Annotated in this window: 94 protein-coding genes and 3 tRNA genes (2 of these 97 cut by a window edge); 32 read left to right on the top strand and 65 right to left on the bottom strand. The window is 73.5% G+C overall.

The genetic code is table 11. The features are described 5' to 3' along the window. The 11 genes from ACMT9T_RS06000 to tilS form a co-directional block, all read right to left on the bottom strand. A protein-coding gene (locus ACMT9T_RS06000) for a Rossmann-like and DUF2520 domain-containing protein (RefSeq protein ID WP_116052842.1) crosses the window boundary here: on the bottom strand, positions 1-89 show its start. 673 nt of this gene lie to the left of the window's left edge; the window shows 89 of its 762 coding nt (coding positions 1-89); the start codon lies at positions 87-89; its stop codon lies beyond the left edge, outside the window. Continuing rightward, positions 86-1,807 carry a PH domain-containing protein gene (locus tag ACMT9T_RS06005; RefSeq protein WP_414744684.1) on the bottom strand — a complete coding sequence of 574 codons (1,722 nt, stop codon included), beginning with the start codon at positions 1,805-1,807 and terminating at the stop codon, positions 86-88. The genes ACMT9T_RS06000 and ACMT9T_RS06005 overlap by 4 nt, the downstream gene beginning before the upstream one ends. After that, on the bottom strand, positions 1,804-2,292 hold the full coding sequence (locus ACMT9T_RS06010) for a PH domain-containing protein (RefSeq protein ID WP_414744685.1): 489 nt from the start codon (positions 2,290-2,292) through the stop codon (positions 1,804-1,806). Before ACMT9T_RS06010 ends, ACMT9T_RS06005 begins: the two co-directional genes overlap by 4 nt. A gap of 26 nt (positions 2,293-2,318) precedes the next feature. Next, positions 2,319-2,801 carry a DUF3180 domain-containing protein gene (locus tag ACMT9T_RS06015; RefSeq protein WP_414744686.1) on the bottom strand — a complete coding sequence of 161 codons (483 nt, stop codon included), beginning with the start codon at positions 2,799-2,801 and terminating at the stop codon, positions 2,319-2,321. Beyond that, a complete protein-coding gene (gene folK / locus ACMT9T_RS06020) occupies positions 2,798-3,703 on the bottom strand; it encodes a 2-amino-4-hydroxy-6-hydroxymethyldihydropteridine diphosphokinase (RefSeq protein ID WP_414744687.1) in 906 nt (301 codons plus the stop codon). The genes ACMT9T_RS06015 and folK overlap by 4 nt, the downstream gene beginning before the upstream one ends. Then, positions 3,697-4,407, bottom strand: coding sequence for a DUF3592 domain-containing protein (locus ACMT9T_RS06025; RefSeq protein WP_414744688.1), 711 nt, complete (start codon positions 4,405-4,407; stop codon positions 3,697-3,699). Before ACMT9T_RS06025 ends, folK begins: the two co-directional genes overlap by 7 nt. Positions 4,408-4,411: 4 nt before the next feature. Continuing rightward, complete coding sequence (gene folP, locus ACMT9T_RS06030) at positions 4,412-5,284, bottom strand: dihydropteroate synthase (RefSeq protein WP_414745861.1); 873 nt, start codon at positions 5,282-5,284, stop codon at positions 4,412-4,414. A 35-nt stretch (positions 5,285-5,319) separates the two neighbouring features. Then, the gene (gene folE, locus ACMT9T_RS06035) at positions 5,320-5,910 is read right to left on the bottom strand and encodes a GTP cyclohydrolase I (protein WP_414744689.1); all 591 of its coding nucleotides are present in this window, start codon (positions 5,908-5,910) and stop codon (positions 5,320-5,322) included. 4 nt (positions 5,911-5,914) lie between these two features. Further along, entirely contained in the window at positions 5,915-7,915 is a 2,001-nt protein-coding gene (ftsH, locus tag ACMT9T_RS06040; RefSeq protein WP_414744690.1) for an ATP-dependent zinc metalloprotease FtsH, read from the bottom strand. Between the two features lie 156 nt (positions 7,916-8,071). Next, a complete protein-coding gene (gene hpt / locus ACMT9T_RS06045; RefSeq protein ID WP_414744691.1) occupies positions 8,072-8,623 on the bottom strand; it encodes a hypoxanthine phosphoribosyltransferase in 552 nt (183 codons plus the stop codon). Position 8,624: 1 nt separating this feature from the next. Continuing rightward, a complete protein-coding gene (gene tilS, locus ACMT9T_RS06050; RefSeq protein ID WP_414744692.1) occupies positions 8,625-9,650 on the bottom strand; it encodes a tRNA lysidine(34) synthetase TilS in 1,026 nt (341 codons plus the stop codon). A gap of 54 nt (positions 9,651-9,704) precedes the next feature. Here tilS and ppa point away from each other — a divergent pair, with 54 nt between their 5' ends. Beyond that, entirely contained in the window at positions 9,705-10,226 is a 522-nt protein-coding gene (gene ppa, locus ACMT9T_RS06055; RefSeq protein WP_414744693.1) for an inorganic diphosphatase, read from the top strand. A gap of 83 nt (positions 10,227-10,309) precedes the next feature. On the opposite strand, the gene ACMT9T_RS06060 is transcribed toward ppa, so the two are convergent. Then, a complete protein-coding gene (locus ACMT9T_RS06060; protein WP_414744694.1) occupies positions 10,310-11,689 on the bottom strand; it encodes a C40 family peptidase in 1,380 nt (459 codons plus the stop codon). A gap of 13 nt (positions 11,690-11,702) precedes the next feature. Further along, entirely contained in the window at positions 11,703-12,998 is a 1,296-nt protein-coding gene (locus ACMT9T_RS06065; RefSeq protein WP_414744695.1) for a peptidoglycan DD-metalloendopeptidase family protein, read from the bottom strand. A gap of 426 nt (positions 12,999-13,424) precedes the next feature. On the opposite strand from ACMT9T_RS06065, the gene ACMT9T_RS06070 reads away from it, so the two are divergent. The 3 genes from ACMT9T_RS06070 to ACMT9T_RS06080 all read left to right on the top strand — a co-directional run bounded on the left by ACMT9T_RS06070 (position 13,425) and on the right by ACMT9T_RS06080 (position 13,742). Continuing rightward, positions 13,425-13,497: transfer RNA gene (locus tag ACMT9T_RS06070), tRNA-Glu, on the top strand. Positions 13,498-13,519: 22 nt separating this feature from the next. Then, a tRNA-Asp gene (locus ACMT9T_RS06075) sits at positions 13,520-13,596 on the top strand. A 70-nt stretch (positions 13,597-13,666) separates the two neighbouring features. Further along, a tRNA-Phe gene (locus tag ACMT9T_RS06080) sits at positions 13,667-13,742 on the top strand. A gap of 55 nt (positions 13,743-13,797) precedes the next feature. Here ACMT9T_RS06080 and ACMT9T_RS06085 read toward each other — a convergent pair. Both ACMT9T_RS06085 and ACMT9T_RS06090 read right to left on the bottom strand, forming a co-directional pair. After that, complete coding sequence (locus tag ACMT9T_RS06085) at positions 13,798-14,331, bottom strand: O-acetyl-ADP-ribose deacetylase (RefSeq protein ID WP_414744696.1); 534 nt, start codon at positions 14,329-14,331, stop codon at positions 13,798-13,800. A 28-nt stretch (positions 14,332-14,359) separates the two neighbouring features. Then, positions 14,360-15,517 carry an acyltransferase family protein gene (locus ACMT9T_RS06090; protein WP_414744697.1) on the bottom strand — a complete coding sequence of 386 codons (1,158 nt, stop codon included), beginning with the start codon at positions 15,515-15,517 and terminating at the stop codon, positions 14,360-14,362. Between the two features lie 310 nt (positions 15,518-15,827). Between ACMT9T_RS06090 and ACMT9T_RS06095 the strand changes: the two genes are divergently transcribed. Then, positions 15,828-17,663 carry a glycoside hydrolase family 15 protein gene (locus tag ACMT9T_RS06095; protein WP_414744698.1) on the top strand — a complete coding sequence of 612 codons (1,836 nt, stop codon included), beginning with the start codon at positions 15,828-15,830 and terminating at the stop codon, positions 17,661-17,663. 15 nt (positions 17,664-17,678) lie between these two features. On the opposite strand, the gene ACMT9T_RS06100 is transcribed toward ACMT9T_RS06095, so the two are convergent. Together ACMT9T_RS06100 and ACMT9T_RS06105 are read right to left on the bottom strand one after the other, a co-directional pair. Then, a complete protein-coding gene (locus ACMT9T_RS06100; protein WP_414744699.1) occupies positions 17,679-18,425 on the bottom strand; it encodes a YqjF family protein in 747 nt (248 codons plus the stop codon). Further along, positions 18,422-18,925 carry a MarR family winged helix-turn-helix transcriptional regulator gene (locus ACMT9T_RS06105; protein WP_414744700.1) on the bottom strand — a complete coding sequence of 168 codons (504 nt, stop codon included), beginning with the start codon at positions 18,923-18,925 and terminating at the stop codon, positions 18,422-18,424. Before ACMT9T_RS06105 ends, ACMT9T_RS06100 begins: the two co-directional genes overlap by 4 nt. A gap of 78 nt (positions 18,926-19,003) precedes the next feature. Between ACMT9T_RS06105 and ACMT9T_RS06110 the strand changes: the two genes are divergently transcribed. Further along, positions 19,004-19,804, top strand: coding sequence for a TspO/MBR family protein (locus ACMT9T_RS06110; protein ID WP_414744701.1), 801 nt, complete (start codon positions 19,004-19,006; stop codon positions 19,802-19,804). On the opposite strand, the gene ACMT9T_RS06115 is transcribed toward ACMT9T_RS06110, so the two are convergent. Then, positions 19,777-20,823 carry an NAD-dependent epimerase/dehydratase family protein gene (locus ACMT9T_RS06115; RefSeq protein WP_414744702.1) on the bottom strand — a complete coding sequence of 349 codons (1,047 nt, stop codon included), beginning with the start codon at positions 20,821-20,823 and terminating at the stop codon, positions 19,777-19,779. The genes ACMT9T_RS06110 and ACMT9T_RS06115 overlap by 28 nt on opposite strands. 254 nt (positions 20,824-21,077) lie before the next feature. On the opposite strand from ACMT9T_RS06115, the gene ACMT9T_RS06120 reads away from it, so the two are divergent. Then, complete coding sequence (locus ACMT9T_RS06120) at positions 21,078-22,370, top strand: endo-1,4-beta-xylanase (RefSeq protein WP_414744703.1); 1,293 nt, start codon at positions 21,078-21,080, stop codon at positions 22,368-22,370. Between the two features lie 138 nt (positions 22,371-22,508). Then, the gene (locus ACMT9T_RS06125) at positions 22,509-24,248 is read left to right on the top strand and encodes a sensor histidine kinase (RefSeq protein ID WP_414744704.1); all 1,740 of its coding nucleotides are present in this window, start codon (positions 22,509-22,511) and stop codon (positions 24,246-24,248) included. Between the two features lie 4 nt (positions 24,249-24,252). Here the strand turns inward: ACMT9T_RS06125 and ACMT9T_RS06130 are convergent, their stop codons facing one another. Then, the gene (locus tag ACMT9T_RS06130; RefSeq protein ID WP_414744705.1) at positions 24,253-25,923 is read right to left on the bottom strand and encodes a lipopolysaccharide biosynthesis protein; all 1,671 of its coding nucleotides are present in this window, start codon (positions 25,921-25,923) and stop codon (positions 24,253-24,255) included. Positions 25,924-26,121: 198 nt separating this feature from the next. After that, positions 26,122-27,171 carry a glycosyltransferase family protein gene (locus tag ACMT9T_RS06135; protein WP_414744706.1) on the bottom strand — a complete coding sequence of 350 codons (1,050 nt, stop codon included), beginning with the start codon at positions 27,169-27,171 and terminating at the stop codon, positions 26,122-26,124. A gap of 138 nt (positions 27,172-27,309) precedes the next feature. Between ACMT9T_RS06135 and ACMT9T_RS06140 the strand changes: the two genes are divergently transcribed. Both ACMT9T_RS06140 and ACMT9T_RS06145 read left to right on the top strand, forming a co-directional pair. After that, on the top strand, positions 27,310-29,250 hold the full coding sequence (locus ACMT9T_RS06140) for a glycosyltransferase (RefSeq protein WP_414744707.1): 1,941 nt from the start codon (positions 27,310-27,312) through the stop codon (positions 29,248-29,250). Between the two features lie 187 nt (positions 29,251-29,437). Further along, entirely contained in the window at positions 29,438-30,082 is a 645-nt protein-coding gene (locus ACMT9T_RS06145) for a hypothetical protein (RefSeq protein WP_414744708.1), read from the top strand. 489 nt (positions 30,083-30,571) lie between these two features. Here the strand turns inward: ACMT9T_RS06145 and ACMT9T_RS06150 are convergent, their stop codons facing one another. Together ACMT9T_RS06150 and ACMT9T_RS06155 are read right to left on the bottom strand one after the other, a co-directional pair. Continuing rightward, positions 30,572-31,024 (bottom strand): MarR family winged helix-turn-helix transcriptional regulator, encoded by a 453-nt coding sequence (locus ACMT9T_RS06150; protein ID WP_414744709.1) that lies wholly within the window; start codon positions 31,022-31,024, stop codon positions 30,572-30,574. A 182-nt stretch (positions 31,025-31,206) separates the two neighbouring features. Continuing rightward, positions 31,207-33,426, bottom strand: a complete 2,220-nt coding sequence (locus tag ACMT9T_RS06155; RefSeq protein ID WP_414744710.1) for an MMPL family transporter — start codon at positions 33,424-33,426, stop codon at positions 31,207-31,209. Between the two features lie 244 nt (positions 33,427-33,670). Here ACMT9T_RS06155 and ribB point away from each other — a divergent pair, with 244 nt between their 5' ends. The 4 genes from ribB (at position 33,671) to ACMT9T_RS06175 (ending at position 36,552) form a co-directional block, all read left to right on the top strand. After that, entirely contained in the window at positions 33,671-34,324 is a 654-nt protein-coding gene (gene ribB / locus ACMT9T_RS06160) for a 3,4-dihydroxy-2-butanone-4-phosphate synthase (RefSeq protein ID WP_414744711.1), read from the top strand. A 76-nt stretch (positions 34,325-34,400) separates the two neighbouring features. Next, on the top strand, positions 34,401-35,534 hold the full coding sequence (locus ACMT9T_RS06165) for a 1-acyl-sn-glycerol-3-phosphate acyltransferase (RefSeq protein WP_414744712.1): 1,134 nt from the start codon (positions 34,401-34,403) through the stop codon (positions 35,532-35,534). Between the two features lie 41 nt (positions 35,535-35,575). After that, positions 35,576-36,139 carry a hypothetical protein gene (locus tag ACMT9T_RS06170; RefSeq protein ID WP_414744713.1) on the top strand — a complete coding sequence of 188 codons (564 nt, stop codon included), beginning with the start codon at positions 35,576-35,578 and terminating at the stop codon, positions 36,137-36,139. Next, positions 36,136-36,552, top strand: a complete 417-nt coding sequence (locus tag ACMT9T_RS06175) for an SRPBCC family protein (RefSeq protein WP_414744714.1) — start codon at positions 36,136-36,138, stop codon at positions 36,550-36,552. Before ACMT9T_RS06170 ends, ACMT9T_RS06175 begins: the two co-directional genes overlap by 4 nt. A 481-nt stretch (positions 36,553-37,033) precedes the next feature. On the opposite strand, the gene ACMT9T_RS06180 is transcribed toward ACMT9T_RS06175, so the two are convergent. From ACMT9T_RS06180 to ACMT9T_RS06215, 8 genes are all read right to left on the bottom strand, one after another. Further along, a complete protein-coding gene (locus ACMT9T_RS06180; protein ID WP_414744715.1) occupies positions 37,034-38,422 on the bottom strand; it encodes a tyrosine-protein kinase domain-containing protein in 1,389 nt (462 codons plus the stop codon). Beyond that, positions 38,419-39,777 carry a hypothetical protein gene (locus tag ACMT9T_RS06185; protein WP_414744716.1) on the bottom strand — a complete coding sequence of 453 codons (1,359 nt, stop codon included), beginning with the start codon at positions 39,775-39,777 and terminating at the stop codon, positions 38,419-38,421. Before ACMT9T_RS06185 ends, ACMT9T_RS06180 begins: the two co-directional genes overlap by 4 nt. Before the next feature lie 251 nt (positions 39,778-40,028). Then, complete coding sequence (locus tag ACMT9T_RS06190; protein ID WP_414744717.1) at positions 40,029-45,920, bottom strand: PKD domain-containing protein; 5,892 nt, start codon at positions 45,918-45,920, stop codon at positions 40,029-40,031. A gap of 49 nt (positions 45,921-45,969) precedes the next feature. Continuing rightward, entirely contained in the window at positions 45,970-47,211 is a 1,242-nt protein-coding gene (locus ACMT9T_RS06195) for a glycosyltransferase family 4 protein (protein WP_414744718.1), read from the bottom strand. Continuing rightward, the gene (locus ACMT9T_RS06200) at positions 47,208-48,020 is read right to left on the bottom strand and encodes a CDP-alcohol phosphatidyltransferase family protein (protein ID WP_414744719.1); all 813 of its coding nucleotides are present in this window, start codon (positions 48,018-48,020) and stop codon (positions 47,208-47,210) included. Before ACMT9T_RS06200 ends, ACMT9T_RS06195 begins: the two co-directional genes overlap by 4 nt. Further along, entirely contained in the window at positions 48,017-49,249 is a 1,233-nt protein-coding gene (locus tag ACMT9T_RS06205; protein WP_414744720.1) for a DUF1972 domain-containing protein, read from the bottom strand. Before ACMT9T_RS06205 ends, ACMT9T_RS06200 begins: the two co-directional genes overlap by 4 nt. A 1-nt stretch (position 49,250) precedes the next feature. Beyond that, entirely contained in the window at positions 49,251-50,795 is a 1,545-nt protein-coding gene (locus ACMT9T_RS06210; protein ID WP_414744721.1) for a sugar transferase, read from the bottom strand. A 391-nt stretch (positions 50,796-51,186) separates the two neighbouring features. After that, a complete protein-coding gene (locus tag ACMT9T_RS06215) occupies positions 51,187-53,808 on the bottom strand; it encodes a right-handed parallel beta-helix repeat-containing protein (protein WP_414744722.1) in 2,622 nt (873 codons plus the stop codon). A gap of 378 nt (positions 53,809-54,186) precedes the next feature. On the opposite strand from ACMT9T_RS06215, the gene ACMT9T_RS06220 reads away from it, so the two are divergent. Then, positions 54,187-54,684 carry an FAD synthase family protein gene (locus ACMT9T_RS06220; protein WP_414744723.1) on the top strand — a complete coding sequence of 166 codons (498 nt, stop codon included), beginning with the start codon at positions 54,187-54,189 and terminating at the stop codon, positions 54,682-54,684. A gap of 40 nt (positions 54,685-54,724) precedes the next feature. On the opposite strand, the gene pip is transcribed toward ACMT9T_RS06220, so the two are convergent. From pip to ACMT9T_RS06320, 20 genes are all read right to left on the bottom strand, one after another. After that, a complete protein-coding gene (pip, locus tag ACMT9T_RS06225; RefSeq protein ID WP_414744724.1) occupies positions 54,725-55,702 on the bottom strand; it encodes a prolyl aminopeptidase in 978 nt (325 codons plus the stop codon). A 56-nt stretch (positions 55,703-55,758) separates the two neighbouring features. Continuing rightward, the gene (locus ACMT9T_RS06230; protein WP_414744725.1) at positions 55,759-57,975 is read right to left on the bottom strand and encodes an acyl-CoA dehydrogenase family protein; all 2,217 of its coding nucleotides are present in this window, start codon (positions 57,973-57,975) and stop codon (positions 55,759-55,761) included. 159 nt (positions 57,976-58,134) lie between these two features. Beyond that, the gene (locus ACMT9T_RS06235) at positions 58,135-59,634 is read right to left on the bottom strand and encodes an aldehyde dehydrogenase (NADP(+)) (RefSeq protein WP_414744726.1); all 1,500 of its coding nucleotides are present in this window, start codon (positions 59,632-59,634) and stop codon (positions 58,135-58,137) included. 29 nt (positions 59,635-59,663) lie between these two features. Continuing rightward, positions 59,664-60,665, bottom strand: a complete 1,002-nt coding sequence (locus ACMT9T_RS06240; protein WP_414744727.1) for a proline racemase family protein — start codon at positions 60,663-60,665, stop codon at positions 59,664-59,666. Positions 60,666-60,672: 7 nt separating this feature from the next. After that, complete coding sequence (locus ACMT9T_RS06245; protein ID WP_414744728.1) at positions 60,673-61,590, bottom strand: dihydrodipicolinate synthase family protein; 918 nt, start codon at positions 61,588-61,590, stop codon at positions 60,673-60,675. Beyond that, positions 61,587-63,152 (bottom strand): FAD/NAD(P)-dependent oxidoreductase, encoded by a 1,566-nt coding sequence (locus ACMT9T_RS06250; protein ID WP_414744729.1) that lies wholly within the window; start codon positions 63,150-63,152, stop codon positions 61,587-61,589. Before ACMT9T_RS06250 ends, ACMT9T_RS06245 begins: the two co-directional genes overlap by 4 nt. Beyond that, positions 63,149-63,490: a (2Fe-2S)-binding protein gene (locus ACMT9T_RS06255; RefSeq protein ID WP_414744730.1), complete on the bottom strand. Its 342-nt coding sequence runs from the start codon at positions 63,488-63,490 to the stop codon at positions 63,149-63,151. The genes ACMT9T_RS06250 and ACMT9T_RS06255 overlap by 4 nt, the downstream gene beginning before the upstream one ends. Further along, on the bottom strand, positions 63,487-64,734 hold the full coding sequence (locus ACMT9T_RS06260; RefSeq protein ID WP_414745862.1) for an NAD(P)/FAD-dependent oxidoreductase: 1,248 nt from the start codon (positions 64,732-64,734) through the stop codon (positions 63,487-63,489). The genes ACMT9T_RS06255 and ACMT9T_RS06260 overlap by 4 nt, the downstream gene beginning before the upstream one ends. A 77-nt stretch (positions 64,735-64,811) precedes the next feature. Further along, on the bottom strand, positions 64,812-65,525 hold the full coding sequence (locus ACMT9T_RS06265; RefSeq protein WP_414744731.1) for a GntR family transcriptional regulator: 714 nt from the start codon (positions 65,523-65,525) through the stop codon (positions 64,812-64,814). Positions 65,526-65,544: 19 nt separating this feature from the next. Continuing rightward, positions 65,545-67,002: an aminopeptidase P family protein gene (locus tag ACMT9T_RS06270; protein WP_414744732.1), complete on the bottom strand. Its 1,458-nt coding sequence runs from the start codon at positions 67,000-67,002 to the stop codon at positions 65,545-65,547. After that, the gene (locus ACMT9T_RS06275) at positions 66,999-68,306 is read right to left on the bottom strand and encodes an alpha/beta fold hydrolase (protein ID WP_414744733.1); all 1,308 of its coding nucleotides are present in this window, start codon (positions 68,304-68,306) and stop codon (positions 66,999-67,001) included. The genes ACMT9T_RS06270 and ACMT9T_RS06275 overlap by 4 nt, the downstream gene beginning before the upstream one ends. Then, positions 68,303-69,226 carry an ATP-binding cassette domain-containing protein gene (locus ACMT9T_RS06280; protein ID WP_414744734.1) on the bottom strand — a complete coding sequence of 308 codons (924 nt, stop codon included), beginning with the start codon at positions 69,224-69,226 and terminating at the stop codon, positions 68,303-68,305. Before ACMT9T_RS06280 ends, ACMT9T_RS06275 begins: the two co-directional genes overlap by 4 nt. Further along, the gene (locus ACMT9T_RS06285; RefSeq protein ID WP_414744735.1) at positions 69,223-70,089 is read right to left on the bottom strand and encodes an ABC transporter ATP-binding protein; all 867 of its coding nucleotides are present in this window, start codon (positions 70,087-70,089) and stop codon (positions 69,223-69,225) included. Before ACMT9T_RS06285 ends, ACMT9T_RS06280 begins: the two co-directional genes overlap by 4 nt. Continuing rightward, the gene (locus ACMT9T_RS06290; RefSeq protein WP_414744736.1) at positions 70,086-71,078 is read right to left on the bottom strand and encodes an ABC transporter permease; all 993 of its coding nucleotides are present in this window, start codon (positions 71,076-71,078) and stop codon (positions 70,086-70,088) included. The genes ACMT9T_RS06285 and ACMT9T_RS06290 overlap by 4 nt, the downstream gene beginning before the upstream one ends. Further along, a complete protein-coding gene (locus ACMT9T_RS06295) occupies positions 71,075-72,037 on the bottom strand; it encodes an ABC transporter permease (RefSeq protein ID WP_414744737.1) in 963 nt (320 codons plus the stop codon). The genes ACMT9T_RS06290 and ACMT9T_RS06295 overlap by 4 nt, the downstream gene beginning before the upstream one ends. Positions 72,038-72,040: 3 nt before the next feature. After that, positions 72,041-73,720 carry an ABC transporter substrate-binding protein gene (locus ACMT9T_RS06300; protein WP_414744738.1) on the bottom strand — a complete coding sequence of 560 codons (1,680 nt, stop codon included), beginning with the start codon at positions 73,718-73,720 and terminating at the stop codon, positions 72,041-72,043. Between the two features lie 148 nt (positions 73,721-73,868). Next, positions 73,869-75,875 (bottom strand): glycoside hydrolase family 127 protein, encoded by a 2,007-nt coding sequence (locus tag ACMT9T_RS06305; protein ID WP_414744739.1) that lies wholly within the window; start codon positions 75,873-75,875, stop codon positions 73,869-73,871. Positions 75,876-76,237: 362 nt separating this feature from the next. After that, positions 76,238-78,124 carry a DNA helicase RecQ gene (gene recQ / locus ACMT9T_RS06310; RefSeq protein ID WP_414744740.1) on the bottom strand — a complete coding sequence of 629 codons (1,887 nt, stop codon included), beginning with the start codon at positions 78,122-78,124 and terminating at the stop codon, positions 76,238-76,240. A gap of 109 nt (positions 78,125-78,233) precedes the next feature. Next, complete coding sequence (gene trxA / locus ACMT9T_RS06315; RefSeq protein WP_012037481.1) at positions 78,234-78,635, bottom strand: thioredoxin; 402 nt, start codon at positions 78,633-78,635, stop codon at positions 78,234-78,236. An 83-nt stretch (positions 78,636-78,718) separates the two neighbouring features. Continuing rightward, a complete protein-coding gene (locus ACMT9T_RS06320; RefSeq protein ID WP_414744741.1) occupies positions 78,719-80,860 on the bottom strand; it encodes an ExeM/NucH family extracellular endonuclease in 2,142 nt (713 codons plus the stop codon). A gap of 288 nt (positions 80,861-81,148) precedes the next feature. On the opposite strand from ACMT9T_RS06320, the gene ACMT9T_RS06325 reads away from it, so the two are divergent. The 13 genes from ACMT9T_RS06325 (at position 81,149) to ACMT9T_RS06385 (ending at position 93,150) form a co-directional block, all read left to right on the top strand. Then, a complete protein-coding gene (locus ACMT9T_RS06325) occupies positions 81,149-82,066 on the top strand; it encodes a sugar phosphate isomerase/epimerase family protein (protein ID WP_414744742.1) in 918 nt (305 codons plus the stop codon). A 63-nt stretch (positions 82,067-82,129) separates the two neighbouring features. Further along, on the top strand, positions 82,130-83,137 hold the full coding sequence (iolG, locus tag ACMT9T_RS06330; protein ID WP_116052924.1) for an inositol 2-dehydrogenase: 1,008 nt from the start codon (positions 82,130-82,132) through the stop codon (positions 83,135-83,137). A gap of 252 nt (positions 83,138-83,389) precedes the next feature. Beyond that, positions 83,390-84,370, top strand: a complete 981-nt coding sequence (locus ACMT9T_RS06335; RefSeq protein WP_414744743.1) for a sugar ABC transporter substrate-binding protein — start codon at positions 83,390-83,392, stop codon at positions 84,368-84,370. A 79-nt stretch (positions 84,371-84,449) separates the two neighbouring features. Beyond that, complete coding sequence (locus tag ACMT9T_RS06340; RefSeq protein ID WP_414744744.1) at positions 84,450-85,493, top strand: ABC transporter permease; 1,044 nt, start codon at positions 84,450-84,452, stop codon at positions 85,491-85,493. Further along, positions 85,490-86,371 (top strand): ATP-binding cassette domain-containing protein, encoded by an 882-nt coding sequence (locus ACMT9T_RS06345; protein WP_116052928.1) that lies wholly within the window; start codon positions 85,490-85,492, stop codon positions 86,369-86,371. The genes ACMT9T_RS06340 and ACMT9T_RS06345 overlap by 4 nt, the downstream gene beginning before the upstream one ends. Before the next feature lie 52 nt (positions 86,372-86,423). Continuing rightward, a complete protein-coding gene (locus ACMT9T_RS06350) occupies positions 86,424-87,185 on the top strand; it encodes a GntR family transcriptional regulator (protein WP_414744745.1) in 762 nt (253 codons plus the stop codon). Between the two features lie 40 nt (positions 87,186-87,225). Next, on the top strand, positions 87,226-87,816 hold the full coding sequence (locus ACMT9T_RS06355) for a GNAT family N-acetyltransferase (RefSeq protein ID WP_414744746.1): 591 nt from the start codon (positions 87,226-87,228) through the stop codon (positions 87,814-87,816). 81 nt (positions 87,817-87,897) lie between these two features. Further along, positions 87,898-89,634, top strand: coding sequence for a dihydroxyacetone kinase family protein (locus ACMT9T_RS06360; protein ID WP_414744747.1), 1,737 nt, complete (start codon positions 87,898-87,900; stop codon positions 89,632-89,634). Between the two features lie 106 nt (positions 89,635-89,740). Then, on the top strand, positions 89,741-90,202 hold the full coding sequence (locus ACMT9T_RS06365; RefSeq protein WP_414744748.1) for a ribose-5-phosphate isomerase: 462 nt from the start codon (positions 89,741-89,743) through the stop codon (positions 90,200-90,202). Positions 90,203-90,206: 4 nt separating this feature from the next. Then, positions 90,207-91,016 (top strand): triose-phosphate isomerase family protein, encoded by an 810-nt coding sequence (locus tag ACMT9T_RS06370; RefSeq protein ID WP_414744749.1) that lies wholly within the window; start codon positions 90,207-90,209, stop codon positions 91,014-91,016. 15 nt (positions 91,017-91,031) lie between these two features. Then, positions 91,032-91,778, top strand: a complete 747-nt coding sequence (locus tag ACMT9T_RS06375) for a GntR family transcriptional regulator (protein ID WP_414744750.1) — start codon at positions 91,032-91,034, stop codon at positions 91,776-91,778. Positions 91,779-91,837: 59 nt separating this feature from the next. Beyond that, entirely contained in the window at positions 91,838-92,470 is a 633-nt protein-coding gene (locus tag ACMT9T_RS06380) for an SRPBCC family protein (RefSeq protein WP_414744751.1), read from the top strand. After that, positions 92,467-93,150, top strand: a complete 684-nt coding sequence (locus tag ACMT9T_RS06385) for a DUF4166 domain-containing protein (RefSeq protein WP_414744752.1) — start codon at positions 92,467-92,469, stop codon at positions 93,148-93,150. Before ACMT9T_RS06380 ends, ACMT9T_RS06385 begins: the two co-directional genes overlap by 4 nt. Positions 93,151-93,161: 11 nt before the next feature. On the opposite strand, the gene ACMT9T_RS06390 is transcribed toward ACMT9T_RS06385, so the two are convergent. Continuing rightward, complete coding sequence (locus tag ACMT9T_RS06390) at positions 93,162-94,115, bottom strand: 3-hydroxyacyl-CoA dehydrogenase family protein (RefSeq protein ID WP_414744753.1); 954 nt, start codon at positions 94,113-94,115, stop codon at positions 93,162-93,164. Positions 94,116-94,127: 12 nt separating this feature from the next. After that, positions 94,128-95,090 (bottom strand): sugar phosphate isomerase/epimerase family protein, encoded by a 963-nt coding sequence (locus ACMT9T_RS06395; RefSeq protein ID WP_414744754.1) that lies wholly within the window; start codon positions 95,088-95,090, stop codon positions 94,128-94,130. A gap of 201 nt (positions 95,091-95,291) precedes the next feature. Between ACMT9T_RS06395 and ACMT9T_RS06400 the strand changes: the two genes are divergently transcribed. Continuing rightward, positions 95,292-95,867 (top strand): hypothetical protein, encoded by a 576-nt coding sequence (locus tag ACMT9T_RS06400; protein ID WP_414744755.1) that lies wholly within the window; start codon positions 95,292-95,294, stop codon positions 95,865-95,867. 75 nt (positions 95,868-95,942) lie between these two features. On the opposite strand, the gene iolD is transcribed toward ACMT9T_RS06400, so the two are convergent. The 7 genes from iolD to ACMT9T_RS06435 all read right to left on the bottom strand — a co-directional run bounded on the left by iolD (position 95,943) and on the right by ACMT9T_RS06435 (position 103,558). Beyond that, positions 95,943-97,859, bottom strand: coding sequence for a 3D-(3,5/4)-trihydroxycyclohexane-1,2-dione acylhydrolase (decyclizing) (gene iolD / locus ACMT9T_RS06405; RefSeq protein WP_414744756.1), 1,917 nt, complete (start codon positions 97,857-97,859; stop codon positions 95,943-95,945). After that, positions 97,856-98,830, bottom strand: coding sequence for a 5-deoxy-glucuronate isomerase (iolB, locus tag ACMT9T_RS06410; RefSeq protein WP_414745863.1), 975 nt, complete (start codon positions 98,828-98,830; stop codon positions 97,856-97,858). Before iolB ends, iolD begins: the two co-directional genes overlap by 4 nt. 47 nt (positions 98,831-98,877) lie before the next feature. After that, positions 98,878-100,383 carry a CoA-acylating methylmalonate-semialdehyde dehydrogenase gene (locus ACMT9T_RS06415; RefSeq protein WP_414744757.1) on the bottom strand — a complete coding sequence of 502 codons (1,506 nt, stop codon included), beginning with the start codon at positions 100,381-100,383 and terminating at the stop codon, positions 98,878-98,880. A gap of 35 nt (positions 100,384-100,418) precedes the next feature. After that, complete coding sequence (locus ACMT9T_RS06420; RefSeq protein WP_489672272.1) at positions 100,419-101,306, bottom strand: Cgl0159 family (beta/alpha)8-fold protein; 888 nt, start codon at positions 101,304-101,306, stop codon at positions 100,419-100,421. A gap of 50 nt (positions 101,307-101,356) precedes the next feature. Further along, entirely contained in the window at positions 101,357-102,316 is a 960-nt protein-coding gene (gene iolC, locus ACMT9T_RS06425; protein WP_414744759.1) for a 5-dehydro-2-deoxygluconokinase, read from the bottom strand. Positions 102,317-102,429: 113 nt separating this feature from the next. Next, the gene (locus ACMT9T_RS06430) at positions 102,430-102,921 is read right to left on the bottom strand and encodes a GNAT family N-acetyltransferase (RefSeq protein ID WP_414744760.1); all 492 of its coding nucleotides are present in this window, start codon (positions 102,919-102,921) and stop codon (positions 102,430-102,432) included. A 10-nt stretch (positions 102,922-102,931) separates the two neighbouring features. Beyond that, positions 102,932-103,558: a TetR/AcrR family transcriptional regulator gene (locus tag ACMT9T_RS06435; protein WP_414744761.1), complete on the bottom strand. Its 627-nt coding sequence runs from the start codon at positions 103,556-103,558 to the stop codon at positions 102,932-102,934. 90 nt (positions 103,559-103,648) lie between these two features. Between ACMT9T_RS06435 and ACMT9T_RS06440 the strand changes: the two genes are divergently transcribed. Beyond that, positions 103,649-104,371 (top strand): SDR family oxidoreductase, encoded by a 723-nt coding sequence (locus ACMT9T_RS06440; RefSeq protein WP_414744762.1) that lies wholly within the window; start codon positions 103,649-103,651, stop codon positions 104,369-104,371. A gap of 7 nt (positions 104,372-104,378) precedes the next feature. Here the strand turns inward: ACMT9T_RS06440 and ACMT9T_RS06445 are convergent, their stop codons facing one another. From ACMT9T_RS06445 to ACMT9T_RS06455, 3 genes are all read right to left on the bottom strand, one after another. Beyond that, on the bottom strand, positions 104,379-104,909 hold the full coding sequence (locus tag ACMT9T_RS06445; protein ID WP_414744763.1) for a GNAT family N-acetyltransferase: 531 nt from the start codon (positions 104,907-104,909) through the stop codon (positions 104,379-104,381). A gap of 89 nt (positions 104,910-104,998) precedes the next feature. Continuing rightward, complete coding sequence (locus tag ACMT9T_RS06450) at positions 104,999-107,254, bottom strand: DEAD/DEAH box helicase (protein ID WP_414744764.1); 2,256 nt, start codon at positions 107,252-107,254, stop codon at positions 104,999-105,001. Positions 107,255-107,583: 329 nt separating this feature from the next. Next, on the bottom strand, positions 107,584-110,856 hold the full coding sequence (locus ACMT9T_RS06455) for an efflux RND transporter permease subunit (protein WP_414745864.1): 3,273 nt from the start codon (positions 110,854-110,856) through the stop codon (positions 107,584-107,586). A 188-nt stretch (positions 110,857-111,044) separates the two neighbouring features. Here ACMT9T_RS06455 and ACMT9T_RS06460 point away from each other — a divergent pair, with 188 nt between their 5' ends. Together ACMT9T_RS06460 and ACMT9T_RS06465 are read left to right on the top strand one after the other, a co-directional pair. Further along, a complete protein-coding gene (locus ACMT9T_RS06460; protein WP_414744765.1) occupies positions 111,045-111,443 on the top strand; it encodes a DUF3253 domain-containing protein in 399 nt (132 codons plus the stop codon). Positions 111,444-111,460: 17 nt separating this feature from the next. After that, positions 111,461-111,859: an LPS-assembly lipoprotein LptE gene (locus tag ACMT9T_RS06465; protein WP_414744766.1), complete on the top strand. Its 399-nt coding sequence runs from the start codon at positions 111,461-111,463 to the stop codon at positions 111,857-111,859. Here the strand turns inward: ACMT9T_RS06465 and ACMT9T_RS06470 are convergent. The 3 genes from ACMT9T_RS06470 to ACMT9T_RS06480 all read right to left on the bottom strand — a co-directional run. After that, the gene (locus ACMT9T_RS06470) at positions 111,856-112,911 is read right to left on the bottom strand and encodes an FUSC family protein (protein ID WP_414744767.1); all 1,056 of its coding nucleotides are present in this window, start codon (positions 112,909-112,911) and stop codon (positions 111,856-111,858) included. The genes ACMT9T_RS06465 and ACMT9T_RS06470 overlap by 4 nt on opposite strands. 127 nt (positions 112,912-113,038) lie before the next feature. Next, positions 113,039-115,120: a glycogen debranching protein GlgX gene (glgX, locus tag ACMT9T_RS06475; protein WP_414744768.1), complete on the bottom strand. Its 2,082-nt coding sequence runs from the start codon at positions 115,118-115,120 to the stop codon at positions 113,039-113,041. Positions 115,121-115,231: 111 nt separating this feature from the next. Further along, positions 115,232-115,343, bottom strand: partial view of a trypsin-like serine peptidase gene (locus tag ACMT9T_RS06480; protein WP_414744769.1) — the 3' end only. The gene runs 851 nt beyond the window's last position; only the last 112 of its 963 coding nucleotides appear in the window; the start codon falls outside the window, past its right edge; it ends in the stop codon at positions 115,232-115,234.

A 115,343-nucleotide genomic window follows, 5' to 3' on the forward strand; every position in this document is an offset into this window, starting at 1 on the left:
GCGAGCGCCATGCCGAGGACGGGGCCGACGCGGCCCGCGCCGATGATGCCGACGCCGAGGCGGCCGGAGCGCTGGGACGGGGCGGTCATGCGGGGTCCTCGGGGGTGGATCGGTGGCGCGGGGCGTCGGGGGTGGGCGGGGCGTCGGGCGCGATCACGGGATCCGGTGCGGTCGCCGCCGCGGATCCCGGCGCCGGCCAGCTCGCGGCCTCGGCACCCCAGTGCGCCGACGTGTCGGCCCGGGCGGAGGCGACGGCCGCCGCGACGAGGCGCGTCGACAGCTCCACGCCCGTGGCGCGGTCGATGGCGCCGAGCCGGGTGTCCACGGGGCCCGCGACGGTCGCCGCGCGCACGGAGACGAGGTCCAGCCGGCGGTCGATGGGGCCCTGCGTGAGGTCGACGCCCTGCGTGCGCGCGTGCGGGACGACGATCAGGCGGCGCCAGATCACGCCGCGGCGGACGAGGAACGCGGAGTCGTCGACCGCGAAGCCGGTGCGGCGCCAGGAGAAGGGCTTGAGGATCCAGGCGCGGCGGGGCGACGTCGTGAAGCCGTCGTCGGCGCCCCCGCCGCGGCCGGTCATGCCCGTGCCGATGAGCGCGAGCGCGTCCTCCCCCACCAGCTGCGGGAGGACCAGGCCGAGGACGCGGTCGACGTCCCGGCGGTCGCCCACGGGGAGGATCGACGTGTTCTGCTGCCCGGCGGCCCCCGGCGCGGACGAGTGCGAGGCGCGCGTGATGCGGATCTCCCACCAGCCGGCCGCGCGCCAGAGCAGCGGCTGCACGACCTCGACCGCGTGGATCCGGCCGGGCGGGATGGTGTCGTTGCTCGTGGAGAGCAGGCCGAAGCCGACGCGCACGCCGTCGGGGGTGCCGGCGACGCTGTAGCGCAGCGAGCGGGTGATGCGCCGCGCGAAGAAGCCGGCGGATCCGAGCAGCGTGGGCAGCAGCGGCACGAGCAGGTACCAGGCCTCGAAGCGCACCATGAGCGGGATCCCGACGACCACGAACAGCACGAGCACCACGGTGGGCGCGGACAGGAGCACGGCGCCGATGAGGCGCGGGATCGGGATCCGCACGACCGACTGCGGCGGGGCCGCGTCCGGGTCGAGCTCGGGCGCGAGGAACTCGTCGACGCGGGAGCCGACGAAGCCGCGCGGCGCGTTCGCGGGAGCGCCGGCGGCCGCGCCGGAGCCGGCCGCCTCGGCGCGCGCGCCCGACGCGAGCCGCAGCACGCGGAGGCGGAACGCGTCCGCGTCGCGCGAGCGGAGGTAGTGCAGCGGGAGGTTCGCGTCGTTGCCCGCGACCTGGATCTCGAGCTTCGCCGCGCCGATCAGCCGGGCGATGAGCGGACGCGTGATGCCCACGCCCTGGATCCGGTCGAGCCGGGCCCGCCGGTTCGTGCGCGACAGGATCCCGCTGCGCACCTCGACGGTCTCGTCGGTGACGCGGAACGTGTGCATGCGCCACGACAGGTAGGAGATGCCGACCGCGAGGAGCGTGAAGGCGAGGAGGCCGAGGATCACCCAGATGAGGGCGCCGGACTCGACGAGCCACGGGATGAGGTCGGACTCGCCGTCCGCCTGCTCTCGCCCGGGCACGAACCGCTCCACGAGCTGCTCGCGGAAGGACGAGACGAGGAAGCCGATCGCCAGCAGGAACACGACGCCGCCGCGCAGCAGGGGCGTGGCCGGGTGGAGGCGGTGCCAGCCGCCGTCGGTGAGCTCCTCGGCGATGCGCGCCTCGGTGGCGGGGATCGCGGGCGCGGGGTCGGCGGAGGGCGCCGGATCCGCGGGCGCGTCGTCGGTCACAGCCCGGCCCGGCGCGTCTCGGCGAGGGCCACCAGGTGGTCGCGGAGCTCCTCGGCGTCCTGGTTCCGGAGGCCGGGGATCTGGATGCTGGCGGATGCCGCCGCCGTCACGAGCTTGAGGTCGGCGAGGCCGAGCGCCCGGCCGACGGGGCCGCGCGTGATGTCGACGAGCTGCATCCGGCCGTACGGGACGGCGACGATGCGCGTCCACATGATGCCGCGACGGAAGACGAGGTCGTCCTCGCGCAGCTGGTAGCCCATCGCGCGCACGCGGCGGGGCACGATCACGAGGGTCACGACCAGCTCGAGGAGCGCGGCGGCCCCCAGGACGATCGGCAGCCAGCCCGGCGCCTCGACGGAGAAGAGGAACGCCGCGACGCCGCCGAGGACGAGGGCGGTGATCACGCCGCCCACCAGCTCGACGCCGACGAGGCGCGGGGAGACGCGGCGCCACTGGACGCCGTGCGGGTCGACGTTCGCGGTCACGGTGCTCCTCCGGTGGGGCGGGATCTCTACGAGGCCTCGCGCGCCGGATCCCCGGGACGCGGGTCGTCCGGGTCGTCGGGCGGGACCGTGCACCAGTGCTCGGCGACCAGCCCGGCGACGAGGAGGACGACGGCTCCCACCGTACCGGCCACCGCCAGCCCCACGGAGGACGCGCCGGGCAGCACGGGCCGCGCCAGCACGAACGCGAGCACGCCGCCCGTGACCCCGGCGAGCAGCGCGCCCGCGAGCGCGGACGCCTTGGCGAGCAGGACCACGCGCGTGGCGCGGAACGGGTCGACGCGGCCGGGCGTGCGGCCGAGCGTCGAGCGGCGGATGGGGCGCGCGAGCGCGAGCAGCACGATCCCGACGATGAGCAGGGTCGCGCCGAGCGTGAGCGGCGGGATGAGGAGCGGTCGGCCGCTCATGAGGAGCGCGTTCTCGGCGAACCAGCCCACGGCCGCGCCCGCGATGAGCAGGGCGATGAGGGTGGTGGAGCGCGTGCGGGTCATGGCGTCGCCTCGGTGTCGGCAGCACGGGCAGCCCGGGCGTCGGCCTCGAGCGCCGCGAGGAGCGCGTCCACGCGACCGCGGCCGGGCAGCTCCGCGTCGGGATCCGCCTGCAGCCACGGCCCGAGCACGAACGCGCGCTCGGCGGCGCGCGGGTGCGGCAGCGTGAGGCGGTCGTCGTGGATCCGCGCGTCGCCGTACGCGACGACGTCGAGGTCGATGGTGCGGTCGCCCCAGCGCTCAGCGCGCACGCGGCCGAGCTCGCGCTCGATGCCGGCGAGGGCGTCGAGGAGCGCATGCGGGCCGATCGCGCAGTCCACGAGCACGACGCCGTTGAGGTAGCCGGGCTTGGTCGGATCCTCCCCCTCGGGCGTCACGGCGACGGACTCCACGAGCTCCGAGGCGCGCACGACGCGGAGGCCGGGCACCGCGTCGACGCGGGTGAGCGCGCCGTCGATGGTCGCGCGCCGGTCGCCGAGGTTGGATCCCACCGCCACCACCGCCCGCACGGTCGCGCCGGGCGCCGGCAGGGTCGACGCGCGCTCGATGACCACGGCCACGTCGTCGAACGGCACGGCGATGGGCGCATCCGGCTTGTGCACCGTGACGCGCACGGACCGCGCGACCGGATGCGCCAGCACGACGCCCGCGACGCGCTCGGCGAGCGTCTCGATGAGGTCGACGGGATCGCGCTCGGCGGCCGCGGCGACCTCCTCGGCGAGCTCGCCGTAGTGCAGCGTGCGCGCCAGCTCGTCGCTGCCGCCCGCGGGCGCGAGGTCGAGCGCGACCTCGAGGTCGATCACGAACGGCTGGCCGTCGCGGCGCTCCTGGGCGAAGACGCCGTGGTGGGCGTGCACGCGGAGGCCGGTGAGGAGGATGCGGTCGGCCGGGAGGCTCGTCACCATGACCGGCCCACGACGATGGAGGGGAGGTCGCCCGGGTCGGCCGGGTCGTACCAGAGCGGGAGCTTGCCGCCGACGGACGGCAGCAGCCGGTCGGCGGTCGTCACGGTGCGGGTGACGTGGTGGTCGCGGCCGTCGCCGTCGGTGAACGCGACGGTGAGGCGCGCGCGGACGGCATCACCGGATCCGTCGAGGCGCTGGACGGCCGTGACGATCGCGGAGGTGCGGCGGCCGGTCTCGGTGACGCGGCGGGCGGTGGCGGCGAGCCGGGCGACGCGGCGCTGGACGACGGCCCACGCGATGGCCGCGGCGATCCCGAGCACGGCGAGCACCGCGGCGACGAGCCCGAGGACCGCGTGCGACGCGTCGCCCTCGCTCGCGTCGGACGAGAACGGCAGCGCCCCGACGATCCCGAGCGCCGTGCCGAGCAGCACGACCGCGGCCGGCCACAGCGCCGCGCCCAGCGTGGTGAGCGCGGGCGACAGCAGCACGACGGACGCGTAGGCGCTCGCGAGCGATCCGAGGAGCCCGAGCACGAGCGCGACGACCTTGACGACCACGACGACGACGCCCGCGCCGGCCGCGAGGTCGGCCGGGAAGGTCAGGCCGACGCCGAGGACCACGGACGCCACGAGCGCGGCGACCGCCACGCGGACGAGCACCGCCTGCGGGGAGACGACGACACGGTCCTGGCTCACGGCGCTCATGCTCCTACTCTGACAGACCGGCGAGGGGCGACGACCCGGCGGATGCGGGCCGGGATGCGGCGGATCGGGCGGCGGACGCTCGCCCGGCCTCGACCCGGCCGCGCGCCCACGCCTCCTCGACCGCGAGCGCCGCGCGCGTGGACGCGACGTCGTGCACGCGCACGGCCCACGCCCCGGCCCGCGCGGACAGCGCGCTGACGACCGCGGTCGGCACGTCGCGATCCTCGACGGCCGCGCCCTCGGGCAGCAGCCGGCCGAGGAAGCGCTTGCGGGAGGCCCCCACGAGCACGCGGTGGCCGAGGTCCGTGACGGCGTCGAGGGATCCGAGGAGCTGCCAGTCGTGGGCGGCGTCCTTCGCGAAGCCGAGGCCGGGGTCGAGCACGATGCGCGCGGGATCCACACCCGCGGCCAGGAGCGCGTCGATGCGAGCCCGCAGCTCGTCGCGCACCTCGCCCACGGTGTCGGCGTAGGTCGCGCGCGCCGCCATGGTGGCGCTGTGGCCGCGCCAGTGCATCGCCACGTAGTCGACGTCGGCGCCGGCGACGACCGCCGCCATGCGCGGATCCGCGAGGCCGCCCGACACGTCGTTCACCACCCGGGCGCCCGCGGCGACGCACGCCTCGGCGGTCGACGCGCGCATGGTGTCGACGCTCACGGCGACGCCCTCCGCGGCGAGCTCGCGCACCACGGGCAGCACGCGGGCGAGCTCCTCGGCGGCGTCGACGCGCTGCGCCCCCGGCCGCGTGGACTCGCCGCCCACGTCGACGAGGTCCGCACCCGCGGCGACCATGCGTCGTGCGTGCGCGAGGGCGTCGTCGAGCGCGAGGTGCCGGCCGCCGTCGCTGAAGGAGTCGGGCGTCGCGTTGAGGATCCCCATCACGAGGGTGCGCGCGATGGCCGACGCGGGCGTGGTCACGTCCGGTCCCGGCCGCCGACGGCGGGCAGCAGCGCGAGCACCTCGGCACGGGCCGACGGCTCGGCGAGGGTTCCGCGGGCCGCGATGGTGACGGTCGTGCTGCCGGCCTGGCGCGTGCCGCGGGAGGTGACGCAGCCGTGGGTCGCGTCGAGGATGACCGCGACGCCGCGCGCGCCGAGCCCCTCCTCGAGCGCCTGGGCGATCTGCTCGCCGAGCCGCTCCTGCATCTGCGGGCGGGAGGCGAGGTCGTCGACGACGCGCGGCAGGCGGCCGAGCCCGACGATGCGCTCCCCCGGCACGTAGGCCAGGTGCGCGACGCCGGTGAACGGCAGCAGGTGGTGCTCGCAGATGGAGCGGAACGCGATGCCCGTGACGATGACGGGCTGCGGCGCCGCGTCCGTCTCCGGGAGCGGGAACGTCTCGCGCAGGTGCCGGAGCGGATCCGCGCCCACGCCCGCGAAGAACTCCGCGTAGGCCTCGGCCACCCGCACCGGGGTGGTCGCGAGGCCCTCGCGGTGCGGGTCCTCGCCGATGGCCAGGATCAGCTCGGCCACGGCCGCCTCGATGCGCGCCCTGTCGACGCCCACCGGGTCAGGCCGTCGCGGGACGCGGGAAGGGCGAGCGCTTCGGCTTGCCGGCCGGCGGCTCCGAGTCGACCGCGCCGTCGACGACGCCCTGGTCGATGGGCGCCTTCTGCGGCATCGGCACGGGCGGGAGGTCGGACAGCGGCCGCTTGTCGCTGGAGAGCCACTGCGGGCGCGGCGGCAGCTTCTTGACGTCCGCGAAGATCGCCGCCAGCTGGTCGTGGTCGAGCGTCTCCTTCTCGAGGAGCTCGGTCGCGAGCCGGTCGAGCACGTCGCGGTTGTCGTTGATGACCTGCCAGGCCTCGTCGTGCGCGCCGTCGAGGAGCGCGCGCACCTCGGCGTCGACCGTGAGGGCCATGTCCTCCGAGTAGTCGCGTCCGCCGCCGAGCTCGCGCCCGAGGAACGGCTCGCCCGAGCTGGAGCCGAGCTTCACGGATCCGACCTTGGCGCTCATGCCGTACTCGGTGACCATGCGGCGGGCCGTGGACGTGGCCTTCTCGATGTCGTTCGACGCGCCCGTGGTGGGGTCGTGGAACACGATCTCCTCCGCGACGCGGCCGCCCATGGCGTACGTGAGCTGGTCGAGGAGCTCGTTGCGGGTGACGGAGTACTTGTCCTCCAGCGGCAGCACCATCGTGTAGCCCAGGGCGCGGCCGCGCGGCAGGATCGTGACCTTGGTGACGGGATCCGTGTTGTTCATGGCCGCCGCCGCGAGCGCGTGCCCGCCCTCGTGGTACGCGGTGATGAGCTTCTCGTGGTCGCGCATGATGCGGCTGCGGCGCTGGGGCCCGGCCATGACGCGGTCGACGGCCTCGTCGAGCGCGCGGTCGTCGATGAGCTGGGCGTCGCTGCGCGCCGTGAGGAGCGCGGCCTCGTTGAGGACGTTCGCGAGGTCGGCGCCCGTGAAGCCCGGCGTCTTCCGCGCGAGCACCTCGAGGTTGACGCCCGCGGCGAGCGGCTTGCCGCGCCCGTGCACCTCGAGGATCTGCTTGCGGCCCTGCAGGTCCGGGGCGTCGACGCCGATCTGGCGGTCGAAGCGGCCCGGGCGCAGGAGCGCGGGGTCGAGCACGTCGGGCCGATTGGTGGCCGCGATGAGGATGACGTTGGTCTTGACGTCGAAGCCGTCCATCTCCACCAGGAGCTGGTTGAGGGTCTGCTCGCGCTCGTCGTTGCCGCCGCCGACGCCGGCGCCGCGGTGGCGGCCGACCGCGTCGATCTCGTCGACGAAGATGATGGCCGGCGCGTTCTGCTTGGCCTGCTCGAAGAGGTCGCGCACGCGGCTCGCGCCCACGCCCACGAACATCTCGACGAAGTCGGATCCGGAGATCGAGTAGAAGGGCACGCCCGCCTCGCCCGCGACGGCGCGCGCGAGCAGGGTCTTGCCGGTGCCGGGAGGGCCGTACAGCAGCACGCCCTTGGGGATGCGGGCGCCGACGGCCTGGAACTTGGCGGGCTCCTTGAGGAAGTCCTTGATCTCCTCGAGCTCCTCGATGGCCTCGTCCGACCCGGCGACGTCGGCGAACGTCACCTTCGGGGAGTCCTTCGAGGCGAGCTTCGCCTTCGACTTGCCGAACTGCATGACGCGGTTCCCGCCGCCCTGCATGCCGGAGAACATGATCCAGATGAAGAAGCCGATGAGCAGGAGCGGCAGCAGGATGCTGAACGCCGACAGGAGCCAGCTCGGCTGCGGCACCTGGTCGTCGAAGCCCTTGGCCGGGTTCGCGTCCGTGATGGCGGAGACGATCTCGCCGCCGCGCTGGGCGACGTAGTTGAACTGCACCATGGTGCCGTTGTCGCCGTCGGCGCTCGCGAGCGTGAGGTCGACCCGCTGCTCACCGTCGATGATCTTGGCGGAGGCGACCTTGCCGTCCTTGATCAGCTCGAGGCCGTGCTGCGTGGTGATGGTCTTGTAGCCGGATCCGGTGAGGAGGCTGAAGCCGACCGTGACCACGACGATGGCGAGGACGACGATGAGGATCGGGCTGCGGAGGAGTTTCTTGAAGTTCATGAGCGTAGGGGCGCGGGCCCGACACCTTTCTGCCCGTGCCGCGCCGTACGGCGACGAGATGTCTCTGAGGATACAAGCGGCTGTCTGAGCGTGGTCGCGGTGTTCGCCGCCAGCCGAACGTGCGGCGGCCCCGAACGGGCGATGAGGGGCGGCGCGTCAGCTGTAGACGTGCGGCGCGAGGATCGCGACGTCGCGGAGGTTGCGGTACCGCTCGGCGTAGTCGAGCCCGTAGCCGATGACGAAGTCGTCCGGGATCTCGAATCCCACGTACTTGACGTCGACCGCGATCTTCGCCGCCTCCGGCTTGCGCAGCAGCGCGCACACCTCGACGCTCGCGGCGCCGCGCGAGCGGAGGTTCGCGAGCAGCCAGGAGAGCGTGAGGCCCGAGTCGATGATGTCCTCGACGATGAGCACGCGGCGGCCCGAGAGGTCGGCGTCGAGGTCCTTGAGGATGCGGACGACGCCGCTCGACTTCGTGCCGGAGCCGTAGGAGCTCACGGCCATCCAGTCCATGTGGATCGGCAGCTCGAGCTCGCGCGCCAGGTCGGCCATGACCATGACCGCGCCCTTCAGCACGCCCACGAGGAGCAGCTCCTCCCCCGCGTAGTCCCGCTCGATCTCGCGGCACATCTCGGCGATGCGGCCGTGGATCTCGTCCTCGGTGTGCAGGACCTCGGTCAGGTCGTCGGCGATTTCGGTGGATCTCATGTCACTCTTCCGTCGTCCTGGCGCTGAGGACGAGGAGTCCGTCCCTGCGTACGACCCTAACGCCCGGCAGGTCGACCGGGCCCTGCCCGTGCCAGTCGGTCACGAGGCGGGCGACCTCCAGGACGTGCGTCCGGGAGAGGTGCGCGGCGAACTCCTCGCGGGCGGCCAGGCGGATCAGGCGGTGCCGGAGGGCGGGCGGCGCGGCGAGGAGCGACGCCACCTCGAGCGAGATGCCGGCCTCGGCGTGGTCGGCGATCTCCTCGATCATCTCGGCGGCGAAGTGCTCGAGCGCGTCGTCGTCCTCGCGCAGCTGGTCGGCCGTGCGGGCGAGCGCCTCGGCGATGCCCGGTCCGAGCTCGCGCTCCAGCACGGGCAGGACGTCATGACGCACGCGGACGCGGGCGTACGCGGGGTCGGCGTTGTGCGGGTCCCGCCACGGCTCGAGGCCCTGGTCGGCGCAGGCGGCGCGCGTCGTGGCGGCGCGGATCCCGAGCAGCGGCCGGAGGTAGACGGCGTCGGCCGCGCGGGCCGGGGCGGAGCGGGCCATGCCGTGCAGGCTCGCGGCGCCGGATCCGCGCGCGAGGCCGAGCAGCACGGTCTCCGCCTGGTCGTCGAGGGTGTGGGCGAGGAGCAGCGCGCGGGATCCGGTCCCCCGGAGCGCGTCGTCGAACGCGGCGTAGCGGGCGGCGCGGGCGGCGGCCTCGGGGCCGCCGGCACCCGGATCCACCCGAACGCGCGTGACGACGACGGGGTCGAGGCCGAGGGCGCGCGCGGCGTCGGCGGCGCGCGCGGCGACCTCGGCGGATCCGTCCTGGAGGCCGTGGTCGACGACGACCGCGCCCACGGCGACGCCGGCGCGCGGCCCCTCGAAGGCGGCGGCCGCGGCGAGGGCCAGCGAGTCGGCGCCGCCCGAGAGCGCGACGAGCACGGGGCCGGCGGGCGATCCGGCGAGCGCCGCGAGCGCCTCGCGCACCGCCCGCCGGAGGTCCGCGACGGCGGGGGTCAGACGGGGGCGCTCGGAGGGCATCCACTAACGTTATGGCAGCGATCCGCCCACGGAAGAACCACGAGGAGCACACGCATGGCCAGCTACGACGTCGTCATCGAAATCCCCAAGGGGTCCCGGAACAAGTACGAGGTCGACCACGAGACGGGCCGCGTGTACCTCGACCGCGTGCTCTTCACGTCGTTCGTCTACCCCACCGACTACGGCTTCTTCGAGAACACCCTCGGGCTCGACGGCGACCCCGTCGACGTGCTCGTGCTCCTCGAGTACCCGGTCTTCCCCGGCGTCGGCGTCGCCGTCCGCCCGGTGGGCGTGTTCAACATGAGCGACGAGGCCGGCATCGACTCCAAGGTCATCGCCGTCCCCGCGAAGGACCCGCGCTGGGCGCACATCCAGGACATCGCGGACGTGCCGGAGCAGACGCGCAGCGAGATCGAGCACTTCTTCGAGCACTACAAGGACCTCGAGCCCGGCAAGTGGGTCAAGACGGAGGGCTGGGGCGACGCGGCCGAGGCCGAGCGCATCGTGCAGGCCGGCTTCGACAAGCTCCAGGACGAGGGCCACGGCCACGGCGGCGAGCCGGAGGAGGACGCCTGATCCGCGCGACCGCCTGACACGACGACGCCCGCCCCCGCAGCAGATGCGGTGAGGCGGGCGTCGTCATGTCCGGGAGCGGCGGATCAGCCGGGTCGGCCGACGTAGGGCATGAGGTCGCTGCCGCCCCACAGGCCCTGGATCTTCACCACGTCGCCGGGCTTCGGCGCCGCGATGATCGTGTCCCCGCCGAGCGAGATGGCGTCGTGGTAGAAGCCGTCGCCGCTGTTCCAGAAGATGATGTCGCCCGCCTGGCGCTGCGAGAACGGGACGAGGCGGCCCTGCGACTGCATCCTGTTGTACTGGCTGCTCACCGAGTGGCTGCCGACGTCGATGCCCGCCGCGCGGTACGCCATCATCACGAGGCCCGAGCAGTCCCACTGGTTGGGTCCGGCGCCGCCGATCTGGTAGGGCTCGCCGAGCTGGGCCTTGGCGAACGCGATCGCCACCTGGGCGGCGTTGCCCGAGGGCGCGGGGGCCGGGGCGGGTGCGGGCGCCGGCGCGGGGCGCGACGGGGCCGGCTGCGCGGGGGCGGGCGCGGGCCGTGACGGCGCGGGCTGCGCGGGCGCGGGGGCCGGGGCGCTGGATCCGCCGCCGCCACCACCGCCGGACGACGAGCCGCCGCCGCCGCCCGAGGACGACCCGCCACCGCCGCCGGACGACGAGCCGCCGCCGGATCCGCCGGACGGCGCCGCCGCGGCCGCGGGGATCGGCGGCTGCGTGATGCTCTGGATGTACTGCGCCTCGATCTCCGAGGTCGAGTCCTTGAGGAGCGCCAGCTGCGCGATGAGCTGGTCGCTGTTGCGCGCCTGCTCGGCCACGGCGGCCTCGGCCGTCGCGGCGGCGGAGTTCGCGGAGTCGAGCGACTTCTGCGCCTCATCCGCGAGCCGCGCCAGCTCGTCCTTGGCGACCTGCGCCTGATCGCTGAGCGACGCCGCGCTGTTCCGGTCGGAGAGCGCCTGCTGGTACACGGACTGCGTGCTCTCGGACAGCTTCGACATGGTGCCGAGCGAGCGCAGCAGCTCGTCGGCGTCGTCGCCGTCGGACGAGAACAGGCTCGCGGTGATGTCCTGTCCCCCGGCGCGCGCGAGGTGGCTCGCGAGGAGGCCCGCCCGCATCCGGCTGGTGAGGGCGGTGGCCTGCGCCTCGTCCGCCTTCTTCTGCAGGCGCGCGAGCTTGTCGGCCTGCGCGTCGCGCGCGGCCTGGGCCTGCGCGTACTTCTCGCCCGCCATCAGCGCGGCCTTGTTGGCCTGGTCCGCGGACTCCTGCAGGCCCGTCGCCAGCTCGGTCACCCGGTCGATGGCGGTCTGCGTGTCGGCCACGTTCGCCTTCGCCGCCTGCACGTCGGCCCACGAGGGGTAGTCGGTGGCGGCGAACGCGGTCTGGGCGGCGACGCCGCTGGACACCGCGATCACCCCCACGGCGATCGTGGAGATGACGACCGTGGTCGGGCGGAGGTGGTTCATGTCGTTCCTCATGTCAATGCGTGCTCGTGATGGAGACGCCCTGGCCGTGCATGAACGCCACCGGGTCGACGGCGTTCCCGTTGATGCGGATCTCGAAGTGGAGGTGGCAGCCGGTGGAGCCGCCCGTCGTGCCCGTCTGGGCGATGGGCTGCCCGGCGACGACCTGCTGGCCGTTCCGCACGAGCGTGCCGCCGTTCATGATGTGGCCGTACGCGGAGGAGACGCCGCCGCCGTGGTCGATGCGGATGTAGTTGCCGTATCCGCCGTTCCAGCCGGCGAAGCTGACGGTGCCCGAGTGGGCCGCGTACTGGGTCGCGCCGCAGGTGCCGCCGCGGACGAGGTCCTCGCCGGCGTGGAAGATCATGCGGTGCTGGATGGGGTGGAAGCGCGGGCCGAAGTAGCCGCTGGTGTTGGCGCCCGGCAGCGGGGCGGTCCAGCCGGTGGAGCTGATCGCGCCGGGCGAGACGTCGCCGCCCGCACGCCCCTGGCTGGCCGCGAGCGCGTCGGCGTCGGCCTGGCGCTTGCGGACGCCGGCCTGGTAGTCGTCCTCGGTGGCCTCGCGGTTCTCCGCCATCACCGCGAGCTTCGCGTCGGCGTCGGCCTTCTGCGCGTTCTGGTCCTCGAGCGCCTGCTCGAGGTCGGCCTGGGCCGTGGCCGCGTCCTGGAGGAGCTGCTCGGCCTTGGCGTTCAGCGCGTCGAGCTCGGTGAGCGCGACCTGCGCCTGGTCGCTGAGGGACTTCGCGGCGTTGCGGTCCTGGATCGCGATCGCGTAGATCTGGTCGGACTTCTCGGCGACCTTGCTCATCGTGCCCAGCTTGTCGAGGAGATCGTCGGTGCCGTCGCCGTCGCTGAGGAGGAGGGTGCCCGAGAGGTTCTGCCCGCCGGAGCGCATCAGCTGCTTGGCGAGGCCCGCCGCCTGCTCCTGCGACTTCGTGGCCTTCTCGTCGGCCGCGTCGACCTTCTGCTGGAGCTGGACCGTCTCCTCGTGCTTGTCGTCGGCCGCCTGCTGCGCCTTGTCGTGCTCGTCGCCGCGCTGGACCACGAGGGCCTGCGCGTCGGTGACCCGCTGCTGGAGGGAGGCGATCTCGTCGTTGATCCTCTGCACGAGCGCCTGCTGCGCCTGCTCGTCGCCGCGCGCCTTCTGCACGTCGTCCCAGGAGGCGAACGTGTCGGCGTGGGCGGGGGCCGCGATCGACCCGGTGAGGAGGACGGCGGCGATCGCGATGATCGCCTGGAGGGTGCGGCGGCCGCGCGGGCGCGTCCGCGTGGCGCCCGAGGTGCGCGGGCTCCGGAGGAGGTCCTGGTGCATGGTGTTCCCGATCATCGTGTCGCCCGGCTGGCCGGCTGCGCCTCCCGCGGGTCCGGCGGGGAGTCGCGGATCACATCCGCCACACCGTCACCGGCTCTCACAGTAACAACGGGGATCCGCGGCGCACAGCGCGCGGATGCGGGGATCCCCGCGGGGATCCCCTCTCCCAGGAGGGTCGAGCGAAGGCTAACCCCGCGGAAGGGGGACATCGGCGCAGCGCGCGGACCGTGTCGCGAACCTCCCATGAGGTCGGCGGCCTCTCCTCCGGGAGCGCCGGGCGGGTGGGCGACGGGCACGCGACACGCCGCCCGATCCGCATGGGGACGGGGCCCGGCCCCGCGGCCGAGCGCCCGATTTGAGTCCTCGCCCGGAGTGCGGTTATGCTGACGTGTCGGTTGCTGCGAGACCTGGGAGACCAGGGCGAGCGGCCCCATCGTTTAGTGGCCTAGGACGGCGCCCTTTCACGGCGTTAACACGGGTTCGAATCCCGTTGGGGTCACCGAGCAAAGACCGACATGCAAGGCCCTGTAGCGCAGCTGGTTAGCGTGCCGCCCTGTCACGGCGGAGGTCGCGGGTTCAAGTCCCGTCAGGGTCGCCACGGATGGGAAGCCCTCTCACACGAGAGGGCTTCTGTCCGATGTGGGCGTCTTCGCAGAAGTCGCCCGCTCGCCTGGGTAGCTCAGTTGGTAGAGCGTTCGACTGAAAATCGAAAGGTCCGCGGATCGACGCCGCGTCCAGGCACCACTCGCCGGTCCCCGTCCTCGACGGCAGGGCCGGCGTTCTTCTTTCCCCGCCCGTGTCAGGCGTCCGCGGCGAGCGCCGCCTCGAACTCCGCGAGCACCGCGTCCGAGAACAGGACGAAGCGCACCAGCTCGATCCCGCGACCCGCGCCGTCCGCCACGGCCCCGCGCACGGAGGCGACCGCCACGCGCGCGGCGTCGTCGACCGGCCAGCCGTAGACGCCGGCCGAGACCGCGGGGAAGGCGACGCTGCGGACGCCGAGTCCCGCCGCCACCTCGATCGAGCGACGGTACGCGCTGGCGAGCACCGGGGTGCGGTCGTGGGACGCCGACCAGACGGGGCCGACCGTGTGGATCACGTGGCGCGCGGGCAGGCGGAAGCCCGGCGTCGCGACGGCGTCGCCGGCGGGCAGGCCGTCGGGGAGCTCCTCCGCCCGGATCCGGCGGCACGCGGCGAGGAGCTCCGGCCCGGCCGCGCGGTGGATCGCGCCGTCCACTCCCCCGCCGCCGAGGAGCGACGAGTTCGCCGCGTTCACGATCGCGTCCACGTCCTGCCGGGTGATGTCGCCGCGCACGGCCTCGAGCTCGGTCATGGATCCAGCCTGGCCCGCCCGCGCCGGATCAGCGCGTGACGGTCCTGCGGGAATCGGGGGCGGGACTCCCCGTCAGCCAGCGCGGACCCTCGAGCGTCCAGCGGAGCCGGGAGCCCAGGACGGCGGCGCCGATGATCCGGCTCGCGACCACGACGGGCACCAGCAGGGCGATCGGGAGGATCGCGCCCCACACCTGCGTGTGCTGCTGCAGGACCGGCACGAGGCCCGTCAGCTTGAGGGCGGCGCTCAGGGCCGAGACCAGGAAGATGTGGAAGACGTACACGGGCAGCGTCTGGCGCCCCACCCAGCGCAGCGCGCGGGCCAGCGGGTTCGCCATGCCCGCGACGGCGAGGACCTGGTTGCTGGCGAGGAGCGCGACCGCCGCGATCGCGAAGGTGAGGACCAGGCCGTTGCCCGTGGCGCGCAGGGCGGCGAAGACGCCGGCGTACGCGGCCACCGCGAGGACCGCTGTGAGGGGCGTCGCCCGGCGCATGAGCGCCAGCCAGGCGTCGCGTCCGACGACGCCCGCGTAGAACCACACGAGGTTCGCGGCGATCGAGCTGAGCTTGACCGCGTCCATCGGCTCCGTGAGGAGGCCCGCGGTCAGCGGCTTGAGGAGCGGCGCGGCGGCCGCCAGCACGGCGAACGGGATCAGCGCCCACGCCCGGCGCTCGCCGAGCAGGCGGGTGCACGCCCAGGCGACGAGGAAGAACGCGGGCAGCGCCCACAGGTACCAGTAGGACGTGGGCAGCACGAGGCTGAGCGCCAGCTCGCCCGGGGTCGGCGCCGAGCCGCCGCCGCGCGCCTGCGGGACGAGGAGGCGCGCGAGGAAGAGCAGGGTCCAGAGCGCGTAGACGGAGTAGATGCCGAGGGTCCGCCCCCGGGTCGACCCGAGCGGCCGCTGCACCGCGCGCGTCGCGAGGAATCCGGAGATGAAGAAGAACAGCGGCATGCGCAGGGGCGCGAAGACGGAGCTGACCTCCCACCACAGCGCGGCGGCGCCCTCGTTGACCTCGTTCTCGTACATGAGGGAGAGGTGCAGGAGGACGACGAGGACCATGCAGGCGCCCTTGCCCGCGTCGATCCACTCGAAGCGGGGGCGACCTCCCGCCGGGGTGACGGGATCGGCGGAGGGGCGGACGGCGGCGCGCGTGCGCGCGCGCGATCTCATGGAGGGGAGGGCCATGGCTCTTCTCTGATGCGCCGGCGAGGAGTCGGGTAGCTCCTGCGTGCGACGCGGTGTTCGGGTGCGGTCATCGTATCGCCGGGTGCCCCGCCGTGCGTCCCCCCGAGCAGGGCACGAGGCGAGGATGCCGCGCGGACGACGCTGTCCGGCGGGCCGTGACCGGGACGGTTCGGGTTCGCTCCGGGCACATCGGCGCTCTTCGGAGCCCGGGGAGGATCCGATGGCCCGGACCGCCGTGCCAGCCGTCGCGGAGGCGGCCCGGGGATACTGGAGGGGTCGGTGACCTCCTGCCGGCGTCGACAGGAGTCCCATGGCACAGCCCGCTTCCCGCCCCGCACCCGAGCGCATCGACGGCTACATCGCGCTCCGCAGCTACGCCGCCATCGGGGACGGGCGCACGGTCGCGCTCATCGCCGAGGACGGCGACATCGACTGGCTGCCGCTGCCCGACCTGCACACGCCGCCCGCCTTCGCCGCGCTCCTCGACGCGCCGCACGGCGGCCGGATCACGCTCCGCCCCGACGAGGACTTCGAGGTCACGCGCGCGTACGTCCCGGGCACCAACGTGCTCACCACCACCTTCACGACGGCCTCCGGCAGCGTGCGCGTCACGGACGCGCTGGTCACGGGCGTCGCGGGGCGGCTGCCGTGGTCCGAGCTCGGGCGGCGGATCGACGGGCTCACGGGCGAGGTCGCGATGAGCTGGCTCGTCGCGCCCGGCACCGCGCTCGCCACGTCGTCGCCGTGGGTGCAGTCCACGCACAACGGGCCGGTGATCCGCGTCGACGGCGTGACGCTCGCGGTCGTCGGCCTCGACCACGGCCCGGCCGAGCCCGGCACGCAATCCGTCTCGGGCGCGTTCACGACGAAGGAGGGGTCGCGCCACGTGATCACGCTCGTGGGCACCGAGCGGGAGCCCGTGCGGATCCCGAACCCCGAGATCGTGGACGAGGGCATCGACCGCACCATCCGCAACTGGGAGGGGTGGAGCGCCGAGTTCCGGTACGACGGCGAGTGGGCCGACGCCGTGCAGCGCAGCGCCCTCGCGCTCAAGCTGCTCGTGCACGCGCCCACCGGATCCATCGCCGCGGCGGCCACGACCTCGCTCCCCGAGCGCATGGGCGGCGGCAAGAACTGGGACTACCGCTTCGCCTGGGTGCGCGACCTCGCCTACACGGTGAACGCGCTCGTGCGGTTCGGCCTCCGCGAGGAGACGCACGCGGCGGTGTCGTGGATGCTCCGCACCATCCGCGACAACGGCCCCGACCTGCACGTCTTCTACTCGCTCGAGGGCGGCGTGCCCGAGGGCAGCTCGACCCCCGAGGTGCCGGGCTGGCGCGGCGTCGGCCCCGTCGTCGACGGCAACGACGCGCAGGCGCAGCTGCAGCTCGGCGTCTTCGGCGACCTCTTCGACGTCGTGCGCACCTACGTCCGCGACGGCAACGTGCTCGACGCCGACACCGGCCGCCTCCTCGCGACCTTCGCCGACCGCGCCTGCGACATGTGGCAGAAGCGCGACGCCGGCATGTGGGAGCTCGAGGACGAGCAGCACTACACGACCAGCGCGCTCGGCTGCTGGCAGGCGCTCGACTGCGCGGTCGAGCTCGCCGAGGTCGGCCAGATCCCCGGGGTGCCGGACCGCTGGCGGGCCGAGCGCGACCGGATCCGCGCGTGGGTCGAGGAGGAGTGCTGGGACGAGGGCCGCGGCGCCTACGTCATGCACCCGGGCAGCCAGCGCCTCGACGCGAGCATCCTGCTGCACGCCGTCTCCGGCTTCGACCGGGGCGAGCGCATGTCGTCGACGCTCGACGCGCTGCGCTCCGAGCTCGGCCGCGGGCCGCTGCTCTACCGCTACTCCGGCATGCCCGAGGAGGAGGGCACGTTCACCGCGTGCGGCTTCTGGATGGCGGGCGCGCTCGCGTGCGTCGGGCGGATGGACGAGGCGCGCGAGCTCATGGACCAGCTCGTGGAACTCGGCAACGACGTCGGTCTCTACTCGGAGATGATCGACGCCGACGACCACGCGTTCCTCGGCAACCTGCCGCAGGGCCTGAGCCACCTCGCGCTCATCAGCGCGGCGCTCACGATCGACGAGCTGTCGGGCGGGGAGAAGCGCTCGACGCGGACGCCGCGCGCGAAGCGGTAGGCGCTCCGCCGCGCGTCAGGCGCGCGGGCGGAGCGGGCCCGCGAACTCCGTGCGGACGCCGCGGGAGAAGAGCACCGAGTCCGGCGCGCGGTCGGCGATCCCGGGGAGTCCCGCGGCCGCGACCAGCTCGTCGTCGAGGTCGACGAGCTCGGCGCGCTGGAGGGTCCACGCGTCGTGCGTGTTCGGCCAGTAGCGCGTGACACCGCCACGGGCCACGTGCATGCCCCAGCGCGCGGTGAGGAAGTCGGCGAGCGGATCGCCCTCGACCTCCTCGGCGAGCGGGCGCACGGAGAGGCGCGACGCGGGCCGCGATCCCGTGTGCCGGCGCGACCTGTACGTGACGACGCCGTCGTGCTCCTCGTGCGTCATCGACGCCCACATGTAGGGCAGGCCGAGGCCGACGCGCGCGCCGACCACCGGCAGCAGCTTCGCGGCCTCGAGCGAGCGGAAGACCACGCCGCGGCGGCCGTCGTCGCCGACGCTGTAGAGGCGCACGTTGAGCTCGGCGAAGGTGCCGGCCCACGGGACGGCGGGCAGCGGCGGGAAGGCGCTGCGGGACAGGACGAACGGGATGAGGCCGACCCAGCTGGATCCGTCGTGCACGTCGGGGCGCGTGCCCGGCGGGAGGAGCGGGGCGACGAGCGCGGGATCCACGCGCCAGTGCACGAAGGCGAGGTCGCTCCAGACCTGGCGGATGACCGCGCGGCCGGGGAGGTCGGGGGCGGCGGCGGAGATCGGGTCGGGATCCGCGGGGCGGGTCATCGGGTGCGCTTCCGCGGGGCGGGGGCCGGGGCGGCGGGGTCGGCTGCGGCCTCGGTCGCGTCGTCGCCCGGCGCCGGCCGGCCGGCCGCGCGGATCACGTCGATGAGGCCGCGGCGCATCTCCTCGGAGCGCGCGAGCTCGGGGACGACGTCCTGCTCGAGGGCCTGCGCGCGCTCCCAGGCGTCGACGCCGGCCGCGGTGCGGGCGACGACGTGGCGGCGCCGGTCGTCGGGATCCGGCGCGCGCGACACGAGCCCCTCCCGCTCCAGGCGCTCGAGCGTGCGCGACATCGTCTGCGTCTCGACGTGCGCGGAGCGGGCGAGCTGGATCTGGCTGAGCGGCCCGTCGCGCAGCAGGTGCAGCGCGATGAGGCCCGCGTGCGTGACGCCGAGGGTCGCGAGCGCCTCCGCCCACGCGTGCTCGACCGCGCGCGCGGCCGTCGAGAGCAGCCGCCCGGTGGGCCAGCTGGCGAGCTCGTCCTGCACGGCCTCTCCGGCCACGGGCACCTCCTGCTACAGTGATCGTCAGCAGGCTGACTATCCGCGTGCTGACAATCCCATCGTAGAGGAGCAGGCCGCATGGGCACCGTGAAGGACATCGTCCGCCAGATCGTCGTCATCTCGAGCATGGCGTTCGCGATCGTGGGAAGCGCGTTCGGCTCCGGCGCGTTCAGCGACCGGAGCATCCAGAACGCGTCGAGCGGCGCGCTCAGCGCGAGCTACACGCCGGTCGCGCCGGCCGGGCCCGCGTTCTCGATCTGGAGCGTGATCTACCTCGGGCTCGTCGCGTACACGATCTGGCAGGCGCTCCCCGCCCAGCGCGCCGACGAGCGCCAGCGTCGCGTGGGCTACCCCGTAGCCGTGACCCTGGTGCTGAACGCCGTGTGGATCCTCACGGCGCAGGCCGGGCTCCTCGCGCTGAGCGGCGTGGTCATCGCGGCGCTGCTCGCGACGCTCGTCTGGACCTTCCTCGCGCTCCTCGCGACCAGGCCCCGGAACGCGGTCGAGGGCGTGGTCCTCGACGGCACCATGGGCCTCTACCTCGGCTGGGTGAGCGTCGCGACGGTCGCGAACGTCGCGGCGATCCTCACCGCGGCGGGCGTCCGACCGGGCGAGGCCGGCCGCGACGCGACGGCGGTCGTGGTGCTGCTGGTCGTGGGCGCGATCGGCGCGCTCCTCGCCGTGCGCGACGGCGGACGCCTCGCGCCGACCGCGGCCATCGCGTGGGGGCTCGCGTGGATCGCCGTCGGGCGACTGACGGGCGAGCTGCTGTCGACCCCGGCGGCCGTCGCGGCGCTCGTCGCGGCCTCGGTCGTGGTGGTCGTGACGCTGGTCGTGCGCGTCCGCGTCGGTCAGCGCTCGGCGCCCGCCGCCCGGTAGGCCTCGTCGGCCGCGTGCTTCGCCGCGACCAGCCGCGCGATGCGGCGATCGGTGTCCGCGTCCGGCCGCGTGAGCTGGGGGTGCGCGGCCCGCCAGGCGACGATGCCGCGTACGGCCAGGTGGAACGGGATCCGGGGCTGGAACGCGGGCACGAGCCGCCGGATCAGCGTGGTGTCGAAGACCGCGCTGTGCGAGAGGTCGCCGACGACGAGCTCCGACCAGCCCCAGTCCGGCTCCACGACGGGGAACTGCTCGGCGGGCACGTGCACGAGCCGCGCCTCGACGCCGAGGGCGTCGGCGACGAGGTGGTGGATCCGGTCCCACGTCATGACGTCGTCGCTCGTGATGTGCAGCGCCTCGCCCGTGGCCCGCTCGTCGCCGAGGATCCCGACGAGGCCGACCGCGAAGTCGTCGGCGTGCGTGAGGGTCCAGAGCGAGGTGCCGTCGCCCGGGACCACGACCTCCTCGCCGCGCGCGATGCGGTCGACGACCGTCCAGTCGCCCGCGAGCGGCGGGCTCGCCTCGTCGTAGGTGTGCGACGGGCGGACGATGACGACCGGGAAGCCGCTCTCCGCGTGGTGGCGGAGGAACGCGTCCTCCATCGCGATCTTGTCGCGCGCGTAGGAGAGGAACGGGTTGGCGCGCAGCGTCGACTCGGTGATGGGCGTCCGCAGCGCGGGCTTGCGGTAGATCGACGCGGAGCTGATGGCGACGAACTGGCGGGTGCGCCCGGCGAAGACCTCGACGCGGAGGTCGGCGCCGGCCGCGTCGAAGGAGAGGAAGTCGACGACCGCGTCGAACGAGCGGTCGCCGAGGGCGACGCGGAGGGCGTCGGGATCCGTGACGTCGGCGACGAGCGTCGTCACGCCCTCGGGGGTGCCCCGGCCCTGGGAGTCGGCGCCGCGGTTCACGACCGTGACGTCCATGCCGGCGGCGACGGAGGCCCGGACGCACGCGGCGCTGATGGTGCCCGTCCCGCCGAGGTAGAGCACGGACAGGGTGGCGGCGCCTGGGATCATCGGGTCCTCGTCATCGAAGCGGGGGCGCCGGTCGGATCCGCGCCCTGCGTGCACGCTACGCCCGCGGCGGCCCCTCCCCACCGGTGGCGGCGGGGGAAAGCTTGCGGACATCCGGGACGCGGTGGACGCCCGTCGCGCGGCCCGCGTAGGTTCCGGACGACCGCACCGACGCACCCGTCCGCGGCCCGCGTCCCCGTGCCGCTCGACGGCGGAGGGACGCCGGGCGCGTGGCGCCGACCCCTCGAGAGGGACCCATGCCCGCCACGCCATCCGCCTCCCGCCGCCCGACCGCGATCCCCGACGCCCGCCGGGCCGACGCGGTGATCACCGTCCGCGGCGCCGACGGGCAGCCGCTCGCCCACCAGGACGTCGTCGTCGAGCAGGCCCGGCAGGACATCGCGTTCGGCAACATCGGCTTCGACCTCATCCCGCTCGCGAACGGCGAGACGGATCCGGACGAGGCGGGCATCGAGTCCTTCGGCGGCGCCGGGCTCGAGGGCCTGGAGCGGCTCGCCGAGCAGTGGCTCGGGGTGTTCGACACGGCCACGCTCCCCTTCTACTGGGGCCGCTTCGAGCCCGTGCGCGGGAAGCCCGACACCGAGCGGCTCCTCACGACCGCACGCTGGCTGCGCGAGCGCGGGATCGACGTGAAGGGGCACCCGCTCGTCTGGCACACGGTCACGGCGCCGTGGCTGCTCGACCTTCCGCTCGACGAGGTGGAGCGCGTGCAGCGGGAGCGGATCCGGCGCGACGTCGGCGACTTCACCGGGCTCATCGACACATGGGACGCCATCAACGAGGCCGTGATCATGCCCGTGTTCGACCGCGAGGACAACGGGATCACCCGGCTCGCGGCGGCGCGCGGCCGGCTCGCCATGGTGCGCATGGCCTTCGAGGAGGCGCGCGCCGCGAACCCCGCGGCGACCCTGATCCTCAACGACTTCGACCTCTCCCCCGCCTACGAGGAGCTCATCGAGGAGGTGATCGGCGCGGGCATCGAGGTGGACGCGATCGGCCTGCAGACCCACATGCACCAGGGGTACCGCGGCGAGGAGCAGGTGCTCGGGATCGTCGACCGGTTCGCGCGGTTCGGGCTGCCGATCCACATGACCGAGACGACGCTGCTCTCCGGCGACCCCATGCCGCCCGAGATCACCGACCTCAACGACTACCGCGTCACGAGCTGGCCGTCCACGCCCGCGGGCGAGGAGCGGCAGACGGAGGAGATCGAACGGCACTACCGGTCGCTGGTGGGGCACCCGGCCGTCACGGCGATCACCTACTGGGGCCTCACCGACGACGGGATGTGGCTGGGCGCGCCCGGTGGACTGGTGCGCGCGGACGGCACGCCGAAGCCCTCGTACGACGCGCTCCGGCGGTTGATCCGCGAGGAGTGGTGGCTCGCGCCGACGACCGTGCGGACGGACGCCGAGGGCCGCGCGCGCGTCACGGCGTTCGCGGGCGACGTGCGGGTGGAGCACGCGGGGCGGGCGGCCGTCGTGGCGGTCGCGGCCGGCGCCTCGGAGGCGGTCGCGACCTTGGGGTAGGGGCGTGCGGCCCAGGCCGGCATCCGCGCACCGTACCGGCCGCGACACCCGCCCGGGCCGCTCCTAGGATGTGGCGGAGGCGCGCCGCCCCGCCGCACCGGGGTCGTCGGGGACGCGGAGCCCGGTTCGGGGGAGATCATGACGCGTGCCGTCGAGCCGACCGCCGTCGCGCACCCCCGCCTGCACCGCGTGATCCGCGGCCTCATCGCCGCCGTCGTGCTCGCGAACCTCGTCTACCTCGCGGGGCTGCTCCTGCCCGGCGACCCCGCGAGCCCGGTCATCGACGTCGGGCTCTCGCTCGCCGCCCAGTGGCTCCCGGTCGTCGTGTTCTGGCTCGTCGCGGCGCGGACCCGGCTCGCGCGCGCGGAGGTCGTGCTCGCCGCGGCGGCCGTGACCTCGAACGCCGCCGGCGACACGATCTACGCGATCGGCATGGACGCGTCGGGCGTGCTGTCCTCCCCCTCCGTCGCCGACGTCGCGTACCTCCTCTTCTACCCGCTGATGCTGGCCGCCCTCGTCGTGCTCGTCCGGCGCCGCTCGCGCCGCGCGACGAACGCCGTCTTCCTCGACGCAGGGCTCGCCGTCCTCGGCTCCGCCGCCGTGCTGGCCGTGGTGCTCGGTCCGGTCCTCTCGGACGCTACGAGCGGCGCGACCGTCCTCGACGGCACCATCGACGCCCTGTACCCCGCCTTCGACATCGTGCTCGTGGCCGTGGTCGTGGGCATCGGCGCCTCGCCGGTCCTCCGGCTGGGGCCGCGCTGGCAGTCCCTGGTCGTCGGGCTCCTCGCCATCACGGGCGCCGACATCGCCTACGCGCTGCTCGACCACGAGGGCGCGTACGCGGACGGGACCCCGCTCGACGTCGTCTGGACCGCCGGGATCGCGTGCCTCGCCCTGTGGGTGGAGGGCGTGGACCGCGCGCCGGCCGACGCCGCGGAGCCCGTCCGGCCGGGCGCGCGGCTGCTGCCCGTCCCCGCGGTCGCGGTGCTCGCGGGTCTCGGCGTGCTCCTCGTCGCGACGGCGATGCCCGTCCCGCCGCTCGCGCTGGTCCTGGCCGCGAGCACGGTCGCGCTCGCGGCGCTGCCGGTCATGTTCCGCCAGGCCATGCTCACGCGCACGCTCGACGGCCAGGAGCTCGTCGTCGCCCGGCTGGAGGCGCTCGACCGGTCGAAGAGCGACATCATCGGCACCGTGAGCCACGAGATGCGCACGCCGCTCACCTCCATCTCCGGCTACGTGGAGCTGGTCCTCGACGGCGAGGGGGGCGAGGTCCCCGACGACGCGAAGGACATGCTGCGGGTCGTCGACCGCAACGCGCGGCGGCTCCAGTCGCTCGTGGCCGACATGCTGATGATGACGCGACTGGACTCGGGCGAGCCTCCCGCCCGGGAGCCGATCGACATCGCGACGCTGGTCTCCGGGGCCGCGGCGTCCCTCCGCCCGTACGCCGACGCGCGCGACGTGGAGCTGGCGGTGGGCGGCGCCCCCGCGGCGACCGTCGACGGGGACGCGGGGCAGCTGGAGCGGGTGCTCACCAACGTGGTCGAGAACGCGGTGAAGTTCACGCCCGCGGGCGGCACCGTGACCGTCGACGTGCACCCGGCCACCGGTCCCACGGGACGCCCCGCGGTGATGGTCGTCGTGGCCGACACCGGCATGGGGATCCCGGCCGACGCGCTCCCCCACGTGTTCGACCGCTTCTTCCGCGCCGCCAACGCGCAGAGCGAGGTGGTCCCGGGCACGGGCCTCGGCCTCGCGATCGTGCGGGAGATCGTGCAGGCGCACGGCGGGGAGGTCACCGTCTCCTCCGTCCTCGGCGAGGGGACGACCTTCCGCATCGCGCTCGCCGCGCGGAAGGGCGCGGGCGCGCGCGGCTGACGGGTCAGGAGGGGACGCGGGCGCCGTCGGGCGCGTCCGCGGCGTCGCGCGCGGGATCGACGGTCACGGGACCGGCCGCGGGCGGCGGCGCGGCACCGCTCCCCCGCCGCGCCTTCGGGAGCACGCGCGCGAGGTCGAGCACCCCGCGCACGTCGCGATTCACCGCCGGGACGAGCGCGACGGCGAGCGCGTAGAGCACCGCGGCCGTGCCCACGCCCGCGAGGAGCTGCAGCACGTCGGATCCGGTGTCGACGAGGGCCAGCAGCGCGCCGGTCGCGACGCTGACGCCGCCCACGACGCCGATGATCCGCAGCGCGCCCATGTAGAGGCGGCGCGTGGGGATCGGGGCCTTGCGCGACAGCCACCAGAGCGAGATCGGCCAGCAGATGGCGGGCGCGGCCGCGTAGCCGGCCGCGATGCCGACGATGCCGCCGGTCGACCCGACGAGGATGCAGCTGACCTTGATCACGGCGCTCAGCAGCGAGAACCGGAACAGGTCGCCCGTGAGCCCGCGCGAGACGTAGACCCAGTAGCCGACGAAGGCGAGGGTGTCGAAGATCCCCGCGATGGCGAGCAGGCGGAGGATCGGCGCGACGCTGTCCCACTGCGGGCCGAGGAAGACCGCGGTGATCGGCACGGCGGTGGCCGCGACGAGGCCGAGGCCCGCGCCGAGCGTGTAGCCGAGGGCGAGCTGGCCGCGCGCCACGTAGTCGGCGAAGCGGCGCTGCTCGTCCGCGAGGCGCGAGAGCACGGGGATCGCGACCGTGGTGAGGGGGCTGCGGATCTGCGCGAGCGGCGTCATCAGCAGCTGGAACGCGCGGTTGTAGATGCCGAGCGACCCGGCGCCGAAGCGGAGGCCGACCAGGAAGGTGTCGATGTTGTTGCTCACGTAGCCGACCATCTGGCTCGAGACCATGTTCCAGCCGAAGCGCAGCAGCGGGCCCATGGGCTCCCCGCGACGCGGGAGGCGCGGGATCCACCGGGCGAAGCCGACCGCGAGGCCGAGCAGCACGAGCGTCTGCGTGAGCTGCTGCGCGACGAGCGCCCAGTAGCCCCAGCCGAGGAGGGCGCCGCCGATCGCGACGAGGAGCGCGACCGCGGGCGCGGTGACGTCGGCGGTCGCGAGCGCCCGGAAGCGGAGGCTGCGGGTGAGGCTCGCGCGGTACTGCGTCGCGAGGCCGTTGAACACGAACGTGAGGCTCAGGGCGTGCGCGATGGGGATCAGCTCGTCGTGGCCGAAGACCGCCGCGAGCGGCCAGGCGGCGCAGAACACGAGGGCGGCGAGGACGAGGCCGATGCCCGCGTTGATCCACCAGAGGTTGTCGCGCTGGCCACGGCTGAGGTCGCGCGCCTGGATCGCCGCGTTGGAGAGGCCGAAGTCGCGGAAGATCTCGCCGATGCCGATGATCGCGAGGACCATCGCCAGCAGGCCGTAGTCGGTGGGCGTGAGCAGGCGGGCGAGGACGACGACGGACGCGACCTGGATGAGGATGCGGACGAGCTGCGCGCCGATCGTGACGATGGCGCCGCGGGCCGCGCGGGCGCCGAGGCCCTGCGTGGCGGCGGGCGGCGCGTCGACTGTCGCGGCTGCGCTAGCCGCGGGGTCGCCGGCGGATGCGGCGCGGGGGTCGCCGGCGGACGCGGCGCGGGGGTCGCCGGGCAGGGCGGGGGGCATGGGGCTCCGTCGTCGGGTCGAGGAGGGGGTGGCGATCGGGTCCGCTGCGGGTGACAGCCGGATCGCCGCGAGCTCGGGTGCGGGTGCGGGTGGGACCGCCGGGTACGCGATCCGTGCGCCAGCGTACGCGACGGGCGGCGCGGCGATCAGCCCCAGAACGCGGGGGCCGCGCAGCGCGGGTCAGCCTGGTGGTGCGCGTCAGGCCCTCTCGACCCCACGGCGGATCCGCAGCGCGCGGCGGTACGCAGACGCGTGCGCGGTGCCCGCCCGGTCCCAGTCGCGGCCCGCGAGGTCGGGCGACGCCGAGCGCGCGCCCGTGCGCACGGCCTCGGTGGCGCCGAGCAGCTCGTCGGGGGTCAGGTCGCCGGCGAACAGGTGGATCCAGCCCGGACCGACCTCCTCGGCGAGCGCGCGGTTGACCTCGTTGTCGGGCACGAGCACGGGCCGGTCGAGCGAGAGCGCCGCGAGCGTGCCGCCCGAGTTGTGCATGAACCGGTATGGCAGCACGACGAGCTCGGAGGAGGTGACGACCTCCACGAGCTCGGCGTCGGAGAGGAAGCGCAGGTCGAGCCGGATCCGGTCGTCGCCCGCGGCGAGCGCGCGGATCGTGTCGGCCAGGTCCTCGGTGGACGGGTTGCCGCCGATGCGCAGCGACAGGTCGGCGCCCGCGTCGCCTGCGCCGCGGAACGACGCGACGAGCTGCTCGACGCCCTTGTACCGGCGGACCAGGCCGACGTAGCCGAGCCGGCCGGGCACGGCCTCCTCGCGCGGCTGGTCGCGGAACCAGTCGCGGTAGTGGCCGTGCAGGACCGTCGCGTGCGGCTGGTCGGCGGGGATCCCCGTGAGGGGGTTCACGCGGATCCGCAGCGTCGTCATCCGCTCCATGACCGCGAGCAGCAGGGACTCGCGCCGGCTGATGCCCTGCGGCCGCTCGAGGTTGTGCACGGTGCGGACGATCGGGATCCGACGGAGCGTCAGCTTGGCGAGGAGCGCGACCGTGAGCGCCTGGCGCACGGCCTTCTTCAGGGGGCTGTGCCCGTCGACGAGGATCTCGGGCCAGTGCACGTGGAAGACGTCGTAGCGACCGAGGAGCGCGGTGCGCCAGCTGAAGTGCAGCGGGCGGACGCCGGGGGTCGAGGCGAGCGCGCGGCCGAGCATCACGATGTACGGGTTCGTCGTGGGACGCGGCGCCTGCGAGGACTGGAGGACCACGAGGTCGCGGCCGGGCGGACGGGAGGGGACGGTCATGGCGCTCCTGGGCGGGCGACCGGCGGCGGGGCGTCGGGCGCGCCCACGTGGTCATCGGTCGAGGAAATAGACTATGCCACCACTCGCCCGTACCCGCGGTCGAGGCCCCGCCTCGTGCGCCCGACCGATGGGATGCCCATGCCCCGCCCCGCCCTGCTCGCCGTCGTGGTCGTGAACTACGGATCCGCCGACCTCGTGCGCGAGAACGTCCTGCCGCTCGTGGAGCGCCTCGACGACGCGCTGCTCGTGGTCGTCGACAACCGCACGACCGACGCGGAGCGGGAGCGTGTGCGCGAGCTCGCCGCCCATCCGTCGACGCGCGTGCACGGCGTCTACCCCGACGGCAACACGGGCTTCGGGACGGGCATGAACATCGGGGTGGCGGCGGCGCGCGAGCTCGGCGCGCGCGAGTTCCTGCTGCTCAACCCGGACGCGACCATCGAGCCCGACCAGCTGGCCGTGCTGCGCGACGCGGTGGCCGCGGACCCCCTCGCGCTCGTGGCCCCGCTCATCCTCCGGCCGGACGGCAGCACGTGGTTCCGCGGGTCGGACCTGTACCTCGCCGACGGCCGGATCCGCGGCGCCGCCCGCCGTGCGCAGCACCCGGGCCAGGCGGTCGAGCCGTGGCTGACGGGCGCGTGCCTGCTCGTGACCGACGAGCTGTGGACCCGGGTCGGCGGCTTCTCCGACGACTACTTCCTCTACTGGGAGGACGTGGACCTGTCGCGCAAGGTCGTTGAGGCCGGCGGATCCTTGCGCGTCGTGGAGGAGGCCGTGGCCGTGCACGCGGAGGGCGGCACGCAGAGCGCCGGCCACGCGAGCGCGGGCCAGGCGAAGTCGGGCACGTACTACTACCACAACGTCCGCAACCGGCTGCTCTACGGGGCCCGCCACCTCGACGCCGCGGCGCTGCGCCGGTGGCGGCTGCTCACGCCCGTGATCGCGTACGAGGTGCTGCTCCAGGGCGGTCGGCGGCAGTTCGCGCACCCGGTGGCGCCCGTGTCGGCGGCCGTGCGCGGGATCGTCGACGGGTACCGGCTCTCCGGCGGCTGGCGCGCGGTGCCGTCGCCCGCGCCGACCGCTGCGCCCGCCGGGTCCGGTCCGGCCGCCGCACCCGCCGCGTCGCTCGTCGTCGCGATCCTCACCTACCGCCGGCCGGACGACATCCGCGCCGTGCTGCCGCTCGTCGCCGCGCAGGCCGCGGAGCTGCGCGAGGCCGCGGAGGCCGACCCGACGCTCCCGCGCTCCGTGCGGATCGTCGTGGTCGACAACGACCCCGCGGGCGGCGCCGGCGCGGCCGTGGAGGACGCCGCGGCCGACTCCCCCGCGCCGATCGCCTACGTGCACGAGCCCACGCCGGGCATCTCGGCGGCCCGGAACCGCGCGCTCGACGCGGCCGGGGCCGACGACCTGCTCGTGTTCCTCGACGACGACGAGCGGCCGGATCCGGGCTGGCTCGCCGCCCTCGTCCGCGCCCGCCAGGCCACCGGCAGCGCGGGCGTCGCGGGTCCCGTGCGCAGCGAGTACGAGGTCGAGCCCGACGCGTGGGTGCGCGCGGGCGGGTTCTTCACGCGTCGCCGCCCCGCCACGGGCGCACGCCTCGAGGTCGCCGCGACCAACAACCTCCTGCTCGACCTGCGCGCCGTGCGCGCGGCCGGCCTCCGCTTCGACGTGGACCTCGGCACGCAGGGCGGCGAGGACACGCTCTTCACCCGCCAGCTCGTCGCGTCCGGCGGGCTCCTCACCTGGTGCGCGGAGGCGGGCGTCGTCGACGTCGTGCCGCGCACCCGGACGACCCGTCGCTGGGTCGTGCTCCGCGCGTTCAGCAGCGGCAACTCGTGGAGCCTGACGTCCGTGGCGCTCGCGCCCGCCGTGCCCGCCGACCGGATCCGGGTCCGCGCCGGGGCAACGGCGCGCGGGCTGGCGCGCGCGCTCGGCGGCACCGGCCGGATCGCCGCGGGCGTCGTGACCGGCAGCCTCGCGCACCGCGCGAAGGGCACCCGCACGCTCGCGCGCGGCGCCGGCATGGTCGCGGGGGCGCTCGGCTGGTCGTACCAGGAGTACGCGCGGCGCGACTGAGCGGATCCGCGCGCACCCCTCCCCTGGACGGGGGTCTCGTCGGCACGCGGTGCCGGACGTACGATGCGAGGGCAGAAGACCCGGAATCCTGCGTCGGTCGACCACCCATCGCCCGCCCGCCCCGCGCCGCCGACCCGCCCTGGTCGTCGGGCCCGTCTTCCGCCGTACCCGACGAGCGAAGAAGGCCATGCCCGCACCCGAGAGCACCCCGTCCGACCTGCGCCCGCGCCGCGAGCGCCGTCGTAGCCGCCGCACCACCGTCGCCGTGATCGGCGCCGCCTCCGTCTTGACCGTCGCCGCCGTGGTCGGCACGGTCGTGGTGAACGGATCCGGATCCGACGCGCCCGCGGCCGCCGCCGACACCAAGGACTGGTCGGAGGTCGCCCCCACCGCGGGCGCCACCGAGGCCCCCGCCCCGCTCCCGGACGGCGACACGCGCGCGCTCGGCCAGGAGGTCGCGACCACGGTCGGCCTCGACGAGACCGCGACGTTCCCCGGGTCGATCCAGGCGCGCATCGTCGCGGTCACCCCGACCACCACGGACGGCGGTCGCGTGGGCGAGCTGAGCGGCGACGCAGTCGACGTGCGGCTCGAGCTCGTGAACGTCACGGGCGAGGCCGTCGCGGTCGACGCCGTGACCGTGAACGTCTTCTACGGCGCCGCCCGCACGCCCGCCACGCCCGCCGACTCCGACACCGTGATCCGCGGCTCGCTCGAGCCCGGCGCCTCCGCCACCGGCGACTACGTGTACAGCGTGCCGGCCGCGTCCGCCGACGCGATCAGCGTGGTCGTGGCGCGCGACGCCGGGTCGCCGGTGGTCGTGTTCCAGTAGGGGCGACGCGGCCATCCGGAGTCGCCGATCGTGAAGGAGCGCCGCACAATGGCACTTCTCCGCCATATCCTCGCCACCGTGTTGCCCGGGTATGGGCCGAGTACTCGACGGCATCGGGTCAAGTGACGATCAGCTAGAGCGCGCCCGCGTCCTCGAGGACGGATGGACGTCCGAGCACTGGATGGAGTTCGCCGGTCTCTCCCCCGAGCTGAGCAGACGCGACGCCCAACTCGTCATGGACGCCTTGGAGATCTTTTGGGTCACCGGGCACAGCATGAGAACGCCCGAAAATCGGAGAGTGTCTTTCGACGAGCGCAGCGCTCACACCGCCACCCGACATGGCTCCGACCTCAACGACTCGTCGGAGAGGCCCATCAGTTGTGCGCCAGCGAGCCGGGTATCGAGCGGAGGCCCGACTTCGTTTACGTATCCGGGGCGGAGTACTCGGCTCGTAGAGCGGTTCCGCATCGCGACGGTGTGACTGCGTCGTCAGGGAAGTCGAGTGCGCGACTCGGCGAACCGTCGGTCGAGGACGGCTCCACTCTCGGTCCCCGCGAGGTAGCCGCGTAAGGCGTTGACGAGCCCCTGAACGTCGCTGGCCTTGAACATCTTCATTGCTCCGTCGTCGAATGCACGGTCGATCTCTAGGAGGCGTGGAACGAGATCCTGTCCCTCGTTGGTAAGGGACAACGCCACGGCACGGCGGTCCTTGGCGTCGACGGAGCGTTCGACGAGTCCTCTTCGGACGAGAGTGTCGACGATACGGCTAGGACTCGCTGTCTCGCAGACGATCAGTTCTCCGAGTTCTCGGAGGGTGATGGGACCGTACTTCGACAAGACGAGGATGATCTCGAACTGCGAGGCGGTCAGGCCGAGGTCGCTGAGGTCTCTGTTGAGAGCGCGGTTGCCTTCTCGTTGCGCGGCGAGGACGAGATAACGCAATTCGTATTGTGCGAGCGATGGTGCTGAGGTGTGAGTCGGCTTTACTAGTGAGGTCACGTCGTGATCCAGTCGTTACGGGGGTGCGGTTGCGTGCTACCGCACCTTATCTTGGCAGTTCGTGCGCTGAGGGGGCCTACGTCGTCAATGGCGTGGGCCCCCTGAGCGTGTGAGGCCGTTGTCTGCTAGACGCCGACCAGATCGTCGTTCGGTCGTACTGCTTCGGCGGGGCTGCCCGAGGCTGCGGTGGTGGCCGATGCCGGCGGTGCAGCCGACGCCCGCTTGGTGCCGAAGGCTCGTGGACCGATCGCTCGGAGCACGCTCGGCATGACGATCATGCGGATGACGACCGCGTCGAGCGCGACAGCGATGGCCAGGCCAATGCCGATCTCACGGACGATGCTGATTTGTGCGGTCATGAAGGACAGGAACACGGCGATCATGATGATCGCGGCGCTGTTGATCATGCTCCTGGTGCGGTGAGCGCCGGCCAGCACTGCCTGCTCGTATGGCATCCCCGATCGGTAGAGCTCTCGCATGCGGGACATGATGATCACCATGTAGTCCATGCTCAGTCCGAACATCACCGCGAACAGCAGGATGGGGGTGACGGAGTTGAGCGGATCGTCTGACGTCGCCTGCTGAATCAGCGTGAGCGCGCCGACGCTCGCTCCGACGACGAGCAAGTTGAACAGCAGCGCTAGCGCGGGCAGGATCGCGGAACGCCATGCGAAGGCCAGCATGATGAACGTGAGCAGGATCACGAGCCCGAGGATGAGTGGGATGCTCTGGACCAGCGTGGTGTCGAAGTCGTAGCCCTGGGCCGTCGCTCCTGTCACTGCCACGTCGACGTTGGAGTCGAGTGCAGTCGGCAGGTTGGAGCGAATGTCAGCGACAAGTTCGTGGGCGCTCACGGAGTCCGGGCCATCGGTCGTGATGGTCAGGAGACGTGCCGTAATCGTGTCGCCGTCAGTGCTCCAGAGCTGACGAAGATCCTCAGGGAGCGCAGGCTGGGCCAGCGCGGCAGTGAGCTGCTCAGGAGGTAGCCCGATGGTGCTGATGGAGGTGACGCTGTCGACACCGGCTCGGTCGGTCAGCCAAGAGCTGGCGCGATCGACGTCGGTGATGGCGTCGGCGGTCGACGTGGTCTTGGGCATTGTCAGTACGACGTCGACGGGGAAGAGGTCTTCCTGACCTACCCGCTGCTCCAGCGTTTCGAGGCCCTGCCTGGCGGGGTCGGATGCGGGGAGGACTGTGGCGCTTGCAACGGGTGACTGGAGAGAGAGGCCGCTGACGGGGATGGCGCAGGCCGCGAGGACGACTACCCCAGCGACACCCACAAGCCCCGGGCGTCGGATCTTCGTGGTCTCCGTCGACTTCACGGTGCTGGATGAGGCGTTCTTGAGGAACGGGACCTGCAGGCGGTTGATGCGTGCTCCCAGGAGCGTGAGCGCAGCGGGCAGTACCACCATGGTGATGAAGAGTGCGACGATCGAGACGACGATGCCGCCGAGCGCGATGCTGGTGAGAGCCATGACCCGGGGAATCAGGAGCGCTGCCAAGGCGAGTACGACTGCGATGCCGCTGAACAGCACCGAGTGCCCTGCGGTGGCCATGGCGATCTGTACGGCCTGTGTTGTCGTCTTACCAGCGTCGAGCTCTTCGCGGAAGCGCTTGATGATGAACAACGAGTAGTCGACTGCGACTGCGAGGCCGATCATCGACACGATGTTCGTGTACAGGTTCGAGACCTCAGTGAACTGCGTGGCAACGTATCCGATGCCAAGGCTGATGACTAGCGATGATCCCGCGACAAGGAGCGGGAGCAGTGCGGCGATGACGGACCGGAACACGAGCAGCAGCACGATGATCAGCAGCGGAGCAACGATCAGCTCAGCCCGTAGCGCGTCGGCCTTCGAGTGTGCGTTGAGCTGGAAGTCCAGGGCCGGTTGGCCCGTCACGTAGATGTTCTCAGCCAGGCCCGAGTCGCTCATGCGTGCCTGGAGATCTGGCACGAGGTTCTGGACCGCCGTTCCGCTTCCATCGAAGCCGGCGATGAGCGCGGCCGTGCGACCGTCGGAGGAGATCAGCTCCGTGTTGGTAGCCGGAGTGAGGACGCTGTCTGCGCCCTCCTCCTCGAGGACTGCTGCCGTGTCGGAGATCGCAGCGTCCGAGAGCGCGCCCTCGCCGTCGAGGACGATGACCAGCTGGTTCGGGGACTCGCCGAACCTGTCCTGGACTACCTGCTGCGTCATGAGCGCTTCGGCGCGTGGGTTGGAGAAGCCGCCCCCTGACAGGGCTGCATCCAGACGGAGCGCCAAGATTCCCCCGATTACGAACAGAATCACCCAGGCGGCGATGACCGCCCGGGGGAACCGGGTGGATAGGGCAAGTACTCGTCTCATGGCGTCCTCTGTGTGGTCGTAATGTCTCGTGCATCGTCATACATGTTGTATCACGGATCTACATGCTACAACACGCGTGCCATGTTTCCTAGTTGGGGAAATTTCCACGATGTCCACTTGACCGAGCCGACTTGAGGGCATACTTTCGGCGTCATCACACCAGTTGCTGTCGCACTAGTTGCGGCGTCACCTAAACGGGGGACGCGTCCATGGGACCAGCACGTCACAACGAGGAGCCCGAGACATGACGTTGACAACCGACACCGCAGCCACCACATCCACTCCCCTGCTCGCACCCGCCGAGCTCGCCATCGCGGCGATCGCACGTGGGGAGATCGTCGTCGTGGTCGACGACGAGGACCGCGAGAACGAGGGCGATCTCATCATCGCCGCTGATCATGTGACGCCTGCCGCCATCAACTTCATGATCACCCACGGTCGAGGGCTTGTCTGCCTGACGCTGACGCGCGGCCGCGCCGCCGAGCTCGAACTCCCCCCGATGGTCCGCTACAACGAGGACCACATGGGGACCGCGTTCACCGTCAGCATCGACGCGACGCTCGCGCACGGGGTCACGACAGGGATCTCGGCCGCAGAGCGCGCGAAGACGATCTCCGTGGCCATGACCGGCGGCGCGACCGACCTTCAGCGTCCCGGGCATGTCTTCCCTCTGATCGCCCGTGACGGCGGCGTTCTCGAGCGTGTTGGTCACACCGAGGCGTCGGTGGATCTTGCTCGCGCGGCCGGCTGCCGACCCGCAGGAGTCATCGTCGAGATCATCGGCGAAGACGGCGAGATGCTGCGACGCGACGACCTGCGCACGTTCGCCGAGCAGCACCAGCTGGTCATGACCAGCATCGAGCTCCTGCGCGGCTATCTCGCCTCCCAGGTCGCCTGAGGTGGCGGTCGAGACGGCAGTCCGCGGCGTATCCCGGGCGTTCCTCGCAAGCCGCGTGCGTAGGCACCTCGTCTCCGTGGAAGGCCTGCATCACGTCCCGGCGGATGGGCCGTTCGTCCTGGTGCCAAACCACAGGAGCTACTTCGATCACATACTGATGATGATCGTCTCTGCTGCCGTGCGCACGCGCCCGATGTGGTTCCTCACCAAGCGAGAGACATTCGAACACACCATCGGGCGGATCTGGACAGAAGCCTGGTACGGCATACCTGTCGATAGGGACACCCCATCACCGGACACGCTGCGCACTGTGCAGCGCATCCTCCGCGGCGGAGATGCCCTCTGCGTCTACCCCGAAGGTACGAGAAACACCGGGCAGGACCTGCTCCCGTTCCGTCACGGAGCGTTTCGCTTTGCGCTGTCGGCTGGCGTCCCGGTCATCCCGGTCGGTATCTACGGGGCGGAGACCGTCCTCCCCAAGGGACGCCGCTGGTTCTGCCGCGAGGGACGAGTCAGCATTGCCTTCGGTGCACCCATCGAGATCGACCGCACCGCCGGTAAGAAGGCGGCGGCAGACGCGATGGCGGCCGGAGCGCGAAGCGCCATCCTCGACCTCGTCGGCCGAGCGGAGGAGGAGGCACATCGCGGACCGTCGTTGGTAGCCGCAGAAGCTGCCGGCGAAGCCCTCGAGCGACGCATCACTTCGGCGCTCGACGACGACGGCCGCTTGTCCGCGCAGGACTCCCGAAGCCTGCGCCTACTGGGTTCGCTTCTCTCGCCCATGGAGTCCAACCCGCACCACATCGCTGCCCAGAGAGCGCGTCTCGTCGGCCTGCGTCTTCTGCAACTTCCTCTTCCCGCGCGGATCGCACCAGCGTTGGCCGTCCGCCGTACCGTCGAGGCGGTGCTGCGCACTGATCCGGAACATCGAGACGCGAACTACCTCCTCGGCCGGTGGCACCTCAACATGCCTCGCGCTCTCGGCGCACGGCCGGATCGCGCCGTCCTGGCCTTCAAACGGAGCGCAGCGGCGTCCACTTCGGTCAACACCCGCGCCCTCACAGGGCTCGCTGACGCGTATATGGCACTAGGCGATCACGACCAGGCCTTCAGCACATTGACCGCCATCGTTGCCTCAAACCCAGCACCTCAGGGTCGCGAGATCGCCCGGATTGAACGCGCACGCAAACGCCTCACCGACGCCGGCTGAACCCGAGAGCCCACAGTCTCACCAGCAACAGGAGCATCACTATGACAGTCCCCAATCGCGAACGTAGCCTCATCATTCACGGGAACGTCGCCGTCGTGTTCGACGACCACTCAAGGATCCAGTGGCGCCGCACAGACACCGGCTGGGCCCTACTCGAGACATGGCCCAATGCCGCCGAGACGCAGCTCATCGACGCCCACCGCGAGAACGGCGGCTGTCTCCTGGTCATCAGTGACGGCCGTCCCATCGTCACGGATGCCCTCGCCAGCGAGTTGCCCTCTCATGTACACGAGCCGTCGGCAGCAGACGAACCGGTCCAGTTCCAGGTAGATCACTTCGACTGGCTCCCAGCAGACCTGCGGGCCCGGGGAGAAGCGTTCCTCGCCGAACAGCGGACCTACTGGGCCAGTCGACCGGCATTGCTACGTCCGCCTGTGTCCCTCGATACGGAAGACCCGTTCGACCCCCTCGCACGGGGAGGGCACGTCACCTTTGCAGTCGTCGCTCCCACCGTGTCCCGAAGCCAGATCGAACGCGACCTCATCCACTATCTCGAATTCATCGGTGCAGATCGTGCTGCCACGCGTCTCGAGGTACTCACGTGATCTACCGGTCATCTCGTATCGTCACCGGGACGCCGGATGCCGCCTTACGTGTGCTGCAAGACGCACGGCTTCTCGATGCGTGGAACCCGGCGCTCGGCCCGCTCGAACCCGCTGACCACGTCGCAACAGTCGGGCGACCATACGCGACGCTCATTCGCGGCCTCGTCCGAGCGACAGTCGTGTACGAGGAGGTCAGTATCGACCGCATGACGTACCGGCTGACGGCGCCAGGAGCATCGGAGTCCGGCACGTGGGATATCTCCCGGCTATCGGAGGACGAGATTCGCGTTACCCATACCTTCGAGCACCACGGCGTCCTGCTGGCGCTCATGCGACAGGCCTTTGCCTCCGTCGCGGCTTGGCGCCTCGATCGCTTCGAACAGGAACTCGCCGCACCGCACCTGACGCCTTAGGTGGCGCCGCCGAGCGAGACCGGTGCTCGGGCATAGGTTCCGGGGCTCTACCGACCTCACGGCAGATCCGTCATTCGCGTAAGCCTGAAGGGGGCAGGCCCGCCGGAGGACGGTGGTCGTCATCCCATAACCCCGGCAGGCAGCTGGACAAGAGACCACAGGCTCATCCTCAGCCGCAGGTAGTGAGGCGCGGTCGATCGCGGCCTGATCGGCGTCGCCGAGCGAGAGCGCGCACGTGTTCAGCACGTACTCGAAGCGGGTGACTTACAGGCATTCATGGCCGGCGGCGGAAGCCACGTCATCGGCCCCTGGTCCCACTTCGCCTCGTTCGTCGGCCCATCGACGGCCCGGAGGTCGTCGAAGTCGGTCGCGCGCTGCTCGCGGCCGTCACCGGTCCAGGCGGCGGCGCAGTGCCGCCACGCCCACCTGCGAGGCTCGAAGTGGTCGATCTGCATCGCCGCGCTCGTCGCCTCCCCGTGCGTCACCCCGCGACGTGCGCCTTCCCCGCCCCGCGCGCCGCGCGCCCCGCCTGCTGCGTCTCCGCCCGGTAGTACGCGCGCTTGTCCTTCGTGGGACGCACCTTGTTGAGCACGACGCCCAGCACGGATCCGCCCGACTTCTCGACCGCGTCGAGCGCCTCGGAGAGCTGGCCGCGGTGGACGCGCGTCTGGTCGGCGACGACGATCGCGCCGTCCGTCATGCGCGCCACGAACGCGGCGTCGGCCACCGCGATGAGCGGGGCGGTGTCGATCACGATCACGTCGTAGGTCGCGCGGGCCCGGGCGACGAGCTCCTCCATGCGCGCGGAGGCGAGCAGCTCGCTCGGGTTCGGCGGGATCTCGCCGGACGTCAGCACCTCGAGGGTGCCGTCGCCCCACGGCTGCACGACCTCCTCCAGCAGGGCCTGCCCGACGAGCACGGTGGTGAGGCCCGCGTCGCCGACGAGGCCGAGGTACTGCGCCACGACGGGCCGGCGGAGGTCGGCGTCGACGAGGAGCACGCGGCGCCCGCCCTCGCTGAGCGACAGCGCGAGGTTCGCGGCGACCGTGGACTTGCCCTCGCCGGGGATCGACGACGTCACGACGATGCTGGACGCCCGGTCGCCGAGGAGCACGAAGCGGAGGTTCGCCTTCAGCTGGCGGAAGCCCTCGGCCGCGGTCGAGAGCGGGCGGACCGCCATCGCGAGGCCGGTCACGCCGCGCTCGCGCTCGAGCGAGCCGAGCAGCGGCGCGGTCGTGAGGTGCGCCACGGTCTCGGCGGAGCGGACGCGCGTGTCGAGCAGGCGCACCAGGGCGAGGCCGAGGAGCCCCGCCAGCAGGCCGAGGATGAGGCCCGCGAGCGTGTTGGTGCGGCCGTTCGGGGCCGACTGGGACAGGGGCTCCGGTGCCTCCTGGATCACGCGCACCGAGACCGTGGGCGAGCCCTCCGCCCCCTTCGGCGCGTAGGACTCGGCGGTGTCGCGCAGGCTCGCGGCCACGGCGTTGGCGATGTCGGCGGCCTGCGCCGGCGACGGCTCGGTCACGCTGATCTCCATGATCACGGTGTTCTGCGGCGTCGTCACGGTGACGGCGCGCGCGAGCTCCTGCGGCGTGCTGTCGAGGCCGAGGCGCGCGATCACGGGCTCGAGCACCGCGGGCGACTCCGCCAGCTCGCCGAAGGACAGCATCTGGCTCTGCGTGTAGGTGGCGCCCTGGTTGAGGTCGCTCGCGCTGGATCCGCTGCTCAGCGAGAAGTACAGCCGCGACTGCGCGGTGAACACGGGCGTCGCGAGCTGCGAGAGGCCGAAGGCGACCGCGCCTCCCGCGAGCATCGCGGCGACGACGACGTACCAGTAGCGGCGGAGCAGGGCGGTGGACTCGTGGAGCGTCATCGTGTGGGGGTTCTCTCGGGTAGAGGCGCGAGGGCGGTGGTGCGGGCGGGATCGGGGCGGTCGTCGGGGCCTGTTGGGGCCGCGTCGGGATCGGGAGGAGGGGCGGGGGCGGCGTCGCGGCGGAGGATCTGGCTGGTCGCCGCGACCCCCGCGAGGAACCACACGAGCGTCGCGTACTGCGTGATGAGGGCGACCGTGGCGAGCGCCGGGATCTGCGCCACGAGCGCGATGGTCGCCGGGGTGGCGCGTCCCCGGAGCACGAGCCCGACGCCGACGGCCAGGGCGACGAGTGCGGCGCCGGCGACCAGGAGCCCGGAGGTGAGGCCCGTGAGGATCAGCTGGCTGTCGATGGAGCGGAAGTCGCCGTAGAACACGCGCCCGTCGGTGAGGCGCTGGGCGCTGGCCGCGGGCCCGATGATCCGCATGCCCGGGATGAGCGTGTAGAGGTCGCCCCGGTAGTCGGAGCTGTTCGTGGCCTCCGTGCCGGCGTCCTCGAAGACGGTCTGCACGAACGGCGCGACGGTCGCGACCACGGCGACGACCCCGACGGAGACGGCGACGCGCACGCGGAGCGGGATCGCGTCGCGGAGGAAGACGATCGACAGCACGAGGCCGAGGAGCGCGGTGAGCATCCCGACGCGGCTGAAGGTGACCACCGTGCCGAGCAGGAGCACCGTCGTCATCGCGAGCCGCACCGGGAGGGGGAAGCGCGCGGCGAGGGTCAGCGGGATCGCGATGGCGAGGCTGCAGCCGAGGGCGATGGAGTGGCCGAACGCGCCCTCGGCCCGGACGACCCCGCCGCGGATCTGCAGGGTCGCCCACGTCTCCCGGAGGCTGCCGCTGCCCGGGATCAGGACGAAGGGGTTCCAGGTGAGCGCGAACTCGACGATGGCGAGCGCCGCGATCACCGTGGACGCGACGGCGACGGCCGCGTGCAGGTGCGCCGTCCCGACCCGGTGGACGACGAGCCTGCCGAGGAGGTAGCCGCCGAGGGCGTAGGTCAGGAACGTGACCAGCGCCGGGACCGCGACGCCCGCTCCCCCGCCCACCAGCACCCCGGCCACCCCGGCGGCCGCCGTCAGGACGACGACGAGGTCGAGCGGCGAGACGCGGAAGCCCGCCACGGGCAGAGCGGCGACGATCACCACGAGCGCCATCAGCGTCGCGGGCGGCAGGTAGTAGCCGGCCACGGAGACGCCGGCCCAGATGGGCGCGAGGCAGAGGGAGGCGAGCCACAGGGCCACGGCGAGACGCGGCATCCGGCGCAGCAGGAAGAGGAGCAGGATCCCGGCGAGGAGCGCGACGCCGGCGAGGAGCAGGCGCTCGACGCCGTCGCCCGCGAGGAGCGCGCTCATGCGCGGCACCGGAGGGAGGCGTCGGCAGAGCGGGCGTGCGTGTGCGCGTGCGCGTGCGGCATCGCGTGTCCCCCTCGTGTGCGTCCCGGGCGCGTCGCCCTCGTCGATTATCCCCAGCGCGCGAGGCGCCGGGCCTCCCGGACGAGCCCCCCGTCCGGGTCATGCGGTCGTGCGGTGGTGCTGCGCCGTGCTGCGGGCGGGTCCTCCGAGGAGGCCCCGCCCGCAGCCGGCAGCCGGCCGACGGGCCCGGGTCAGCGGGCCGTCGCGTCCGTGACCAGCAGGTCGTCGTGCCGCGTGACGACGGGTGCGGTCGCCGAGCTCGACAGGTAGGTCTGGATCCCGAACGTGCCCGCGGTCTGCAGGGCGGCGAGGGACCCGGTCGTCGTCGACTGCCACGCCGTCGGCTCGGCCTGCCCGACGGGCCAGACCTTCGCGTTCATCGTGGTGGGCGACGTGCCCGTGACCTGCACGCGGACGCGGAGCTGCTGCCCGGCCGCGTACGTGATGTTCGGCACGACGACCGACTTGAGGTTGGTCCCGTTCTCCGACTGCACGATCATGACCTGGCCGGTCGACCGCACCCAGACCTGCGTCTGGTACGCGGCCGTGCCGACCTGGCGCGAGTTGACCCGCACGTACGCGCCGCCGCCCGTGGGCAGCCGGTCGAGCGCGAAGCTCACCTGGGCGTCCGAGGCGGTGGTGCTGACGGCGTCGAGGCTCGCGGTGCGGGTCTCGCCGGCCGGGCTCGCGACCTGCGCCTGCCCGTCCCGCACGGAGAGGATCGACGCGTTGCCGGTGATGCGCCAGGCGCCGCCGGTCTCCGCCGTGCCCCAGCCGTTGGCGGCCGTGCGGGCGAAGGAGTCCTGCGCGAGGATCCCCGCGGCGGGCGGCGTGACGACCGGGGCCGTCACCGTGACGGTCCCGTCCTTCTTCGCCGACGCGAGGCCCTTGTCGTCCGTCACCGTGAGCGCGACCGCGTACGTGCCGGCCTTCGCGTAGGCGTGGTCCACGGTCTTGCCGGTGCCGGTGGTGCCGTCCCCGAACGCCCAGGCGTAGGACGCGACCGTGCCGTCCGCGTCGGCGGAGGTGGATCCGTCGAACGAGGCCGCCAGGTCCTTGGTCGTCGACGTGAACGCCGCCGTCGGGGCCTGGTTCGTCGGCGCGACGACCGGCGCGGTCACCGTGACCGTGCCGTCCTTCTTCGCCGACGCGAGGCCCTTGTCGTCCGTCACCGTGAGCGAGACCGCGTACGTGCCGGCCTTCGCGTAGGCGTGGTCCACGGTCTTGCCCGTGCCCGTGGTGCCGTCCCCGAACGCCCAGGCGTACGAGGCGACCGTGCCGTCCGCGTCCGCGGAGGTGGATCCGTCGAACGACGCCGTCAGGTCCTTGGCCGTCGACGTGAACGCCGCCGTCGGGGCCTGGTTCGCCGGCACCGGCGCGGGCGCCTGGCCGTCGCGGGCGACGACCAGGTCGTCGATGCGCGTCGTGACGGGAGCCGTGGCCGACCCGGAGAGGTAGGTCTGGATCCCGACGGAGCCGGCGGCCTGCAGCGCGGCCGTCGAGCTGGTGATGCTCGTCTGCCACGCGGCGGGCTCGGCCTGGCCGGCGACCCACACCTTGGCCTTGACGGTGGTCGGCGAGGTGCCGGTCGTCAGGACGCGGACGCGGAGCTGCTGGCCGGCCTTGTAGGTCGTGCCGGGCAGCACGTAGGACGCCGGGTTCGACGAGCCCTCCGACTGCACCAGCTGGATCTGCCCGGTCGCCTTGACCCAGACCTGCGTCTGGTAGGAGGTGGAGCCGACCTGTCGCGAGACGACCCGGGTGTAGGAGCCGCCGCCCGTGGGGACGGAGTCGAGCGAGAAGGTCGCGCTGACGTCCGACGACGTGGTGGACACCGCGTCGAGGCTCATCGTGCGGGTCTCGCCCTTCGGCGAGACGACCTGCCCCGTGCCGTCCTGCACCTTGACGATGCTCGGGCTGCCGGTGACGCGCCAGGCGCCGCCGAGGTCCGCCGTGCCCCAGCCCTGCGCGACCGTGCGGCCGAACGAGTCCTGGGCGATCACGTTCGACGCGGGCGCCTGGACGGCCACCTGCGAGGTGGTCGTCGTGGCGAGGCCCTTGTCGTCCGTCACCGTCAGCGACACCGCGTAGGTGCCGGCGGCCGGGTAGGCGTGGGTCGTGGTGCGGCCCGTGCCGGTGGTCCCGTCGCCGAAGGCCCAGGACCAGGAGGCCACGGAGCCGTCGGGATCGCTCGACGTCGAGGCGTCGAGCGAGGCGACGAGGTTCGCCACGGTGCTCGTGAACGCGGCGACGGGCGCCTGGTTCACGGGCGGCGCGGTGACCGTGACGCTCGCGGTCGTGCGAGCGGTCGCGCCGTCGTCGTCCGTCACCGTCAGCGCGACCGTGTACGTGCCGGCCTTCGCGTACGGGTGGGCGATGGACGGGCCGGTGCCGGTCGTGCCGTCGCCGAACTCCCACGCGTAGGACGCGATCGTGCCGTCCGGGTCGGAGGAGGCGCGGCCGTCGAGGTTCGCGACCAGGTCGGTCGTGGTCGACGCGATGACCGCCGTGGGCTCCCGGTTGACCGGGGGCGCCACGACCGTCACCTGCGTGGACGCGGTGCCCGTGAGGCCCTTGTCGTCCGTGACCGTCAGCGTCACCGTGTAGGTGCCGCCCGCGGCGTAGGCGTGCGTCGGCGTCGGGCCGGTGCCCGTGCTGCCGTCGCCGAAGTCCCACGCGTAGGAGGCGACCGTGCCGTCGGCGTCCGCGGAGGCGGATCCGTCGAGCTTCGCGACGAGGTCCGTCGCGCTGGCCGTCACGACGGCGTTCGGCGCGATGTTCGCGGGCGCCGCCTTCACCGTGACGTCCTGCTGCGTGCGGTTCGTGGTGCCGCGGTCGTCGGTCACCGTGAGCGTCACCGTGTAGGTGCCGGCCGCGGCGTAGGCGTGCGCCTGCGTCTGGCCGGACGCCTGGACGCCGTCGCCGAAGTCCCAGGCGTAGCCCGTGATCGTGCCGTCGGCGTCCGTGGATCCGGTGGCGTCGAACGACGCGTCGAGGAACCCGGCCTGCTGCGTGAACGCGGCCTTCGGGGCCTGGTTCGGCACGCGGCCGGTGGTCCCGAGCGCGAAGTGCGTCGCGATCGTGTCGGCCGCGAGCGCCGTCGGGTACACCGCGACCTCGTCGAGGCGGCCCTGGAGGGTCCCGCTCGCCGAGCCCCAGGTGTTGTCCCCGCCGATGCGCCAGTAGCCGTCGTAGCCCTGCGCCTGGGTGGCGCCGTTCTGGCCGACGAGGTCGCCGTCGACGTAGAGCTTCAGGCCGTCGGCGCCCTGCGAGGCGGCCATGTGGTGCCACTGTCCGTCGTTGTACGCCTTCGGCGAGGTGGCCAGGTTGGTCTGGCCGGTCCAGATGCCGAACTGCAGGCGTCCGTCGTCCTGCATGTAGACGTGGCGGTCGTAGCTGCCGGAGAAGTTGAACGGATCCGCGTTGTCGCCGAAGCCGATGATCTTGCCGCCGCGGGTCGTGGTCGTCTGGAACCACGCCTCGACGGTGTACCGCTGCGGGTTCTGCACCCGCTGCGAGCTCACCATGATGCTGTCGTCGAACGACGCGCTCCTGCCGTCGGTGCCCGCGAGGGCGCCCGCCTGCTCGAAGGACACGTTGCGGCCCACGTTGCCGGGGACGTCGTTCTGGCCGGCGTCCTTCACGGTCGTCGATCCCTGCGCGTCGTCGAGGCGCCAGAAGAACGACGGGTCGGCCGCGTGGACCGCCTTGCCGTAGGCGTCCGAGGGCGCCGGCGGGATGGGCGAGGTGCGGCCGGAGGCGACCAGGTGGTCGACCACGTCGGCGCGCGTGAGGGCGGTCGGGTAGATCGACACCTGGGCGATGTCACCCGCGAGGTAGGCGCTCGCCGGCTGGTTGGGCCAGCCGCCGAGGTTGTCGCCGCCGATGCGCCAGAAGCCGGTGAAGTCCTGCCCGGCCGTGATGTCGGCGCGCTGGCCGACGAGCTTGCCGTCGACGAACAGCGTCATGCCGGCGGAGCCCATCGTGGCGACGATCTGGTGCCAGTTCCCGTCGTTGAAGCCGGGGGCGGAGCTGATCGTCTGGGTCGCCCCGGTGTAGACGCCGAAGAAGATCCGGCCGTCGTTGTCCAGGTAGACCATGCGGTCGTAGTTGCCGGATGTGCCGGTGCTGTTGTTGCCGTAGCCGACGACCTTGCCGCCCGAGGTCGAGGTCGTCTTGACCCACGACTCCACGCTGAAGGTGTTCGGCGAGACCGCCGCCTGGGGCGTGACCGCGAAGGAGCCCTCCCGGCCGGAGAACGTCGTCGCCGTCGCGCCGTCGAGGGGACCGGTCGCGCCGCGGGTCGCGTCGTCGACCCGGAGGTCCTCGAACGCGACGTGGTCGAGGCCGGCGGTGCCGTCCTTCTCGTCGAGCGGGTAGTACGCGGTCGCGCCGTCGTCCTTCACGCTCGTGGCGTACGCGTCGCTGCCGGACTGGTCGGCGATCACGACGGGCGCGCTGTTGCGGTCGACCGCGTTGCCGTTGCCGTCCGTGACCACGACCTTGTAGGTGTGGGAGCTGCCGGGCACGAGGCCCTTGTCGATGAAGCCCATCGAGGGGCGCTGCCAGAACGTGGAGTCCTGCGTCACCTGGTACACGGGCGTCGCCGTCTTGCCGTCGCGAATCACCTTGTAGGTGAGGCGCGTCGAGTCGCGGTCGAACGTGGCCTGCCAGGCGACGCGCGCCTCGCCCTTCGTGTACGAGACGGTCTTCGGCACGAGCTGGTCGTTGCCGTTCGGGCCGATCTTGTTCGGCGCGGCCTTGGCGGTCGCGTAGCGCACGAGGCCCTGCTGCGCGGTGGTGTTCACGTAGGGGAACTCGCCGCCGACGACGACGTAGTCCTCGTTGCCGTTGACGCTCCAGGCCGCCTGGCCCTGGCCCGTGAAGGATCCCGTGACGTACTTCGGGAACCAGTTCAGGAGCGACGGGGACGGCGTGCCGGCCCAGTTGTGGTACCCGTACGGGTCGGCCGTGGCCGAGCCGGTCGCGGCCTTCGAGAAGGCGATGCTGTGCTGGAAGGTCCACGGGTCGGTCTGCGGGAAGCCGCCGATGTTGCCGCAGTAGTGCGGGTGGCCGGCCACGTACGCGACCGTCTCGGTCGCGAAGACGGAGTAGCTGTCGCCGTGGCAGTCCTCGACCCAGTTCACGACGCCCGTGTTCGGGTCCGCGGAGAACGCGCCCTCGAGGTTGCCGCCGTCGCCGAACGTGTAGCCGGATCCGTAGACCCGGTCGCCTGTGGCGTAGAGGCTCGTGATCGAGGACTCCACGCCGGCGTTGCGCACCTGCTGGTTCGCGGCCCATGGCAGCGAGGCGCCCGAGACCGGGTCGACCGCGCCGAGGCCGTAGGTGGCGACGCCGCTCAGCTGCGTGAAGCGGCCGCCGACGACCAGCTTGGATGCGTCCTTGGTGAGGGTGAGCGCGTCCACGACGGTGTCCGCATCCGCCGCGAACGCCGTGTTCTGGCCGGTCGCGGCGGACACCGCGGCGAGGTGGTTCCGAGCGGCGCCGTTGACGCTGCGGAACGTGCCGCCGAGGTACACGGTGTCGTTGGAGGCGCTCACCGTGCGGGTCTGGCTGCCCATGATGGGGCGGAATGTGGGGATGATCTTCCCGGTCGCGGTGCTGAACGCCGCGGCGCGGTAGTAGCCCTGGCCGTCGATGTCCGTGAAGTCGCCGACCACGTAGATCCGGGAGCCGTCGGGCGACGCCGTCACCGAGAGCGCCTGCGCGTTGAGCTTCGGCGCGAACGTGGTGATGAGCGCGCCCGTGCGGATGTCGTACGCGAGCAGGTTGCTGCGCGGCGTGAGGTTCGTGCCGGCCGCGGCGCCCGCGGGGCGCGCGTTCTGGAACCTGCCGGCCACGTAGACCGTGTTGCCGACGACGACCTGCGACCAGGCGACGCCGTCGATCTGGGTCGTGGGCAGCGGGTCGGCCGTGACCGTGGCGGGCGTCTTCGGGTCCGTCGGGTCGACGGGCGCGGAGTCCGCCATCGCGGGCTGCGCGATGACGACCGCGGACAGGATGACCGCGGCGGCCGCGGTCATCGCGGCCAGGCGACGTCCCGCGGAGGAGAGGATGCTCATTTCGTCCTTGCTTCGGGTGGGGTGGAGCGGGGGCGGAGGGTGCCGGTGGTCAGCGGGAGCTGGCCGGTCGGGGGCTGCCGATGCGCCTCGCGGGCGTCAGCATCGTGCCCACCGACCGCGCGATGCGCTGCCGGTAGAGCTCGGGTCCGTGCCGGTGCTCGGCGCGGAAGCGGTCGCGGGCGGCCCGGGCGCGGTAGACGTCCCAGTCCGTCGCGATGTCCTGGAGGGCGTCCGCGAGGGCGGCGGGATCCGAGGGCGGCACCATGCGCGCCGACTCGTAGCCGCCCGCGGCCTCGCGGAGGCCGGAGGTGTCGCTGACGACCACGGGCCGCGCGGCGAGCAGGGCCTCGACGGCCGTGTTGCCGAACGGCTCGTCCACCCGGGAGGGGACGACGCACGCGTCGGCGGCGGCCACGAACGGGGCGACGTCGGCGTGGAAGCCGTGCATCGTGACGCGGTCCGCGAGGTCGAGCACGCGGATCGTCGTGCGCAGGTGCTCCTCGTAGGCCTCGTAGCCGGGGAAGACGGCGCCCACGATGTCGAGGGTCGCGGCGACCCCGCGGTCGCGGAGCTCGACGATGGCCTCGACGGCGACGTCCACGCCCTTGCGGTCGGAGAGGCGTCCCACGTAGAGGACGCGCAGCCCGCCGTCGAGCACCGCGCGCGCCGGCACGACGTCCGCGGGGCCGGGCACGCCGTTGTGCACGACCACGGCCCGGCGCGCGACCCGCGGGAGGGCGCGGCCGAGGACCTCGACGCTGTAGCGGCTGTTCGCGACGACGCTCGTGGCGAGCGCGAGCGGCAGGGCGAGCGCCGTGCCGACGGCGCGGGACGCGGATCCCTCCGCCTCGTGCACGTGGGCGAGGACCGGGCGGCCGGTGAGGCGGCCCACGAGGATCCAGAGCGGGATCGTCACGGTGTTGACGTAGACGGCGTCCGGGCGCGTGCGGCGCACGAGGCCGAGCCCCGCCGACAGGCCGCGGACGGACTGGCCGACGAGGGCCGCGAAGCCGCGCGGGCGCAGCATGGACTTCCGCAGCACGGGCGTGGGCGCGTGGTGCACGACCGCGCCGACGCCCGTGAGCGCGTCGACGAGCGGGCCGTCGGACGGCAGGGTCACGATCGTGCGGGCACCCGCGGACACGAGCCCCGCGACGCTCTCGAGCAGCACGCGGTCGGATCCGTAGAGCTCGGCGCTCGGGTGCGCGACGAGGATCGTGCGGCCGCGGAGGTCCGCGCCCTCCTCGTCGGCCTGCGCGAGCGCGCGCTCGGTGCCGGCGAACGCGGTCACGCGCTGACCCGGGCGGATGCGACGGGTACCGTCGCGGCCTCGGCACGGCGCGCGTCGAGCGCGCCCATGTCGCGGAACCACTTGACCGACGCGAGCGCGAGGTGGCCGGCGTTCGCGAGCATCATCAGCGCGTAGACGGCGAGGAACACGACCGGGGCCCCGAGCAGCGCGAACACGATGCAGAGGAAGCCGTAGTCGGTGGGGATCACGAGCAGCGAGCGCAGCAGCGTCGAGCGGCCGGCCTCGGGCGCGGGGCCGCCGGCGACCTGGTGCACGCGCTTGAGCTGGTCGTTGAGGATCATCGCGAAGAAGCTCGCGGCGGCCACGATCGCGTAGACGACGGGCACGAGGAGCCACGCGTCGGAGTCCGTGGCGGGCCAGCGGAACATGGACACGAGCACCGCGAGGTGCAGCGACGAGATCTTGATGCAGTCGACGACGTGGTCGAGCCACTCGCCCGAGAGCGAGCCGCCGCCGCGGAGGCGCGCGACCTGGCCGTCGGCCGAGTCGAACGCGTAACCCACCGCGAGCAGCAGCCACACGGCGATGCCGAGCCAGGCGGCGGGCTCGACGAGGGCGACGAGCGCGATCCCCGTGAACGTGAAGGCCGCGCTGATCGCGGTCACCTGGTTCGGGGTCAGGCCCGCGCGGTACGCCCACGCGGCGAGCAGCCGGCCGGCCGGGCGGTTGACGCGGATCGAGTACGCGGGCGCCCCGCGGGCCGCCTTCTTCTGCGCGGATGCCAGGCGGCGCACGACGTCGAGGTACGACTCCGCGCGCGGATCCGTCGCGGCGGTCGCCGCGCTCATCGGCTCTCCTCGAGGAGGAAGGAGGTGCGGCCGGCGTCGGCGGGGCGCAGCTCCGGCTCCCAGCGGGTGGCCGAGCGGACGCCGCGGCTCATGCCGCGCGTGGAGTAGCCGCGCACCATGCGGGCGGCGAGCTCCTCGTAGCCGTCGGCGATGGCGTCCCAGTCGTAGGTCTCCTCGGCGCGCTCCTGCAGGCGGCGGCCGATCGCGGCGGCCTCGGCGGCGTTCGCCTCGGCGCCCTCGACGAGCGCGGCGACGCCGGCGGCGTCCGACCAGAAGCGGCCGTCCTCGCCGAGCACGTCGCGGTTGAAGACGTTGTCGTTCGCGAGCGTCGCGGTCGCGGCGCCCATGGCGCGCAGCAGCGACGGGTTCGTGCCGCCCACCGAGTGGCCGTGCAGGTAGGTGAGGGCGTGGGCGTAGAGCTGGTCGAGCTGCTCCTGGTCCCAGACCCCGCCGAGGCGCTGGATCCGCGGGTCGGCCGAGGCGACCTGCTCGATGCGGTCGGTGTACGCGGCGGAGTACGGCGCCGATCCGACGACGACGAGCGGCAGGGTCGCGCCCGAGGCGGTGTACCCGTCGACGATGACGTCGACGTGGTTCTCCGGCTCGAAGCGTGCGACGACGAGGTGGTACTGGCCGGGCTCGAGGCCGAGCTCGGCGAGGCGGTCGCTGGCGGGGTCGCGCAGGATGTTGGCGCCGTAGGTGAGGAGCTCCGTGGGGATCCCGAACTCGTGGTCGTAGTAGTCGGCGATGCCCTGGGCGTCCGAGATGAGCGCGTCGGCGTCCTTCACGGCCATCTGCTCGGCCACGCGGTAGTACTTCTTGCCCATGCGGCCCCACTTGCCGCGCTTCCACTCGAGGCCGTCCACGTGCACGGCCGTGGCCGTGCCGCGCGAGCGGATGAGGGGGACGAACGGCGCGTTGGCGGCGTTGAACACGAAGGCCGCGTCCTGGCGCTTGCCGAAGGCCAGGTGGATCGCGGACAGCGCCGTGTGGCTGAGCGTCTCGATCGACTTGGTCTTGAGCGCGGGCAGGTGCACGAGCGTCATCCCGAGGTGGGTGCGCGGACGGGAGCGGTTCGTGGAGCGGCAGTAGACGGTGACGTCGTGGCCCCGGGCGGCGAGGCGCTGCCCGATCTCCTCGATGGCGGTCTCGAATCCGCCGTACGCGGCGGGGACCCCCCGGGTGCCGACCATGGCGATGCGGAGACGACGCGGTTCGATGACAGACATTTCAGTAAGCCCCTACGGGTCGGGTGAGCACCCGGAAGGTGCGCCACATGATCATGACGTCGCCGGTCAGGGACCAGTTCTCGACGTAGTACAGGTCGAGCCGGACGCTCTCGTCCCAGCTCAGGTCGCTCCGGCCGTTCACCTGCCACATGCCCGTGAGGCCGGGCTTGATGAACAGACGGCGGTGCACGTGGCTCTCGTAGCCCTGCACCTCGGTGCGCAGCGGCGGACGCGGGCCCACGAGGCTCATGTCGCCGACGAGGATGTTCCACAGCTGCGGCAGCTCGTCGAGCGAGTAGCGGCGGAGCACGGCGCCCACGCGGGTGACGCGCGGGTCCTTCCGCATCTTGAACAGCGGGCCGGATCCCTCGTTGGCCGCCGCCAGCGCCGCCAGCTCCGCCTCGGCGGTGACCCGCATCGAGCGGAACTTGAGCATGTGGAACTCCTCGCCGGCCTTGCCGACGCGCTCCTGGCGGAAGAGGGCGCCGCCCGGGCTGTCGAGGCGGACGACGACCGCGATGACGAGCATCACGGGCGCGAGGACCACGAGCGCGAGGCCGGAGACCGCGATGTCGAGGGCCCGCTTCATCACGTGCTTGCCGCCCTCGAACTGCGGGATCTCCACGTGGATGAGCGGCAGGCCCTCGACGGGGCGGAAGTGGATGCGCGGGCCGGCGACGTCGGTGAGGCGCGACGCGAGCACCAGCTCGATCGACGAGCCCTCGAGCTCCCAGCCGAGCGTGCGGACGGCGTTGCTGCCGGCGCGCGGCTGGCTCGCGACGATGACGGCGTCGGCGGCGGTGCGGGCGGCGGCCGCGGCGACGGATCCGAGGTCGGAGACGACGGGGATCGTGCGCCCGGCGACCTCGAGGCCCTCGAGGTGCTCGTCGATCGCGACGCCCACGACGGTGTAGCCCGAGGCGGGCCGCAGCAGGATCTGCGCGGCGACGTCCTCGACGTCGGCCCGGCTGCCGACGACCACCACGCGGGAGAGGTGCGCGCCCTGCACGCGGCGGCGGATGAGCCACCGGCGCCAACTCCACCGGGCCACCAGCAGCGCGACGACGCCGAGCGGGAAGGCGAGCACGACGTAGCCGCGGGCGATGTCGACCTTGAGGAGCAGGAAGCCGACCGCGAGCGCGCCGAACGTGATCGCCGAGGCGTTGACGACGCGCTTGTACTCGCCGACCCCGACGCCCACGATGCGGGCGTCACGGGTGCGGAAGGCGCCGAGCACGGCGATCCACGCGGCCACGACGACCACCGACACGATGCCGTAGTCGAGCTGCATCGAGCCCGCGTCGACCGCCGCGTCCCCCGTGCCGAAGCGCGTGAGCTGCGCGGCGAGGACGGTGGCGATGATGATCGCCCAGTCGGTCGCGATGAGGCGGGTGCGGTAGTCGCGGGCCCAGCGGCGGCCGGACGGGATGGCGGGGACGGCGGGCGCGACGCCGGATCCGATGATCGGGCGGTGCGCGGAGCGGCGCTCCGGGCGCACGCGGGTGCGCTCGCCCCGGGTCGCGGGACGGTTCCTCGTGGTGCTCATCGCGTGCCGGGCAGCGCGTCGAGCGATCGCGGGGTGTCGTGGGGTCGGTCGGGTGCGGGGAGGCGCGGCCGTCGGGTACGGACCAGCGCCGATGACGGGTTCATCGGGTGTGTGCCTGCGTTTCGGGTTACAGGTGGGTGGTGCGGGGTGCGACGGGGTCCGGGGAGACCTCGTCGGGTGCGTGCGCTCCATGGGGGACGAGGCTGGGTGGGCCTGTCCGGGAGGCGACCGTCGCGGGTACGACGGGTGAACACCGTGTGGTGACGCTGGCCATGCTAAACGCTCCCTGAGCGCCGTCGCCCCTCCCCCTTCGGGGGACGGATGCTCCCGACGCGACGACGGGCCGACCCCGGGTGGGGATCGGCCCGTCGTCGGCCGGGAGCGCGCGGGGTCAGCCGGCGGTCGCCCCTACGGTGCGGGATCCCGTGACGATGCCCGTGAGCGAGCCGATGAGCGACGGGACGCCCACCGCGACGCTCGACTGCAGGGACGCGATCTCGCCCGTGATCCGCAGGTCGGATCCGAGGACCCTCCTGCCGATCACCTCGACGCTCGTCCGGTCGTTGCCCGTCGCGTCGCGGAACGCGGCCAGGGTCCCGTAGACGGCCGGGTTGCCGACGCCGCGGCTCCAGATGACCGCCCAGCCGGGGCTGCCCGCCTGGTCGCGCTGGTAGACGTTGCCCGAGGTGCGGACGCCCATCTGCGCGGCGGACCGCTTGTGCGTGTGGTCCTCGACGGCGAGCAGCGCGTTGCCCGTGCTGCCCTGGAGCACGTTGTTCGAGATCGTGATGTCGGTCACGACCCAGGTCACCGTGGGGTCCGGCAGCTTCTGGCGCGGGTCGTGGCCGGCGGTCGACAGGTTCGTCGCGATCCGGTCGCCCTGCGAGATGTCGATGTCCCGGTCGTTCGCGGAGAAGGTGTTGTTCCAGACGCCGATGTGGCCGGAGTTCTCGATCCAGAGCCCCTCCTCACCGCTGCGGGCGATGACGTTGTCCGCCACGGTCGCGGTGGCGGAGAGCTCCAGCACGATGCCCGCACCGGTGTTGTCGAGCACGTCGTTGCCCGTCAGCGTGATGTCGTAGACGGACTCGTCGAACCACAGGCCGTTGCCGGCGTTGCGCTGGAAGTCGCTGTCGAGCACCTGGATGTCCCGCGACCGGCCGATCTTGAATCCGCCCGAGACCGGAGCCCGGTTGAAGCGCTCGAGGTTGTTGTCGGCGACGAGCAGGCGGGTCGCGACGAGGCGGTCCGCGTACACCGCGCGCATCCCGAGCATGCCGTTGCGGGCCGACGTGACCGCGGTCAGCTTGGCGTCGGTGGCCATGACCGAGAGGCCGATGGTCGCGATGTCGGTGATGGCGACGTTCTCGAACGCGACGCGCGTGCCGTGGATCTGCACCGCGCCCTGGTCCGGGACGGAGGGGGCGTAGCGGCGGATGCCGATGCCCCGCACGGTGCTGCCGTCGCCGCGCACCTGGAGAGCGCTGATGAGATCGCTCGAGCGGACGCTGGACGAGCGCGGGTCGGATCCGACGTACAGCCGGTCGGCCGCCTTGTCGACGAAGAACGTCCCCGGGACGACCTGCGCCCGGGTCGCGACCTGCTTCTGGGCGGTGCCCCCGTACCAGACCTGGTCGGGGTGGGCCGCGAGCGGGAACGCCGGGTTGACGAACGACCAGCTGGACGCGGTGCCGTCGGGTGCGCCGCGCGTGTAGGTGGGGCTGGTGTCGAACGACAGGTTCCACCCGGGTGCGTACCAGCCGGATCCGGACGCGACCCACTCGGTGAGCTTCCTGCTGCCGTCGAGCCAGACCTTCTCGCCGGGGTACGACTGCAGCGTCAGCGCCTCGCCCTTCGGCATCACGACGGACTCGTGGTACGTGCCGCCGCGGACGACGATGGTGCGCCCGGAGGCCGCCACGTCGACGGCCCGCTGGATGGTGCGGAAGGGAGCCGACTGCGAGCCGGACCCCCCGTCGGAGCCGGTCGTCGCCACGAACAGCGCGTTCGACGGCACGGCGTAGCGGGTCGATCCGACGGGCGCGGAGCCCGATCCGGGGCGGGCGTCGGCCAGGGGGATCGCCTGCTCGGCGTCGCCCGTGCCCGTCGCGGGCGCCGGTGCCGGAGCAGGAGCCGGAGCAGGCGTCGTCGGCGCGGGCGTCGGCGTCGGCGCTGCGGGCGCGGTCGACGCCGTCAGCGGCCGGACGGCGAGGTCGTCGAACGAGACGGCCTGGGCGCCGGAGGAGGTCGAGAGGTAGGACCAGACGCGCGCGCCGGATCCCGAGGTGAGGCGGGCGCCGCTCGTGTCGGTCGTCACCGCCTGCCAGGTCGGGGTCGCCTGGCCGTCGAGCCAGGCCCGCGCGTCCACGGAGACCGTTCCGGTGCCCGAGACGCGCGACTGGAGCGTGATCGCCTGACCCGGCTGGATGCCGCGGGCGACCACGGCGCCGGGCACGAGGGTGGTCTGCGTCGCCGTCGACCCGGTGACGCGGATGATCGACAGGAAGACCGTGCCGGTGCTGTCCACGCGCACGGTCGACTGATAGTACGACGATCCGGTCACGCGCTGCTGCAGCCCGGCCGAGACGCCGTTGCCCGTGGACGGGATGCGCGGCATGGTGACGCGCACCGTCGACTCGCTGTCGGCTGGCGCCGTGGCGGGGATCGTGGCGGCCGCGCCGCCGCCGGAGCGACCGAGGTCGATCACGCCGCGCGCGCCGTTCACGCGGAACGCGGACGACACGTCGTGGGAGTAGGTCGCGGCACCGGACGAGGAGCCCCATCCGCCGCTCGTGCTGCGGGTGAAGGAGTCGGAGAAGACGGGGGCGCCGGTGGCGAGGTCCTGTCCGCCGGCCGCGTGCGCGGGCTCGGGAGCGGTGAGGACGGCCGGGACGGCGAGGGCGACCGCGACGGCGATCGCGAGCGCGGGGCGGAGGGAGCGCGTCCGGGTGACGGGCTCAACGTGCTTCGGGGTTCGGGTGAGGGTTCGGGTGGGCTTCGGGTGGGGGTGCATGCGGGCGGGTCCTCGCTCGGATCGGTCCGTCAGACAGGCTGATGAAAACCCACCAGACAGGTGGGGTTCGATGAATGTAACCCAGAAACGGCCCGCCGTGTCCCCCGAAAGGAGGTCACGACGCCAGTGCGGGGACCAGTACCCCGGGATCCCGTGGCTGCCCCCCGTTCGGGTATCCTCCTTCCGCTCTCGGCCGGGTCGCCCGTAAGATCACCGCAGGCCCACCCGCTCCCCCGCCGCCCCACCCAGGCGGCCGACGTACCCGCGTCGCGTGAGCAGGAGGACCGCCGCCCGGCGTACCCGCACCGGGCTCGACCCGATCCCGCGACCCCGGCGTACCCGCGCCCGGACGCGGTCCACCCGGAAGAACGACGAGCCATGACCCGAATCGGCTACGCCGCTGGAGCATTCGACCTGTTCCACGTCGGCCACCTCAACATCCTCAAGCACGCGAAGAGCCGGTGCGACTTCCTCATCGCGGGCGTCGTCTCCGACGAGATGCTCGAGCGCAACAAGGGCATCACGCCCGTGGTGCCGCTCGCCGAGCGCCTGGAGATCGTGAGCCACATCAGCTACGTCGACCAGGCCCGGGCGGAGACGCTGCCCGACAAGCTCGACACCTGGCGCGAGGTCGGCTTCGACGTCTTCTTCAAGGGCGACGACTGGCGCGGCACCCCCAAGGGCGAGCGCCTCGAGGCGGAGTTCGCGGCGGTGGGCGTGGAGGTCGTGTACTTCCCGTACACGATGCACACCTCGAGCACCCGGCTGCGGCGCGCGCTCGACGTGCTCAGCGGCGTCGGCGCGACGGCCGCCTCGCCGCTCGCGACGCTCCCGCAGCCCGTGGGCCACGCGACGCCGACGCTGGTCGGCCGCTAGCCGGATCCGCCGTCGCCGACGGGCCCTGGCCGTCGCCCGATCAGGCGCCCGCGGCCCCCAGCCGGTCCGCCGCGCGCTCGGTCGCCGCGATGAGCGCGTCGAGGATCCCCGGCTCGTCGAACGCGTGCCCCGCGTCCGGCACCATCGTGAAGCGCGCCTCGGGCAGCGCCCGGTGCAGGTCCCACGCGGTCGCGGGCGGGGTGCACATGTCGTAGCGGCCCTGCACGATCTCCGTCGGGATCCCGCGGAGCAGGTGCGCATCGCGGATCAGCTGGCCGTCCTCCATCCACCCGCCGTGCATGAAGTAGTGGTTCTCGATGCGGGCGAACGCGAGCGCGTACGTCGGCTCGGCGAAGCGCGCCACCACCTCGGGCTTCGGCAGCAGCGTGATGCCCGACGCCTCCCACGTGCTCCAGGCGACGGCGGCCGGTCCGTGCACCTGGGGGTCGGGATCCGCGAGCAGCCGCGCGTAGGCCGCGATGATCCCGCCGCGCTCGACGCCGGGCACGGGCGCGGTGAACGCCTCCCAGCCGTCCGGGTAGACCATGCCGGCGGGGCCCTCGTAGAACCAGTCGAGCTCGCTCGCGCGCAGGGTGAAGATGCCGCGGAGGATGAGGCCGGTCACGCGGCTCGCGTGCGTCTCGGCGTACGCGAGCGCGAGGGTCGAGCCCCAGGATCCGCCGAACACGAGCCAGCGCTCGACGCCGAGGTGCTCGCGCAGCCGCTCGAGGTCGGCGACGAGGTGCCACGTGGTGTTCACGGAGAGGTCGGCCGAGGGCTCGGAGACGTGCGGGGTGCTGCGGCCGCAGCCGCGCTGGTCGACGAGGACGATGCGGTAGCGCGCCGGGTCGAACAGGCGCCGGTGGGTCGGGCTCGTGCCGCCGCCGGGCCCGCCGTGGAGGAACACGACGGGGATGCCGTCGGGGTTCCCCGAGGTCTCCCAGTAGAGGAGCTGGCCGTCGCCCACGTCGAGCATGCCGGTGTCGTACGGGTCGATCTCGGGGAAGAGGCTGCGCATCCCCCGAGCCTACGGGGGCGTCGTGCGGCGCCCGCGGCCGCGCATCACAGCCCGCGCTACCTCTTCTTCTTCTCGCTCTTCTCCATGCGCGGCGCGGAGCCGTCGGCGATCCGGGCGTCCCGGTACGCGCGCGCCTCGTCCTGGCGGTCCCGCTCCTCGCCGGAGGCCACCGCCGCGCGCACGTGCGCGGGCGTGTAGCCGAAGGAGTCCACGAGGTCCTGCGCGTGCGGGCGCAGGCGCGCGACGAGCCGGTCGATGTAGGCCGTCACGGCCCGGGCGCGCGGCGCGCTGATGCGGCCGTGGATGAGGTACCAGGCCAGGTCCTCCTCGATGAGGCGGAGGCCGAACAGGTCGCGGGTCCAGGTGAGGATCCGGAGCGTGCCGTCGTCCATGGCACGGCCGGTCTCCGACGCGGGATCCAGCGCCTCGGTGAACGCCTCCCACTGCAGCAGCTGCGCGTGCGCGCGGGCCGCCTCGATGAGCGCGTGCTGGTGCCGGTTGAAGAGGGCGGCGGCCTCGGCCGGCGGCATCTTCCGGGTGGCCCGGAGCGCGGTCGCGATCTCGCCCACCATGGTCTCCACGCGTCCGGTCAGCAGCGCGCGCTGCGTGTCCGTCTCGCGGAGCTGGCCGACGGAGCGGGCGGTGGATCCGCGATCCGCCAGCGCCTGACCGAGCGTGCGGAGCCCGGTCGAGCGCAGCGTGCGATCCGCGGCCTGCTCGACCGCGTAGCGCGCGAGCACCCCGAAGTCGGCCTTCGCGAACCGGCGGTTGACGTCGGTCAGCAGGCGCTTGGCGACGAGCTGGAGGAGCACGGTGTTGTCACCCTCGAAGGTCGCGTAGACGTCGAGGTCGGCGCGGAGGCCGACGAGGCGGTTCTCGGCGAGGAAGCCCTGGCCGCCGCACGCCTCGCGCGCCTCCTGGATCGTGTCGAGCGCGTGCCAGGTGCTGAGCGGCTTGAGCGCGGCCGCGAGGGTCTCGAGGTCCTGCCGGTCCTCGTCGGTGTCGGTGGCGCCGGAGAAGACCGAGTCGAACTGGCCGAGGAGCTTCTCGTGCGCGAAGGACGCGGCGTAGGTGGTGGCGATGCGCGGGATCAGCCGACGCTGGTGGCGCTGGTAGTCGAGCAGCACCTCCTCGTCGGTGCCGCCCGCGACGAACTGGCGGCGCTCGTTGCCGTAGGTCACGGCGATCTGCAGCGCGATCTTCGCGGCGCTCGTCGCCGCCCCGTCGAGCGAGACGCGCCCCTGCACGAGCGTGCCGAGCATCGTGAAGAAGCGGCGGCCGGGGCTCGCGATGTCCGAGGAGTACGTGCCGTCCGCGGCCACGTCGCCGTAGCGGTTGAGGAGGTTCGCGCGCGGCACGCGCACGTGGTCGAAGTGCAGGCGGCCGTTGTCGATCCCGTTGAGCCCGCCCTTGAGGCCGTCGTCCTCGCCGCCGACGCCGGGCAGGAACGCGCCGGTCTCGTCGCGGAGCGGCACGAAGAAGCAGTGGACGCCGTGGTTCACGCCCTGGGTCACGAGCTGCGCGAACACCGTCGCCGCGCGGCCGTCGACCGCCGCGTTGCCGAGGTAGTCCTTCCACGCCGCCCGGAACGGGGTGTGCAGGTCGAACTCTCCCGTCTCCGGGTCGTAGGTGGCCGTGGTGCCGATGCTGGCGACGTCGGATCCGTGCCCGGTCTCCGTCATCGCGAACGCGCCGGGCGTCTCGAGCGACATGATCCCGGGCAGCAGGTCCCGGTGGTGGCGCTCGGTGCCGAGGTGCATAACCGCGGAGCCGAACAGGCCCCACTGCACGCCGGCCTTGATCTGCAGCGACGGATCCGCGGCCACGAGCTCCTCGAAGCCCGCGATGTTGCCGCCGTGGTCCTCGAGCCCGCCGACGATCCTGGGGAACGCGCGGTGCACGCCGCCGTGCTCGACCAGCACCTTCAGCTGCTCCGTGACGCGCGCCCGGTGCTGGTGCATGTCGAGCCCCTCGACGCGGTGCAGCTCGGGACGGCTGGTCAGCTCGCGGGACGACGTGCGGACGTCGGCCCAGCGGCCGAGCAGGATCCGCCCGAGGGAGGCGACGTCGACGCGCGGACCGGCCCCCGTGTCCGCGCGTCCGTCGGTGCGGTCGAGGTCCTGCGCGACCTCGGCGTCGACGGCGCCCGCGACGGGGACGCCCGCCTCGCGGAGCGCGCCCTCGCGGGGTGCGCCGCCGTCCTGCGGTCCCGCGACGGGGCCTCGTCCCCTCGTGCCGCGGGTGGTGCGTCCTCGTGCCGCCGTGTCGACCATGGATCCTCCGTGCCGTCGCCTGCGCCGGCGTCCCTGCCGGCACCGGCCACGCTATGCACGGATCCTCCACCCGCCGAAAAACACGTCGCGGGCCTCCAACGCGCTCCCGCGGCGGGTGGGCGGAGGTTGTGGGAACCCTCAGCCCCGGTGCGGATCGGCCTACGCGCGGGCGCCGCGCGCGCTCACCCGCTGCGGCACGCCCCACGGGTTCGCGGTGCGCACGGGCTCCGGCAGGAGCGCGTCGGGCACCCCCTGGAAGGCGACGCCGCGGAGGAGCCGGTCGAGCGAAGCCGTGCCGACGCTCGTGCCGCGGTCGAGCGTGGTGGCGGGCCAGGGTCCGCCGTGCTGCTGGGCGTCGGTGACGGAGACGCCCGTGGGCCAGGCGTCGACGAGCACGCGGCCGGCGCGCGCGGCGAGCACGCGGATCAGCTCCGCCGCGGCCTCGTCGGCCTCGCCCTCCCCGAGGTGGACGCTCGCGGTCAGCTCGCCCGAGAAGGTGCGGGCGGCGAGCTCGGCGAGGTCGGTGCCCGCGGGGTACTCCACGAGCAGCGCGAACGGCCCGAAGACCTCGTGCCGGAGCGCGTCGCCCGCGGCCTGGAAGTCCGCGAGGGAGACGGCGGCGACGGTGGGGGTCACGGATCCGTCGGAGCCCGCGGGCGCGCGGCCCTCGGCGACGAGGCGCACGCCGTCGACCGCGATCGCGGCGACCCGGCCGTCGGCGTAGCCCTCCGCGATCTTGGCGTTCAGCATGCCGTGCGGCGCGACGGCGCCGGCCTCCTCGGCGAGCACGGCGTCGAGGCCGTGGCCCGCGGGGATCAGCACGATGCCGGGCGCGGTGCAGAGCTGCCCGGCGGATCCGGCGGCGCTCGCCACGAGGGCGCGCGCGATGCCCTCGCCGCGCTCGGCGGCCGCGCGCTCGGTGATGACGACGGGGTTGACGCTGCCCAGCTCGCCGAAGAACGGGATGGGGTCGGCGCGGGCCGCGGCGACGTCGGCGAGGAAGCGGCCGGCGCGGAGCGATCCCGTGAAGGTGGCGGCGCGGATCCGCGGGTCGCGCAGCATCGCGAGCCCCGCCTCCTCACCCTCGACGAGCTGCAGCGTGCCCTCGGGGAGCCCGGCGGCGACGAGCGCGGCGGACGCGGCCGCGGCGACCCGGCGCGACAGCTCGGGGTGGCCGGGGTGCGCCTTCACGACCACCGGGCAGCCCACCGCGAGCGCCGACGCCGTGTCACCGCCCGCGACCGAGAAGGCGAACGGGAAGTTCGACGCGGCGAAGTTGAGCACGGGTCCGACGGGCACGAGGTACCGGCGGATGTCGGGGCGCGGGGTGGGCGCCGCCTCCGGGTCCGCGTGGTCGATGCGCGCGTCCAGGTAGCGGCCGTCGCGGGTGGCGGCCGCGAGGATCCGCAGCTGCACGGTCGTGCGGGTCAGCTCGCCGGCGAGGCGGCCGGGCGCGAGCGCGGTCTCCCGCTCGGCCACCGGCAGCAGCTCGGGGCGGATCGCCTCGAGCGCGTCGGCGACCGCCTCGAGCGCGCGGGCGCGGACGGCCGGCGCGAGGGCGGCGAGCGGCGCGGCGGCCGCGGCGGCGCGCGCGGCGACGGCGTCCACGGTCGCGGCGACGGTCGGGTCGGTGGTCGGATCGGTCTCGTGCGGGGTCATGTCTCTCCTCTTCGGTGGTGCGCGCCGGGCTAGAAGCGGAAGCCGCTCGGGAACGGGTCGGTGGGATCCAGCAGGTACTGCCCCATGCCGGTGATCCACGCGCGCCCGGTGATGGCGGGGACGACGGCGGGCCGGCCGGCGACGGTCGTCTCCCGCAGGATCCGGCCGGTGAAGCGGCTGCCGATGAACGACTCGTTGACGAACTCGTCGCCCACCGCCAGCTCGCCCCGCGCCCACAGCTCGGCCATGCGCGCGGACGTGCCGGTGCCGCACGGCGAGCGGTCGAACCAGCCGGGGTGGATGGCCATGGCGTGCCGCGAGAGCCGCGCGTCCGATCCGGGCGCGAGGAACTCCACGTGATGGCAGTGGTCGACGCCCGAGATCTCGGGGTGCGAGGGCGCGTCCTGCTCGTTCACCGCGCCCATGATCGCGAGCCCGGCCGCGAGGATCTCCTGCTGCCGCTCCCGGTCGAACGGCAGCCCCAGCGCGTCGAGCTCGACGACCGCGTAGAAGTTGCCGCCGAACGCGAGGCTGTACGGCACGGTGCCGTAGCCGGGCACCTCGATCGAGGCGTCGAGCCGCTCCACGTAGGAGGGCACGTTCTCGATCGTGACCGAGGCCGCACGCCCGTCCTCCACGTCGACCCGCGCGATCACGAGCCCGGCCGGGGTGTCGAGCCGGATCGTCGTCACCGGCTCCTGCACCTCCACGAGCCCGGTCTCCACCAGCACGGTCGCGACGCCGATGGTGCCGTGGCCGCACATCGGCAGGCAGCCGGACACCTCGATGTAGAGGACGCCCCAGTCGCAGTCGTCGCGCGTGGGCGGCTGCAGGATCGCGCCGCTCATCGCCGCGTGCCCGCGCGGCTCGGTCATGAGGAGGAGCCGCAGGTGGTCGAGGTGCTCGATGAGATGGAGGCGGCGCTCGTTCATGGTCGCGCCGGGGATCACGCCGAACCCGCTCGTGACGACGCGGGTCGGCATGCCCTCGGTGTGCGAGTCGACGGCGTGGAAGACGCGGGAGGACCTCATCCGCGGATCAGCGCCCGGCGAGGTGGTCGAGCGCGCGGCGCGTGTCGCGCGTGACCTGCTCGGCGATCGCGGCGGGCAGCGGCGCGCGCGGCGGACGCGTGGGGCCGCCCGTGCTCTCGCCGGCCACGTCGATCGACAGCTTGATGGCCTGCACGAACTCGGTGCGCGAGTCCCAGCGGAACACGGGCACGAGGTGCTGGTACAGCGCCTTCGCCTCGTCGATCCGGCCGCTCGTCGCGAGCCCGTACAGCTCGACGGCCTCGCGCGGGAACGCGTTCGGGTAGCCGGCGAACCAGCCGACGGCGCCCATGATGAGCGACTCGAGCAGCAGGTCGTCGGCGCCCGCGATGACGTCGAGGCCCGTGAGGTCCTGGATCTCCGTCACGCGCCGGATGTCGCCCGAGAACTCCTTGATCGCCACCACGTTCTCGAGCGCGTCGAGGCGCTGGAGGAGCTGCGGCGTGAGGTCGACCTTGGTGTCGAACGGGTTGTTGTAGGCCATGATCGGCAGGCCCACCTCGTCGACGCGCGCGTAGTGCTCGACGACCTCGTCGTCGCTCGCCCGGTAGATGGTGGGCGGCAGGAGGAGCACGCCGTCGGCGCCGTCCTCGGCCGCGATCTCGGCCCACTTCTTCGCCTGGTGCCAGCCGACGCCGTGCACGCCCGCGACGACGATCCCGCGGTCGCCCACGGTCTCGACCGCGACCTGCACGACCTTCCGGCGCTCCTCGTCGGTGAGCGAGGAGTACTCGCCGAGGGATCCGTTCGGGCCGACGCCGCGGCAGCCGTTCGCCATGAGCCAGTCGCAGTGCGCGGCGTACGCGTCGTAGTCGACGGCGAGGCCGGCGGGGGCCGACGCGTCCTCGCGGAACGGCAGCGTGGTGGCGACGACGACGCCTCCGAGGTCCAGGGCGGGTGCGGTCATGGCGTGTCCTTCCGGTCGGTGGTGCTGGGGGGTGCGGGGGTGGTCGGGGAGGCGGCGTCGCCGGGCGGCGGGTCGTCGACGCCGGGCGCGGCCGCGGCGAGGGACGGGGGTCCGGCGTCGCGGCGGTCGTAGGCGGCGGCGAGCTCGCCGAGGCGCACGGGCGAGGCGATCGGGCGGCGGTCGGAGCCGGGGCCGGGCGCCGCGGATCCGCACGCCGGCGCCTCCGCGGCGAGCAGCTCCTCGACGGTCCGCCCGCACACGCGGCCCTGGCAGATGCCGAGGCCGGCGCGCGTCGCGAGCTTCATGGAGCGGAGGTCGGTGGAGGAGGCGGCGCGGGCGGTCTGACGGATCCGCCCGACGGGCACCTCCTCGCAGCGGCAGGCGAGCGTGTCGTCGCGGAGCCAGCCGGTCCAGCCCGGGCGGATCCCGTGCGCGGCCTCGATGCGCCCGGCCACGTCGTGCGCGACCGCCCGGCGGCGGACGGCGGGGGCGACGGCGGCGTCGGTCGGGGATCCGCCCGCGGCGCAGTGCCCGGCGACCTCGCCCTCCGCGAGCGCCTGGTCCACTCCCCCGATGCCCGTGATCTCGCCGGCGGCGTAGACGCCCGCGGGTCCGGCGACCTGCGACGCGTCGACCTCGACGAAGCGGTCGGCCCCGATGCGGCAGCCCGCCGCGATCGGCAGCTCGAGCCGCGGCGTGAACCCGTGGCCGACGCACACGGCGTCCACGGCGATCCGCCGCTCGGTGCCCGGGATCGGCGCCCACGACGCGTCGAGCCGCTGCACGGTGACGGCCTCGACGCGGTCGGTGCCGTGCGCGGCGACGACCGCGCTGCCGGTGGCGTACCCGATCCGCTCGCGCGCCAGCACGGACACGTAGCCCGCGAGCTCGGCGGCCTTGTGCGGCGCGCGGGCGAGGCCGAGGGGATCCCGCAGCCAGCCTCGGGCGAGCGCCGGCACGCGCGCGGCCTCGTGGATCCCGACGACGCGCGCCCCCGCCTGCACGAGCGAGACGGCGACGGGCAGGAGGAAGGGGCCGGCGCCGGCGACGACCACCCGGTCGCCGATCGCCACGCGCTCGCCCTTCGCGAGCGCCTGCGCGGCGCCCGCGGTGAAGACGCCCGGCAGGTCCCAGCCGGGGAAGGGCAGCGTGCGGTCGTGCGCGCCGGTCGCGAGCACGAGCGCGTCCGGGCGGAGGGTGAGGGGCTCGCGGCGGGATCCGTCGACCTGGCCGACGAGCACATGCACGACGGCCGCGGAGACGGCGCCCTCCGCCGGGCGCTCGATCGCCCACACCTGCGCGCCCGTGACGATCGCGCAGCCGTCGTCGGCCGCGAGCCGCTCGCGGAGCGCGGTGAACGCGTCCCAGCCGTGGTGCAGGATCCGCTCGCGCGCGGCGGGCCGCGACGCCGGCAGGTGCCGCCAGTACTGGCCGCCCAGCTCATCGGACGCGTCGAGCAGCGTGACGCGCGCGCGCCGACCGCGCGCGGCGACGGCGGCGGCGAGCCCGGCCGGTCCCGCGCCCACCACGACGACGTGCCGCCGGTCGCCCGCGGCGCTCACGACGCGTCCCCCGCCGCATCGGCGTCGGGCAAGGTCGCGCCGGGACCCGTCTCCACGACGTCGCCCTCGACCGCGCGGCGCTGGCAGGCGCGCACGTCGGGCAGGCCGTTCACGGTGACGGTGCAGTCGAAGCACACGCCGATCCCGCAGAAGACGCCGCGCGGACGGCCGGCGCTCGCGGTCGTGCGCCAGGCGAGCGTGCCCGAGGCGAGCAGCGCGCCCGCGATGGTCTGGCCGCGCACGCCCTCGACGGGATCCCCGTCCACGGTGAAGCGGACGGCCTCCGCGGGCCCGGGGCGCACGGGGTCGCGCGCCGGATCCACGCGCCTGGGCGTCATGCGCGCACCCCCTGCGGGTCGGGCGCCACGGCACCGGGCATCGCGAGCCCGAGCGAGGCGCGCGCGACCGAGAAGGGCCGCACGTCGAGCGCGGGCGCGGATCCGGTCATGAGGTCGGCGACGAGGTCGGCGGTCGCGATCGACAGCCCGATCCCGGCGCCCTCGTGCCCGCTCGCGTGCCAGAGGCCGGGCAGCCGCGGATCCGGCCCGACGACGGGCAGGTGGTCGGGCAGGTACGGCCGGAAGCCGCCGTAGGAGCGCATGGCGTTCGCGTCGGCGAGGAAGGGGAAGAGCCGCACGGCCTTCGCGGCGAGCTCCTCGAGCACGGCCACGCGCAGCGACGCGTCGAAGCCCACGCGCTCGCGGCTGGATCCGATGAGCACCGTCCCCGACGGCGTGGACTCCACGACGCCCGAGGTCTGCAGGGCGCCGTCGCCGGATCCGACCGCGCCCACGTAGTCGCCGTCGTAGACCTTGTGCCGGATCCGGTGCGGCATGCGCGTCGTCACGAGCACGACCCCGCGCCGCGGCAGCACGGGCAGCTCGACGCCGAGGGCGCGCGCGACCTCGCCCGACCAGGGACCCGCGGCGACCAGCACGTCGTCGGCCGGGATGTCGCCCGCGGTGGTGCGCACGCCGCGGAGCGCGCCGTCGGCGTCGAGCAGGGGCCCGATGACCTCGACGCCCGTGCGCACGACGGCTCCCGCGCGCCGGGCCGACGCCGCGAGCGCCTCGGTCGCGATGGCGGGCTGCACCTGCGCGTCCTCGGGGTAGTGCACGGCCGCGGTGATCGCGGGGTTCAGCCACGGCTCGAGCTCGAGCGCGCGGCGCACGTCCACGGGGATCGCGTCGACGCCCGCGGAGCGCTGGCCGGCCGCGAAGGCGAGGAGCGGATCCGCGCCCTCGTCGGTGGTCGTGACGACGAGCCCGCCCTTGGGCTCGTACTCGATGGACGGGAGCGCGTCGCCCAGCTCGTCCGCGAGCTCGGCGGCGACCTCGGGCCAGCGGCGGGCGGCCAGCTGCGCGAGCTCCAGCTCCGCGCCCGGGCCCTTGTCGGAGACGAGGATGTTGCCCTCGCCCTGCGCGCTCGTGCCGGAGGCGACGGCGGCCCGCTCGACGACCGTGACGCGGATCCCCGCCCGGGCGAGCGACCGGGCGCACGCGGCCCCGACGATGCCTCCCCCGACGACGACCACGTGACGCGTCATGCGGTCCCTCGTCTCACGTCTCGGAGCGCCCTCGATGGGCGGCGGTTGTCGGCGGTGACAGTAATATGTCACACATCGTGGCGGAGGGGAAGCGCCGGGACACGGAGCGCGGATCAGGCGCGGGAGCCCGCGGGACGCGCGGCGTCCTCGTCCGCGTCGTCGCCCTCGCCGCGTCCCGCCCACCAGCCCGTGGCGTGGCGGATGTGGCGCACCATGAGCTCGTGCGCGGCCCCGCCGTCACCCGAGACGAGCGCCCGCAGCAGCTCGTGGTGCTCGGCGGCCGACGCGTCCAGGAGGCTGCTCTCCTTCATCGACGCGAGGCCGACGAGGCGCGTGCGGGAGCGGAGGTCGGCGATCGACTCCGTGAGCACGGGGTTGCCGAGCATGCGCGTGAGGGAGAGGTGGAACTCCTGGTCGGCCTCGAGGTACGCGCGGAGGTCGCCGTCGCGCGCGCCCTGCTCGATCCGGTCGGCGAGCGCCTCCAGGTCGGGCAGCTCGCCGTCGGGGACGCGCCCCGCGAGCCGCTCCATGGCCGGCGCCTCGAGGAGCTGGCGCACCTGCACGAGGTGGCCGAGCTCCTCGTCGCTCACCGCGGTGACGCGGAAGCCCTTGTTGCGGACGGTCTCGACGAACCCGCGCTTCTCGAGCTCGAGCATCGCCTCGCGCACGGGCGTCGCGGAGACGTCGAAGCGCACCGCGAGCGTCGGCACCGTGATGAGCGTGCCGGGCTCCAGCTCGCCGGAGACGATGGCCGCGGACAGGGCCTGGTGCACGTGCTCGCGCAGGCTCGCGCGGGGCGGTGCGGGACGCAGTGCGGAGAGGCTCACGCGGGTCCTCCTCCTCGGGTCAGGACGGGGTCCCCTGCTCGCGCATCCAGGACTCCAGGCCCCGGGCATCGATCGGCAGCGTGTCCGACAGCACGTCGGACCCCGTCTGCGTCACCACGATATCGTCTTCGATCCGCACGCCGATGCCCCGGAGCTCGGGCGGTACCATCCCGTCGTCCGGCGGGAAGTAGAGGCCCGGCTCGACCGTCAGCACCATGCCCGCCTCCACCTCGCGGGCGTACGCGGCGGTCCCGGCACCCGAGCAGTCGTGCACGTCGAGGCCGAGGTGGTGCCCGATGCCGCACACCAGCCAGCGCCGGTGGTGCTGCCCCGACGGGGACAGCGCCTCGTCGACCGAGACGGGCAGGATCCCGAGGTCGTGCAGCCCCTGCGCGACCACCTCCATGGACGCGTGGTGGAAGTCGACGAGCGGGCGCCCGGGCGCGACGGCGTCGAGGCCGGCGCGGTGGGCGCGCTCCACGACGTCGTGCACGAGCCGCTGCTCGGGCGTGAACGTGCCGGAGACGGGGATCGTGCGGGTGACGTCGGCCGTGTAGAGGCTCCGCGCCTCCACGCCCATGTCGAGCAGCACCAGCTCGCCGTCGCGGAGCGGCCCGTCGCAGCGCACCCAGTGCAGGATCGTCGCGTGGCCGCCGCCGCCCACGATGGTGGCGTAGCCGGGACCGTTGCCGACCGTGCGCGCGTGCCGGTCGAAGGTGCCCTGCAGCCAGCGCTCGCCGCCGTGGGCCCGGGCCTCCGGGATCGCCCGGACGACCTCGGCGAAGCCCTCGACCGTGTCGTCGACCGCGCGGCGCAGCTCCTGGATCTCCCACGCGTCCTTGATCACGCGCAGCTCGCCGATCGCCGCCACGAGGGCGGGGTCGCGCGGCACGTCGGCGAGCGCGGACGGGACGCCCGTGACCGCGCCCGCGCGGCGCACGTCGCGGACGCCGGCGAGGTCGCGCGCGAGGCGGTCGGGGTCGCGCACCGGGATCCCGAGCACGGCCTGCCAGTCGGCGTGCGCGGGCGCGGGACCGACCCACAGCTCGCCGTGGTCGGCGTCGGAGAAGAAGCGCGGGTCGCCCGGGTGCGCGGGCGCGGGCACATGCAGCACGGCGTCGTGGCCGCCCGGCACCGCGTGCAGCACGAGCACGGCGCCCTCGATCTGCACGCCCGTCAGCCACACGAAGTCGCTGTCGGCGCGGAAGGCGTAGCGGCAGTCGTCGTTGCGGGTGGGCGCGTAGCCGCTCACGACGGCCATCGTGACGCCGGGCATCGCCGCGCTCAGCCGGGCGCGGTGCGCGGCGGCGGCCTCGACGGCGCCGGGCACGGTCGACGGCGTGCGGTCGGGCGTGATCCACCCGCCGGCCATGAGCTCGCGGAACGCGGGCACCTCGGCGAGGCGGGGCGGGCGGCGGTCGTCGGCAGCCGGAGCCGCCGGAGCCGCCGGGGTCGTGTCGTGGGTCGTGTCGGTCATCGGGGCAGGCCTCCTCCATCGCGGGCGATCGTGTCCATCAGCCGGCCGAGGACGCCGGGCGCCCCCAGGCCGTCGTGCTCGTGCTCGTTCGTGATCCAGGCGCGGGCGTTCCCGACGCGCGCGACCGTGTCCTGCTGCAGCCCCGCGTCCACGTACATGTCGTCGTGGTAGATCGCGGCGGCGAGCGGCACCTCGTTGGCGGCGAGCCGGGCCGGGTCGTAGAGCTCGGGCCAGTCGTCGCGGCGGGCCATCTCCTCGACCGCGCCGCGGAAGGGGCGCAGCAGCCGGATCTCCTCGAACATCCAGGGGTACATCATCTCGCCGGTGAGCAGCAGCGGCCGGGCGTCGGGCGCGAACGCCGGGTGCCGGCCGCGCTCGCGCTCGGCGGCCCACGCCGTGGCGGGGCGGGTGCCGGACGCGTAGATGCTCTCCTGCATCGCGGCGAACAGCGGGTTCGCCGCGTACGACGTGAGGCGCATGACCTCGGCCAGCAGCACGTCGGTGGGCTCGCCGCGGTCGTCGAGCGCCTCGTCGAGCAGCGCGTGGATCCGCTCCCGCCCGGGCGCCATGCCGAGGTCGATGCCGATGGTCTGCAGGCGCCGGACCGTGAGGACGTCGCCGTCGGGCAGGATCACGTCGCCGGCCGCGAGCCGGTCGGCGAGGCGCGACAGGATCCCCGCGTCGCTCGGATAGCGCGCGTGGTGCCCGGCGTTCTTGGCGGCCGCCCGGGGGTAGGTGCGGCGGTACACCTCCTCGGCGTCCGGATCCAGCGAGGCCAGCCCGCCCGTCACGTAGCAGGCCGACAGCGCCTCGGGGGCCTGGGACAGGTAGGTGAGGGTGAGGAACCCGCCGTAGCTCTGGCCGAGCGTCGACCAGCGGCGCCCGCCCTCGAGGTGCTGCCGGAGCGCCTCCGCGTCCTGCACGATCGAGTCGGCGCGGAAGAGCGCCAGGTACCGGGCGGCGGACGCGTGGTCGTCGCCGAAGCGCAGCATGGTGCGCGCGGTGACGGGCGTGCTCCGCCCGGTGCCGCGCTGGTCGAGGAGCACCACGCGGTGCGTGCGGAGGGCGTGCCCGATCCAGCCGCCGTCGTCGAGGACGCGCGGCGACTTCCCGCCCGGTCCGCCCTGGAGGTAGAGGAGCGCGGGCAGGTCGTCGCCGCGTCGGTCGGGGGCGACCAGCTCGCGGGCGAACACCGTGATCGTCGCGGTGGGCTCGCCCGCGCGCGCCGCCGCCCAGTCGAGCGGGACCTCGATCTCGTGGTCGGTGACGTGCACGCCGGGGACGGTCGCGGATCCGACGATCACGCGGCCGACCCGTCCGCCGTGCGCACCGCGCCCGTGCCGAGGGATCCCGGGGCGAGCCCCGCGGCCTCCCGCGCGGCGGAGCGCCGGCGGTCCCACTCGGGGTCGATGCGCGGCACGGCGTCGAGCAGCGACCGCGTGTACGGGTGCTGCGGCCGCTCGAACACGTCGTCGCGCGTCCCCTCCTCCACGACCTTCCCGGAGCTCATCACGGCGACCCGGTCGGAGAGCTGCCGCACCACGGCGAGGTCGTGCGCGATGAACACGTAGCTGAGCCCGCGCTCGCGCTGCAGGTCGCGCAGCAGCGCGATGACGCGCGCCTGCACCGTCACGTCGAGCGCGGAGACCGCCTCGTCGCACACGATGAGGCCCGGGCTCACGGCGAGCGCCCGGGCGATCCCGATGCGCTGGCACTGGCCGCCCGAGAACTGCGCCGGGTAGCGCTGCGCGTGGTCGGGGTTGAGGCCCACGCGGTCGAGCAGGTCGCGCACGAGCTTCCCGTGCCCGCCCGGGGTCGTGATGCCCTGGTACCGCAGGGGCGCGCTGATGATCTGCTCCACCGTGTGCCGCGGGTTGAGCGACGACGCCGGATCCTGGAACACCACCTGCACCTGCCGCCGGAACTCCCGCAGCCGCGCGCCGGACGCATGCGTCATGTCCTCGCCCTTCAGCGCGAACGTGCCGGAGGTGGGGTCGAGCAGGTGCGCGACGATGCGCGCGGTCGTCGACTTGCCGGATCCGGACTCCCCCACGATGGAGAGCGTCTGCCCGGTCGGCACGTCGAGGCTCACGCCGTCGACCGCGCGGAAGCGGCGCACGGGCGGCCGGAGCCCGCGGCCGCCGCGCGTCACGTACTCCTTGACGAGGTCGCGTGCGGAGAGGAAGGGCTCGGGCGTCGGGGCGGTGGAGTGGTGCGTGCTCATGAGGCGGATCCCGTCGTCAGGCGGTCGTAGGCGGCGTCGATGCGGGGGATCGCCTCGAGCAGGGCGTGCGTGTACGGATCCTCCGGCGCGGTGAACACGCGCTCCGTGGTGCCGCTCTCCACGCGGTGCCCGCCCTGCATGACGAGCACCTCGTCGGCGAGGGAGGACACGACGGCGAGGTCGTGCGTGATGACGAGCATCCCCATCCCCGTCTCCGCGCGGATGGAGCGGAGCAGGTCGAGGATCTGCGCCTGCACCGTCACGTCGAGCGCGGTGGTCGGCTCGTCGGCGATGAGCAGCTCGGGCTCGAGGCACAGCGCCATCGCGATCATGATGCGCTGCCGCATCCCGCCGGAGAACTGGTGCGGGTAGTGGTCGACGCGCGTGCCGGCCTCCTTGATGCCGACGCGCTCCAGGGCGTCGACCACCCGCGACCGCACGGCCTTCCGCGAGCCGGGCCGGTGGGCCCGGTACGCCTCCTCGATCTGCAGCCCCACCGTGAAGTAGGGGTTGAGCGAGGAGAGCGGATCCTGGAACACCATGGCCATGCGGTCGCCCCGCATCGCGCGCAGCTCCCGGTCGGAGCGGCCGACGAGCTCCTCGCCCGCGAGCTTGATGCTGCCGGTGACCTTCCCGCCGCGGGGCACGAGCCCCATCACGGCGAGCGAGGTCATCGACTTGCCGGAGCCCGACTCCCCCACGATGCCGAGGGTGCTGTCCGGCTCCACGCGGAAGGAGAGGTCCGTCACCACCTCCACCGGTCCCCGCGAGGTGGGGAACGCGATCGTGAGGTGCTCGACCTCGAGCAGCGGGGTCCCGGGGACGGCGCGGGCGGGCGTTCGATGCGTCTCTGTCGTGGTCACGCGGTGATCCTCACTCGGGGGTCGAGCACGGTGTACAGCACGTCGACGACCACGTTCCCGACGACCACGAAGGCCGCGGCGAGGAGCGTGACGCCCATGATGACGGGCTGGTCGTTCTTGGCGATGGAGTCGGCCGCGAGCTTGCCGACGCCGTTGAGGCCGAAGACGGTCTCGGTGATCAGGGCCCCGCCGAGCAGCCCGGCGAAGTCCATGCCGAACAGGGTGACGACGGGCGTGAGCGACGGCCGGAGCGCATGGCGGCGGATCACGAGCGCGGCCGACAGGCCCTTGGCCCGCGCGGTGCGCAGGTAGTCCTCCTGCAGGGTGTCGATCACGTTGGCCCGCACGATCCGCGCGTACACGGCCGCGTAGCCGAGCGCGAGCACCATCCACGGCATGATGTACGACTCCAGCCACACGACGGGGTCGTCGCCGAAGTCCACGGACTGCGGGAACGGCAGGATCTGCAGCTGCACGACCAGCACGTACTGCAGGATCAGCGCCGCGAAGTACGTCGGCACGCTGATCCCGGTGAGTGCCGCCGTCATCGCGGCCCGGTCCCACACGGTGCCCTGCTTGATCGCGCTGACCAGGCCGCCGGCCACGCCGAAGACGACCCAGAGGACCGCGGCGCCGACCGCGAGCGTGGCGCTCACGGGCAGCCGGGTCACCATCATGTCGAGCACGGACTGCTGCGTCTGGAAGCTGAAGCCGAGGCAGGGCGCCGCGCACTGGATCGCCGTCGGGCCGTCGCCGTACGTGCGGCCCGTGAAGATCCCGGCGAGGAAGTCGCCGTACTGCGCCCAGAACGGCCGGTCGAGCCCGAGGAGCTGGCGGATGGAGTCGATCTTGTCCGGCGTGCAGGTCTTGCCGCAGATGGTGACGGCGGGGTCCGGCTGGAGCAGGAAGAAGATCATGTAGGTGAACAGGCTGATGAGCGCGAGCACGATCAGCGCGGATCCGGCGCGGCGGACGAGGTAGCCGATCATGCCGCCTCCCCCTGCTCGAGCGCGGTGCGGAGGTGGTCGCCGAAGACCGTGAACGACAGCACCGTGAGGAAGAGGAACGAGCCCGGAACGATGAAGTACGCGGGATCCACCGTGTACCAGGCCACCGAGTCGGCGATCATCTGCCCCCACGACGGTGTCGGCGGCAGCACGCCCACGCCGAGGAAGGACAGGCCCGCCTCGGTGCCGATGTAGCCCGGCACCGACAGCGTGGTCAGCACGATGATCGTGCCGCGCAGGTTCGGCAGCACCTCCCGGAAGACCACGCGCATCGACGAGGCGCCGGATGCGCGCGCGGCCTCCACGAAGTCGCGCGTGCGGATCGTCATGGTCTGGCCGCGCACGATGCGCGCCGTGTACGGCCAGCCGAAGATGCTGAGCACCACGACGAGCAGCGCCGGCCGGTTGCCCGCCGGTAGCGCCGACAGGATCGCGATCATGAAGATGAGCGCCGGGAAGGCCATGAGGAAGTCCATGACCCGCGACACGATCTGGTCGACGATCCCGCCGAAGTAGCCGGCGACCATGCCGAGGACCACGCCGACGGTCGTGGTGACGACCGTGGCGGAGACCGCGATGAGCATGGACACCCGGGCGCCGTAGGCGATCCGGGCGAAGATGTCGCGCCCGTTCTGCGGCTCGACGCCGAACCAGTGGGACGCGCTCACGCCGCCGAACGGCCCGACGGGCAGGCCGCCGAGGACGGGGTCCACGGCCGTCGCGTCGAAGGTCGTGGGACCCCAGCCGGTGATCCCGGACAGGAGCGGCGCGAACACCGCGAGCACCAGGACCAGCACGACGAAGACGGCGCTGGCGATGACGGACGGCTTCGACCGGAGGGCCGCGACCACCCGCTTCGTCGGCGTGACGGCGGGCGGCCGTCCCGTCGGGTACGGGGAGGTCGCGTCGGGCGCCGAGGCGCCCTGGAGCGTGGCGGTCACCGCCTACTTCCCCGTGTGGAGGCCGAGGGTGGCGAAGTCCGGGGATCCGTTGTAGACCGGCGACGCGTACGCGTTCCGGACGTTCTGGCCGAGGACCAGCACGGCCTGGCCGTAGAGGAGCGGCACCACGGGCGCGAGCTGCTGGATCTGCTCGTCGAGGTCGCCCCACGCGGTCTCCGCCGCGGCGAGGTCGGTCATCGCGGAGATCTCGTCGATGCGGGCGTTGATGGTCGCGTCGTTGAGCTGCGCCTTGTTGTTGTTGCCCTTCTCGGTGATCTGGCGTCCGTCGAAGAGCACCGGCAGGACCGTGCTCGCCGAGTTCCAGTCCGGGCACCAGCCCGTCTCCGCCATGTCGTGCTGCTGCGACGGCGTCGCGAGCGTCTCGTTGTACGCGGACGCGTCGAGGATGTTGAGCTGCACGTCGATCCCGACCTTGCCGAGCGACTGCTGCAGCGCCTCGGCCGCCTTCTTCGCGCTCGTCGTGTCGGCCACGTCGAGGGTGACGGAGAAGCCGTCCTGCAGTCCCGCCTCCGCGAGCAGGGCCTTCGCCTTGTCGACGTCGCCGGCGCTGTCGGTGCTCGGGTAGACGTCGAAGTCCTTGTGGCCGGGGACGCTGCGAGTGAGCATCGTCGACGCGGGCTCGGCGATCGAGGGGCCGCCGGCGACGTCGGCGAGCGACTTCTTGTCCACGGCGTACTCGATGGCCTGGCGCACGCGGAGGTCGCTGAGGTGCGGCTTGGTCATGTTGAGCGACAGGTAGGTCGTGCAGCCGTTGTCGCCGGACACGGTGCGCGCCTTGATCTGCGGGGTCTGGATCCTGGCCACCGACGCCGCGGTGATGCCGGCCGAGATGGCGTTGGCGTCGTCGCCCTGGCCGGCGATCATGCGCTCGTCGATGGTGGCCTGGTCGAGGCCGCTCGTGAAGTGCCAGCCGTCGGGCTTCGCGGTGCGCACCTCGTCGGTGGAGGCGTCCCACTCGGGGTTGCGCTCGAGGGTGAGGGAGGATCCGACGGTGCGCTCGGTCACCCGGTACGGGCCGGAGGCGATCGGCTGCTGGTCGATGCTCGTGACCGTCACCTTCTCCTTGTCGGCGGGGAACGGCGTGAACGTGCTCTGCGCCGCGACGCTCGAGAACTCGGGGACGGAGCGGTTGAGGTGGAAGACGATGGTCTTCTCGTCCGGGGTCTCGATGGAGGGGAGGTCGCCCGCCTCGTACGGGCCCTTGTACGCATCGCCGCCCGCGAGGTAGAGGCGCGTGTAGGGCGTGCCGATGGCGAGCGCCGGGTCGAACGAGCGCTCGACGCCGAACTTCACGGACTCGCTCGTGATGGGCGAGCCGTCCTCGAACTTGAGGCCGTCCTTGAGCGTGAACGTCCACACGGTCGCGTCGGCGTTCGGGGTCCCGGTGTCGGTGGCCAGGTCGGGCGCCATGGTGGCGCCGTCCTTGCCCGTGGGCGTCGTGAGCGTGCGGTAGATGAGCCGGTACAGGTTCGCGCTGCCCGTGTCGTAGCCCATCTCGGGGTCGAGATGCGCGAAGTCCGCGACCTGCAGGACCTGGACGGTGCCGCCCGTGTCGGCCGGGCCGGTGACGTCGGAGGCGGCCTTGCCTCCGGCTCCGGCGCAGGACGTGAGGGCGAGGCTGGCGGCGACGGCCAGCCCGACGGCGGTGATTCGTCTGTTCATCGGACTCTCGTTTCGTGGATGGCGGCCGAGGCGCACCGGGTGGGGAGTGACGGACGGGGTCGTGCGATGGGAGGGATGAGGGGTGGCGGAGGTGCGCGCGATCGCCCCGGATCGGGTGGATCCGGGTGCCGCGCGCGCGGTCGGCGGGTCAGCCGGTGTCGGCCGCGCGGATCCAGACCCGCATGGCCGCGGGCGCCCGGTTGCCCCAGAGGGCGTAGGGCACGAGCACGGCGTCGACGGGGTCGGCCGACGCGGCGCGGGCGGTGGTGCCGGGGACGACCTCGGGGTAGAGCTCGTCCGGCGTGGGGAGCGCACGGCGGAGGCGCACAGCGAGGGCGCGGCCCGACGCGGGGTCGTCCGCGTCCGATGCCGGGCCCCACGGGGCGTCCAGCGGCAGCGGCACGAGCCGCGCTCCCGCCAGGTCGCGCGGGTCGAGGAGCAGGTCGTCGACGGGGGCGCCCGCGTCCTCCTGCTCGACGGCGAACACGACCGGGCCGCGCGCCACCGCGAGGGTGCCGCGCGTGGCGTCGAGGTGCGGGTGGGATCCGAGGGCCCGCACGGGCATGTCGAGCCCGACCTCGAGCACGTCGCCGGCGGTCCAGGCGCGGCGGGCGCGGATCCACCGGTCGTCGGCCTTCGCGTCCACGTCGACCACGGCGCCGTCGGCGGCCCACACGACGGCGGTCGCGGAGCGGCACCAGCCGGGGCGGCGCAGCACGATGCCGCTCGTGTCGACGGATGCCCGCAGCACCTCGACGCGCACGGCGCCGTCCCACGGGTAGTCCGTGGTCACGCGCACGTCGAGCGCGGCGGTGCGGATCACGCAGGCGGCCGGCTGGGCGATCACGATGTCGTCGCCGTCCTGCACCGCCACGTGGTCCTGCAGCTCGCTCATCCACCGCACGATGTTCGGCGGGCAGCACGGGCAGGTGAACCACGGGCGGCGCATCAGCTCGCCCTCGATCTCGGCGCCCGACTGCGCGTGGTGGTCGGGGCGGCGCTGGAGCGGGTTGTCGTAGAAGAAGCCCGTGCCGTCGGCGGAGAGGCCCACCGCGTAGGCGTTGAGCAGCACGGTCTCGTACGTGTCGAGGAAGCGGGGTTCGCCCGTCGCGAGGTGCAGGCGCCAGGCCCACTGCATCACGGCGATCGCCGCGCACGTCTCGCTGTAGGAGCGCTCGCTCGGCAGCTCGTACGCGTCGCCGACGGCCTCGTCCGAGTGGCGGCTGCCGAGCCCGCCCGTGACGTAGAGGCGGGTGCGCACGGCGTCGTCGAACAGGCGGACGGAGGCGGCGAGCAGCTCGGCGTCGCCCGTCTCCACGGCCACGTCCGTCGCGCCCGCGGCCAGGTACGCCATGCGGACCGCGTGCCCCGTGACGGCCGGCATCTCGCGGAAGGGGTGCGCGTCCTGGAAGTACTCGGCGGGGAAGATCCGCGTCGCGACCGTGCCGTGCCCGCGCCGGTCGACGAAGGCGGACGCGAGGTCGAGGTACGCGCGCTCCCCCGTCTCGCGGAAGAGCTCGACGAGCGCCATCTCCACCTCGGGGTGGCCGCAGACCTCGGCGCGGCCGTCGGGACCGAACTCGCGCACCGCGGCGTCGGCGAAGCGGCGCGCCACCGCGAGGAGACGGCCGTCGCCGCCCTGCCGTGCGTCGGCGACGGCGGCCTGGATCAGGTGGCCGAGGTTGTAGAGCTCGTGGCCCCAGGCGAGGTCGGACCACGGCGTGCGGTCGGATCCGGGCCGCTGCACGAAGGAGCCGATGTAGCCGTCGTCGGCCTGCACGCGCTCGAGCACGTCCGTCGCCTCGGCCATGAACGCGCGCATCCCGGGGCTCGCGGATCCGCGGCCGACCTCGTAGGCGACGCCCTCGAGGGTCTTGTAGACGTCGGTGTCGAGGAACGGGTAGCGCGGGACGGGCCGCTCGCCGGGCCCGTCCACGGCGGCGCGCAGGTCGTCGACGTTGCCGGCGGCCGCCAGGGACCGGATCGCGTGCGGGATGGTCCGGTCGCGGTTGCGCTCCTGCCAGGCGCCGAGCAGGCCGCCCTCGAGGGTCACCTCGCCCGCCCCGAGCGGCCGGCGCGATCCCGCGGAGGGGAGGACGGCCGGACGATGCGCCGTCCCGCGGATGTCGTCCGCGCCTGCTCCGCTGCCTGCCATGTCGCTCCCTCGCCCAGCCTCGGGTGGCCGGTGGTAGGTGACATATTACAAATACGCGAAGGGGTGTTGGCAATGGCGATGATGCGTCCGCGTCCTCCCGTTACACGCTGTTTACATCCCGGTGACGCGCACCGGACGGAACCGGGACCGTGTGACGCCGCGCGCACCGACTGCCCACAGCCCGCGTGGGGCGGACGGTCGGACCAGTACGATCGTGGGCAACGGCGACAGCTCTTCGGGTGAGCTGTCCCGCCAGCGCCGGGCCGGTCTTCGGGTAAAAGTCGGCCGTGTGCGCGGCTCGGTCCCGCAGCCCTCGAGGCTCGGGACCGGGTCCCTCTTCCCCGCCGCCGCTGCCCTCGCGGCTAGTCGGCTGCGGCGGATCCCGCTGCCACGACCGCGAGCAGGCCCTCGCCGTAGGTGTCGAGCTTCTTCTGACCGACCCCGGTGATGCCTGCGAGCTGCCCCAGATCGCGCGGGCGCACGGTCGCGACCTCGCGCAGGGTGACGTCGGCGAACACGACGTACGCGGGCACGCCCTGCTCCTTCGCCTGCTCGGAGCGCCACGCGCGGAGCGCCTCGAACAGGCCCTGCGCCTCCTCGGGGAGGTCGACCACCTGGCCGCCCTTGGCGCGGGTGGTGCGGGTGCCGCGGCCGCGCACGATGCGCTCCGGCTCCTGCCGCATCGGCACCTGGCGGGATCCGGTGAGCACGTCGCCGCTGCCCGGGGTGATGACGAGCGTGCCGTAGCCGTCGTCGCTCACGCCGAGGAGGCCCTGCGCGAGCAGCTGCCGCACGACGCCGCGCCACTGCACGTCGGTGAGCTCGCCGCCGATGCCGAACGTGGCCAGCTGGTCGTGGCCCTGCTGGCGGACGCGGTCGGTCTCGTTGCCGAGCAGGATGTCGATGAGGTGCGCCGCGCCGAACCGCTGGTTCCGCTCGCGCTGCAGCCGCACGATGGTGGACAGCAGCTTCTGCGACGGCACCGTGGCGTCCCACGTCTCGACGGGCTCGAGGCACGTGTCGCAGTTGCCGCAGGGACCCGTCTCCTCGCCGAAGTAGCGGAGGAGCTGCACGCGGCGGCAGCCGACGGTCTCGCAGAGCGCGAGCATCGCGTCGAGGTGCTGCGACAGCCGGCGGCGGTGCTGCGCGTCGCCCTCGGACTGGTCGATCATGCGGCGCTGCTGCACGACGTCCTGCAGGCCGTAGGCGAGCCAGGCGGTGGACGGCAGGCCGTCGCGGCCCGCGCGCCCGGTCTCCTGGTAGTACCCCTCAATGGACTTCGGGAGGTCGATGTGGGCGACGAAGCGCACGTCGGGCTTGTCGATGCCCATGCCGAACGCGATGGTGGCGCACATGACGATGCCGTCCTCGCGGAGGAAGCGCGCCTGGTTGCGCTGGCGGACGGCCGCGTCGAGGCCCGCGTGGTACGGCAGCGCGGTGATCCCCTGCTTGTTGAGCGCCTCGGCCGTCTGCTCGACGGTCTTGCGGCTCAGGCAGTAGACGATGCCGGCGTCGCCCGCGTGCTCGTTGCGGATGAGGTCGACCAGCTGCTTGCGCGGCTCGGCCTTGGGCACGATGCGGTACCGGATGTTCGGCCGGTCGAACGAGGAGACGAAGTGGCGCGCGTCCTGGAGGCCCAGGCGCGCCGTGATGTCGGCGTGCGTGGCCTCGTTGGCCGTCGCGGTGAGCGCGATGCGCGGCACCTCGGGCCAGCGCTCCTGGAGCATGGACAGCGCGAGGTAGTCCTTGCGGAAGTCGTGACCCCACTGGGAGACGCAGTGCGCCTCGTCGATGGCGAACAGGGCGATGCGGGCCTCGTCGAGCAGGCGCCCCATGCGGTCGAGGATGAGGCGCTCGGGCGCCAGGTAGAGCAGGTCGAGGTCGCCGTCGAGGAGGGCGCGCTCGACCTCGCGGCTGGTCTCGAGGTCCTGCGTGGAGTTGAGGAACGCGGCGCGGACGCCGACGGCGCGGAGGGCGTCGACCTGGTCCTGCATGAGCGCGATGAGCGGCGAGACGACGACGCCCGTGCCCTCGCGGACGAGGCTCGGGATCTGGTAGCAGAGCGACTTGCCGCCGCCCGTGGGCATGAGCACGAGGGCGTCGCCGCCGCCGATGACGTGCTCGACGATCTCCTGCTGGTCGCCCCGGAAGGCGTCGTACCCGAAGACGGTGCCGAGGCGCTCGAGGGCGGGGGCCAGCGCGCCGGCCGAGGGCGCCGATCCGGCGGGAGCGGGAGGGGTGGAGGTCATCGGGGCAATCGTATCCGGGGCCCGCCGTGGGGACGGGGGCGGTGCAGGGAGCGGGGACGACGACGGCCCCTCCCGGCTGGGGAGGGGCCGTCGTGGCGCGGGGTGCGGATCAGATCGCGGTCGGGTCCGCGCTCGCGCCCGGGGTCGCCTGCGCGGCCTCGGCCGCGGCCTGCTCCTTGAGGGCGGCCACGTCGACGGCGCGGACCTCCTCGATGAGCGACTCGAGGGCCGGGGCGGGGAGCGCGCCGGCCTGGCTGAAGATCAGCGTCTGGTCCTTGAAGATCATGAGCGTCGGGATGGCGGAGATGTTCGCCTGCTGCGCGAGGAACTGCTGCGCCTCGGTGTCGACCTTGCCGTGGACGATGTCGGCGTGCTTCTCGCTCGACTTGTCGAATACGGGCGCGAACTGCTTGCAGGGGCCGCACCAGTCGGCCCAGAAGTCGACGACGACGATGCCGTTGGAGTCGACGATGCTCTCGAAGTTCTCGGCGGTCAGCTCGGTGGTGGCCATGGGGCGTCCTCTTCTCGTGCTCGGTTCGTGCGGTCAGGGGGTGCAACCGGGCGCATCGCCCGGGCATTCCGCGCGCGGGCCCGCTACCAGACGAGCACGATCGACGGCCAGACGGTGCTCGACGCCTTCGCCTGGTCGCCGCCCGCGTAGGAGGCGGTGAGCAGGTGGATCCCGCGGGAGAGGCGCGGCAGCGTGACGGTGGCGCGACCGGCGTCGGCCGCGGCGAGGTCGACGGAGGCGATGGCCCGGCCCCGGTCGAGGATCTGCACGCGCCCCGTCGGAGCCGTCGCGCCGGCGGCGAGCCTCACCGTGTACGTCACCGGCTGCCCGCTGCGGACGAGGAGGCGGTCGGCGTACCCGACGAGCGTCGACGCGTCGCGGATCGTGTCGAGGCCGACCTTCACGGGGTCGTGGTCGCTCGAGCGGAACGCGCTGGATCCGTCGGTCGCGGCGCCGCCGTACTCGCGCTCCGCCCACTCGGGCGCGTTGATGTCCCAGACCCCGACGCCCGTCACGGCCGCGGCGCCGGCGCCCGTCGCGAGGACGTGGTCGAGGGATCCGACCTCGCCGTCGAAGGAGTACGTGCGCTCCCCCGGCGCCTTCGCGGGCACGAGGTCGACGAAGCCGGCGTCGCGGAGCACCTGGATCGGGTCCTCCTGCGCGTAGGCGTTGAAGTCGCCGAGGAGGTAGAGGAGGTCGGATCCGCTGGAGGCCTGCAGCTCGGACGCGAACCGGGCCACGGCCTTCGCCTGCGCGACGCGGTCGGCGTTGAAGAAGCCCTGGCCGTCGGCGGGCTGCGTGCCCGAGCCCGACTTCGACTTGAGGTGGTTCGCCATCACCGTGAAGGTGCGGTCGCCGCCGCGGAAGGACTGCGCCACGGGCTCGCGCGCGTTGCCCCACACGGCCTCGTCGATCTGCGTGGCCGCGGCGCCGACGGGCGTCACGGCGTCCGTGCGGTAGATGATCGCGTTCTGGATCTCGTCCGTCGGCGTCGACTGCAGCGCGGCCGGGGTGCGCACGAAGTCCCACACGCGCTTCCCGGCGGCGTCGTTGAGGCCGCGCACGAGGTCGGCCGTGGCGGTGTCGGCCGGCTCGCCGAAGCGGGTCGAGTTCTCGATCTCCATGAGCGTGACCACCTGCGCGTCGAGCCCGGTGATGGCCGTGACGATCTTGGCGCGCTGGCGGGCGAACTCCTCCGCCGTCTTGGCGCCGCGCTCCCCGAGCGTCGTGAAGTAGTTGAGGACGTTGAACCCGGCGATGCGGACGTCGCCGCCGACCTCGGGCGAGGTCGCGGGCCGCGGGTTCCCGGCCGTGAACGTCGGGACGCGGCCGGCCGCGTCGAGCGAGGTGAGCGGCGTCGTGGGCTGGAGGCGCCAGTCGTCGAAGCCGTAGGCGAGCACGTAGGGCGTGGTCGGGAAGACGGGGATGTCGCCGTTCCGGACGACCCGGTCGGCCGTGTAGTACGGCTGCGTGGCGCCCGCGGGGTAGGCCGCGTTGGTGAGCTGGATGTTGTAGCCGTCGTCGAGGAGGAGCCGGCGGGCGCGGTTGTCGGCGGCGATGCGGTCGGCCTCGGCGCCCGGCCGCACGACGTCGGTGGCCTTGACGGGGAGGTCGGCGCCCGCGCTCAGCCAGAGGGTGCCGTAGGTCTCGAGCTGGTGCGCGGATCCCACGCGGTAGTCGCCCGTGGGCGCGACGAGCATGCTCTCCAGCGACTCGCGGTCGGCGCCGCGCAGCGTGTCGGGCAGCGGGGTCGCGGCGGGCACGCCGACGCCCGCGCGCACCAGGTCGGTCGCGGTCGCGGAGATCTGCGTCTGGCCCTGGCGCTCGGAGGCCGTTCCCGTGACGCGGACGAGGTCGCCGATCGCGACGGCCGGGTCCTGGCTGCCGAGGTAGACGAAGATCCCGTCGGAGGCGCCCGGGGTGGTGTCGGTCACGCCGCCCGAGCCCGCGGTCTGGATCACGACCCCCGCGTAGCCGCTGGCCCCGCGGTAGTCGGCGGTGACGACGCCCTCCACGGTGACGGCCTGGCCGGCGAGCGGCGTCGCGCTGCCCGTGCCCTGCACGTCGGCGATGGAGACGGTGGCGGCCTCGGCGGGCGAGGCGACGAGCGCGGAGAGGCCGAGGGCCAGGGCGGTCGCGACGGCGAGCGGGCGGGCGACGCGGCGGGCCGATCCGGATCCGGATCCGGATCCCCCGGATGCGCGTGCGGTCTCGGTCTCGGTCATGGCGTCGTCCCCCTCGGCGTCGCGGTTCCCCCAGATGGGGGATCACTGCTCGAGCGTAGGCCGGAGCGCGCGCCCGGCGGCGGGCCGCCACCGGATCGTCACCGGCTCGTCATGTGATCGTCGCGGGGGTTCCGGGTGGACGCGCCTGGACCGTGGCGGAGGACGCTCTCCACGTACTATCGTCAGGACAAACGTCCGCCCGACGGCCCGAGGAGCAGTGCGACGCCGCATGGTCCAGACCCGCATCATCCCCGCTGCCCGCGCGGCCCGCCCCGCCGGATCCGCGGCGTGAGGGCCACCGTCGCGGGCGCCCCCGTGAGCTTCGGCGTGTTCGAGCTGACGCCCGAGGGCGCGGAGGTCGTCACGCCCGACGACATGGTCGAGGCGCTGGCCGAGACGGGCTACGCGGGCATCGACCTGGGTCCGGTCGGCTACCTCGGCCGCGGCCGCGAGCTGCGGGACCGCCTCGCCGGGGCGGGCCTCGAGCTCGCGGGCGGGTGGATCCAGCTGCCCCTCTCCGACGACGACGCGTTCGCGGCCGCGCTCCCCGAGCTGCACGCGTCGCTGCGCGTGTTCCAGGAGGCCGCCGAGGCCGGACCCGCGCGCCTGCCGCTGCCGACGCTCGCCGACGCCGGATCCGCGGTGCGCGCCGCCGCCCCCGGTCGCGGCGCCGAGGCCGACCCGCTCGACGACGCCGCCTGGTCGCGGCTCGTCCGCAACACGGCGCGCGCCGCGGAGATCACGCGCGCCGCGGGCTTCGAGCCGACCTTCCACCACCACGCGGGCACGTTCGTCGAGTCGCCCGCGGAGGTCGACCGCTTCCTCGACGCCGTCGACGTGGGGCTGACGCTCGACACCGGCCACCTCGTCATCGCGGGCGGCGATCCGGTCGCCGCCATCGCGCGCTGGGGGTCCCGCATCACCCACCTGCACCTCAAGGACGTCGACGGCCAGGAGCTCCGCCGCGTGCTCGCCGCGGGCGGCGGGATGCGCGAGGTCTGGTCGTCGGGGGCGTTCGTCGCGTTCGGCCGCGGCGACGTCGACCTCGCGAGCGTGATGACCGCCATCGAGGCCGAGGGCTACGACGGCTGGATCGTGGTGGAGCAGGACGTCCTCAACGCCCCCGACGCCGACATCCGCGCCTTCCGCGCCGAGCGCACGGAGGACCAGCGCGTGAACCGCGCGGCCCTCCGCGCGTGGGCCTGAGCCCACCACCCGACCGCACCGCGCCCGCACGCGCACGACCCCATGAGACACGAGGACGGCGACATGACCACGACCCCCCTGCGCTTCGGCCTGATCGGCACCGGCCGCATCGGCCAGGTCCACGCGGCGAACATCGCGGCGGATCCGGACGCCGAGCTGGCGTGGATCTGCGACCCCTTCGTCGACGGCGCGCACGCCCTCTCCGCGCGCCTCGGCGGCCGGGTCACGGAGGACGCCGCGGAGATGATGGCGTCCGGCGGCGTCGACGCGGTGCTCGTCGCCTCGCCCACGCCCACGCACGTCGACCTGATCGCGGCCGCGATCGACCACGGCCTGCCGGTGCTCTGCGAGAAGCCCATCGACCTCGACATCGCGCGGGTCGACGCCCTCCTCCCCCGCGTCCGGTCCGCCGGCGTGCCCGTCGCGCTCGGGTTCAACCGGCGGTTCGACCCGGCGTTCGCGGAGGCCCGGGCCCGGGTCGCCGCGGGCGAGATCGGCGAGCTGGAGCAGCTGTCGATCGTGAGCCGCGACCCGTCGGCGCCGCCGGCCGCGTACGTGGCCGTCTCGGGCGGGATCTTCCGCGACATGACCATCCACGACCTCGACATGGCCCGCTCGTTCCTGCCGGACATCGTGGAGGTGCAGGCGACGGGATCCACCACGTTCGACCCGGGCGCCCGCGCGCACGGCGACTTCGACACCGCGGTCGTGACCCTCCGCGCCTCCACGGGCGCGCTCGTCGTGATCACGAACTCGCGGCACAGCGCCGTGGGCTACGACCAGCGGATCGAGGCGTTCGGCTCGCGCGGATCCCTCCAGGTGGCGAACGCGCTCACGAGCCTGGTCAGCGTCTCGACCGCCACGAGCGTCGAGGGCAAGCCGCCGTACCAGGACTTCTTCCTCGAGCGCTACGCCGCGGCGTACGTGGCCGAGCTGCGGGCGTTCATCCGCCTGGCGCGCGGCGAGGCCTCCGACAGCCCGACGTTCGAGGACGGCCGCGCGGCGCTCGTGCTCGCCGACGCGGCGCAGCGCTCGGCCGTCGAGCGGGTGGCCGTGCCCGTCTCGCTCTGACGCCGATCCGGCCCTCCCGACGACGCCCTCCGCCGCCTGCGACGGACGGGCGTCGTCGGCGCGCGCCGACACGGGCCAGGGAGAGGGCAGACTGATCTGTCGGGCCGACCCAGCCGGCCGGACGACGACAGCGCGCCCCGAGGGCGTCTTGTCAGCATGTGTTGACAAATGACGTCAGCCGGGGTGAGGATCACCCCGACGACGACGTCCAGGACCCCGCCCGCCGGGCGTCCGCCCGACAAGGAGCATTCGATGAAGAACCGATTCCTCGCCTCCCTCGGCCTCGCGGCCGCGGCGGGCCTCCTCCTCACCTCGTGCGCGGGCACCGGCCAGGAGACCGCGCCGACGGCGGGCGGCGGCGGCGGGAAGACCGGCGACCTCACGTTCGCGGTGGTCACGCACTCCGGCCCGGGCGACGCGTTCTGGGACCGCGTGAAGTCCGGCGCCGAGACGGCCGGCGGCCAGTACGGCGCGACGGTCACGTACAACGCCGACCCGGATCCCGCCAAGCAGTCGCAGCTCATCGACAACGCGGTCGCGCAGCAGGTCGACGGCATCGTCGTCTCGATGGCGAACCCCGACGGCGTGAAGGACAGCGTCGAGAAGGCGGTGTCGGCGGGGATCCCCGTCGTGACGATCAACTCCGGCATCGAGCGCTCGGCCGAGTTCGGCGCCCTCACCCACGTCGGCCAGAGCGAGACGGTCGCGGGCGAGGCGGTAGGCAAGCGGCTCGGGGACGCCGGCCTCAAGAACGCGCTGTGCGTGATCCAGGAGGCCGGCAACGTCGGCCTCGAGGAGCGCTGCTCGTCGGCGGCGAGCGCCTTCCCCGGGCAGATGGCGAACCTCCAGGTCGACGGTACGAACGACGCCGAGGTGAAGGCGACCATCAAGTCGAAGCTGCAGGCGGATCCCTCCATCGACGGCGTGCTCACGCTCGGCGGCCAGTACGCGATCGACGCGGTCGGCGCCGTGGAGGAGTCGGGCAGCGAGGCGAAGATCGGCACCTTCGACCTCTCGGAGGACGTCGTCGGCGCGGTCGAGGCGGGCACCGTCCTGTTCGCGGTCGACCAGCAGCCCTACGTGCAGGGCTTCCTGGGCATCACCGCGCTCGACCTGTACGCCACGAACGGCAACGTGATCGGCGGCGGCCAGCCCGTCTACTCCGGCCCCGCGTTCGTCACGAAGGACAACGCGGCCGAGGTCGCCGAGTTCGCGAAGAACGGCACCCGCTAGCCCGACGGGCCCGCCCGCCCGGCGCCTCCCGCGCCGCCCTCCCGCACCGACATCCCCCACGCCCACCGAAGGAGCCCCGTTGACCACGACGGACATCGTGACGATCGCCACGAGGCCGCGCCTCGAGAACAGGCCGATCCGCAAGATCCTCGCCCGCCCGGAGATCGGCGCCCTCGTGGCCGCCCTCGCCGTGCTCGTGTTCTTCTCCCTCTACACGCCGCAGTTCCTCACCCTCGCCGGCGCGGGCGTCTGGCTCGAGTCGGCGTCGACCTTCGGGATCATGGCGGTCGCCGTCGCCATGCTCATGATCGGGGGCGAGTTCGACCTCTCGGCCGGCGTCATGACGGGCTTCTCGGCCCTCGTGGTCGGCATCCTCACGTCGCACTACGGCCTCAGCATCTGGGTCGCGGTGGTCGTCTCGCTCGCGGCGGCCCTCGCGATCGGGGCCCTCAACGGGTTCCTCGTGATGAAGACGGGCCTGCCGAGCTTCATCGTGACGCTCGGCACGTTCTTCGCGCTCGCGGGCATCGACCTCGCCGTCACGAAGCTCATCACCGGGCAGGTCGCGATCCAGGGCATGACGAAGGTGCCGTCCTACGACCAGATCCAGCCGATCTTCGGCTCGTCGCTCCAGGTGGGCGGCGGCACGTTCTACGTCTCGGTGCTGTGGTGGTTCGCCGTGGCGGCCGTCGCGACGTGGATCCTGCTGCGCACGCGCGCCGGCAACTGGATCTTCGCGGTCGGCGGCGCGAAGGAGTCCGCCCGCCAGGTGGGCGTGCCGGTGGTCACGACCAAGATCGGCCTCTTCATGGGCACCGCGGGCGCGGCGTGGCTCGTCGGCATGATCAGCCTGTTCCGCACCTCGACGGTGCAGGCGAACACGGGCGTCGGCCAGGAGTTCATCTACATCATCTGCGCGGTCGTCGGCGGATGCCTGCTCACGGGCGGCTTCGGCTCGGCCATCGGCGCGGCGCTGGGCGCCCTCATCTACGGCATGGTCTTCCAGGGCATCACCTTCGCCCAGTGGGACACGAACTGGCTGCGCACGGTGCTCGGCGGGATGCTGCTCGCCGCGGTGCTGCTGAACAACCTGGTGCGCACGCGGGCGGGAGGCGGACGATGACGACCGAGACGATCCCCGGAGCGGCCGAGGAGGCCGGCGGGCGCCCCACTCCCCCGCTGCCGCCCGTCGGCACGACCATCCTCGAGGTCCGCGACATCGGCAAGAGCTACGGCGCCGTCAACGCGCTCACGGGCGTCTCGACCGTGGTCGCCGCCGGCCAGGTCACGTGCGTGCTCGGCGACAACGGCGCGGGCAAGTCGACCTTCATCAAGATGCTCGCGGGCGTGCACGCGCCGAGCGAGGGCACGATGCTCCTCGACGGCGAGCCCGTCACGCTCGGATCCCCGCGCCAGGCGCTGCAGGCCGGCATCGCGACCGTCTACCAGGACCTCGCGGTCGTGCCGCTCATGCCCGTGTGGCGGAACTTCTTCCTCGGCTCCGAGATCACGAAGGGGAAGGGGCCGTTCCGCCGGCTCGACGTGCCGGCCATGAAGGCGATCACGCACGAGCGGCTCGCGCAGATGGGCATCGACCTGCGCGACGTCGACCAGCCCATCGGCACCCTGTCCGGCGGCGAGCGCCAGTGCGTCGCCATCGCCCGGGCCGTGCACTTCGGCGCGCGCGTGCTCATCCTCGACGAGCCGACCGCGGCCCTCGGCGTGAAGCAGTCGGGCGTCGTGCTCCGCTACATCGCGCGCTCCCGCGACCAGGGGCTGGGCGTCGTGTTCATCACGCACAACCCGCACCACGCGTTCCCGGTGGGCGACCGGTTCCTGCTGCTCAACCGCGGATCCAGCCTCGGCACGTTCGAGAAGGACGAGATCACGCTCGGCGAGCTCACGAGCCTCATGGCGGGCGGCGCGGAGCTCGACTCGCTGGCGCACGAGCTCGCGCGCGACGCCGACCCGGACGGGGGCCGGCCGGCGGCGGACGCGTGAGCCGCCCCATGCCAGGATGAGGCGTTGACCTGACACCGAGGGAGCGATCCACGTGACGCAACCGGAGCAGATCCTGCCCCCCGACCTGTTCCTCGCGCTCGACCGCTCCGGCCCCGTGCCCCTCTACTACCAGGTGGCCAACCTGCTGGAGACGGCGATCCACGACGGCACGCTGCCCGCGGGCGCGCGGCTCGAGAACGAGATCGCGCTCGGCAACCGGCTCGGGCTCTCCCGGCCCACCATCCGCCGTGCGATCCAGGACCTCGTCGACAAGGGCCTGCTCGTGCGCCGCCGCGGCATCGGCACGCAGGTCGTGCACGGCCGCGTCACCCGCAACGTCGAGCTGACGAGCCTGCACGAGGACCTCGAGCGGCAGGGCCAGACGCCGGCCACGCAGATGCTGTCGTCGTCGCGCGGCGAGGCCGACGAGCGGATCGCCGAGGCGCTCGGCGTCGAGGTCGGCAGCCCCGTGCTGCACCTCACCCGGCTGCGCACGGCCGACGGCGTGCCGCTCGCGGTGCTCGACAACGTGCTCCCCGAGCCCTTCGTCGACCTCGATCCCGAGGAGCTCACCACCCACGGCCTCTACCAGCTGCTGCGCGGCCGCGGCGTGATCATGCGGGTCGCCAAGCAGCGCATCGGCGCCCGCGCGGCCACCGCGTCGGAGGCGCGCCTGCTCGACCTGCCGCGCGGCGGCGCCGTGCTCACGATGTCGCGCACCGCGTTCGACAGCTCGGGCCGCGCCGTCGAGCACGGCCAGCACTGCTACCGGCCGGACCTCTACTCGTTCGAGATCACGCTCGTCGACCGGTAGCCCGTCGCGGGGCGCACGGGGACGCTGCCACGATGGGCGGATGACCGACGACGACGCGTCCGCCGCCGCCCCGCTCGACCGGGTGCGCTGGCCCGTCCGCACCGAACGGCTCCTCCTCCGGCGCATGACCACGGCCGACGCTCCGGCGATCTGGCGCTACCGCCGGCTCGACGAGGTCACCCGCTGGGTCACCTCGCGGCCGACCGATGCGGCCGCGTGGATCGCCGGGAGCGCCGGCATGCTCCGTGACCAGCTCGTCATCGAGCTCGACGGCCGCGTCGTCGGCGACCTCATGGTGCGGGTCGAGGACGCATGGGCGCAGCGCGAGGTCGCGCACCTCGCGGTCGGGACGCAGGCGGAGCTGGGCTGGACCCTGGATCCGGCCGTCGGCGGACGCGGCCTCGCGACCGAGGCGGTGCGGGCCGCGCTGCGGATCGCGTTCGAGGACCTCGGCGTCCGCCGGGTCGTCGCGAGCGCCTTCGCCGACAACGCCCCGTCCCTCCGGCTGGCCGAGCGGGTGGGGATGCGGCGCGAGTCGTACGCGGTCGGCGACTCGCTGCACCGCGACCTCGGCTGGATCGACGGGGTCGGCTACGCGCTGCTCGCCGAGGAGTGGGCGGCGCGCGGCTGAGCGACCGGTTCCGCTGACCCGCGCCATGGGATCCAATATCCTATAGGATCTCCTCACGTGCTCGATGAGGAGGACCCACGGATGACCCGGCTCTGGAACGACCCCGCCGACTTCGCCGACGACATGACGGCGGGCTTCGTCCGCGCCAACGGACGCTGGGTGCGTCGGGTGCACGGCGGCGTCTCCCGCTCCACCCGCTCGGCCGAGCCCGAGGTGGCCGTCGTCATCGGCGGCGGCTCCGGCCACTACCCCGCGTTCGGCGGGCTGGTCGGCCCCGGCCTCGCGCACGGCGCCGCGATGGGCAACCTCTTCGCCTCGCCGTCGGCGCACCAGGTCGAGTCGGTGATCCGCTCGAGCGAGCAGGGCCGCGGCGCGCTCCTCCTCTACGGCAACTACGCGGGCGACGTGCTGCACTTCGACGACGCGCAGGAGCGCGTGCGCCGCGACGGCGTCGACTGCCGCACGGTCGTCGTGACGGACGACATCTTCAGCGCCTCCCCCGACGAGCAGGCCAAGCGCCGCGGGATCGCGGGCGACCTCACCGTGTTCAAGGCGGCCGGCGCCGCGTCCGCCGCGGGCTACGACCTCGACGACACCGAGCGCGTGGCCCGGCTCGCCAATGCCCGCACCCGGTCCATGGGCGTCGCCTTCACGGGCTGCACGCTGCCGGGCGCCGACGAGCCGCTGTTCTCGGTGCCGGAGGGGCGCATGGCGATCGGGCTCGGGATCCACGGCGAGCCCGGCATCGACGAGACCGACATCCCGTCGGCCGACGGCCTGGCCGAGCTGTTCGTGACGAAGCTGCTCGCGGAGGCGGAGATCCCCGACGGCGTCGAGGTGCGCGGCGCCCGCGTCGTGCCCGTCCTCAACGGCCTCGGATCCGTGAAGAACGAGGAGCTCTTCGTCGTGTTCACGCGCGTCGCGGACCTGCTCGAGGAGGCGGGGCTCACGCTCGTGGATCCGCAGGTCGGCGAGTTCTGCACGAGCTTCGACATGGCCGGCGCCTCCCTCACGCTGTTCTGGCTCGACGAGGAGCTCGAGCGGCTCTGGACCGCGCCCGCCGACACCCCGGCGTTCCGCAGCGGCGCGTTCGACGGATCCGCGCTGCAGCCCGTGGACGCGCGCGAGGACGACGAGGTCGACGCCGCGATCCCCGACGCGACAGACGCGTCCCGCCGCACCGCCCTGCGCGTGGCCGCGGCCCTCGACGCCGTGCACGCGGTCGTCGCGGAGAACGCCGACGAGCTCGGGCGCCTCGACTCGGTCGCGGGCGACGGCGACCACGGCATCGGCATGCTGCGCGGATCCCGGGCCGCCTCCGAGCGCGCGGCCTGGGCCGTGGAGCAGGGCGCCGGCGCGCGCACGGCCCTCCGGCTGGCCGGCGACGCCTGGTCGGACAAGGGCGGCGGCACGTCCGGCGCGCTGTGGGGGCTCATCCTGCAGGCGGTCGGCGACGCCCTCGACGACGAGGACGCGGATCCCGCGACGGCCGAGGCGGTGGCCCGCGGCGTGGGCGACGCGCGCGACGCCGTGATGGGCCACGGCAAGGCCGCGCTCGGCGACAAGACCATGGTCGACGCGCTCGTCCCGTTCGCCGACGTGCTCGCCGAGCGGGTCGGATCCGGGGCGTCGCTCACCGACGCCTGGGCCGCCGCGAGCGACGCGGCGCAGGAGGCCGCGGACGCGACGGCGGCGCTGAAGCCCGGCATCGGGCGCGCGCGGTCGCACGGCGAGCGCTCGGTCGGCACGGCCGACCCCGGCGCCGTGTCGCTCGCGCTCATCACCGCGGCCGTGGGCCGCACCCTCGCCGACCGATGACACCCACCGGCACCGGCACCAGCACCAGCATCAGCATCAGCATCAGCATCAGCATCAGCATCAGCATCAGCATCAGCATCAGCATCACGGACACCAGGAGGACAGCATGACCAGGACATGGCGCATCGTCGTCGGCTCGGACGACGCGGGCTACGACCACAAGGAGGCCCTCAAGGCCGACCTCGAGGCGAGCGACCTCGTGGAGTCGGTGGTCGACGTGGGCGTCGACGCGGACGGCCACACCGCCTACCCGACCGTCGCCACCACGGCGGCCGAGATGGTCGCGCGCGGCGAGGCCGACCGCGCGCTGCTCGTCTGCGGGACCGGGCTGGGCGTCGCGATCGCGGCGAACAAGGTCCCGGGGATCCGCGCGGTCACCGCCCACGACTCGTACTCGGTGGAGCGCAGCGTGCTCTCCAACGACGCGCAGGTGCTCTGCATGGGCCAGCGCGTCATCGGGCTAGAGCTCGCGCGGCGGAACGTGCGCGAGTGGCTGACGTACGAGTTCGACGCGTCGAGCCCCTCGAACGACAAGGTCGACGAGATCCGCGCGTACGAGGCGAAGTAGGGCCGTGCCCGCGCAGCCCGTCGCGGCGCCGACGGTGGTCGGCGTGAGCCTGAAGATGTACCTCGGGCACGCGGAGACGGTCACGTGGTGCGGGGCCGTCGCGGAGATCGCGCGGCCGCACCCGGCGACCGCGGGCGGCACGGTCGAGCTCGTGGTGCTGCCCTCGTACCTGTCGGTGCCCGCGGCCGTCGGGATCCTCGACGGGCTCGCCGCCGTGGGCGCGCAGGACCTCGCGGCCGAGGACGCCGGCGCCTTCACGGGCGAGGTGTCGGGCGGGCAGATCCGGGAGCTGGGCGGCGCGTTCGTCGAGGTCGGGCACGCCGAGCGGCGGCGGCTCTTCGGCGAGACGGACGAGGTCGTGCGGCGGAAGGTCGACGCGGCGCTGCGGGCCGGGCTCGTGCCGATCCTGTGCCTCGGCGAGGAGACGGAGCAGGATCCGGCCGACGCCGCCCGGGAGTGCGCCCGGCAGCTCGACGACGCGCTCGCCCTCGCGGCGGAGCGCGGGCACGGCGGCCGGATCGTCGTCGCGTACGAGCCGCAGTGGGCGATCGGCGCGGCCGAGCCGGCGTCGGACGCGCACATCCGCGCGGTCTGCCGGGACCTCCGCGAACGCGTGCGGGCGCTCGACGCGCACCCGGGATCCGCGGTCATCTACGGCGGCAGCGCGGGGCCCGGCCTCCTCACCCGCATCGGCGACGACGTCGACGGCCTGTTCCTCGGCCGCTTCGCCCACGATCCCCGGGCCGTCGCGGCGATCCTCGACGAGGTGCACGCGCGGGCCGCGGCCCAGCCGGCGCCCGACGCCTCCCGCTGACGGCAGACTGTCCTGGTGACCTCCGGCCTCCCCCTCGACGCGACCTCGATGCCCGCGCGGCAGGGCCTGCGCGACCGCGTCTACGACCTCGTGCTCGACATGCTCATGGGATCCGCGATGGAGCCCGGCTCCCGCCTCGCCATCGACCAGATCGCGCGCGACCTCCACGTCTCCCCCACGCCCGTGCGCGAGGCGCTCGTGCAGCTGGAGCGCACCGGTCTCGTCGCGCGCGAGGCGCACAAGGGTTACCGGGTCGCGCCGCCCATCGCGGGCGAGCAGCTCGAGGCGCTGTTCGACGCGCGGCTCGTCCTCGAGGGCGGGGCGACGGCGCTGGCCGCCGCGGATCCCGCGCGCCTCGTGCCCGCGCTCGAGGAGGCCCTCACGGCGCACCGCGCGACGACGAAGCGCGTGCGCGCGGCCGCGGGCGGCGGCGAGATGCCCGTCGGCCTCATCCGCGAGTACTTCGTCGTCGACTGGGACTTCCACCACCGGATCTTCGAGGCCACCGGCAACCCGTTCCTCCTGGACATGTCCGAGGCGATCTCCACCCGCGTGCACCGCATGCGCCAGAACCTCCGCACGGGCGTGCACGACGCCGACGACGCCGTGCACGAGCACCGCGCGATCGTCGACGCGGTCGCCGAGGGCCCGGACGCCGCGGCCGCCGCGATGCGCGCCCACATCGAGCGGGTGCGGGAGCGGTCGCGGCGCGACGCGCTCGATCCGGCCCGGGAGGCGCGGTCGCCGCACGGCCTGCCGTAGCCTGCCGATGTGACCCACCCGCGCGACCCCGCCCCCCTCGACGCGGAAGGGGAGCCCCGGTGACCCGTCGGCAGATCTTCGTCGAGACCACCATCGCCGCCGACGTCGAGCGCGTCTGGGCCGCGACCCAGGATCCGACCCAGCACGTGCGCTGGGACGTGCGCTTCACCTCCATCACCCCGACCGCCCCCGACGCGACGGGCGCCGTGCGCTTCGCGTACGTGCGACGGACCGCCGTGCACGACGTGCACGGGACCGGGATCAGCATCGGCGACCGGCGCGGACGCGACGGCACCCGCACCTCCGCCCTCCGCTTCGCGACGGACGACCGCCTCTCCCCCATCCGCGCCGGCCGCGGCTACTGGCGCTACGTGCCGCTCCCGGACGGGCGCACGCGCTTCATCACCGGCTACGACTACGACCCCGGCTGGGGACCGCTCGACCTCGTCGTCCGGCCGCTGCTCGGCTGGGCGACCGCGTGGAGCTTCGACCGGCTCCGCATCTGGCTCGAGACCGGGACGGCCCCGGAGCGCTGGACGCTCCTGCACGTGCTCGCCGTGTGGCGGCCGGACCGGCCGCGCGCGTCGCGCACGCTCCGCGCACCCGCGGGCGGACGCCGCGACGCCGACCACCTCGGGGCCGCGCCGGACGCGCTCGCCGCCCTGCCCGAGCCGGGAGCGGGGATCCGATGACCTCGATCTTCGAGGAGGCCCTCGGCGCCGACTTCCGGCGCCTGCACCCGATGATGCAGCGGCGCTTCGGCGTGGGCCTCGACGCGGGCGAGGCGTGCGTCGGCACGGGCGTCATGTCGGTGATCCGCCGCGGACCGTGGTGGACCGTGCCCTTCCTGCAGTTCGGCCGGCTGCGGAACATCCTCGTGCCCGACGTCGGCCGCGACGTGCCCTTCGTCATCGAGAACTACCCGTACCGGGACGAGCTCGGCCGGGAGACCGTGACCTTCGTCCGCTCCTACGAGGTCCCGCGGCGCCGGGCTGGCGGACGGCCCGTGCGCTTCGACGCGACCATGGTGCTCGACGAGGGGCGGGTGCTCGACTACCTGGGCACGCACCAGCACCTCGCGGTCGACCTCGACCTGGAGGTGGACGACCGCGGCGGCCTCGTGCTCCGCTCGGACGCGCAGCGCTTCCACGAGGGACCCGTCTCGTTCCGCTTCCCGATGCTCCTCAGCGGCCGCGCCGAGCTGCACGAGCGCTGGTCCGAGGAGGACGAGGCCTTCCACGTCGACCTCGAGGTGCACAACGACCGCTTCGGGTTCCTGTTCGGCTACTCGGGGACCTTCACCTGCACGTGGATCCCCGCGGCCGACGCCCCGGACCGGCTGAAGCCCGTCCGCACCGAGCGCCGCACCTGAGGCGCGGGCGCCTAGCCGATCGGCGCCGGCCCCAGCTCGTCCATCAGCTTTTTGATCGCCACGTACGCCTTGTTCCGGTACGCCACGAGCGCCTCCGTGCGCTCCGCGGGCACGTCGAGGTAGCCGGATCCGGTCTTGGTGCCGTACTCGCCCGCGTCCACGTGCGCCTGGAGGGAGGCCGGCGTCGCGAAGCGCTCGGGCCAGCGGGTCTGCAGCGACGCGTAGCAGAAGGCGTAGACGTCGAGGCCGGCCATGTCGGCGATCGCGAACGGGCCGAAGACCGGGAGGCGGAAGCCGAACGTGGTGCGGACGATCGTGTCGATGTCCTCCGGGCTCGCGATGCCCTCCTCCACGATCTGCGTCGCCTCGTGGAAGAGCGCGTACTGGAGGCGGTTGAGCACGAAGCCCGTGGAGTCCGTCACGCGCGCGGTCTCCTTGCCGGTCGCCGCGACGATCTCCTCGACCATCGCGATGGCCGACTCGGCGGTGCCCGCGTGCGGGATCAGCTCGACGCCCGGGATGAACGGCGCCGGGTTCGAGAAGTGCACGCCGAGGAACCGCTCCGGGTTCGTCACGGCCTCGGCGAGCGAGGAGATGAGGATCGTCGACGTGTTGGATCCGATGACCGCGTCGGGCCGCGCCGCCGCGGAGATCCGACGCAGCGTCGCGTGCTTGATCTCGAGCTTCTCCGGCACCGCCTCCTCGATGAGGTCGGCGTCGGCGACGGCCTCCTCGATGGACGCGGCGGGCGTCACCGCTGCGCGGATCCGCTCGACGGCGTCGGCGGGGAACAGCCCGTCGGCGACGAACCGCTCCGCCTCGGCGATGAGGCGCGCGTGGTTGGCGACGGCGATCTCCTCCGAGATGTCGGCGATGCGCACCTGCGCGCCCGCGAGCGCGAGCACCTGCGCGATGCCCCCGCCCATGTAGCCGGATCCGACGATGGCGATGCTGCGTGCGGTCATGATGCCCTCTCCCTATGCGTCGCGCGTCTGCGGCAGCAGCGTGCGGATGTAGTCGCGGTTCTCCGCGCAGACGCCGAGGCTGTCGCCGCCGTACTGCTCGGTGAGGATGATCCCGTCGAAGCCGAGCTCGACCGCGTCGCGGATCACCTGCCGGTAGTCGATGAGGCCGGCCTTCATGGTGGTGGGCACGCTGGTCGCCCAGCTGCCGTCGGCGGCCTCGTCGCGCATGTAGTTCTTCACGTGCCAGTAGTTCGCGTACGGCAGCGTCTTCGCGTACAGCTCGCGCCAGCTCTCGACCGGGCGGTGCAGGCGGATGAGGTTCGCGACGTCGGGGTTGAGCCCGACGTTGTCGAGGCCGATCTCCTCCACGAGCCGCACGGCGCTGTCCGCCGTGCCGAGGTAGGTGTCCTCGTACATCTCGAGCGCCATGCGGAGGCCGAGGTCCGCGGCGTGCCGGCCGAGCTCGCGGAGGCGCGTGACGGCGGCGTCCCACACCTCGGGGTCGTCGGGATCCTTCGGGCCCTCGGCCGTCCAGAACCACAGCGCCTTCCGCTGCGCGTCGCTGAACGGCTGGTGCAGGCCGGTGGAGAAGACGTCCATGCCCATCTCGGCGATCGCGTCGATGGTGCGGTGCGCGTAGGCGAGGTTCTTCTCCTCGTGGCCCGGCATGATCACGCTCTGCCGCTGCAGGTGCACCGACGGGATGCCGACGCCGTGCGACCGGGCGACGGAGACGAGCTCCGCGCGGCGGGTCGGCTCGAGGTCGGCCGGGCGCACGTGGCTGTCGGCGAGCTCGGCGAGCGTGAAGCCCTCGCGCGCGATGTCGGCGAACATGCGGTCCCAGACCGCGGTGTCGGCGTCGTGCAGCGCGGTGCCGTCGCGGCCGACCGTCGCGAAGGAGTGCAGGCAGGTGGCGATGGGCCAGTCCGCGGCCGTGAACGCCGGGGTGGGGTGGGTCGCGTGTGTCTCCGGCATGCTGCTCCATCGCGGTCGTCGGGTCCCGGATGCCCGGGGTTCAGATCCTATAGGAAATAGCATCCGGGCGACCATGGGCGGCGCGACCCGGTCCTCCTGCTCGCCGAGGTCGGGATAGACGACCGTCTGTGGAGACTCGGATCCGCGGGCTCGGCGGGCTGTCTAGTCTCATGCTTCACCCGAGAACGGAGCACAATCACCATGCCATCCACCACGCCCTCCAGCCGATCCTCGCGTCGCCTCCGTCGAGCGGGGACCCTCGCCGCCGCCGCCACGATCGCGCTCTCCGCCACCTTCGGCCTCGGCATCGCGCCGGCGTCCGCTACCACGGCGTCCGCGTCACCGGCCTCCGCGGCCCCGGCGTCCACCCCCATCGACGCCTCCCAGACCACCGTCCCGGGGGCCAAGCCCGGCCCGGCGCCCAAGTGGCCCGGCCCGCTGTTCCGGTTCGTGTTCCAGACGCACTGGACCCCGGTCGCCCACGGCGGGCAGAACATCCGGTCCTTCCGCGTCCAGGGCTACTCGGCCATCCCGGGCGGGCTGTTCATCAACAACGTCAACGAGTGCGTCTCGTACTCGGGCTACAACGACAAGATCGACGACGTCCGCTACGCGGGCGTCGTCCTGCCGCAGATCGCCAACACCACCGTCACCAGCTTCTCCGGCCCCCACTGCACCGGCTACGACTACGGGAGGGTCGGCGGAAGCGGTCCGATCAACAGGGGCTTCCTCGACTGGACGCTCTTCACGCACCACGCACCGGCTCCTCGCTCGTAGGACCCGCACGCACCGACGGCCGGCGTCTCCCTCGTGGAGACGTCGGCCGTCGTGCGTCAGCACGGCTCCCCCGCGTCAGCCGAGCAGCGGCCGCTGCGCCCTCTTCCGCTCCACGTACTCCGCGTGCGCGGCCTGCGTCGACGGCATCTCGGAGACGCCGGGCACGGGCACGTCCCACCAGCCCTCGCCGTCGGGGCCGTAGACGAGCGGGTCGCTCTCGACGTGGATCACGGTGGTGCGGTCGGACGCCTTCGCTCGCCGCACCGCGTCGCCGAGCGCGGTCGTAGCATCGGGGCCGGGCGCGACCTCGATCACGTCGACGCCGTAGCTGCGCGCGTTCGCCGCGAGGTCCACCGGCAGGGGCTCGCGGCCCTCGAAGGCCCGCGTCGCCGGGTCGAGCGCGCGGTAGCGCGTGCCGAAGCGCTCGGTGCCGACGGTCTCGGAGAGGTGGCCGATGGACGCGTAGCCGTGGTTCTGGATCACGACCACGATGATCTTGATCCCCTCGGCCACCGCGGTCACGAGCTCGGTGTGCAGCATGAGGTACGAGCCGTCGCCGACCATGACGATCACGTCGCGGTCGTCGCCGTACGCCTCCGCGCCGCGCTTGACCCCGAGCCCGCCGGGGATCTCGTAGCCCATGCACGAGAACGCGTACTCGACGTGGTAGCCGAGCGCGTCGCGCACGCGCCAGAGCTTGTGGAGGTCGCCGGGCAGGGATCCTGCCGCCTGCACGACGACGTCGCGCGGGTCGCTCGCGGCCTGGACGGCGCCGATGATCTCGGGCTGGCCGGGCAGCGCGCCGCCCGTGGGCGCGAGCGCGCGGTCGACGGCGGCGTCCCACTCGCGCTTCTCGCGGGCGATGCGGTCGGCGTACGCGGGGTCGACGCGCGTGCCGGCGAGCGCATCGACCAGCGCCTCCAGCGTCTCGCGCGCGTCGGCCACGACCGCCAGCTGCGCGCCGTGCTTGTACGCGTCGAAGGAGGCGACGTTGACGTTCACGAAGGTCACGTCGGGGCGCTGGAACGCCGTGCGGCTCGCGGTCGTGAAATCGGAGTAGCGCGTGCCGATGCCGATCACCACGTCGGCCTCGGCGGCCAGGCGGTTCGCGGCGGTGGATCCGGTGGCGCCGATGCCGCCGACGTGCTGCGGGTGGTCCCAGGTGAGGGATCCGCCGCCGGCCTGCGTGGTGCCGACCGGGATGCCGGTGGCCTCGGCGAAGCGCAGCAGCGCCTGCTCGGCCGCGGAGTAGATGACGCCGCCGCCCGCGACGATGAACGGCGTGCGGGCGTCGCGGATCGCCTGCACCGCCCGGGCGAGCGGCCCCCGCTCCGGCAGCGGCCGGCGCAGGTGCCACTCGCGCGGGGCGAGGAAGGCGAGCGGCACGTCGAGCGCCTCCGCCTGCACGTCCTCGGGCAGCGCGATGGTCACGGCGCCCGTCTCGGTCGGGTCGGTGAGCACGCGCATGGCCGCGAGCGCGATCGAGCACAGCTGCTCGGGCCGCTGCACCCGGTCGAAGAAGCGCGAGAGCGGGCGGAACGCGTCGTTGACGCTGATCCCTGAGTCGTGCGGGTGCTCGAGCTGCTGCAGCACCGGATCCGCCACGCGGGTCGCGAAGGTGTCGCTCGGCAGGAGCAGCGCCGGCAGCCGGTTCGCGGTGGCGAGGGCCGCGCCCGTGAGCATGTTGGCGGCGCCGGGCCCGACCGACGCGGCGCTCGCGTAGGTGGCGAGCCGGCGGTGCATGCGCGCGAAGCCGACGGACTGGTGCACCATCGCCTGCTCGTTGCGGGCCTGGTGGTACGGCATGAGGTCGGGATCCTGCGCGTTCGCCTGCATGAGCGCCTGGCCGATCCCGGCGACGTTGCCGTGGCCGAAGATCCCGAAGACGCCCGGGATGGTGCGCTCGCGGTGGTCGCCGTCGACCGTCCACTGGTTCGCGAGGAACGCGACGAGCGCCTGGCTGACGGTCATGCGGGTGGTGGGCTCGGTCATCGGGTCGGGGCTTCCTGGTCGGGGGCGGGCGCGGCGGACTCCGCGGCATCGGCGGCCGGCGTCGGGTCGGCGGTGTACGGCAGGCGCGGGTCGATCCCCTGCCCGGCCCACGTGCCGCGGATCCAGTCGTGCGCCGGATGGTCGCTGATGAGCCAGGCGCGGACGGCGCCCGGCCCCGCCATGACGTTGAGGTAGTAGAGGTCGTAGCCCGGCGCCGCGACCGCCGGCCCGTGGTACCCGTACGGCACGAGCGCGACGTCGCCCGTGCGCACGACCGCGTCGATCGCGATCTCGCCCGCGGGCGACGACGACGTGTGGAAGAGGCCGAACGGGTCCGCGTCGGCGGGCGCCTCGAGGCCCTTCCCGACGGCGGTCTCGAAGTAGTAGATCTCCTCCAGCCGCGACTCCTCCCCCGGCCTCTCCTCGTCGTGCTTGTGCGCGGGGTAGCTCGACCAGTTCTCCGCGGGCGTCACGACCTCGCAGACGATGAGGCGGTCGGCGTCGAGGGATCCGGCGGTGCCCGGCGTCCCGAAGTTGTGCACCTGGCGGCTCGACCGTCCCGCGCCGCGGAGTTCCACCGACACGTCGTCGCGGGCGATCCGGCGGCTCGGCACGTGCCGGGTGGCGGGCGCCTCGGCGACGGCCACGCGGCCGGATCCGGTGAGCGTCGCGCTCGATGCGCACGAGAGGTAGAGCACGTCCGTCGGGCCGGCGAAGACCGAGGCGCGGCCCGCGAGGTCGGTGACGCGCTCCTCGCCGTCGCCCTCGCGGTGCCGCACGGCGAAGGATCCGGCGAGCGGCACGACCATGCGCTCGACGCCCGCGGCGGGCAGCGCCAGCTCCTCGCCGTCGGCGAGCACCGCGACCCGGAGGCCCGTGTGCTCCCACGCCGGCAGGGATCCGTCGACCACCGTCTCCCAGCCGTCCCGGCCGAGGCTCCCGCGGGGGTGCAGCCACTCGTTCGTCGTCATGCTCGTCTCCGTCGTCGTCATGGGTGCCGGGTGGTGCGGGTCGTGGATCAGTTCTGCGGGAAGCCGAGGTCGACGCCGCCATGCGACGGGTCGAGCCAGCGGCTGGTGATCGCCTTGGCTTGCGTGAAGAACCGGACGCCCTCGGCCCCGTGCGCCTTGGTGTCGCCGAAGAGGCTGGAGCGCCAGCCGCCGAACGAGAACGTGGCGACGGGCACGGGGATGGGGACGTTGATGCCGATCATGCCGACCTGCACCTCGTTCTGGAAGCGGCGCGCGGCCCCGCCGTCGTTCGTGAAGATCGCCGTGCCGTTGCCGAACGCGCCCGCGTTGATGAGCGCGACGCCCTCCTCGTACGTGCGCACCCGGACGACGCCGAGCACGGGTCCGAAGATCTCCTCGGTGTACGCGCGCGAGCTCGTCGGCAGCTCGTCGATGAGCGTCGGGCCGAGCCAGAAGCCGTCCCGCTCGCCGTCGACCTCGATGCCGCGGCCGTCGACGACGATCCGCGCGCCGTCCTCCTCCGCGATCGCGATGTAGGAGGCCACCTTGTCGCGGTGCGCCTCCGTGACGAGCGGGCCCATGTCGCAGCCGCGGCGGCCGTCGCCGACCCGGAGCCCGGCCATGCGTGCGGTGATCCGCTCGATGAGCGCGTCCGCGACGGGCTCCACCGCGACGACCACCGAGATCGCCATGCAGCGCTCGCCCGCCGAGCCGAAGCCCGCGTTGACGGCGGAGTCGGCGACGAGGTCGAGGTCGGCGTCCGGCAGCACGAGCATGTGGTTCTTGGCGCCGCCGAGGGCCTGCACGCGCTTGCCGTGCCGGGTCCCGGTCTCGTAGACGTACTGCGCGATGGGCGTGGATCCGACGAACGAGATCGCGCGCACGTCCGGGTGCGCGAGCAGCCCGTCCACCGCCTCCTTGCCGCCGTTCAGCACCGTGAAGACGCCGTCGGGGAGGCCCGCACGCTTCCACAGCTCGGCCATCCAGATGGCCGCGCTCGGGTCCTTCTCGCTCGGCTTCAGCACCACGGTGTTGCCGGCCGCGATCGCGATGGGGAAGAACCACATCGGCACCATCGCGGGGAAGTTGAACGGCGAGATGATCCCGACCACGCCGAGCGGCTGCTTCGTGGAGTACACGTCGACGCCGGTCGACACCTGCTCCGAGTACTCGCCCTTGAGGTGGTGCGCGAGGCCGGTCGCGAACTCCACGACCTCCTGGCCGCGCGTGATCTCGCCGAGGGCGTCGCTCACGACCTTGCCGTGCTCCGACGTGATGATCTCCGCCAGCTCGCCCTTCTCCGCCTCCAACAGCTCGCGGAAGCGGAACAGGATCGCCTGCCGCTTGGCGAGCGAGAGGTCCCGCCAGGCCGGGAACGCCGCGTGCGCCGACGCGATGGCGCGCTCGATCGTGTCGGCGTCCGCGAGCGCGACCTCCTTCGTGACGACGCCGCGGGCCGGGTCGTAGACGGGCGCGGTGCGGCCGGACGTCGAGGACGAGCGGGCGCCGTCGATCCAGTGCGGGACGACGGGGAGCGGGGCGGTGTCGGTCATGGTGTCCTTCGTCGGTCGGGGTCGGGCGGGCGGGATCAAGGGCGGGCGCGGCCGTGCACGAGGGCGACGGCCTGGTCCACCGCGCGGGCCACGTCGCCGTCGGCGGGGTGGATCAGCGTGCGCCCGACGACGAGGCCGCGCACGCCCGGCAGGTCGAGCGCGTGCTCCCAGCCGGCCCAGGTGTCCTCGCCCGCGCCCTGCGGATCCCCGCCGAGCAGCAGCGTGGGCAGCGTGGTGGCGGCCATGACGCGGGCCATGTCGTCGACGACGGGCAGCTTCATCCACGTGCGCGCGGAGGAGGAGCCGAGGCCGGACGCGATGGCGATGGACGTGATGACGGCGTCGGCCGACAGGTCGTTCACGATCCGTCCGTCCCGCCACGCGCTCATGAAGGGCTCCAGCATGATGGGCAGCCCGGCGCGCACGGCGGCGTCGACCGCGCGCGCGTTCGCCTCGAGGGTCGGGGCCGTGCCGGCGTCGTCGAGGGCGATCCGCACGAGCGTCTTCGCGAAGTCGAGGCCGTCGCGCACGAGCCCGGGCACGTCGTAGGCGGTGAAGCGGTCGTCCATCTCGAAGGCCGCGCCGCGGAGGCCGCCGCGGTTCATGGATCCGACCACGACCTTGTCGTCGAGGAGGCCGAGGAGCGCGAGGTCGTCGACGATGTCGGGCGTGCCGAGCACGCCGTCGACGCCGTCGCGCGTGAGGGCGGTGGCGAGGCCCGCGAGCAGCTCGTAGCGGTCCGCGAGGGCCATCGGGTCGTCGCCCACGCCGAGGGCGCCGCGGGCGGGGTGGTCGGCGGCGACGATGAGCAGGCGGCCGTCGTCGCGGATCAGCGGGCGGCGCACGCGGCCGGCGAGCGCGCGCGCGACGGCGGCGGGATCCGTGGCGCGCAGGTCGCGGAGCGCCTGGAACGCGCCGGGCAGGTCGCCCGCGCGGAGCGCCTCGGCGGGTGCCCGGGACGCGTCGCCAGCGGTCACCGGAGGCCCTCGAGCACGGCGTCGACCTCGGCCGTCGTCGGCATGGCGGTGGAGCACTCTCGGCGGGAGGCGACGACGGCGCCCGCGACGTTGGCGAAGCGCAGGATCCGCTCCAGGTCCCATCCCGCGAGCAGCCCGTGCACGAGCGCACCGCCGAAGCCGTCGCCCGCGCCGAGCCCGTTGACGACCTCGACGGCGTACGGCGGCACCTCCACGGTCTCCTCGCGCGTCCGGGCGAGCACGCCCTTCGGCCCCTGCTTCACGATGGCGAGCTCGACGCCGCGGTCGAGCAGCGCGTCGGCGGCCCGCAGCGGATCCGTCTCCCCCACCGCGATCTCACACTCCTCGCGGTTGCCGACCGCGACGGTCACGTGCTCGAGCGCACGCCCGACCTCGCGCGTCGCGTCCGCGGGCGACGCCCAGAACATGGGGCGGTAGTCGAGGTCGAGCACGGTGAGCGGCCGGCGCGCCCGGGCGGCCCACGCGGCGTGGTGCGCGGATCGGCTCGGCTCCTCGCTGAGGCCCGTGACGGTGGACCAGAAGACGCGGGCCTCCTGGATCGCCGTCGTGTCGAGCGACGCCGCCTCGATGCAGAGGTCGGGCGCCTTCGGCCGACGGTAGAAGTAGAGCGGGAAGTCGTCGGGCGGGAAGATCTCGCAGAAGGTGACGGGCGTGGGCAGGTCGTCGACCGGCGTGACGAAGGCCGCGGAGACGCCGAGCCTCTCCAGCTCCCGCGTCACGTAGCGGCCGAACGGGTCGTCCCCCACGCGCGAGATCAGGGCGGCGGATCTGCCGTGCCGCGCGGCCGCGACCGCCACGTTCGCCGCGCTCCCGCCGAGGTACTTGCCGAACGTCGCGACGTCCTCGAGGCCCACGCCGTCCTGGAGCGGGTAGAGGTCGACGCCGACGCGGCCGATGGTGATCACGTCGTGGATCGGGGGCGAGGCAGGGACCATGTCGGCGCTGCGTCCTCTCCGGCTCGGGAGTGCGGTGGCGGGTGCTGATGCCCGTCCAACGTAGCGCATGTTCTGACATGTGCACATGGCCGCGGCACCGCGCGACGCCCGGATCAGCCGAGCGGCAGGTGCATCACGTGCAGGCCGACGAGCCCGTCGCGTGCGTCGTCGAACGCCTCGGGCACGGTGCCGACGATCCGGAAGCCGAGCGACTCCCACAGGTGCACGGCCGCGCGGTTCGTCTCCACGACGGCGTTGAACTGGATCGCCCGGTAGCCCTCCGCGCGCGCCCACGCGATGACGTGCTCGCCGAGCGCGCGACCCACCCCGCGGCCGCCGTGCGCGGGATCCACGAGGAAGGACCCCGTGGCGACGTGCGCCCCGCGGCCCGGGCGGTTCGGGCCGGCCTTGGCGGACCCGAGGACGGTCCCGTCGTCGTCGACCGCCACGATCGTGCGGCCCGGCGCCTCCGCCATCCAGTTCAGCCGCGCCTCCTCGAGCGACTGCCCGGCGGGGAGCGCGTAGGTGCGGCCTGCGTCGACGACCTGGCGGTAGAAGGGGTGGATCAGGGGCCAGTCGGCGTCCGTGGCGGGGCGGATCTGCATGCGGTCGAGGCTATCGAGCGACGCGCGGGACGCCGAGCGCCGGCAGCAGCACCTCGTCGATCACGGCGACGAAGAAGTCGCGCCGCACGGGAGCGCGCCCGGCGGCGAGGCGCTGCGTGCTCATGGCGGGCACGACCTCGGCGAGCACGGCGACGGCGGCGTCCGACCGCGGCGGCACCTCGCCCCGCTCGATCGCGCGCCGCAGCAGCCGCCCGTAGACCTCGACGTACGGATCCGTGACCTCCGTGCGGATCGCCTGCGCCAGGCGCTCGGAGCCGCGCATCGCGGAGGCGAGCCCGGCGAACACGGCGGCCCGGCGGTCGGCACCGCCGAGCCAGCCGGAGTCGACGACGGCGAGGAGGTCGTCGCGCAGGGATCCGGTGCCGGGCAGCGCCTGGGCCTCGGGCGGGCCGCCGGCCGCGCGGAGGGCCGCGAGCACCAGGTCCTCCTTCGTCGCCCAGCGCCGGTAGATCGTGGTCTTGGCGCGGCCCGTGCGGGCGGCGACCTCGTCGAGGGCCATGCCGTCGTAGTCGCGCTCGGCGACGAGGTCGAGGGCGGCGGCGAGGATCGCGGCGTCGCCCGAGCGGTCGACGGGACGGCCGACGCGGGGTCGGGGTGCGGCGTCCGGCGTGTCCATCCAGTCCAGGATAGGCCCGTCACGGGGTTCCGCTACCGGGTAGTAGCGTTACTCGTCGCAGGTCGCGTCGCGGCCTCAGGAGGAGGAGCCATGCAGATCCAGGACGCGGTCGTCGTCATCACCGGGACGTCGTCGGGCATCGGGGCGGCCACCGCACGGGCCGCGGCGCGGGCGGGCGCGCGCGTCGTGCTCGCGGCCCGGCGGGAGGATCGGATTGGGGACCTCGCGGCCGAGCTGGGCGGCGGCGCGATCGCGGTGCGCTGCGACGTCACCGACCGCGCGCAGGTCGACGCGCTCGCGCGGGCCGCCCTCGACGCCTTCGGCCGCATCGACGTGCTCGTGAACAACGCGGGCCAGGGCTTCCAGGCCGACATCGAGCGGATCGACCTCGACGACCTCCGCGCCGTCCTCGAGCTCAACCTCGTCGCGCCCCTCGCGATGATGCAGGCCGTGCTGCCGACCATGCGCGCGCAGGGCGCCGGCGCGATCGTGAACGTCAGCTCGGGCACCACGTTCGCCGACGTGCCGGGCACGGGCGGCTACGTCGCGTCGAAGATCGCGCTGGAGCGCCTGTCGGCCATCGCCCGCGCGGAGCTCGCGGACACGGGTGTGGTCGTCTCGACGCTGATCCCCTTCGCCACGGAGACCGAGTTCATGGCCTCGATCCGCGCGGGCCGCGCCGAGGCGGAGGCGATGACCGCGGGCGCCGCGTTCGACACCCCGGAGACGGTCGCCGACGCGGTGCTCGCCCTCCTCGCGAGCGGCGCCGCGCGCATGGACCTGGTGCCGGCGGCCTACGGCGGGTCGCGCTGATCCGGGATCAGACGCGCGGGTCGTCCACCAGCCGCTGGAACAGCACGTGGTCCTGCCACTCCCCCGCGATGCGGAGGTAGCGCGGCGCGAGCCCGTAGCGCGTGAAGCCCGCGCGGGCGAGCACGGCCTGCGACGCGCGGTTGCCGAGGAGCGTGCCCGCCTCGACCCGATGCAGCCCGAGGTCGCCGAACGCGAGCGCGACGGCGGCGCGCACGGCCCCGGTCGCGAGCCCGCGGCCGGTCCGGTCCGCCGCCAGCCAGTAGCCCACGCTGCACGACTCGAACGCGCCGCGCACGATGCTGTTCACGTTGATGCGGCCGGCGACGGATCCGTCGTCGTCGAGGATCGCGAGCGGCACGCCCTGCCCGCGCGCGTGCTGCTCGAGCGCCGCCTCGATGTCGGCGCGCTGCCCGGCGGGGGTGTCGTGATCCGCGTGCCGGATCGGCTCCCACGGCGCGAGGAACGCGCGGCTCGCCAGGCGCAGCCCGGACAGGGCGGGGGCGTCGTCGGGCGTCAGCAGGCGGATCCGGTCGGGCACGGCATCGAGGATGCCAGACCCGGTCCCGCGTACGACGACGGCCGCCCCACCCGCGAGGGGTGGGACGGCCGTCGGGTCGTGCGTGAGCGCTAGGCGCGCGCGAGGTCCGCGATGATGCGGTCCCCGGCGGCGGCCATGACCGTCGTCGCCTTGATCTCGGCGCGACCCAGGAGGTCGTCCATGCGACGGCGGCGGGCCTTCGTGATCAGCGTCACGACGGTGCCCTGCTTGCCGGCGCGGCCCGTGCGGCCGGCGCGGTGGAGGTAGCTCTTGTACTCGTCGGGCGCGTCGGCCTGGATGACCAGCCCGATGTCGTCCACGTGGATGCCGCGGGCGGCCACGTCGGTCGCCACGAGCACGCGGACCTTGCCGCTCGTGAGGAGCTGCAGGTTGCGCGTGCGGCGCGCCTGGTTGAGGTCGCCGTGCAGCGACGTGGCCGGGATGCCGGCGTCCTCGAGCTGGTCGGCGAGCTGCTCGGCGAACGCGCGGGTGCGGGCGAAGATCAGCGTCTTGCCCTCGCCCGAGGAGAGCTGCTCGATGATCGCGGCCTTGTCGCGCTGCTCGATGAGGAGCACGCGGTGGTCGATGGTCGACGACGCCTGGTCCTCGCCCGCGACCTCGTGGACGCTGGGCGACGGCAGGAACTCGTTGACGAGCGTCGCGACGCCCTTGTCGAGCGTGGCGGAGAAGAGCAGGCGCTGGCCGTCCTTCTTCACCTGGCGGAGGATCCGCTGCACGGGCTCGAGGAAGCCGAGGTCGCACATGTGGTCGGCCTCGTCGAGGACCGTGACGACGATCTCGGAGAGGTCGAGGCGGCCCTGGTCGATGAGGTCCTCGAGGCGGCCGGGGGTCGCGATGAGGATGTCGACGCCGCGCTGGAGCGCACCGACCTGCTTGAACTGCGGCACGCCGCCGAAGATCGTGGTGGTGAACAGGCCCACCGAGCGGGCGATGGGCTGCACCGTGCGGTCGATCTGCATGGCGAGCTCGCGCGTCGGGGCGAGGATCAGCGCGCGGGGCTTGCGGCCCATCTTGCGGTTCTTCGCGCCGTCGTTCTCGAGCAGGCGCTCCACGAGGGGCGCGCCGAACGCGATGGTCTTGCCGGATCCGGTGCGGCCGCGGCCGAGCACGTCGCGACCCGCGAGCACGTCGGGGATCGTGGCGGCCTGGATCGGGAACGGGCTCGCCGCGCCCAGCTCCTCGAGCACGCGGACGATGTTCTGGCCGAGGCCGAGGGCGGCGAAGGTCACGCCGTCGACGTCCTTGGCCGTGGTGGCCTGGGCCTCGAGGCGCTCGAGCACGACGTCCTCGGCGGGAGCGTGGCGCGGGGCGCCCTCCTTGCTCGGGTAGAAGTCGCTGTCGCGCTTGGGGCGCGCGTCGTCGTAGGACGGGCGCTCGCTGCGCTGGGGGCGGTCGCCGTAGGAGGGGCGCTCGGAGCGCTGCGGGCGGTCGTTGTAGGCCGGACGCTCGGTGCGGGCCGGACGGTCGTTGTAGGCCGGACGCTCGGATCGCTCGGCGCGGTCGCCGTAGGACGGGCGCTCCGTGCGGGCCGGGCGCGAGTCGTTGTACGAGGGACGCTCGGTGCGGGCGGGACGGTCGTTGTACGCCGGACGCTCGGTGCGCGGGGTGCGGTCGTTGTACGCGGGGCGCTCCGTGCGGGCGTTGCGGTCGTTGTACGCCGGACGCTCGGTGCGGGCGTTCCGGTCGTTGTACGCGGGACGCTCGGCGCGGTCGTTGTAGGCCGGACGCTCGGCACGCTGGGCGCGGTCGCCGTACGAGGGGCGCTCGTTCCGGTCGTTGTACGCAGGACGCTCCGACCGCTGCGGCCGGTCGTTCCCGTAGGAGGGACGGTCGTTACGCGGCGCGCGGTCGTTGTACGCGGGACGCTCGGAGCGCTCGCCACCGCGGGCGGGCCGGTCGTTGCCGTACGAGGGACGCTCGGAGCGCTGTCCGCGCTCGGCGCCGTACGAGGGGCGCTCGCTGCGCTGGCCGCGGTCGTAGCCGCCGCCGGAGGAGGGGCGCTCGCCGCGCTGCGGGCGGGCGTCGCCGCCGCGCTCGGGGCGCTGGCCGGCGCGGTTGGGGCGGTCGCCGTACGCGGGACGCTCGCCGCGACCGGCGGGACGCTCGGCGCGGGGCTCCCAGTTGGGGCGGTCGCCGCCGCGCGCGGGGCGGGCTGCGCCGCCGCGCTGGGGGCGGTCGTCCTGGCCGGAGCGCTGGGCGCGCTCGTCGGCGTTCCAGCGCTGCTTCTTGGGCGCGGGATCGGAGTTGTAGCCGCGGTGGTTCGGGCTGCGGGATCCCGCGGGGGCGCGCTTGGCGCCGCGCGGGGAGTCGTTGTTGTAGGGCATGAGGGATTCCTCGTTCTGCTCGGATGCATGACAATGCGCATGTGCGAAGCAGCGCGCTACAGGATCAGGGTGCGCAGAGCTGCTCTCAACCCGGGCAGTCGTCGACCGGGGGCCGTGTCATCGCGTGACGTACCCCTCTGCGGAACGAGAGGGGGAAACCGGCCCACCTGACTGACAAATCCATCCGCCCGGATGGATGGTCCGGTAGCGGTGTCAAGAGCCGACTGGACGACACTACCGGATCACCGCTCCCCGCACCAGGGCACGGCTCCGCCCGGGCGCGCCCCGCGTCGTGCGGCGGACGCCCCCGGGCGGGGTCGCGAGGGGGATCAGCCCGCGGCGCGCTCCCCCGACGTCGGCACCGACGCGGATCCCGCGACCGGAAGCCCTCGCTCCGCCCGGCGCCGCTCGCCGCGCGCCCGGATCCGCAGACCCGCCCGCTCCACGAGCGAGTAAAGCGACGGCAGCACGAGCAGCGTCAGCACGGTCGACGACAGCAGGCCGCCGATCACGACGATGGCCAGCGGCTGCGAGATGAAGCCGCCGTGCCCGGTGAGGCCGACCGCGAGCGGCAGCAGCGCGAAGATCGTCGCGAGCGCCGTCATGAGGATGGGCCGGAGCCGTCGCCCGGCGCCCTGGAGGATCGCCTCGCGGAGCTCCATCCCGCGCGTCCGGTACTGGTTCACGAGGTCGATGAGCACGATGGCGTTCGTCACCACGATGCCCACCAGCATCAGCAGGCCGATGATCGACGCGACGCCGAGCGGCACGCCCGTCACCACCTGCAGCAGCACCGCGCCGGTCGCCGCGAACGGCACCGAGACGAGGAGCACGAGCGGCTGCACGAGGCTCCGGAACGTCGCCACCATGATGATGTAGACGATCAGGATCGCCGCGAGCACCGCCAGCCCGAGCTGCCCGAAGGCGTTGGACTGCTGCGACGCGACGCCGCCGAGCGACGCCTGCGCGCCGGCCGGCAGCTGCACGTCGGCGACGGCCCGCGACACCTCGGACGAGGCGAAGCCCACGTCGTCGCTGCCGGGCGTCGCGCTCACGGTCGCGCTGCGGAAGCCGCCCGTGGTCGTGACGGTCGCGGGGCCGTCGGCCACCTCGACGGTCGCCAGGTCGCTGAGCGGCACGAGGCCGCGCGCGGTCGGGATCCGGAAGTCGCGCAGCCCCTGCAGGCTCTGCGCGGCGTCCGGGTCCTGGATGTAGATGGACAGCGTCTTCTCGTCGATCACGACCTGCCCGACCGCGGCCGGCAGCCGGCTCGCGGTGACGATGCCGCCTACGGCCTGCTCGCTGAGCCCGGCGGCCGCAGCCTTCGCGCGGTCGACGGTCACGGCGATGTACGGCTGCGTCTCCGACAGGTTGCTCGTGGCCTGCTCGATGGACGGGACGTCCTTCACGGCCGCGAGGATCGCGTCGGCGGAGGCCTTGAGGTCGTCCGAGTCGTTCGCCGTGATCTGCACCGTGATGTCGCTCGACGAGAACCCGCCCGAGGCCGCCGCGAGCGACACGTCGCCCACGTCGGTGAGGCCGTCGACGGCGCTCCGCACGCGCTCGCGGATCGCGTCCTGGTCGCCGTCCGAGTCGGTCGTGAGCGAGAACGTGATCCCGCCGCCGCCGCTGAACGCCGCCGTGAGCGATGTGCTGTCCGAGCCGATCGAGGTCTGCACGGTGTCGACGCCCTCGACGCCGATGAGCGCCTGCTCGACCTTCGTGGCCGCGGTGTCCTGCGCCTCGAGGCTCGTGTCGCTCGGGAGCTCCTGCGAGACGGTGAGCGTGTTCTGCCCGCTGTCGCCGAGGAAGTTGGTCTTCATGCTCGGGATGAGCGCGACCGTGCCGCCCAGCACCAGGATCGCGAGCACGAGCGTGACGGCCGAGTGCTTGAGCGTCCAGGCGAGGATCGGCAGGTAGCCGCGCTGGAGGCGCGTGGGCTTGCCGATCTGCTCGCCCTCGTCGTGCGCGGCGTGCGATCCGCGGGCCGGCCGGTCGGCGAGCTCGCGGTCGTCGACGGGGCCGGCCACCGCGGCGTGCGCGCCCGTGCGGACGGCGCCCTCCGCGGCGGGAGCGGATGCGGCAGCAGCGGCGGCGGCCTTCCTGCGCGCCCGTCGCGACTCCCCCTCCGGCCGCAGGAACCAGTACGCGAGCACCGGCACGATGGTCAGCGAGACGAACAGCGACGCGGCGAGCGCGATGGTCACCGTGAGCGCGAACGGCCGGAACAGCTCGCCCGTGATGTCGCCGACGAGCGCGATCGGGAGGAACACCGCGACGGTCGTGGCGGTGGACGCCGTGACCGCGCCCGCGACCTCGCGCACGGCCGCGCGGATCGCCTCGAGCCGGTCGGGCGTGAAGGAGAGGTGCCGCTTGATGTTCTCGATCACCACGATCGAGTCGTCCACCACGCGCCCGACCGCGATCGTCAGCGCGCCCAGCGTGATGATGTTCAGCGTGTAGCCCGAGGCGAGCATGCCGATGAAGGTGATGAGCACCGAGGCCGGGATGGAGATCGCGGTCACGATGGTCGACCGGATCGACAGGAGGAACACGAGGATCACGAGCACCGCGAACACGAGCCCGAGCAGGCCCTCGGTCGTGAGGCTCGAGATGGACTGCTCGATGAAGGGCGCCTGGTCGAACACGACCGTGAGCTTCGTGCCGTTCCCCAGGTCGTCGGCGAGCTGCGGCAGGAGCTCCGTCACGAGGTGCGACACGTCCACCGTGTTGCCCGCGGGCGTCTTCGTCACGGCGATGGTGAGCGAGGGCTGCCCGTCGACGCGCGAGATGCCGGTGGTCGGGTCCTGGCCGAGCTCCACGGTGGCCACATCGCCGACCGTCAGCTCGCGCCCGCCCGCCGCGCCCAGCAGCGGCAGGGAGGAGAGGTCCTGGGTGGATCCGAGGCGCGTGCCCGACTGCACCGACAGCGTCGTGCCGTCCTCCGTCACGGATCCCGCGGGCAGCAGCTTCCCGTTCGCGTCGAGCGCGTCGCGGATCGCCTGGTTCGTGAGGCCCGCGGCCTGCACCTTCGCGGGATCCGGCGTGATGACCACGCGCTGCCCCACGGTGCCGAGCAGGCTCGCGTCGCGCACGCCCTCGAGCTTGCGGATGTCCCCGAGCGTCGAGCGCTCGAGCGCGGCCGTGAGGTCCTGCGGGCTGAGGTCGCTCGTGACGGCGATCTGGATCACCGGCAGGTCGTCGATGCTGCCCGCGATGACCACGGGGTCGATGCCGTCGGGCAGCGTGGTGCGGATCCGGTTGATGGCCTGGTCGATCTTCTGCTCGGCCGTCGCGAGGTCGGTGCCGTACGTGAACGACGCCGAGATGACGGACGAGTCGGTGCGCGAGGTCGCGGTGGAGGACTCGAGGCCCGGCACCGCCTGGATCGCGCGCTCGATGGGCGTCGACACGTCGGTGTCCACGACCGCGGGCGACGCGCCCGGGTACGCCGTGACGACCGCGAGCTGCGGGAACGACACCGACGGGATGAGCTCCTGCTTGAGGGTCGTCAGCGCGATGCCGCCGAACACCCCGATGACGATCGTGATGAGCGCGATCAGCGCCCGGTTGCGGAGGCTGAAGACGGAGAGGAGATGCAGGGGGTGCTCCTTGGGAGATGCGGGCAGCGGGTGCGGCGGTCGCTCGGACCGCTGATCGCCCGCACCGGGAACCCGCCCCGTGGGGGCAGTATCGCATCCGGGCCCGGGAAATCCCCGCTCGCGACGGGTTTTCGGCAAGGCGTCACCGCATCCGGACGGCACCCCTCCGGACGGAGCATGCTGGAGGGATGGCGCACCGGGCATCGAGCACGAAGGACGCCGTCCCCGAGCCCAAGACCTGCGCCTCGTGCGGTCGCACGATCGAGTGGCGGAGGAAGTGGGAGCGCGACTGGGACCAGGTCCGCTACTGCAGCGACGCGTGCCGGCGCCGCGGCGTCTCCGACGTCGACGAGCGGCTCGAGCGGCGGATCCTCGACCTCCTCGCCCACCGCGCCGGCGGCGCCACCATCTGCCCCTCCGAGGCGGCCCGCGCGGAGTCGCCGGACGACTGGCGCGAGCTGATGGAGCCGGCCCGTCGCGCGGCCCGGCGGCTCATGGACGCGGGCGAGGTGGAGATCACCCAGAAGGGCTCGGTCGTCGATCCCTCCACCGCCCGGGGCCCCATCCGGATCCGCCGCCGCCGCTGACGAGGCACACTAGGGGGATGCATCGACCGACCCTCACCGTCCTGGCCGCCGTCGCGAGCGCGGTGCTCCTGTCCGGATGCGGGGTCCAGTCCCAGTTCGAGACGCCCACGACCAGCATCTACGCCACCACGGCGGACGCGCAGGCGGCCCTCGGAGCGCGGCTGCCCACGTGGATCCCGCAGGACGGCACCCTCATCCGCACGAAGTCGGAGGCGAAGGAGGGCACCATCGTCGCCGTCCAGACCGCGCAGGCCGCGCCCGCGCCCGGCGGCTGCACCGACCTGAAGATGAGCGCCATCCAGGACACCTGGTGGCCGCCGGAGATCGACCCCGCCGCGGTCACCTGCGCCGACGGCTGGAACCTCTTCGCCGCGAACGGCCGCATCTACGGCTGGAGCGCCACGACCCTCGGCTAGGTCCCGGCCACCCGGCGCCGCCGCGCCGCGAGCGCCCGCAGCACGAGGATCACGACCACGCCGACCGCGGCGCCCACGACCGTGTCGACCACCCGGTCGGCCACGAGCGGCAGCACGGGCTGCGTCCGGCCGAGGCTCCCCATCACGAGCGCCAACGGCGTGATGAAGACGAGCGCCAGCCCGTAGTGCCTCCCCACCGCGAGCTCGGCGGCGAACTGGCAGGCGACCGCGACCGCGATCACGGCGGCGGCCGGCAGGTGCAGCGCGAGGATGCCCGCGGCCACGACCGACCCGGCGAGCGTCCCGAGCACCCGGTGCGCGACGCGGGTGAACGACAGCGGGCCGCGCACCACCGGCAGCACGGCGACCAGCGTCACGACCGCCCAGTAGTGGTGGCCCAGCCCGAGCGCCACGGCGATCGCGCCGGCTACGAGCGCGCCGACGACGTTGGCGACCACGGCCGTCCAGGCGGCCGGGTCGCGGTGCACGGCGGCGTCGCGCACGGGGACCCGCGGCAGCGCGCGGAACCGGTGCGCGTGCGCGTCGGGCGCCCAGCGGCGCAGCAGCCAGCCGGACATGCAGACGCCGGCGGAGAACAAGATCGCGGCCACGGCGGTGACCAGCGCGTCGCGCGCCTGCGCCGGATCCACCGGCACGGTCGCGCACACCACGAGCCCGAACACGGGGAACAGCGGATGCGGCGGCACGAGGCTCATCGCCGTCGAGACGAGCGACGCCCCGCCGAGCACCACGACGAGGCCCACGGCCTCGAGGGCGAGCGGCGCGTCGGCGAGCGACAGCAGCACGCCCGTGGAGATCGCGACGAGCATCATCGCGGCTCCCGCGCCCACGCTCGCGAGCCGCAGCCGGTAGCGCTCGTTGCGGCCGTAGAGGCCGGTGAAGGCCCCGAAGGACGCGTAGAGCGCGAGGTCGAGCCGGTCGATCGCGAGCAGCACGACGAGCGGCACCAGCAGCCCGAGGGTCGCGCGCATCGCGGCCTCGAGGTCGAGCGTCCGGGTCGACGGCGGCCGCGGGGCGGGCGGTGCGGTCACGCGGGATCCGATCTCCCCGGGGGTGGAAACGGGGCGGCACCACGCTACGCCCCCGCGCCGCCGCCCCCGGACGCGCCGACGCGCCCCCGGTCTCCCGAGGGCGCGTCGGCGGATCGTGCGGGTGCGGCTAGGAGCGCGCGGCCCGCAGCACCGTGAAGGAGCGGTCGCGCACCAGGATGCTCGTCGCGTCCTCGTCCGTGTTCTGCTCCGAGTCGGACGAGATGGCGAGGTGCCACGAGACGCCGAGGCCCTCGGGCAGCTGGAACTCCACGGGACCCTCGGCCGCGTTGAACGCGACGAAGAACGCGTCGCTGTCCTTACCCTTCATGATCACGCCGATGCTGAAGGCGTTGGGGTCCTCCCAGTCCTCGGGCTCGAGCGTCGCGCCGTCGGCCCGGATGAAGCGCACGGCCTCCTCCGCACCCTCGACGTCGTCGCCGCGGAACCCGATGGGGCGCAGCGCCCGGTTGCCGCGGCGCAGGCGGATCAGCTTCCGCGTGAAGTCCTGCAGCTCGCGGTCCGCGTTCTCCCAGTCGAACCAGGAGATCTCGTTGTCCTGGCAGTAGGCGTTGTTGTTGCCGCCCTGCGTGCGGGCGATCTCGTCGCCGCCGAGGACCATCGGGATGCCCGACGACAGCAGCAGCGTGCCGAGCATGTTGCGGCGCTGGCGGTCGCGGATCGCGGTGACCTCGGCGTCGTCCGTCGGCCCCTCGACGCCGGCGTTGGAGGAGCGGTTGTCGCTCTCGCCGTCGTTGTTGTCCTCGCCGTTGGCCTCGTTGTGCTTCTCGTCGTAGGAGGTGAGGTCCGCGAGCGTGAAGCCGTCGTGCGCGGTGATGAAGTTCACGCTGCACAGGGGCGAGCGGCGGTCGGACTCGTACACGTCCGGGCTGCCGGTGATCCGCTGGGCGAGCGCGCCGAGCACGTTCTGCCCGCTGTGCCAGAAGTCGCGCACGTCGTCGCGGAACTTCCCGTTCCACTCCGACCAGTCCGCGGGGAAGCCGCCGACCTGGTAGCCCTGGGTGTCCCACGGCTCCGCGATCATCTTCACGGGCGCGAGCACCGGGTCCTGGTGGATGAGGGTGAGGAACGCGCTGTGCAGCTCCGCGTCGCCGTCCTGGCGCGTGAGCGTCGTGGCGAGGTCGAAGCGGAAGCCGTCGACGTGCATCTCCTCGACCCAGTAGCGGAGCGAGTCCATGATGAGCGCGAGCGCCGCCGGGTGGCCGACGTTGAGGCTGTTGCCGGTGCCGGTGGTGTCGAAGTACGACGCCTCGTCGCCCTCCACGAGCCGGTAGTAGGAGGCGTTGTCGATGCCCTTGAGCGACAGCGACGGGCCCATGTGGTTGCCCTCGGCGGTGTGGTTGTAGACCACGTCGAGGATCACCTCGAGGCCGGCGGCGTGCAGCGCCTTCACCATCTCCTTGAACTCGGCGACCTGCTGCCCGCCGTCGCCCGCGGAGCTGTAGTCGGAGTACGGCGCGAGGAAGCCGATGGAGTTGTAGCCCCAGTAGTTGCGGAGGCCCTTCTCCTCGAGGTGCGAGTCCTGCATGAAGTGGTGCACGGGCAGGAGCTCGACGCTCGTGACGCCGAGGTCGGTGAGGTACTCGATGGCGCTGGGGTGCGCGAGGCCCGCGTACGTGCCGCGGATCTCCTCGGGCACCGACTCCATCCGCTCGGTGAAGCCCTTCACGTGGACCTCGTAGATGACCGTCTCGTCCGACGGCGTGCGCGGGGCCTCGTCGTCCTCCCAGTCGAAGCGGCGGTCCGCGACGACGGAGCGGGGCATGGACGCGGCGGAGTCGGCCTCGTTGATGGCGTCCGGGTCGTCGAAGGTGTGCGCGAAGACGTCCTCGCCCCAGGTCGGGTGGCCCTCGATCGCGATGGCGTACGGGTCGAGCAGGAGCTTGGCCGCGTTGTGGCGCAGGCCGCGGGCGGGATCCCACTCGCCGTGCACGCGCAGGCCGTAGCGGGTGCCGATGCCGGCGCCCTCGACGAGCCCGTGGAACACGTGGCCGGTGCGCTCGGAGAGGCGCGTGCGGGTCTCGGTGCCGGCGTCGTCGAAGACGCAGACCTCGACGGCCTCCGCGGTCTCCGAGTAGACGGCGACGTTCAGGCCGCTGGGCAGCCCTCCGTCGCGGGCGACGACGGTCGCGCCGAGCGGGTACGGGCGGCTGATGTAGGAACGGCTGATGGGTGGCAGGTCGATGGTCACCGGTTCAGTATGCTCGCGCCCGTCTGACCCGTTCGTGCACGAAGGGGATTCCCCAGGCAGCGGTCCGAGACCGGCGCTCGGCGGCTACGGCGGACCGCTGCCCGGGATCGGCTACCGCCCCTGGAGCGAGGAGAAGGCGCTCTGCGCCTCGGCGCCCCACGTGGCGAGGAGCACGCCGCGGCCCGCGGACGGACGCGCCACGACGGAGCGCTGCTCGCCCGCC

It is taken from the genome of Clavibacter vidaverae (assembly GCF_047529985.1).
In the GTDB taxonomy this organism is placed as follows: domain Bacteria; phylum Actinomycetota; class Actinomycetes; order Actinomycetales; family Microbacteriaceae; genus Clavibacter; species Clavibacter nebraskensis_A.

Excerpts from the sequence above, each read along its gene's own strand:
- ACMT9T_RS06015 (WP_414744686.1), bottom strand. The coding sequence starts at position 2,801 with ATGACCCGCACGCGCTCCACCACCCTCATCGCCCTGCTCATCGCGGGC.
- folK (WP_414744687.1), bottom strand. The coding sequence starts at position 3,703 with ATGGTGACGAGCCTCCCGGCCGACCGCATCCTCCTCACCGGCCTCCGC.
- ACMT9T_RS06025 (WP_414744688.1), bottom strand. The coding sequence starts at position 4,407 with ATGAGCGCCGTGAGCCAGGACCGTGTCGTCGTCTCCCCGCAGGCGGTG.
- folP (WP_414745861.1), bottom strand. The coding sequence starts at position 5,284 with ATGGGGATCCTCAACGCGACGCCCGACTCCTTCAGCGACGGCGGCCGG.
- ftsH (WP_414744690.1), bottom strand. The coding sequence starts at position 7,915 with ATGAACTTCAAGAAACTCCTCCGCAGCCCGATCCTCATCGTCGTCCTC.
- hpt (WP_414744691.1), bottom strand. The coding sequence starts at position 8,623 with ATGAGATCCACCGAAATCGCCGACGACCTGACCGAGGTCCTGCACACC.
- tilS (WP_414744692.1), bottom strand. The coding sequence starts at position 9,650 with ATGCCCTCCGAGCGCCCCCGTCTGACCCCCGCCGTCGCGGACCTCCGG.
- ppa (WP_414744693.1), top strand. The coding sequence starts at position 9,705 with ATGGCCAGCTACGACGTCGTCATCGAAATCCCCAAGGGGTCCCGGAAC.
- ACMT9T_RS06060 (WP_414744694.1), bottom strand. The coding sequence starts at position 11,689 with ATGAACCACCTCCGCCCGACCACGGTCGTCATCTCCACGATCGCCGTG.
- ACMT9T_RS06065 (WP_414744695.1), bottom strand. The coding sequence starts at position 12,998 with ATGCACCAGGACCTCCTCCGGAGCCCGCGCACCTCGGGCGCCACGCGG.
- ACMT9T_RS06085 (WP_414744696.1), bottom strand. The coding sequence starts at position 14,331 with ATGACCGAGCTCGAGGCCGTGCGCGGCGACATCACCCGGCAGGACGTG.
- ACMT9T_RS06090 (WP_414744697.1), bottom strand. The coding sequence starts at position 15,517 with ATGGCCCTCCCCTCCATGAGATCGCGCGCGCGCACGCGCGCCGCCGTC.
- ACMT9T_RS06095 (WP_414744698.1), top strand. The coding sequence starts at position 15,828 with ATGGCACAGCCCGCTTCCCGCCCCGCACCCGAGCGCATCGACGGCTAC.
- ACMT9T_RS06100 (WP_414744699.1), bottom strand. The coding sequence starts at position 18,425 with ATGACCCGCCCCGCGGATCCCGACCCGATCTCCGCCGCCGCCCCCGAC.
- ACMT9T_RS06110 (WP_414744701.1), top strand. The coding sequence starts at position 19,004 with ATGGGCACCGTGAAGGACATCGTCCGCCAGATCGTCGTCATCTCGAGC.
- ACMT9T_RS06115 (WP_414744702.1), bottom strand. The coding sequence starts at position 20,823 with ATGATCCCAGGCGCCGCCACCCTGTCCGTGCTCTACCTCGGCGGGACG.
- ACMT9T_RS06120 (WP_414744703.1), top strand. The coding sequence starts at position 21,078 with ATGCCCGCCACGCCATCCGCCTCCCGCCGCCCGACCGCGATCCCCGAC.
- ACMT9T_RS06125 (WP_414744704.1), top strand. The coding sequence starts at position 22,509 with ATGACGCGTGCCGTCGAGCCGACCGCCGTCGCGCACCCCCGCCTGCAC.
- ACMT9T_RS06130 (WP_414744705.1), bottom strand. The coding sequence starts at position 25,923 with ATGCCCCCCGCCCTGCCCGGCGACCCCCGCGCCGCGTCCGCCGGCGAC.
- ACMT9T_RS06135 (WP_414744706.1), bottom strand. The coding sequence starts at position 27,171 with ATGACCGTCCCCTCCCGTCCGCCCGGCCGCGACCTCGTGGTCCTCCAG.
- ACMT9T_RS06140 (WP_414744707.1), top strand. The coding sequence starts at position 27,310 with ATGCCCCGCCCCGCCCTGCTCGCCGTCGTGGTCGTGAACTACGGATCC.
- ACMT9T_RS06145 (WP_414744708.1), top strand. The coding sequence starts at position 29,438 with ATGCCCGCACCCGAGAGCACCCCGTCCGACCTGCGCCCGCGCCGCGAG.
- ACMT9T_RS06155 (WP_414744710.1), bottom strand. The coding sequence starts at position 33,426 with ATGAGACGAGTACTTGCCCTATCCACCCGGTTCCCCCGGGCGGTCATC.
- ribB (WP_414744711.1), top strand. The coding sequence starts at position 33,671 with ATGACGTTGACAACCGACACCGCAGCCACCACATCCACTCCCCTGCTC.
- ACMT9T_RS06170 (WP_414744713.1), top strand. The coding sequence starts at position 35,576 with ATGACAGTCCCCAATCGCGAACGTAGCCTCATCATTCACGGGAACGTC.
- ACMT9T_RS06180 (WP_414744715.1), bottom strand. The coding sequence starts at position 38,422 with ATGACGCTCCACGAGTCCACCGCCCTGCTCCGCCGCTACTGGTACGTC.
- ACMT9T_RS06185 (WP_414744716.1), bottom strand. The coding sequence starts at position 39,777 with ATGAGCGCGCTCCTCGCGGGCGACGGCGTCGAGCGCCTGCTCCTCGCC.
- ACMT9T_RS06190 (WP_414744717.1), bottom strand. The coding sequence starts at position 45,920 with ATGAGCATCCTCTCCTCCGCGGGACGTCGCCTGGCCGCGATGACCGCG.
- ACMT9T_RS06200 (WP_414744719.1), bottom strand. The coding sequence starts at position 48,020 with ATGAGCGCGGCGACCGCCGCGACGGATCCGCGCGCGGAGTCGTACCTC.
- ACMT9T_RS06205 (WP_414744720.1), bottom strand. The coding sequence starts at position 49,249 with ATGTCTGTCATCGAACCGCGTCGTCTCCGCATCGCCATGGTCGGCACC.
- ACMT9T_RS06210 (WP_414744721.1), bottom strand. The coding sequence starts at position 50,795 with ATGAGCACCACGAGGAACCGTCCCGCGACCCGGGGCGAGCGCACCCGC.
- ACMT9T_RS06215 (WP_414744722.1), bottom strand. The coding sequence starts at position 53,808 with ATGCACCCCCACCCGAAGCCCACCCGAACCCTCACCCGAACCCCGAAG.
- ACMT9T_RS06220 (WP_414744723.1), top strand. The coding sequence starts at position 54,187 with ATGACCCGAATCGGCTACGCCGCTGGAGCATTCGACCTGTTCCACGTC.
- pip (WP_414744724.1), bottom strand. The coding sequence starts at position 55,702 with ATGCGCAGCCTCTTCCCCGAGATCGACCCGTACGACACCGGCATGCTC.
- ACMT9T_RS06230 (WP_414744725.1), bottom strand. The coding sequence starts at position 57,975 with ATGGTCGACACGGCGGCACGAGGACGCACCACCCGCGGCACGAGGGGA.
- ACMT9T_RS06235 (WP_414744726.1), bottom strand. The coding sequence starts at position 59,634 with ATGACCCCGCACGAGACCGATCCGACCACCGACCCGACCGTCGCCGCG.
- ACMT9T_RS06240 (WP_414744727.1), bottom strand. The coding sequence starts at position 60,665 with ATGAGGTCCTCCCGCGTCTTCCACGCCGTCGACTCGCACACCGAGGGC.
- ACMT9T_RS06245 (WP_414744728.1), bottom strand. The coding sequence starts at position 61,590 with ATGACCGCACCCGCCCTGGACCTCGGAGGCGTCGTCGTCGCCACCACG.
- ACMT9T_RS06255 (WP_414744730.1), bottom strand. The coding sequence starts at position 63,490 with ATGACGCCCAGGCGCGTGGATCCGGCGCGCGACCCCGTGCGCCCCGGG.
- ACMT9T_RS06270 (WP_414744732.1), bottom strand. The coding sequence starts at position 67,002 with ATGACCGACACGACCCACGACACGACCCCGGCGGCTCCGGCGGCTCCG.
- ACMT9T_RS06280 (WP_414744734.1), bottom strand. The coding sequence starts at position 69,226 with ATGAGCACGCACCACTCCACCGCCCCGACGCCCGAGCCCTTCCTCTCC.
- ACMT9T_RS06290 (WP_414744736.1), bottom strand. The coding sequence starts at position 71,078 with ATGATCGGCTACCTCGTCCGCCGCGCCGGATCCGCGCTGATCGTGCTC.
- ACMT9T_RS06300 (WP_414744738.1), bottom strand. The coding sequence starts at position 73,720 with ATGAACAGACGAATCACCGCCGTCGGGCTGGCCGTCGCCGCCAGCCTC.
- ACMT9T_RS06305 (WP_414744739.1), bottom strand. The coding sequence starts at position 75,875 with ATGGCAGGCAGCGGAGCAGGCGCGGACGACATCCGCGGGACGGCGCAT.
- recQ (WP_414744740.1), bottom strand. The coding sequence starts at position 78,124 with ATGACCTCCACCCCTCCCGCTCCCGCCGGATCGGCGCCCTCGGCCGGC.
- trxA (WP_012037481.1), bottom strand. The coding sequence starts at position 78,635 with ATGGCCACCACCGAGCTGACCGCCGAGAACTTCGAGAGCATCGTCGAC.
- ACMT9T_RS06320 (WP_414744741.1), bottom strand. The coding sequence starts at position 80,860 with ATGACCGAGACCGAGACCGCACGCGCATCCGGGGGATCCGGATCCGGA.
- iolG (WP_116052924.1), top strand. The coding sequence starts at position 82,130 with ATGACCACGACCCCCCTGCGCTTCGGCCTGATCGGCACCGGCCGCATC.
- ACMT9T_RS06335 (WP_414744743.1), top strand. The coding sequence starts at position 83,390 with ATGAAGAACCGATTCCTCGCCTCCCTCGGCCTCGCGGCCGCGGCGGGC.
- ACMT9T_RS06345 (WP_116052928.1), top strand. The coding sequence starts at position 85,490 with ATGACGACCGAGACGATCCCCGGAGCGGCCGAGGAGGCCGGCGGGCGC.
- ACMT9T_RS06355 (WP_414744746.1), top strand. The coding sequence starts at position 87,226 with ATGACCGACGACGACGCGTCCGCCGCCGCCCCGCTCGACCGGGTGCGC.
- ACMT9T_RS06360 (WP_414744747.1), top strand. The coding sequence starts at position 87,898 with ATGACCCGGCTCTGGAACGACCCCGCCGACTTCGCCGACGACATGACG.
- ACMT9T_RS06365 (WP_414744748.1), top strand. The coding sequence starts at position 89,741 with ATGACCAGGACATGGCGCATCGTCGTCGGCTCGGACGACGCGGGCTAC.
- ACMT9T_RS06385 (WP_414744752.1), top strand. The coding sequence starts at position 92,467 with ATGACCTCGATCTTCGAGGAGGCCCTCGGCGCCGACTTCCGGCGCCTG.
- ACMT9T_RS06390 (WP_414744753.1), bottom strand. The coding sequence starts at position 94,115 with ATGACCGCACGCAGCATCGCCATCGTCGGATCCGGCTACATGGGCGGG.
- ACMT9T_RS06395 (WP_414744754.1), bottom strand. The coding sequence starts at position 95,090 with ATGCCGGAGACACACGCGACCCACCCCACCCCGGCGTTCACGGCCGCG.
- ACMT9T_RS06400 (WP_414744755.1), top strand. The coding sequence starts at position 95,292 with ATGCCATCCACCACGCCCTCCAGCCGATCCTCGCGTCGCCTCCGTCGA.
- iolD (WP_414744756.1), bottom strand. The coding sequence starts at position 97,859 with ATGACCGAGCCCACCACCCGCATGACCGTCAGCCAGGCGCTCGTCGCG.
- iolB (WP_414745863.1), bottom strand. The coding sequence starts at position 98,830 with ATGACGACGAACGAGTGGCTGCACCCCCGCGGGAGCCTCGGCCGGGAC.
- ACMT9T_RS06415 (WP_414744757.1), bottom strand. The coding sequence starts at position 100,383 with ATGACCGACACCGCCCCGCTCCCCGTCGTCCCGCACTGGATCGACGGC.
- iolC (WP_414744759.1), bottom strand. The coding sequence starts at position 102,316 with ATGGTCCCTGCCTCGCCCCCGATCCACGACGTGATCACCATCGGCCGC.
- ACMT9T_RS06430 (WP_414744760.1), bottom strand. The coding sequence starts at position 102,921 with ATGCAGATCCGCCCCGCCACGGACGCCGACTGGCCCCTGATCCACCCC.
- ACMT9T_RS06435 (WP_414744761.1), bottom strand. The coding sequence starts at position 103,558 with ATGGACACGCCGGACGCCGCACCCCGACCCCGCGTCGGCCGTCCCGTC.
- ACMT9T_RS06440 (WP_414744762.1), top strand. The coding sequence starts at position 103,649 with ATGCAGATCCAGGACGCGGTCGTCGTCATCACCGGGACGTCGTCGGGC.
- ACMT9T_RS06450 (WP_414744764.1), bottom strand. The coding sequence starts at position 107,254 with ATGCCCTACAACAACGACTCCCCGCGCGGCGCCAAGCGCGCCCCCGCG.
- ACMT9T_RS06460 (WP_414744765.1), top strand. The coding sequence starts at position 111,045 with ATGGCGCACCGGGCATCGAGCACGAAGGACGCCGTCCCCGAGCCCAAG.
- ACMT9T_RS06465 (WP_414744766.1), top strand. The coding sequence starts at position 111,461 with ATGCATCGACCGACCCTCACCGTCCTGGCCGCCGTCGCGAGCGCGGTG.